The following is a 113,315-nucleotide window of genomic DNA, read 5'->3' on the forward strand; positions in this document are numbered from 1 at the left end:
CACCGCTCATACTGTGTCCCACAAGCCGAAACATACCTCCCAGAATTTAGGATGTCCAGATGGTGGGAGTCACTCCGAAGCCAACGACGCCGAGGACCCTGGCCGAGAAGGTCTGGGACGCTCACGTGGTGCGATCCGCCGAGGGCGAGCCGGATCTGCTCTTCATCGACCTGCACCTCCTGCACGAGGTGACGAGCCCGCAGGCGTTCGACGGGCTGCGCACCGCGGGCCGCACGGTGCGGCGCACCGATCTCACGCTGGCGACCGAGGACCACAACACACCCACGGGTTACAGCGACCCGGCGTTCAACCTTCGGCGCGGCGACCCGTTGACGATCGCCGACCCGACGTCGCGGACCCAGATCGAGACGCTGCGCCGCAACTGCGCCGAGTTCGGCATCCGGCTGCACCCGCTGGGCGACGACAACCAGGGCATCGTGCACGTCATCGGCCCGCAGCTCGGGGTGACCCAGCCCGGCATGACGATCGTGTGCGGCGACTCACACACCGCCACCCACGGCGCTTTCGGCGCGCTGGCGTTCGGCATCGGCACGAGCGAGGTCGAGCACGTGCTGGCCACCCAGACGCTGCCGCAGAGCCGGCCGAAGACCATGGCCGTCAACGTGGTCGGCGACCTGGCGCCCGGCGTGACCGCCAAAGACCTTGTGCTGGCGCTGATCGCGCAGGTGGGCACCGGCGGCGGCCGCGGCCACATCGTGGAATACCGGGGCGAGGCGATCCGCAACCTCTCGATGGAGGGGCGGATGACGATCGCCAACATGTCCATCGAGTGGGGCGCCAAGGCCGGCATGATCGCGCCGGACGAGACCACCTACGCCTACCTCAAGGGCCGGCCGTACGCGCCGCAGGGTGACGCCTGGGACGCCGCCCTGGACCACTGGCGCAGCCTGCCGACCGACGACGGCGCGGTCTTCGACACCGAGGTGACCCTCGACGCCACCCGGATCAGCCCGTTCGTCACCTGGGGCACCAACCCCGGCCAGGGCGTTCCGTTGAACAGCAGCGTCCCGGCGCCGGCCGATTTCGAGTCCGACGCGGAACGCGTGGCGGCGACGCGGGCGCTGGAATACATGGCCCTGACGCCCGGCACGCCGATGCGCGACCTCGCGGTCGACGTGGTGTTCGTCGGCTCCTGCACCAACGGGCGGCTGGAGGACCTGCGCGCCGCGGCCGAGGTGATCCGCGGCCATCGGGTCGCCGAGGGCGTACGCATGCTCGTGGTGCCCGGTTCCGCCGCGGTGCGCGAGGCCGCCGAGATGGAGGGCCTCGACAAGGTCTTCGCCGACGCGGGCGCCGAGTGGCGGTTCGCCGGCTGCTCCATGTGTCTGGGCATGAACCCCGACACGCTCTCGCCCGGCCAGCGTTGCGCCTCCACGTCCAACCGCAACTTCGAGGGCCGTCAGGGCCGCGGCGGCCGCACCCACCTCGTCTCGCCACCCGTCGCCGCCGCCACCGCCGTGCGCGGTCGGCTGGCGTCGCCGGCGGACCTGTGACGTCGGCGACACCAGGGAGAGAAGGAAACATGGAGAAGTTCACCGTGCACACCGGCACCGCCGTCCCGCTGCGGCGGTCCAACGTGGATACCGACCAGATCATCCCGGCGGTGTACCTCAAGCGGGTGACCCGCACCGGCTTCGCCGACGGTCTGTTCAGCGCCTGGCGCGAGGACCCGTCGTTCGTCCTCAACGACCCGGCGTACGCCGGCGGCACGGTGCTCGTGGCCGGTCCGGAGTTCGGCACCGGGTCATCGCGCGAGCACGCGGTGTGGGCCTTGCGGGACCACGGTTTCCGCGCCGTCGTCTCGCCGCGGTTCGGCGACATCTTCCGTGGCAACGCCCTCAAGGAAGGCCTGCTGCCGGTCGAGCTCGAACTGCCCGCTGTGGAACAGCTGTGGGCGCTCGTCGAAGCGGATCCGACCACGTCGGTGACCGTCGACCTGGAGCGCCGCGAACTCCGTGCGGGTGACCACGTTTGGGCGTTCCCGCTCGACGATTTCAGCCGTTGGCGGCTCCTCGAAGGGCTCGACGACATCGGCCTGACCTTGCGCCACGAGGCGGAAATCACGGAGTATGAGCAGCGTCGACCGGCTTTTCTGCCGGCAATCGGCTAGCCCTTCCTCGGCCCTACGGCCGATCCCAGCGCCGAATTCGCCCCCTCCGGTCCCACCGGAGGGGGCGAATCCGTTACGACACAACGGCTTTTTTCGGCGAGATGTTTGTGTACCGATGACAATGGGCATACGGTGCGCGCAGAATGGCTCGCGTTGAGGCCATGAAAACATCGGAGGGAAGTTGTGAACAAAGCCGAGCTCATCGAGGCGCTCGCCGCTCGCCTGGGGGACCGGAAGACGGCGACGGCGGCGCTCGACGCGGTCCTCGCCGAGGTCCAGCAGGCGGTCACCAAGGGAGACCGGGTGGCCATCACCGGTTTCGGTGTCTTCGAAAAGCGCGTGCGTGGTGCCCGAACAGCCCGCAACCCGCGCACCGGTGAAGCGGTGAAGGTCAAGAAGACGTCCGTTCCGGCGTTCCGCGCCGGCGCCGGCTTCAAGGAGATGGTCGCCGCCGGCCGCGTGCCGAAGGCGGCCGCCGCCAAGAAGACCACCGCCAAGGCCACCACGGCGAAGGCGACGCCCGCGAAGTCGACGACCGCCACGAAGGCGGCCGCGGCCAAGAAGACCGCCACCGCGACGAAGAAGGCCGCTCCCGCCAAGACGGCCGCCAAGTCGACGGCGACGAAGTCGACGACCGCCCGCAAGGCGGCCACCGCCAAGAAGACCAGCAGCGCGGCCGCCAAGAAGACCACGACGGCCCGCACCACCGCCGCGGCCAAGAAGGCTCCGGCCCGGAAGGCGCCGGCCAAGAAGGCCCGCTGACCGGACGAGACGGGGAAGGCGCCCACCGGATGGTGGGCGCCTTCGTCTGTGCCCGGTCCGCTGTGGACCCCTGACCGACAGGCGGTAGACGGCGGCCCGCGGGCTGCCGAGAATTGCTCGGGTGCGCCGCCCTTTCCTCACCACCGCCGCGATCGCGCTGGGCATCGTCCTGCTGACGGACGTGCTGCGCGTCTGGCTCCCGTCGATCATCACCATCTTCGGCCAGGCCGCGTCGACGCCGGCCGAGCTGATGGGTGGGTTCGCGCTGCTCTGGTTCGTCGGCGCGATCGCCGTCGTCCCGTTGCTGCGGCCCCTCGGCCCGCGCGGTGTGGCGCTGGCCGCCGGTGTCGCCCTCGCCGGCTGCCGGCTCGGGCTGCTCGCCACGAACGGTGGACAGGCACAGCTGTACGTCGCCAGCGCCGGTCTGTTGGCCGGCCTGGTGTGGCTGGCGGCGGTCGCCGTCACCGGCCCGACACCGGTGCCGGGACTGGTTTCCGGCCTCGCGGTGGGCACCGCGCTGCACGCCGCCGTCGGCACGTTCGACCTCACCTGGCGCGGCGGGGTGTTCGCATGGTCGGTGATTGCCCTGCTGTGCCTGGCATTCGTCGTCGCACAGCCGGCATTGACCGACCAGCCAAGCGGATCGGCGGCCTGGTTCGCCGTCGGGCCGGTGCTGCTGCTGTGGACGATGGTCGCCGGCTCGCCCGCGCTGGCCGGCACGGCGGTCTCCTACGCGCTCGGCGAGGAGCCCGGGATCGCCGGTCCGGGCCCGGGTTTCCCGGTCGCCACCGCCGTCCTGTCGGCGCTGTCGGTCGGCCTGCTGGCGGCGGGCGCGTTGCTGCCGCGGCCCGGCGCGTTGGTGGCGGTGGCCGGTGCGGCCGTCCTCGTCGCCGGCACACTGGCGTTCGCGCTGTCCTGGGGCGCCGGCCTCATGGTGGCCATCCCCACCACCGCGCTGGGTCTCGGCCTGGTGCTGTGCGCGACCGGCGTGCGTGCCGTCGGCACCGAACTCGCGCCGGTACGCGGATACGCGGCGGTCGGCGGCATGACGGTGTTCGCCGTCGCGGCGGTCGCCTACTACGCCTCCTACGACATCGGCTACCCCAACGAGTGGGTGCCGCCCGCGGTCGCGGCGCTCGTCGCGATCGTCGTGGCCCGGCCCCCGTACCGCTTCGTCGAGGTGTCCCGGTCCTGGGCCCTTGCCCCGGCCGCCGTCGTGGTCACGTTGCTGGCCGGGCTGCTGATGCCGATCGGGGCGAGCGCAGCCGGTGGCACCGCGACGCCGGGCGCGATCCGGGTCGTGGCCTACAACATCCGGATGGGCTTCGGGCTCGACGGGCGGTTCGACCTGCCTGGACTGGCGGACGCGATCCGCGCCGAGCGGCCGGACGTCGTGCTGCTGAGCGAGGTCGACCGCGCCTGGCTGCTCAACGGCGGCCATGACACGGTCGCGCTGCTGGCCGACCGGCTCGGCATGCCCTACCGGTTCGCCCCGGCGGCCGACGCGGTGTGGGGCGACGCGGTGCTGACCCGGCTGCCGGTGGTCTACACCGCGACCACCCGGCTGCGCTCGGTCGGCGCGCCGACGGGGGCCCAGGCCCTCGGTGTCGTGCTCGACGCGGGTGGGACGGAGGTGGCGGTCGTCTCGACCCACCTGCAGCCGCCGCCGGACGGTGGCCCGGTGAGCCAGGCGCGGGAGGTGGCCGCGTTCGCCCGCGGGTTCGCGGCCGGCCGTCCGCTGGTCGTCGGGGGAGACCTCAACACCCAGCCGGGCGACCCGGCGTTCGCGGTCTTCACGGACGCCGGGCTGGTCGACGGGTTCGCGGCCGCACGGCCGGTGCCGACGTCGCCCGCCGACGCGCCGCGTGAGCAGATCGACCACCTGCTGGTGTCGCCGGCCGTCGCGGTGACCGACGTCGTCGCGCCGCGCACCGAGGCGTCCGACCACCTGCCGATCGCGGCGACGCTGACAGTGGGCTGAAACAGGCGCGGAAGCCGGCTGAGATCCACGAGGAGGGGTCAGAGACGGTGACCCAGGGGTCAGAGCCGGTCCGCGGCGACGGTGCCGTCCGCGGCGAAGGCGAGCAACCAGCCGCCGCCCTTGGGGGTGCGGTAGTCGTCGGCGGCGCCGTGGTCGACCAGCTGGGCCAGCGCGCCCGGCATGACCTTGCCCTGGCTGCAGGCCACGAAGTCGACTCCCGCCGCGGCCAGCTCGGCCAGCCGGCCCGCGGTCGACAGCACCCGCTCGTCCTCGTTCTGGCCCGGCACCGGCTCGTCGAGGGCGGAGTCCGCCGCGATGGGAAGGTCGACGAGCGCGGCCAGCGGCTCGAGCGTCTGCCGGCAGCGCAGCGGCGTCGCCGACACCAGCTGGGCCGGCCGCAGCAGGGCGAGCAGGCGGGCCAGCTCGCCGGCCCGCGCCCGCCCCTCCTTGTCGAGCGGGCGGGCCGAGTCGGGGCCGGACCAGGTGCCGCGTTTGCCCGCGTGGGCGTGCCGGACCAGCCCGCAGACGGCGTTGATCGCCGGCAGGACGGCGAAGTCGCGTACGACGCGGGTGTCGTGTGAATAGGTCAGCAGCGCCAGCGCGTCGTCGACCGGCAGCCAGCGGACCTCGTTGACCTCGTCGGACTCGGCCACCAGGGCGGGCTCTTCGCTGACGTAGCGCATCGACCAGTAGTCGACGGTCTTCGGGAAGCCCTCCCGCACCGTGTAGCGGGCGCCGGCCAGGCGCACCTGCGGCACGGCGTGCACACCGGTCTCCTCGGCCACCTCGCGCACCGCGGCGGCCAGCGGGTGCTCGCCGGACTCCAGCTTGCCCTTCGGCAGCGACCAGTCGTCGTAGCGCTCCCGGTGGACGAGGCAGATCTCGAGGCCGTCGCCAACCGGTCGCCACACCACGCCGCCGGCGGCGCGGATCAGGGTAGCCATCGCGTCCTTGTCGGTTCCGCGGCCACGGCCCACGCCTCCGGGAAGGCGGCCCGGGCGGCCCGGATCGCGGCCCGCTCCCGCTCGAACAGCCGGCCGGCGACGGCCGCGAGCTCCGTGTCACCGGGCGACTCGGCGGCCAGCGCCACCCACGTGTCGGCCGCCACGGCGGCGTCCTGGTGCTCACCGAGCAGGTTCTGCACGCGTCCGAGGGCCTTGGCCAGCTTGGCCGCCGGCCCGCCGATGACGGAGGCGACGGCGTCCACCGCGTACCTCGCCCGCTTGCCGTTGATGCGCACCGCGTGCCAGCGCTCGTCGGGCGCGAGCGGGTCGAGGTCGGCCGCGCCGTCGACGCCCTTGGCGCCGTAGGCCAGCCGCCGCCAGGGCTTGGCCACCATGCGGGGGAGCAGCCGCAGCGCGGGCGCGTCGGCGGACGCCGTCACCCGCGGCTCGCGCGCCGCGTCGACCAGCAGGTCGAGCAGGGCGTGGTAGCGCGGGCTGCGCAACGCCTCGTCGACCTCGGCCAGCGCGGTGCGCTGACGGGCGTCCAGCGCCGCGTCGAGGCGGGCCACCGCGGCGGGGTCGATCGGGCAGAGCGGGTCGGCGTTGGCGGTGTGGCCGAGCCGCTCGCGCAGCACCTCGGCGTCGCGGGCCGCGCCGAGCACACCGGCGATCCAGCGCAGCTCGTCGCGGAGCCGGTCGGCCCAGCCGCGGTCGAGCAGGGCGGCGAACGTACGCAGGTCGCTGCGCAACCGCCGGCAGCCCACCCGCATCTGGTGCACCGCGGTGTCGCCGTCGTCGAGCGGCTGGCCGAGCCGCACCAGCGGGTCGTGCGCCAGGATCCGGCCGACGCCGGAGCGCACGGCGGCCACCACCACGTCGGCGGCGGACGGCTGCTCGGGGAGGTCGCCCGGCGGCGTGAGATCCGGCGGCAGCGCGGCCGCTTTGCCCAGCGCCCGCACGTGTTTCGGGGTGAACTCGCCCTCGACGGCACCGGCCTCGGTGAGCGCCGCGGTCACGGTGTCGAGCAGCCCGCGGTCGCCCGCCTTGCGCTCGACCTCGATCTCGCGGAACGCCATCCGCACCGCCTTGCCGTCGAACACGGTGACGGCGTCGTCGGCGACCTCGGCCAGCACGGTGCCCTCGGCGTCGCGTACCTCATAGGCCCGTCGCTCGGTGCGGATCTTCGCCGCCGGCGCCAACGCGGCGCCGCGCGACCAGGCGGTGACCAGCGCGACCAGCTCCGCCGGCGGGTTGCCGGCGCGGCCCTTGCGGGAGATCTCGTGCCGGAGCCCGGGCACGGCGGCGGGCAGCTTGACGGTCCACGGCGCGGCGTCGCCCTTGCGGTGCCGCAGCGACACACCGGCCCGGGCCAGCCGCAGGTCAGGCGTGTCGTAGTAGGTAGCGGTGAGCGTGGCCGCCGGCGCTTCGACCACCCTGCCGCCCGCCGGAGCCCGGTCGCCCAGATCCGGCAGCCGGAACGCGTCGTCGGCCCCGAGCTTGCGTTCCTCCTCCAACATCGCCTAAGCCTAGATCAGCCCGGCGTGCCGACGATACGGCGCAGCAGGCGGCTCTGCACGTGTTCCAGTGGCCTGTCCAAAGTGGAGGTGCGGCGGGTCCAGCTGCCGTCGCCGTGCAGCACGAACGCGTCGGTGTCGGCGCTCATCGAGGCGGTGAGCACGCTGTTGAGCTCGGCCCGGGCGACCGGGTCGGTGACCAGCACCAGCGCCTCGACCCGGCGGTCGAGGTTGCGGTGCATCATGTCGGCCGAGCCGATCCAGAACTCGGTGTCGGGGTCGTCCGGGTCGACGCCGAACCGGAACACCCGCGAGTGCTCCAGGAACCGGCCGAGAATCGAGCGCACCCTGATGTTGTCGGAGAGCCCCGGCACGCCCGGTCGCAGCGTGCACATGCCGCGGATGATCAGGTCGACGTGCACGCCCGCCCGGGACGCCCGGTAGAGCGCGTCCACGAGCTCCTCGTCGACCAGCCCGTTGGCCTTCATCTGCACCAGGCCCTCGCCGCCCAGCCGGACCTTGTCGATCTCGCGGTCGATCCGCTCGATCAGCCCGCTGCGGATGCCGTGCGGGGCCACCAGCAACCGGCGGTACGCGGTCTGCCGGCTGTAGCCGGTCAACACGTTGAACAGGTCGGTCAGGTCGGCGCCCACCTCGGGATCGGCCGTCAGCATGCCGAAGTCCTCGTACAGCCGGGCGGTCTTGGGGTGGTAGTTGCCCGTGCCGATGTGGCAGTAGCGCCGGATCTGGTTGCCCTCCTGGCGCACCACCAGCGCGGTCTTGCAGTGCGTCTTGAGGCCCACCAGCCCGTAGACCACGTGGCAGCCGGCGCGTTCCAGCATCCTGGCCCAGCCGATGTTGGCGACCTCGTCGAACCGCGCCTTGACCTCGACCAGCACCACCACCTGCTTGCCGGCCGTGGCCGCGTCGATGAGGGCGTCGACGATCGGCGAGTCACCGCTCGTGCGGTAGAGCGTCTGCTTGATGGCCAGCACGTTGGGGTCGGCCGCGGCCTGCTCGATGAAGCGCTGCACGCTGGTCGAGAACGAGTGGTAGGGGTGGTGCACCAGCACGTCGCCGTCGCGCAGCACCGAGAACACGCTGCGCGGCACCTCGCCCTCGACCAGCCGCGGGTGGGTTGCCGGCACGAACGGACGGTCCTTGAGGTCGGGCCGGTCGACGTCGCCGTAGATCTGCCACAGCGACGACAGGTCGAGCAGGCCGCGGACCCGCAGGACGTCGCTGGACTCCATGTCGAGCTCGCGGACCAGCAGGTCGAGCACATGGTCCGAGATGGACGCCGCGACCTCGAGGCGCACCGGCGGGCCGAACCGGCGCCGGGCCAGCTCACGCTCGAGCGCCTGCAGCAGGTCCTCGTCGCGGTCCTCGTCGACCTCGACGTCGGCGTTGCGGGTCACCCGGAACAGGTGGCACTCGACCACCTGCATACCGGAGAACAGCTGGCTCAGGTGGGTGGAGATGAGCTCCTCGACCGGCAGGAACCGGTTGGTGCGGCCGACGCGTACGAACCGGGGCACGTTGTTGGGCACCTTGACGCGGGCGAACAGCACCTGACCGCCGTCGGGGTCCTTGACCGACACGGCGAGGCTCAAGGACCGGTTCGAGATGTACGGGAACGGGTGCGCGGGGTCGACCGCGAGCGGCGTCAGCACCGGGAACACGTGGTCGCGGAAGTAGCTGCGCATCTGCTCGCGCTCGTCGTCGGCCAGGTCGTCCCACTGCAGCAGTTCGATGCCCTCGGCGCTCAGCTTGGGCAGCACCTCGTCGACGAAGCAGGCGGCGTGCCGGGCGACCAGGTCGGCGGTCTTCTCGCCGACGAGCTCGAGCTGGGTGCGCAGCGGCATCTGGTCGCCGCCGCGGACCGGCAGGCCGGCCTGGAGGCGGCGCTTGAGGCCGGCGACCCGCACCATGTAGAACTCGTCGAGGTTGCTGGCGAAGATCGCGAGGAACTTGGCCCGCTCCAGCAGCGGCGTCGACGGGTCCTCGGCCAGGGCCAGCACCCGGGCGTTGAAGTCGAGCCACGACAGCTCGCGGTTGAGGAAGCGGTCCTCCGGCAGGGGGTCCGAGCCCATCGGCGGGACGTCGTCGGGCGGCGGTGGCGAGTCGATGTTGTCGGTGGCGGTCGGTGGGGCCGGGTTCTCCGGGGCGGGGCCGTGGCCGGCCGGCGGGGCGCTGCGGCCGCGCGGCGCCTGGGGGCTGCGGGTCTCGGTCGGGCCGGCCGCCGTCGACACCAGCTCGGCCTGTTCGCTGGGCGCAGCGTCGGTCGGGAGGAACCGGCCATCGGTCCCCCGCGGACGTGGCATGCGTCGGCCGGGTGGTGTCTGTGTCACCCCATCATCATTACCCGATCGAGCTGAACGTGAAATGCACTTCAGTCGACTGGCGGCGGCTCAGGGGAGCGTGGGGATGGTGAGACGGGTCACCGCGCCGGATTCGTCACGGTCGATGCGCACGCGCTGGCCGAGGCGGAGCAGGCGCAGGCCGGAGGCATCGAACGCGGCCGCCGGGTAGGCCAGCTCGGTGCCGTCGTCGAGCAGCAGCGTGCCGGACCGGCTCGCCGGGTCGTAGGTGGCGACGGTGCCCTGCATGCCAGCACCGTAGCCCACCAGGCGGGCGGTGTGCGGGCCCAGACCGAGGCCGGCCGCGGCCGCGAGGTCGGCCGGGGTGTCCACGTCGCGGCGGAGGGTGGGCCAGGCGCCGTCGAGCGGCTTCGCGCCCGACGCGGCGTGGGCGGCCGCCGATCCATTACCGAACTGCGGATCCAGGGGTACGCCCGGCGGCGCGGTCAACAGCACGGTGCCGGTGCCGGGCGCGTCGGCGGCGTACCGCCGGATCTCGCCCGTCGCCTCCCGCAGGGCCGCGCCCAGCTCGGTCGCCGAGAGGGCCGGCAGGTCGGCCTGGAGCGCGGCGACGGGGCGGCCGGGGGCGGCCGCGGCGCCGCTGAGGAAGGCCGGGTTGAGCCCACCGCCGGCCGGCTCGGCCACGAGGCGCACGCCGAGCCTCCGCAGCGCGGCGGCGGCGCCCGGATCGCCGGTGACCGCGATCACCACGGCCACCTCGGTCGAGGCCAGCGCCGCGGCGGCCGTGTCCAGCGCCAGCGCCAGGGCCAGCGACGCGTGCGGAACGTCACGCAGCGCTCCGCGGAGCCGGCTCTTGCCCGTGGCGGGCGGCTTCACCGCGAGCACCACCGCCCAGTTCCCACGCACCCGCCCATGGTGCCAGGCGGTCCTGGCTGGCCCTGCCCGCCTCCGAGCAGGCATGATTTCGCTGCGGGTCGCGCGGTCGGGCGCGGTTGCGGCGGTGAGGAGGCAGGGTGGCACGGCGGAGGCTCGGGTTCTGGCGACGGCTGGTGGTCATGCTGGTCAAGCCGGTCCTGACCGGCTGGACCAAGCGCACCTGGACGGGGATGGAGCACATCCCGGCCACCGGCGGCGCGATCATCGTGGCCAACCACCTGTCGCACGCCGACCCGGTGGTCATCGGGCACTACCTCTACGACGCCGGCCGGTGGCCGAGCTTCCTGGCCAAGGCCAGCGTGTTCAAGGTGCCGGTGATCGGCTACATCATCTCGCGGTGCCAGCAGATACCGGTCGAGCGCGGGTCGGTCGACGCCGCCCGGTCGCTGGACACGCTGGTCACGGCGGTCAAGGACGGCAGCAGCGTCATCATCTACCCCGAGGGCACCACGACGAAGGAACCCGAGCTCTGGCCGATGCGCGGCAAGACCGGCGCCGCCCGGTTGGCGTTGACCACCGGCGCGCCGGTGATCCCCGTCGTGATGGACGGGCCGCAGGCGCTGTTCGACCCGCGTACGTCCAAGGTGGGTCTGAAGGCCCGGATCCCGGTGCGGGTGCACGCCGGTGCCCCGATCGACCTCAGCGCGTGGGCCGGCGCCGCCCCGAGCCGGCAGACGCTCGACGCGATGACCGAGGCGATCATGCTGCACCTGCGCGACATGCTGGCCGAGATGCGCGGTGTCGCCGAGCCGCCGCCGCTCTGGTCGCCCCCGCGCAAGGCCGCCCCGCCCGCCGCCCGGCCCGCCGTGGACGACACGCCGGCCGGTGACCCGGCATGACTCATGTCGCTGTGCTCGGCGCGGGGTCCTGGGGCACCGCGTTCGCCAAGGTGCTCGGCGACGCCGGCCGGGACGTGACGATCTGGTCGCGCCGCGACTCGGTCGCCGCCGCCATCCGCGAGACCCGGTGCAACCCCGACTACTTCCCGGACGTACGCCTCCCGGACCGGGTCACCGCCACCGCCGACGCCGGCACCGCGCTGGCCGGCGCCGAGATCGTGGTCCTCGCCGTGCCGTCGCAGACGCTGCGCGGAAACCTGGCCGAGTGGCGGTCGTCGCTGGACTCCGACGCCACGCTGGTGTCGCTGATGAAGGGCATCGAGCTGGGCACCACCAAGCGGATGAGCGAGGTGGTGATCGAGGCGGCCGCGGTGCCGGACGACCGGGTCGTCGTCGTCTCCGGCCCCAACCTCGCCCCGGAGATCGCGGTCGGGCAGCCGGCCGCGACCGTGGTGGCCGGCATCGACATGCGGCGCGCGACGCTCGTGCAGGACGCGATCACGACGCCTTACATGCGGCCGTACACCAATGACGACGTCGTCGGGGCCGAGCTCGGCGGGGCGGTCAAGAACGTGATCGCGCTGGCCTACGGCATCGCCGAGGCGATGGGGCTCGGCGACAACATCAAGGCCACGCTGATCACCCGCGGGCTGGCCGAGACCGCCCGGCTCGGTGTCGCGCTCGGCGCCGACCCGCTGACCTTCGCCGGCCTGTCGGGGTTGGGCGACCTCGTCGGCACGTGCCACTCGCGGTTCTCCCGCAACCGCACGTTCGGCGAGCGGCTCGGCCGCGGCGAGACGCTGGAGCAGGCGCAGGCCGCCGTCGGGCAGACCGCCGAGGGTGTGAAGAGCTGCCTCGCGATCCGCGACCTGGCCCGCAAGGTCGACGTCGAGATGCCGATCACCGAGCAGGTCGAGCGGGTGTGCCACGAGGGCGCCGACCCGCGCGAGGCGCTGACGATCCTGATGACCCGCACGACGAAGGCCGAATGACGTGATCGAGTACGGCGACGGCACGCGGTCCGTCCACGCGGGACTGCCGCCGGCGGTTCCGGGCGAGCCCTTCCTACCGGGGCCGGTGTTCGCGGCCCCCTACCACCTCGACCCGGCGATCGGACCCTCCGCGTCGCCCAACGGCTACGGGCGGCCCGACAACCGCACGCGGCGGCTGCTGGAGGCGGCGATCGGGTCGCTGGAGGGCGGATCGGCGCTGGCCTTCGCCAGCGGCCAGGCGGCGGTGACGGCGGTGCTGCTGTCGGTGCTGCGGCCGGGCGACACCGTGGTGCTGCCGGCCGACGGCTACTACCCGGTGCGCGGGTTCGCCACCTCGGTGCTGGCGGAGCTGGGGGTGCGGCCCGTCTTCGCGCCGACCGCCGGCCCGCACCCGGACTACGCCGGTGTGCGGCTGGTGCTGCTGGAGACGCCGGCCAACCCGGGCCTCGACGTGTGCGACGTCGCCGCGCTCTCGGCGCGCGCCCGCGCGGCCGGGGCTCTGCTGGCGGTCGACAACACCGCGGCCACACCGCTGGGGCAGCGGCCGCTGGATCTCGGCGCCGACATCTCGCTGGCGTCGGGCACCAAGGCGCTGACGGGCCATTCCGACCTGCTGCTGGGGTACGTGGCAACGCGGTCCGCGCCGTTGCTGGAGTCACTGACCGGGTGGCGGACGTTGACGGGGTCTATCCCCGGGGCGTTCGACGCGTGGCTGGCCCATCGGTCGCTGTTCACGCTCGACCTCCGGCTGGAGCGGCAGTCCGCCAACGCGGCGGCGGTGGTCGCGGCACTGGCCGGCCGAAGCGACGTGACCGGGCTGCGCTGGCCCGGTCGGGCGGAAGACCCGGCGTTCGAGGTGGCGACGCGGCAGATGCGGCGCATCCCGGGCATCGTCGGCTTCGACCTCGGCTCGGCGGACCGCGTGGCCCGGTTCCTGGCGGCGTCCCAGCTGGTCGCGGCGGCCACGTCGTTCGGCGGGGTGCACACGAGCGCGGACCGGCGGGAGCAGTGGGGCGACGACACGGCGCCGGGCTTCGTCCGGCTGTCGTGCGGGATCGAGGACGCGGCCGACCTGGTCGCCGACATCACGGCGGCCCTGGACGCGTCGAAGTAAGGCGCCCGGCGCCGGCCGCGGGGGCGCCACGCGGCTGGCGTTAACAACGGGCCGTTCCTTGGTTTCACTCGCGTGGGCGGCGGACGCCGCGGCCGCCACCGCCGCCCAGGCGGGCGCGGGGCGCCGCCACCGGGACCGGGCGTTTGAGGTGGTAGCGGTGGAGTTCGCTGGTGCCCTCCAGGCTCGGGTTCTCGCTGACCGAGACCAGTTCCCAGTGCTGGTCGCCGGCCCGGTTGAGGTGTTCCAGCGCCGTTTCGCCGAACGGCGTGACGTCGAGCATCGAGCCGTCCGGCCCGTACCAGTGGAAGGTGACCTCCCAGCCGGCGGCGTCGACGCGCGCCATGCGCCGGCGGACCAGCAGCGCGTACTCCCATTTCGTCATGGGCCCGGAGGTTCCCCGTGGAGCGTCGCGGAAAACGGCGCGCACGCAGCGTGATCGCCGGACCAGCCCGCTTGGCGGGCCACGGCAGAGTAGGGTCCTGTCCGTGACAAAGCCAAGGAAGATCCGCGTCGCGGTCGTGTTCGGCGGCCGCAGCACCGAGCACGCCATTTCGGCGGTCAGCGCGGGGAGCATCCTGCGGGTGCTGGACCCCGACCAGTACGAGGTGATCCCCGTCGGGATCACCCGCGAAGGTCAGTGGGTGCTCACCGACGGTGACCCCAGCGCGCTCGCGATCGAAGGCGCGCGGCTTCCGGAGGTCACCGCGGGCACGGGCACCGCCGTCGTGCTGCCCGGCGACCCCACTTCGCGCGGGCTGATGGTGGTCGAGCCGTCCGCGGGCCTTAGCGCGCTCGGCGACGTCGACGTGGTCTTCCCGGCGCTGCACGGCGCCTACGGCGAGGACGGCACGATCCAGGGCCTGCTGGAGATGGCCGACATCCCCTATGTGGGTGCCAACGTCTTCGCCAGCGCGGCCGCGATGGACAAGGAGTTCACCAAGAAGCTGGCGGCGGCCGAGGGCATCCCGGTCGGGCCCTACGTGGTGCTGCGCAACGGGGTGTCGCTCAGCGAGGCCGACAAGTCGCGGCTCGGGTTGCCCGTTTTCGTGAAGCCGTCGCGCGCGGGCTCGTCGTACGGCATCACCAAGGTCTCCGACTGGGCCGACCTCGACGCGGCCGTCGCCACCGCCCGCCAGATCGACCCGAAGGTGTTGGTCGAGGCGGCGATCGTGGGCCGCGAGGTCGAGTGCGGCGTGCTCGAGGCCGAGGCCGGCGGCGGCGCCGAGGCGTCCCTGCTGGCCGAGATCCGAGTGACCGGCGAGGGCCACGAGTTCTACGACTTCGAGGCGAAATACCTCGGGGACGAGTGTGAGTACGACATCCCGGCGCGGCTGCCCGAGTCGGTGACGCAGGCGGTGCGCGACTACGCGGTGCGCACCTTCAACGCGATCGACTGCGCCGGCCTGGCCCGGGTCGACTTCTTCGTCACCGACGACGACGAGATCCTGCTCAACGAGATCAACACGATGCCGGGCTTCACCGCTACATCGATGTTCCCGCGCATGTGGGCCGCGAGCGGGCTGGAATACCCGAAGCTGGTCGACCGCCTGATCCGCACGGCGCTGCGCCGGGGCAGCGGCCTGCACTGAGTGCCTAAGGCCTATCCGGTGGATCATGCCGGCGCCCCGGCGGGCCCGGACGCCGCCTGGACCTCGCCGGAGCACCACCCTGATCCACCGGATAGGCCTAGACGCCGGTGAAGTAGGGCCGGAGGCGCTCGGCCAGCGCGGCCACCTCGGTGTCGCCGCCGCGTGGCGCCTCCGCCCAACCAGCGCTGTCGTGCCACGCGATGCTCTCGGGCGTGCCGCGGTAGCGCGGGTAGACGTGCTGGTGGAAATGCGGCACCGCGGTGCCGATGATCGCGGAGAAGACGTGCTCGGGGTCGACCTCGGCCCGCAGGCCGATCGCGGCCCGGCGCACCGTGCTGCCGACGGCGGCAGCCTCCACATCGGTCAGATCGTCGATGTGCGGCGCGTGCCGCAAGGGCTCGACGAACAGATGCCCGAGCAACACGGGCGCGTCGCGTGGCGGCAGGTGGCTGACCACCACGAGATCGTCCCGCCAGATCTCGTGAGCACTGTGCAAGGGCCCGGTTCCGCGATGCTTGGCACAGATCAGGCACTCGTCCATGCCCCGGGAGCATAGGCCGCGGGGCTTGATCAGGCACGATGAGCGACGGCGGCCCGGCACTCGCTCGGCCGGGTGGTCGTGCGATCGCCGAGGGGCGGTGACGCTGCGGACCGCGTTGACCGGCCACGTCAGCGTCGGCTGCCCGCATCGCATCGTCTTCCGCGACTTCGCCGGCTCGCGCCTGCGCCTGCCCCGGCGGCCCGACTCGCCGAGGCCTCCGTCGTGGAGCGCCGGCAGCGCGCGTTGGTGTGCCCGTCAACGTCGGCGGCGGCTTCGGCATTGACTACACCGGCGGGTTAGGAACGGTCCGGGTAGTGGCCGCGGCTGGGTTGTCGAGGACCTCGCCGGATCTGGGTCGCGGCGCACTTGAGATCAGGTGCACCACGTCGGGGGCCAGGACCGACATTCGCTCGATCAACTGCGTCTGATCGAGAAACGTGGCGGCGTGCCGACCAGGCCCAGTGCACACGATCATGCGCACATCCGTCCACCAACCCGATCAGGCACACATGATCGCGAGCACGGCCGCGGAGACCGGCCCGCATTTCATTGGCGCGGTGTGTTGGGGGCGCGGTGTGTTGGCCGCCTGGTGCGTTGGCGGCGCGGTGCGGTGGCCGCGCACCTGCGGTTGGTTGCGCGCGTTCGTTGGCTGAACGGGTGGGGTGGCCGCGCAAAAGTGCGGTGCTGCACGGTGTCGGATCCGCGGCCTCCGCCGGGCGGACCGACGCGGTCGGTCGTCGAGCGCTGGCGCGGACCTGATGGCGGGTTGACGGTGCCGGGCGGCGGAGCTGGCGAGCGACGCGTCAGCGAGCGGTCCCCGGCGGGAGCGACGGTCGCGCCCACGGCGGACCCGGGCCCGCCCCCTCCGCTCCTCAGCCCTTCTCGAGATATTCGGCGCGCTCTTCGTCGACCAGCTGGCCGATCGACTGGGCCAGCAGCGGAAACCCGGTCAGGTCCGGATCCTCGGCGACCAGGTCGATAGCCTCCTGGCGGGCTTCGCCGATCAGTTTCTCGTCCTTCAGCAGCGACAGCAGGCGCAGGTGGGAGCGGCGGCCCGATTGGGTGGCGCCGAGTACGTCGCCCTCGCGGCGTTGTTCCAGGTCGAGCTCCGCGAGTTTGAAGCCGTCGGTCGTGGAGGCTACGGCGTCGAGGCGTTCGCGGGCCGTGGAGCCTTCCGCCGCCTCGCTGACCAGGAGGCACAGGCCGGCGGCCGAGCCGCGGCCCACGCGGCCGCGTAGCTGGTGCAGTTGGGAGACGCCGAAGCGGTCCGCGTCCAGCACGATCATGACCGTGGCGTTGGGTACGTCGACGCCGACCTCGACGACCGTCGTGGCCACCAGCACGTCGAGGTCGCCGGCCGCGAACGTGCGCATGACCGTGTCCTTCTCGTCGGCCGGCAGGCGGCCGTGCAGCACGCCGATGCGCAGGCCGTGCAGCGGGCCCTCGGCCAGCAGGGGCGCCACCTCGGTGACGGCCAGCGGGGGGCGGCGGGCCGTGCCGTCGTCGTCGGGGGGCGGCTCGTCGGTGTCGGCCGCGTTGCCGTCGCCGATGCGGGGACAGACCACATAGGCCTGGTGGCCCGCCGCGACCTCCTCGCGCAGGCGGCGCCAGGCGCGTTCGAGGTAGGCCGGTTTCTCGGCGGCGGGCACCACGTGGGAGGCGATCGGCGAGCGGCCCCCGGGCAGTTGCGACAGCGTCGACACCTCGAGGTCGCCGTAGACGGTCATGGCGACCGTGCGAGGGATCGGCGTCGCGGTCATCACCAGTGTGTGGGGCGGTTGGTCGGCCTTGGCCCGCAGGGCGTCGCGCTGCTCGACGCCGAAGCGGTGCTGTTCGTCGACGACCACCAGGCCGAGGTCGTTGAACTCGACGCCCTCGTAGAGCAGCGCGTGGGTGCCGATCACGATGCCCGCGCCGCCGGAGGCCACCTCGGCCGCGGCCGCGCGCCGGGCGGCCGCGCCGAGCGAGCCGGTGACCAGGGCGACGCGCGTGCCGGCCGGGTCGCCGTCGAGCTCGCCGGCCCGGCCGAGCGGGCCCAGCAGCTCGGAGATGCCCCGGTAGTGCTGCGCGGCGAGCACCTCGGTCGGCGCCAGCAGCGCGGCTTGGCCCCCCGCGTCGACCACCTGGAGCATGGCCCGCAGCGCGCACACCGTCTTGCCGGAGCCGACCTCGCCCTGGAGCAGGCGGTGCATCGGGTGGGCGGTCGCGAGGTCGGCGGCGATCTCGACGCCGACGTGGCGCTGGCCCTCGGTCAGCTCGTAGGGCAGGCGGGTGTCGAAGATGGACAGCAGCCCGTCGGCGGCCGGCGGGCGGGGCCGGGCCGGCAGCGCGGTGGCGCGCAGCTTGCGCTGCACCAGCGTCAGCTGCACCGCGAACGCCTCGTCCCATTTGAGGCGCCGGCGGGCCTTCGCCAGGTCTTCACGGGAACCGGGGCGGTGGATCTCGCGCAGGGCGGCGTCGAGCGGGAGCAGGTTGCGGGTCGCCCGGACCGCCGCCGGCAGCGGGTCGTCGACGGGGGCGAGGGTGTCGAGGACGACGCGTACGCAGCGGGCGATCGTCCAGGTCGGCACCGCGCCCGCCGCCGGGTAGACCGGGATCAGCGCGCCGGCGAACTCCTCGATCTCCTCGGACGCCTCGCCCTCGTCGCCGAGCAGCACGTAGTCGGGGCCGTTGAGCTGCCGCTTGCCGCGGAACTCGGTCACCTTGCCCGCGAACAGCCCCCACCGGCCCGGCCGCAGGTCGCGTTCGCGCCAGGCCTGGTTGAAGAACGTCAGCGTGAGTACGCCGCCCGTGCCGTCCTCGACCAGCACCTCGAGCAGCTTGCCGCTGCGCTGCCGCATCGGCCGGGTGGTGGCCCGGCGCACCTGGCCGAGCACGGTGACGTCTTCGCCGACCGACAGCGTGCGGATGTCGGTGTGCTCGCCCCGCTCGTCGTAGCGGCGGGGGAAGTGATAGACCAGATCGCCGACCGTACGCAGGTCGAGGTGCTTGTCGAGGGCCTTGGCGGTCTTGTCGCCGAGCACCTTCTTGAGTGGTTCGTCCAGTGTGGTCATTCGACACCGACCAGGAGCGGGTAGTGCGGGTGGCCACCGGCGTAGGTGTGCACCTCGACGAACGGCCAGCGCGCGGCGACGTGGGCGCGCAGCGCGTCGGTCAGGCCCGGCGGCGCGTCTTCGCCGGTGAGCAGCGTGACCAGCTCGCCGCCACCGCCGAGCAGCCGGTCGAGCAGGTCGCGGCAGGTGGCGGTGAGGTCGGCGCCGATCAGGTGGACCTCGCCCTCCACGAGCGCCAGCACGTCGCCGCGGCGGCACGGGCCGGCGACGGTCAGGGCGTCGCGGCTGGCGTAGCAGACCTCCGCGTAGCGGCAGGCGCCGGCCGCCTCCGCCATCGCGATGACGTCGTCGTCGAACGCGCGGGCCGGGTCGCGCACGGCCAGGGCCGCCAGCGCCTGCACCGGCGAGCGGGTCGGCACCACCCGCACCGCGGCGGTCGCCTCCCGGGCCGCCGCGGTCGCGACGATCTGGGTGTTGGGGTCGTTGGGGAGCACCACCACGTGGGCCGCGCCGGTCGCGGTGACCGCCGCGAGCAGCTCGCCGGTGGACGGGTTGGCGGCGACCACGGCCGCGCCCTCGGCGGCGAACAGGTCGGCGATGCCCTCACCGGCCGCGACGACCACGACGGCGCGGTCGGGCCCGTCGGCGGCGAGCTGGTCGTCGAAGCGGGTGACGGCGATGCGGTGCGGCCGACCGGCCTCGACGCCGGCCTCGAGGGCGGCGCCGACGTCGTTGACGTGCACGTGGACGTTCCAGGTGGAGTCGTCGCCCTCGCCCGTGCCGACGACCACCAGCGAGTCGCCGAGCTCGGCCAGCCGGGCGCGCAGCTTCTCGACCGCGGGCTCGGCCGCGTCGAGCAGGAACTGCACCTCGTAGTCGAAGTCGGTCGAGCCGCTCTCGCGGGCCGCGACCAGCGGGCGCGTGGCGCGCTGCCGGAACGGGGTCGGGCGAGGCTCGGCGGGCAGGTCGCCGGTGACCACCTCGACCAGGGCATCGAGCAGCACGCAGAGGCCGCGGCCGCCGGCGTCGACCACACCGGCCCGGGCCAGCGCCGGCAACTGCTCCGGCGTGCGCGCCAACGCCTCCGCCGCCGCCCCGGCGGCGGCCTTCGCCACCTCACCCAGCGACGCCGAGCCGCCGGCGGCGCCAGTGCCCGAGGGCGCCGCAGGACCGGCGGCGCTCGACGGGGGTCGGCTCTGGTCGGCGCGTGCGGACGCCCGGTCGCACGCCTCTTCGGCGGCGGTGGCGGCGGCCGCGGCGACCGTGAGGACCGTGCCCTCGACCGGGTTGGCGACCGCGCCGTAGGCGGCTTCCGCGCCGGCGCGCAGGCCACGCGCCAGGCCCGGGCCGTCGACCGAGGGCAGGGCCGAGGTGGCATCGGCCAGCCCGCGCAGGATCTGAGAGATGATCACGCCGGAGTTGCCGCGGGCGCCGAGCAGGGCGCCGCGCGCCATCAGCCGCAGCACCGGGGTGGCATCGCCGTCGGCGGCGGTCGTGTCGAAGGTCAGCGCCTCGTTGGCCGAGGTCAGCGTGAGCACGAGGTTGGTGCCGGTGTCACCGTCGGGCACCGGGTAGACGTTGAGCTCGTCGATCTCGCCCTGGTGGCGGCGCAGCGCCGCCAAGGCGCCCGCGCACCAGCGGCGCAGCGCCGGGGCGTCGAGGCTCTCCAACACGTGTCCGAGCCTATCGGTTGGGGCCGACAACTCCGTCGATCCCGACCGGCGCCGACGCTCCTACTCGGTCGCGATCAGCCGCAGCCCCTGCTTGTAGTCGACCACCGCCGGCGTCCAGCCGAGCTCCCGGCGGGCCTTGTCGTTGGAGACCCGCATCGACGTCGTCATCGACAGGTGGCCGTACGGCGCGGCCATCTTCAGCACCGGCCCCGGCACCCGCATCGGCCGCTTCGCGTCGATCAGGCTGGCCATCTCGTCGAGGAAGTCGCCCCAGGTCACCGGGACGCCGTCGACGATGTTGTACGCGCTCCCCGCCGGCCCCTTCTCCAACGCCGCCACCGTGGCCGCCGCCGCGTCGTCGAGGTGGATCAGGCTCAGCTCGCCACCGCCACCCTTGATCACCGGGAAGCGATGCTTGCGTACCGCGTCGATCATCCGTTTTGTCCCCGGATCGCTCCCGTAGAACAATCCGTAACGCAGCGCCACGCCCTCCAGCCCGGCCGTCTCGGACGCCAGCGCCTCGGTCTCGCGCAGCGCGTCCATGATCGGCTCGAGCGGGCCCTCGGCGGGCAGGGCGAAGGGCGCGTCCTCGGTCAGCGGCCGGTCGCCGTGATCGCCGTAGCCGTACCCGTAGATGATCGACTGGGTCAGGAAGCGCTTCGCGCCGACGGCCTGGGCGGCCGCGACCAGATTGGCCGTTCCGGTGGTACGCAGCTCGTTGGTCCGGTCCATGTCGCTGAACCGCAGCGGGGGCCTGGTCAGCGCGGTGCACTCGTTGATCACGGCGTCCGCCTGCAGCCCGGACACGGCCTTGAGCAGGCCCTCGCGGTCCAGCACGTCGGCGACCAGCGGTTTCGCCCCGAACGCCTCGAGCCGCCGGGCGTTCGTCAACAGCCGCGTGATGCCGATGACCTCGTGGTGGTAGGCGACCAACCGCTGTATCAGCGGCGTCCCGATGGCGCCCGTGGCGCCGGCCAGCAGTACCCTCATGGCGTCCTCCTCGCCCTCCAGTCAACCGTGCCGCGCGGTGTGGCGGGAGGCGATTCGGCGGCTGCGTGCGCAGTCAGGTATTCTCGACAGGTTGCCTGGTCGGCGCGACCCACCGGCAACCCCCAAGGCAATCAATCCCAGGAGTAACCCGTGGCTAGCGTGTGCGACGTCTGTGGCAAGGGGCCGGGCTTCGGCCACAACGTTTCCCACTCGCACCGGCGGACCAACCGCCGCTGGAACCCCAACATCCAGACGGTGCGCACCCCGGCCGGTGGTGGCAACACCCGCAAGATGCAGGTCTGCACCTCGTGCATCAAGGCGGGCAAGGTCACTCGCGCCTGAGGCGCGACCCATACGAATCAGCCGCCGGGCCCGCGAGGGCCCGGCGGCTTGTCGTGTCTCACAGCGTACGGCCGAACGAGCGCACCCCCGGCGCGTCCTTGTAGTAGCCGAAGTCGGTGATCCGCTCGTAGCCGTTGGCCACGTAGAACGCGATCGCCTCGGGCTGCTTGTCGCCGGTCTCCAGGATCACCCGCTTGCGGCCGGCCGCCCGGGCGGAGTCCTCGATCGCCCGCAGCACGGCCCGCGCGACGCCCTTGCGCCGCCCGGCCGGCGCCGTGTACATCCGCTTGAGCTCGGCGTCGTCGTCTCCGTGGCTGCGCCAACCCGCGCAGCCGACCGGCGCGCCGTCGAGAAACGCCACGAGAAAGGCGCCGTGCGGCGGGTCGAACTCGTGCGCGTCGATCGGGGTGTCGTCGCCCGAGCTGTTGTAGCGCGCCCCCAGATCCACCAGCAGGTCGGTGACCAGCGCGATCGACTCGGGCGCGGTGAACGGCAGCTGCCGGATTTCCAGATGTTCCACGGATAGGACGGTACGGCGGCGGCCGGTCGGAGACCGGCCGCCGCCGCTGTCGCGACGGTCACAGCGGGGCTAGCGCTCGCCGGGGGCTTCGACGATCTTGTGCGTCCAGAGAGCCTGGTGGTCGAGCGTGCCGTCGATGCCCGAGGCGCGTCCGACGGCCCGCCCCGTGGCCGGGTCGAAGAGGATCTCGTCGAAGCGGCCCTGTTCGGTCTGCCGGATCGCCCAGACCTGCCGGCCGTCGATCACCGTCTCCCGGGCCGACAGCCCCTCCCAGCCCTTGATCACCTCCAGCATCGCCACCCGGACGTCGGCGGTGAGCAGCGGCTCCGAGCTGACCAGCAGCTCGCCGATCTCCTTGGCCAACAGGTGGTCGGCGCTCCACTTGGCGTTGTCGCCGATGCCGGCCAGCAATTCCGCCCGCAATGCCGCCGGATCCGTGGGCAGTGCCGCGAGCCACGCGGGCGTCGGCTGCCAGATCGACGGTTTGTCGACGGCGGACGGGCTGGTTCCGACCCCCGGCGCGGTGCTGCCGAACCGGCGTGTCGCGGCCGCGGTCATGCCCTCCGGCCACAACCAGATCTCACGGTCGTCCGTGACCCACATATCGGCCGGCGCCGCCGGCTCGTTGCCGGGTACCACCTCGCCGATGCCGCGCACGGCACTGAAGCCCCGCAGCCGCACGTAGACGACCTGCCCGGTCCCCACCGTGGCGGTCGGCGAGCCGGCGGCCGCCGTCGCCAACCGCTCGATCGCCTGAGGGGCACTGATCGGCTTGCTCGGTCCGACATAGGCGGCCTTCTCCTCGGGCGTGATGGTCTCGTTGGAGGCGCCGCCGGCCGACGGGTCCGTGCCCTTGCCGCTCGGCGGCGGCGGGGTCGGTGCCGGAGCGCTGGGCGCGGTGCCGACCTCGACCGCCGGGCCGGCGCCCCGGTCGGACAGCACCGTGACGCCACCGCCGGCCACGCCGGCCACCACCAGCGCGGCGGCGACCGGGACCCACCGGCGGCGCTGGGCGGGACGGCCCGCCTGCAGGCGGGTCAGGCCGTGCCAGGTGCGGGACACCGACTCGTCGGTCGGCTCGGCGACGCCGGGCGGCAGCTCGCGCACGGCGACGATGTCTGGGTCGGTCACGGTGTCTCTCCTTCAGGGGCGAGGGCCGCGCGCACCTTGGCGCGGGCCCGGTGCAGGGCCGACCGGACCGTCCCGACGGGGATGCCGAGCGCCGCCGCGATCTCCGCGTAGTCGAGCTCGGCCACCGCGAACAGCAGCAGCACGTCGCGCTGGCGGCGGGGGAGCGCGGCCAGCACTCCCGCGAGCTTGCGGACCGTGCGCTGCGCGTCGACGCGCTCGTCGGCCGCGTCGGCCCCGGCGCCGGTGTCGGCCAGGGCCCGCAGCGCGCGTACCTCCGTGCGCCGGTGCCTGCGCAGGAGATTCGTGGCGATGCCGTAGAGCCACGGCAACACCGCGCCCCGGCTCGGGTCGAAGCGCGCGCGCTGCTCGTACGCGATCAGGAAGGTCTCGGCGACGACGTCCTCGGCGACGTGCTCGCCCACCCGGCGGGTGCAGTAGCGCAGCAGTTCCCGCCCGTGGGCCGTGAACATGCCCGCCAGATCCGCCGGGTCGACGGTGGCATCGGTGGTCGTCGTGGTCATACCCCTACTTGCCACGGCGCCCCGATCGGGTTCCCTAGGAGAAGTGGTCCCAGCCAGCCGGGCCCTTGGGCGGCTTGCCGTCGACCGTCACACCCGTACCCTCGATGACCCGGCCGATCTCCCACCAGCCCTCCGGCAGGGTGCGGTCGCGCGGGAAGGTCGCGGCCAGCGCGTGGTCGTCGCCGCCGCCGAGCACCCAGTGGTACGGGTCGACGCCGAGCGCCTGGGCCGCGTCGCGCATCTGCGGCGGCACCTCGAACGCGCCCCGGTCGATGTCGATCGCCACCTTGCTGGCCTTGGCGATGTGCCCGAGGTCCTGGATCAGCCCGTCGGAGACGTCGAGCATCGCGGTGGCGCCGGCCCGGGCCGCCGCCGGCCCGGCGGAGTAGTGGACGCGAGGCCGCCGGTACGCGTCGACGAGCAGCACCGGGGTGCGGAAGCCGCGGCTCAGCACCGTGTAGCCGGCGGCCGCGTAGCCGACCCGCCCGCACAGCGCGACCACGTCACCGGCCCGGGCGCCGTCGCGGGTGACCGGCCGGCGCCCGCCCAGGTCGCCGAGCGCGGTGACCGCGATGGTCAGGGTCGGGCTGCCGGCCATGTCGCCGCCGACCACCGCCGCGCCCACGGTCGCGGCCTCGGCCGCCAGCCCGTCCGCCAGGTCCTCGGCCCAGCGGGCGTCGAGCCCCGGCGGCGCGCAGAGCGCGACCAGCAGCGCGGTCGGCGTGGCGCCCATGGCGGCGATGTCGGCCAGGTTGGCCGCGGCCGCCCGGTGGCCGATCTCGACGGCGCTGGCCCAGTCGCGGCGGAAGTGGCGGCCCTCGACCAGCGCGTCGGTGGACGCCACCACGCGACAGTCGGGCGCGGAGACGATCGCGGCGTCGTCGCCGGGGCCCAGCAGCGTGCCGGGTCCGGGCTGCAGCCGGGCGGTCACCCGGGCGATCAGCCCGAACTCGCCCGTGCGGGCCACACTCACCAGTACCTCCGGGGTCGTTACCTGGTCCGTTGCGGTAGTTTCACTTCTCGTGCCGTTGGCGGCGATTGGAGACGGGTCGTGGTCCAGGCGTACATCCTCATCCAGACCGAGGTCGGAAAGGCGCGTGACGTGGCCGCGTCAATCTCGGATATTCCGGGCGTCGTCCGGGTCGACGCCGTGACCGGACCATACGAGGTGATCGCCTTGACCGAGGCACACACCCTCGACGAGCTCGGGAAAATGATCGTCTCCCGGGTGCAGCTCGTGCCCGGAATCACCCGCACGATCACCTGTTCGGTGGTGCATCTGTAAGTGGACCGTTCGACTCGCCAGGCCGCCCTGATCGCGACCGCGGTCGCCATCCCGCTCGCCGTCATCGTGGCGCTGGTGTCCTTCTGGCAATTCTCACCCGACGAGCCGGCGGCGGCGCCGCCCACCCCCGGACCGCAGGCCACGACGCCGGTGCGGATGGCGGCGCCGGCCCTGTCGCCGCGGGCCGAGACGCTCTGCCGCGCCCTGCTCTCGCAGCTGCCGACCACGCTGCGGGACCGCCCCCAGCGCCCGGTCACGGAGGGCCAGGAGCAGAACGCGGCGTACGGCGACCCGGCGATCACCTTGGCCTGCGGCATCCCGGCCCCCACCTTCCCGCCGACCGACCTGGTGAGCCTCTTCGACCGGGTCTGCTGGCACGCCGCCGACAAAGCGGACGCCACGGTGCTGACCACGGTCGACCGCGAGGTGCCGATCCAGGTGACGGTCCCGAAGACGTACGAGGCCGCGGCCCAGTGGACCATCGTCTTCTCCAAGCCGATCATCGAAACGGTCCCGAAGCTGGCGACCCCGCCCTCAGGCTGCGCCGGCTCAGCCTGACGCCCGCTAGGCTCCCAACGTGGCGATCGTCGATGTGCACGCCCACCTGCGCCTCCCGGGCGACGAGCCGATGACGCCGGCCCACGACGAGGGCGTCGAGGGACTGCTCGGCGCCGTGCGCCTGCCCGACGTCTGCCACGCGACCGCCATTGTCATCGCCCGCAGGGACGACCCGGCGACGCCGGCGCGCAACGACGCCGTGCTGGCCGCGGCCGAGGCGACCGACGGCTTCCTCGTGCCGGTGGTCTCAGTGCACCCACACGACGACGGGGCGCTCGCCGAGGTCGATCGCGTCGCCGCCGCCGGCGCCCGGATGGTCAAGCTCCACCCGGTCACCCAGGGCTTCGACGTCGCGGACGCGCCGGTCGCCGAGGTGGTCGCCCGGGCGGGGGAGCGGGGGCTCGTGGTGCTCTTCGACGGTTTCAACCCGTTCGACGCCGACCAGCCCGGAAAGCTGCTCGCGTTGGCCGCGCGCTGTGGGGGTAGCCGGCTGCTGCTCGCGCATCTCAACGGGACCCGGTTCGCGGACCTGCTGACCTATGAGATCGCCGCCCGCTATCCGTGGTGGCCGGGCAACGTGTGGCACGACCTGTCGGCGACCGCGCCGCTGTTGGCCGGTGGGCCGTTCGCCGCGCAGTTCCGCTGGGTGGTCGAGCGGCTCGGCGCCGAGCGGGTGCTGCACGGCAGTGACTGGCCGTTGACCGATCCGGCCGTGGCGCTCGACGCGGTGCGGTCGCTCGGGTTCGCCCCGGCCGACGAGCGGCGGATCCTGCACGACAACGCCGCCGCCCTGTTGGGGCTGGGCTGCGCGCACTAATCGGCGCGGAGGGCCTCGCCGGCTATTTCAATGTGGACGGTCTTGCCGACCAGGACGCCGCCGCTTTCCAGGGCTACGTTCCACAGCAGGCCGTAGTCCTCGCGTTCGATCTCGGTGCTCGCGCTGAAGCCGAAGATGTCCTTGCCGTACGGGTCGCGGCGCACGCCGCCCCATTCCACCTGCAGATCCACCTGGCGCGTGACGTCGCGGACCGTGAGCTGGCCGTGCAGCGTGAACCGCACCGGGCCCGGCGCCGGCTCCGGGCCGGGGATCCGCCGGTTGAGCTTGTTGTTGCGCAGCCGCGCCCACAGGAAGATCGGGTCGTCGGCGCCCTTCCACGACATGCCGGTGCTGCGATAGCGCAGCGTCGGAAACCGTTCCACGTCGAGGAAGTCGGGGCTGCGCAGGTGGGTGTCGCGGTCCGGGTTGTGCGTGGTCAGGCTGGCCGTCTGGATGATGGCGGTCACCGACGAGGCGAGCGGGTCCTCGCCGACGATGATCTGCGCCGTGGCCTCCTGAAACTCCCCCCGCACCGGGCTGACCATCATGTGCCGCGCCTGGAACCCCACCCGTTTGTGTGCCTGGTCCAAGTTGTACACACCAGCACACGGGATGGTCATGCCCTCCCATGTCCTGGTCGCGAAAGTGGACACGGTTGTCTCGCTCCCCCCAGATCGACCCGACCAGCATAAAGACGCCGAGCCGGGCGGCCGGGTTCGCTGACGCCAAGGTGTCACTCGACACAAAGGCGAAGCGCGCCACCCCGGATGCCCCGGGGATGGCGCGCTTCGGTCGGTTCAGCGATCAGGCGGTGAACCGGAGCTTGCGACGGCGGGCGAGGTAGAACGCCGCGCCACCGAGCGCGAGCAGGCCGCCCGCACCACCGGCGAGCGCGCCGGCGTTGACGCCGGTCTTCGGCAGCGTCGGGGTGTCCTCGTCACAGTTGTCGGGCTTGGTCCAGGCGATCGGCTCGAGGTCTTCCTCGCCGACGCTCGGCGTGACGACCAGGCCCTCGGCCGCCTTGAAGGTGACCGTGTTGGTGGAGTCCTTGGTGACCTTCATGGTCTGCGGCTCGCCGGTGTTGGGGGTGAACACCAGGTCGAACTCGAGGCCGTTCGGCGGGTTGGTGACCGTGATGCTCAGCTCGTCACAGGTCGGCTTGATCTCGATGTCCGGGACGCAGCCGCCCTCGGGCTCGGTCCACTCGTGTGCGCCGATCTCGGTGCGGCCGCTCTTGACGATGACCTTGACCGGCTCTTCCTCGGAGGTCGGCGGCACGACGATCGGCTCGGAGGACTTGCCGATCTCGACGGTGCCCTTGGCGACCGGCTCGTCGCCGCCCTCGGTCCACACGGTGTAGCGCAGCGCCTTGGTGGCCTCGGCGCCGTTGGAGACGACCACGGTCACCTGGCCCGCGCAGTCGTCGGTGAAGGTGACCGACGGCTTCGAGGTGCGGCAGCCACGCTCCGGGACGGTCACGGTCGCCGACCGGGTGCCGTTGACGTCCTTGCCGTTGCGGACCCAGTGGGCGTCGACCGAGAGCGTCGCCGACGTCACCCCGGCGTCCAGCACCTGGCTGGCCCGCAGCACGGAGTCCTTGCCCTTGAACGCCGGCAGCGCCGCGCCGACCTTGACGGTGTCACTCTGGAAATCCGGGCTGAAACGGACGCCGGTGAGGTCGCCGTCCAGGTCCTGCTCGCTGTTGGCGACCTTCCAGTCGACCTGCCACTTGCCCTCGACGCACGTCGCCGTGCCCGAGACCTCTGGGTGGTGCGCACTGGCCGGGGAGCCGAGGGCGACCGTCGCGGCGAGGCCGACGAAGGCGGCCCCAGCGACGGCGAGCGATCGCCGCAGTGCGGATGGGATGTGGAACACGCGTACTCCTGACAGATGGGGGCGTTTCAGGGCACGGCTGAGGCACCCGCGTCACCGTCGACAGTGGTCGGTCGCGACACGGGCAAGGGCCTCGCCACGGGTCGCCGGCTGGGCGGCAGCCGGCATAGCCGCAGACCTTAGCGTTTCCTGAAACGGACACGCCGTTATCAGCCGGACCTAAGAATGGTGATATCGATTCGAGACCGTTGATATACGGCTTGTCACACGGCGGTCCCCGATCGTCGCGGCGCGTGAAAGCCGCCTCACTCCAACGGGTAGCGTGCACCGGTATGGGCAGGCAGTCATGACCCGCATCGTCGCGGGGACGCTGGGTGGCCGCCGGCTGGCGGCGCCGCCGGGGTCAGGCACCCGACCCACCTCCGACCGGGTACGCGAGGCGCTGTTCAGCAGCATCGAGTCGTTGGTGGACCTCGACGGGGCCCGGTTCGTCGACCTCTACGCCGGCTCGGGCGCGGTCGGGCTGGAGGCCCTGTCCCGGGGCGCCGCCCACGTGCTGCTCGTCGAGTCCGACGCCCGGGCCGCCCGGACCATCCGTGGCAACCTGGCCGCGCTCGATGCCGCCCCGGCCGCGCGGCTGGTAACCGACAAGGTCGCCGCCGTCCTCGACCGGGGGCCCGAGGGCGACCCCTACGACGTCGTGTTCGCCGACCCGCCGTACGCCGTGACCGATGAGGAGATCGCCACGACGGTGACCGCGCTGGTCCGCGGCGGCTGGCTGGCCCCGGACGCCGTGGTGGTCGTCGAGCGATCGTCCCGCGGCGGCCCGATCCCGCAGGTGGAAGGGGTCACGTGGGCGCGCAGCCGCCGTTACGGCGAGACGACGCTTTGGTACGGTCGCCGATCATGAGGCGTGCGGTGTGTCCCGGGTCCTTCGATCCGGTCACCAATGGTCACCTCGACGTGATCGGCCGGAGCAGCCGGCTGTTCGACGAGGTGATCGTCGGCGTGCTGATCAACCAGTCCAAGACGGGCCTGTTCAGCATCGACGAGCGGATCGCGATGCTGCGCGAGGCGACCGAGGGCTACGGAAACGTCCGGATCCAGTCGTTCCAGGGTCTGCTGGTCGACTTCTGCCGGGCGGTCCAGGCGCCGTTGGTGATCAAGGGCCTGCGGGCGGTCAGCGACTTCGACTACGAGCTCAAGATGGCGCAGATGAACATCGGGTTGGCCGGGGTGGAGACCCTGTTCATGCCGACCAACCCGGTCCACTCGTACCTGTCGTCGAGCCTGGTCAAAGAGGTCGCGAAGTGGGGCGGTGACGTGTCGGCCCACGTCCCCGACCATGTGCTGGTGGCCCTGCGCGGCCGGTTGGCCGGCAACGGGACGGTCTGACCTTCCCGATCGTCAGATCGTCATGGTTCGATATCGGGTGCGCGGGCACCCCCATACGGAGTGCGACGCGCCGATCCGGATTGGGCCGGGTGTCGACTCCGGGCCGCATGATGGACGCGGAGCAGCCGACCGGCGGCGCCGGCCGAGGATGACAGGAGAGTGCGGTGGATCCGTTCGAGCAGATCGACGAGATCATCGCGATGGTGGAACACGCCCGAGCGGTGCCGATGTCGCGCAACAGCGCGATGGTCGAGCGCGGCCAGATGATCGCCAAGCTCGACGAGCTCCGCGCCGACCTCCCCAGCGAGCTGCGGCGGGCCGCGGCCCTGCTCGACGAGCGCGACAAGATCATGGAAGCCGGCAAGCGTGAGGCCGACCGGATCATCAGCGAGGGCGAGGCCGAGCACGCGCGGCTGGTCTCGGTCAACGAGATCACCGTCAGCGCCGAGCACGAGGGCGCCCGGATCATCGCCGAGGCCCGGGCCGAGGCGCAGCGGCTGCGGGAAGAGGTCGACGACTACGTCGACACCGCGCTGGCCAACTTCGAGCAGTTCCTCACCCGAGCGCTGGCCTCGATCGAGCGCGGGCGCGACAAGATGCACGCCCTGCGTGAGATCGGCTCGTTCGTCGGAGAAGAGGCCGAGCGTCCGCTGCCGTTCTGACCAGCCCGGTTCGCCGCAGCCGGCACCCCTCGGGTAACCTGGCATGTCGGCCTCGACAGGCCGGAGTCTGACTATGCCGAAAAACACGCAAACCTTCCTCGATCCGCGGTCGCCGCTGGTTCTCGACACCCGAGAGCTGCCGCGCCGTCCTGGTGCCATGCGCACGGTCGACCGCGTCGTCAAGGCACCGTCCGACCTCGGACTGGAGCTGATAGGGGTGCCGGAAGGCGCCGACCTGAGCCTCGACCTGCGGCTCGAGTCGGTGTCCGAGGGCGTGCTCGTCTCCGGGACGGTCGATGTCCCGGTCACCGGCGAGTGCGGCCGCTGCCTGCGCCCGATCAGCGACTCGGTGGTCGTCAACATCCAGGAGCTGTACGCCTACGCGCACAGCACCACGGACGAGACGACCGACGAGGACGAGATCGGCCGGTTGCAGGGCGACCTGATCGACCTGGAGCCGGCGGTACGGGACGCGGTGGTGCTCGCGCTGCCGACCAACCCGGTGTGCCGCGAGGACTGCCCTGGGCTGTGCCCCGAATGCGGGGGGCTGCTCGACGACCTGCCCGCCGATCACCATCACGAACAGGTCGACCCGCGCTGGGCGGCGCTGTCGCAACTCAACCCTGAAGGAGACTGACCCGTGGCCGTTCCCAAGCGTCGGATGTCGCGGAGCAACACCCGGTCCCGCCGGGCGCAGTGGAAGACCTCGGCGGTCGCGACCGTGGCCTGCCCGCAGTGCAAGTCGCCGAAGCTGCCGCACGCCGCGTGCAGCGTCTGTGGCACCTACAACGGCCGTCAGGTCATCGAGGTCTGATTTCGGCGTGCCGCACCCGACCTCCGGTCGGGCAGCGTCGGCGCCCGGCGTGCCGGTTCCCGGTCGACCCGTGGAACCGGGCGCCGTGCGGATCGCCGTCGACCTCCTCGGCGGGGACGAAGCTCCCGCCGTCGTGGTTGACGGCGCTCTGCGAGCGCTGACCGCTGACCCCGACCTACGCCTCCTTCTCGTCGGCCCCGCTCCGGTGGCCGGCGAGGTCATCGGCGCGCTCCCGCCCGCCGACCGCGATCGCGTCTCGGTGCGCCCGCTGTGGGGCCACGTCGGCATGGCCGACCCGCCGCAGCGGGGCGGACGCTCCGACACCACCGTGCGCGGCGCCGCCCTGGCCGTCGCCGAGGGCGCGGCCGACGCGCTCGTCTCCGCCGGCGCGACCGGCGCGATCGTCACCGCGGCCGTGCTCAGCCTGGGCCGCTGGCCCGGTATCCGCCGACCCGCCCTGGTCGCCACCATCCCGGCCATCGCCGGCCCTGTCGCGCTGCTCGACGTCGGCGGCTCGCTCGAGGCGCGACCTGTCACGCTGGCCGGCCACGCGCTGCTCGGCGCCGCGTACGCCGGGATCGTCCACGACGTCGCCCGGCCCCGGGTCGGCCTGCTCTCCGTCGGCACCGAGACCGGCAAGGGCGACCGGGTCCGCCGGACCACCGACCCGATGCTGGCCGACCTCAAGCTCGGCGGCGACGCCCACTACGTCGGCCTGGTCGAGGGCTACGACATCTCCTCCGGCGAGCGCGCCGACGTCGTGGTGACCGACGGCTTCACCGGCAACACCCTGCTCAAGGGCATCGAGGGCGCGTACGCCATGGCCGGGGGTCCGCCGCCGGGCGGCGCCGCGCCCCGGGCCGCCGCGCTGCTCGGTGTCGCCGGCACCGTCGTGGTCTGCCACGGCGGCGCGACCGGCGACGACATCGCATCGGGCCTCGCGCTCGCCGCCAACCTGCACCGCATCAACGCGATCACCCGCATCGCCACGGCGCTTGCCGACCTTATCGAGGTGACGACATGAACCATGACAAGCGCAGACGGCCACCGGTCGCGCACCTGGAGACGGCCTTCGGCGTCACGTTCGACGCCGACCTGCTGGAGCGGGCGCTGACCCACCGGTCCTACGCGTACGAGAACGGCGGTCTGCCGACCAACGAGCGGCTCGAGTTCCTCGGCGACTCGGTGCTCGGCGTGGTGATCACGACCGCCCTGTTCAACAACCATCCGGACCTGCCCGAGGGTCAGTTGGCCAAGCTGCGCGCCAGCGTGGTCAACATGCGGGCGCTGGCCGACGTCGCCCGCGGTCTCGGCCCTGACGGGCTCGGGCCGTACCTCCTGCTCGGAAAGGGCGAGGAGACCACCGGCGGCCGCGACAAGAACAGCATCCTGGCCGACACGCTCGAGGCCCTGCTGGGCGCGATCTACCTGCAGTACGGCCTCGACACCGCGGCCGTCGTGATCCACCGCCTGTTCGACCCGCTGATGGCGGCGTCGGCCGGCCGCGGCGCGGCGCTCGACTGGAAGACCAGCCTCCAGGAGCTGACCGCGACGCTGAGCCTGGGCGTCCCGGAATATCGCATCGACGAGGCCGGCCCCGACCACGCCAAGACGTTCACGGCGTGGGTGGTGGTGGCGGGCAACCGCTACGGCGGGGCCGACGGTCGCAGCAAGAAGGAGGCCGAGCAGCGCGCCGCCGAGACCGCCTGGGTGGAGCTGTCGGACCAGGCCGTGGAGAAGGTGGCCACGCCGTCGGCGGCCGAATAGGTTTACCGCGTGCCCGAGCTACCCGAGGTCGAGACCGTCCGCACCGGCCTGCTCAAGCACGTCGCCGGCCGCGAGATCGCGGCCGTCGAGGTGCACCATCCCCGGTCCGTCCGCCGCCACCTGCCGGGCCCGCTCGACTTCACCGGCCAGCTCGTCGGGCGCCGGGTCCTCGACGTCCGCCGCCGCGGGAAATACCTGTGGCTCCCGCTCGACAGCGGTGACGCGATCGTCGGCCACCTCGGCATGTCGGGCCAGATGCTGCTCCAGCCCGCCGCGACGCCGGACGAGACCCACCTGCGGATCCGCTTCCGGTTCACCGACGGCGACCCCGAGCTGCGCTTCGTCGACCAGCGCACGTTCGGCGGCCTGGCCGTGTCGCCCGGCGGGGCCGAGCTGCCGGCCGAGATCGCGCACATCGCGCGCGACCCGATCGACCCCTCGTTCTCCGACGAGGCGTTCGTCGCCGGTCTGCGCCGGAGACGCACCGAGGTCAAGCGGGCGCTGCTCGACCAGACACTGATCTCCGGGGTCGGCAACATCTACGCGGACGAGGCGCTCTGGCGTGCCTCCCTGCACGGCGCCCGCCCCACCGACCGCCTGACCAGACCGGCCGCGCTGCGCCTGCTGGGCCACGTCCGCGACGTGCTGGGCGAGGCGATCTCGGCGGGCGGCACGAGCTTCGACGCGCTCTATGTCGACGTCAACGGCCAGAGCGGTTATTTCGAGCGAGGCCTCAACGCGTACGGCCGGGAAGGCCGCCCCTGCAACCGCTGCGGCGCCCCGATCCGCCGCGAGGCGTTCATGAACCGTTCCTCGTTCTCGTGCCCGAAGTGCCAGCCTCGTCCCCGGGTGACCCGCGCCGCCTGAGCTCCGTGATGTGTTCTTGATCCACCGGGGCATCGCGAAGATCAATCAGCAGGTACGTTCCTGCGGGGCCAACGGCCCAGAAGGAGCGTGAACGGGGACATGGCGGCTGACCACAGCCGACCTCCGGCGTCGGCCTGGCCGCCGCCGCAGGCCGATCCACACCACCCGCGCCCACCGGAGCCACCCGCTCCCACCGCGTCGGCCTACCCGCCCGGCGGGGCGGCTCCTGCCGCCGGTGTCGCGTCGTCCGCGGGTCGCGCGCCGGCTTCGTGGTCCGGGGCGGCTCCTGCCGCCGGCGTCGCGTCGTCCGCAGGCGGCGCGCCGGCTTCGTGGTCCGGGGCGGCTCCTGCCGCCGGCGTCGCACCGTCCGCGGGCGGCGCGCCGGCTTCGTGGTTGGGCGCGGCAACGCCGCCGCCGACCCCCTACGCCGCGCCGGGCGCCTACGCCGGAGCCGCCGCGCCGTCCGACTGGCCGCCGGTTTCCGAACCGCGGTCTGGGACCGGTCCCGTCTCCGCGATGCCGGCGGGTCAGCCTGTCTCCGCGATGCCGGCGGGTCAGCCTGGTTCCGGGATGCCGTTCGGGTATGGCGCCGGTGGCGTGTCGACGTCCGGGGTGGCGCGGGGGCGTCGCGGGCGTGTGGCGGCCCTCGTGGTCATCGCGGTGTTGGCTCTGGTCGCGACCGGTGAGGCGGTCTGGCTGGGGCAGCTCTCAGGGCGGGTCGGCGACGCGGAGCGGGCGCTCGACGCGGAGCGTGGTCGGCTCGACGCCGTCGAAGGCCGCACGAAGGCCCTGGAGGACAAGGCGGGCGGCGCGTTCGACGCGCAGGCGATCGCCGCCGCGACGCTGCCGAGCGTGTTCCGGGTCGCGGCCGGTCCCGTGACCGGCACCGCGTTCGCGGTCGGTGCGCCGGCCGGCGGTGGCGGCACCAACCTGATCACGAACTTCCACGTCGTCGAGGACGTCTACGGCGACGGCGGGCGCCAGGTCTTCCTCGAGCGCGAGGGTGCCCGCTGGCCGGCGAAGATCGTCAAGGTCGACAAGGACAACGACCTGGCGCAGCTGACGGCCACGGCGAAGTTCACCGGTCTGGCCACCGCCTCCGACAAGGTGGCTACCGGGCAGCAGGTCGCCGTCGTCGGCGCGCCGCTCGGGTTGACCGACTCGGTGACGACCGGCGTCGTCAGCGCCACCCGGCCGTTCGACGACTCGCCGGGGCCGCTGATCCAGTTCAGCGCTCCGATCAACCCCGGCAACTCCGGCGGTCCCGTGATCAATTCGGCCAAGCAGGTCGTCGGTGTGGCCACCGCCAAGGCGGTCGACGCCGAGGGCATCGGGTTGGCCGTGCCGGTCGACGTCGTCTGCCGGCTTTTCCCCGTCTGCTGACCAGAACCCATCCCCGCGCGTGGCATCCGGTCGGGTGCGCGCGCCCTCGACGTCTCCCCGAACAAGCGCGTAACCCCTGGAGTGAACGATGAGCCAAACCCCCGAGCCCCACTACCCGACCCCGGAGCAGCCGACCGTCGGCTTCGGTGGCCCCGCCCAGACACCGCCGGCCCAGACCCCGCCGGCCGGCGCCCAGCCGGCGTCGCCCTACACGGCACCGACCGCGTCCTACCCGACGCCGGGCTCGTCCTACCCGCCGCCCAGCACGCCGCCTCCGGCGCAGTACCCGGCGCCGGCCTCGCCCTACGCGGCGCAGCCCGGCACGCCGACTCCGTCGCCGTACGCGGCGCAGCCCGGCACGCCGACTCCGTCGCCGTACGCGGCGCAGCCCGGCACGCCGACTCCGTCGCCGTACGCGGCGCAGCCCGGCACCCCGTCGCCGTACGCGGCGCCCGGCACGCCGACCCCTGCCCAGTACGGGACCCAGACCACGCCGACGCCCCACGAGGCCACCCCGACCTCCGGCACGAGCCCGTTCGCGGTCCCGCCGGTCTCCGGCCAGCCGGCCACCGGCTACCCGTACGCCGAGCAGCCCCTCTCGTCCCCGCCCTACGGCATGCCGCCCGCGCCGAAGCGGCGTACCAGCACGATCGTGCTCGCGGCCGTCACCGCCGTGCTGTTCGTCGCGGCCGGCCTGCTCGGCGGTCTCCTCGTCGCCCAGCGGGGCGAGACCAACCGGGCCAACACGGAGATCGCGGCCCAGCAGGCCGACATCGCCACCAAGGCCAAGAAGATCGAGGATCTGCAGACCAACCTGGACTCGGTCAACTCGGAGAACCTGCTCAAGTCGCAGGAGCTCGAAGGTTCCAAGAACGACCGCAACGAGCAGGAGCGGCAGAAGAAGGTCGTCGCCAAGTGCCTCGACCTGCTGATGGAGGCGTTCGCCGCCGACACCGAGTCGCAGTTCAACAAGCGGATCAACGCCGCCGAGAAGACCTGCGACGAGGCCGACCGCTACATGTGATCAACGGTGACGCCGGCCCCGGAGCCACAAAGGGGCCGGCTCAACCAGGCACGACCGCCAGCGGCCGGGGCGCGTCCGACGGCAGGCCCTGCCACGGGTTCGGCATCCAGCGGTCGGTGACCAGGCCGAAGCCGGCGCCGCGCCAGGCCATCACGCGCCGGGCGTGCTCGAGCTGCCACGGCGGCACGCTGTGGATCAGGTGGCCGTCGCCGGGGCGCGAGCCCTCGCCCGTCCACTCCTGGTAGTCGTCCCACGCGCCCTCGAACACGCAGATCGGCACGCCGAGGTCGCGGAAGACGGGGTCGGTGGGCGCGCCGGGGTTCAGCACCCCCGCGAACAGGCCGGCTCGCCGCGCCACCCGCACCGCCAGCGCCACCTTGCCGACCCCCTCGGCCTCGGTCGGGCACTGGTCGAGGAACACACCGGACATCGGGTACGCCGTCCAACCCTCGACGTCCGCGACGATGTCTGCGATGGGTCGGGCGGCGTGCCCCAGATCGACATAGCCGAGCATCGGCACGCCGGCCTCCGCGAGCCGCGCCGTCACCGCGGCGTAGGCCTCGTCGGGCCCGTCGAGCCCCGGCCCGTCGTGCACGTTGACGACCACCGTGGCGCCCGCGAGCGCCTCCGCGTCCCACGCCTGCGGATCCTCGAGCGGGTGCACATAGAGCGGCACCAGCCTGGTCGGCGCCGGACCGGCGGTGGAGGCGCCGGGCACCCGGCGCGGCAGCTCGATCATCGGTAGCTCCCGGGTTGGAAGACGGTGTGTGCGGTGGCGGCGAGGCCGAGCACCGACGTCGCGGCCAGGCCGGCCACCGTCGCGGGCAACATCACCGGGATCAACGAGTCGACGCCGCCCCCCGGCACGGCCACGAGCCAACCGGCGACCGGCACCGCCGCGAACGCCACCGGCGCCAGCGCGAGCAGCGCCGCCAGCAGCAGCCGGCCGCGGGTGGCGAGCAGCAGCGTGGCGGCCCAGGCGCCGGCCAGCAGCACGCCGGCGGCGACGGCCAGGACGAGCGCACGGGCGTCGGGGATGCGGGACAGCTCGTACGGCAGCCGGAACGCGCCCACCACCAGCGCCGCTCCGATCGCCACCGGTGGCGCCAGCGCGGCGAGCGTCACCGCACCGACCGCGCGCAGGTGCCTGCGGAACATGGCGACGTCGTCGTAGAGGTCGAGACCGGTCGCGGCGCTCGCGGCGTGCCAGCCGACGAACAGCTCGATCAGCGGCACGGCGAGCAGCAGCGGCACTGTCGCCGGTGGCACGCCACCACCCGGCGCCAGTCGCCAGACGAGGATGAAGGCGCCCGCCTGACCGGCCCCGATCAGCAGGTACGCGAGCACGGCCGGCAGCGGAACCCGGGCCGGCGCCGGGTCCGCCGAACGCCGCAACGCCGGCGCCAGCCCGCGCAGGGCCGCGACCCCGACGGCCGCGCCGAGCACCCACGCCGTCGCGTCCCGGAGCACGCCGACCAGCAGCGCCGCGCTCACCAGCCAGGCCGGCAGCGACCAGCGCAGCACCGCGCCGACCCGGTCGGACACCAGCGCGGCCGCGACACCGGCGAAGGCGAGGAGCTCGACACCACAGACGGCGTACGCCGCCGGCCGCGACCCCACGAACCAGGCCGGCGCGAGGGCGACCACCGCCGCGCCGAGCGCCAGCCCGAGCAGCAACCCACTCGCGATCAACCGGAGCGCCGGGCCGGTGGCGGCGCGGGCGTACCCGGCCGCCGCCAGCGCCTGCCCGCCCGACCAGCCGAGCACCAGCGTCACCGCCAGCATCGGCCAGCCGACCCGGTCGAGGGCATCGCCGGCGGCGACGGCGGCCAGCGCCGGGGTCAGGAACAGGGCGGCCCGGGCGAGCGCCGCCCGGGCGAACGGCGCGAGGCCGGGACGGACCACGACCCCGGGCCGGCCGCGCTGGGCCCAGAGCTGGGCCAGCACCGCCTCGCCGAGCGCGAACACGGTCGGCACCCCGTACCGCAGCTGGGCCTGCTTGTCGCTGATCCCGGCCGCCTCGATGGCCGCGACCAGCTCGTCGACGTCGACGACCACGACGCTGCCGGACGCGAACCGCGCGGCCAGGTCCGCGATCGACCGCGGTGGCGGCCCGCCGACGGGCCGCGAAGGGCCAACTCCAGGACCAACCGTCGGCGCGCTCATGCCGCCGCCCGCACGTCTGCATAGAGCGCCCGGTAGGCCGCGAGCATCCGGTCCACGGTGAAGTGCTCCAGGGCGCGGGACCGGCCGTGCGCGCCCAGCGCCCGCCGCCGCTCCCGGTCGCCGAGCAGGTCCAGGCAGGCGCGGCCGAGCGCGACCGGATCACCCGGCGGCACGATCACGCCGGCGCTGCCGACCACCTCGGGCACCCCGCCGACGTCGGTGCTCACCGTCGGCCGGCCACACATCATGGCCTCGATCACGGTGTACGGCAGCCCCTCCGAGATGCTGGACAGCGCGACCACGTGCCCGTCGGCGTACGCCTGCCGGCTGCTCGTCACCGGCCCCGACAGGTCGACGGCCGCCCGCAGGCCCAGCCGTTCGATGAGGGCGAGGCAGCTGGCCGCGTACTCCCGGCCGGTCTCCGGCACCGGGCCCGCCAGTCGCAGCCGAGCGAGCGGTTCGGCGTCGCGGACCGTGCGCATCGCCCGGATCAGCGTGTGGAGGTCCTTGAGCGGGTCGATGCGGCCGACCCAGGTGACCGTCGGCACGGTGGGCTCGGTGGCCAGCGGCGGGTAGCGCAGCGGCTCGACCCCGTTGGGCACCACGACGACCTTGGCCGGATGGGCGCCGTGCCGCAGCTCCCAGCGCTGGTTGAACCGGCTGACCGCGGCGACCAGCGCGGCCTCCGCATAGCCGAGCCGGGCCAGCGCGCGATAGAAGCGCAACAGGACGGTCTTGACCGCGACGGGCAGCTGACCGCCGTACTCCAGATAGCGTTCCCGCAGGTAGACGCCGTGCTCGGTGAGCAGGAACGGCGTGCCGGCCCGCCATTTCGCGGCGAGCGCGACCAGCACCGGCAGGCCGGCCGCGGCCGGATGGCAGAGATCCACCTTCGGCGTCGCGTACGCCAGCGGGCGCACCGCGTGCTCGAGCAGCACCGCGGCGGCCCGGGCGTCGCGCAGCGAGAGGCGGGGGAGCGGCGGCCGGCCGGCCGACGGCCCGGCGGACGCCTGCCACGCGTCGAGCAGCACCTCGGCGAGCTCCGCGCCGAACAGCGGGTGGGCGCCGTCGCCGGACAGCTCGGTGAGCCGGCGCAGTCCGTCGGCGAACATGCCGGCGCTGTGCGGCCCGTCGCCGAGCAGCCCGCGGCAGAGCAGCACGGCCGCGGCGGAGGCGGCGCGCCGGCGCCGGTGCCGCGCGATCCGGCCGGAGGCGGTGACCGGGCGGTCCCACACCGGGTACGTGTCGACGGCGGTGACCGAGGGCGGCACCGGGTAGGCGGGTTCGCGCGCTCCACCGTGGCCGGTGAGCGCGACGACGTGGAACTCGTGTCCGGCGAGTCCGTTGAGGATCTGGTGGCACCAGGTGCCGACGCCTCCGGGCGCGTACGGGTAGGTGCCTTCGTTGATCAGTGCGACGCGCACGACGGGACTCCGTGCGCCGCGGCGGCGGCGGTCTGGGTCATGCAGAAGGCAACGACCCACCGGCGCGCCGACGGCCGCCCTGTCGACTAGGCGACAGCTATGTCACTACCGCACGGAACCGAACAGCTGCGTCCAGTACGGGCTGCCGTCCGACGCCTTCGCGAGCCCGATGCCGATCGCCTTCGCGTCGCAGTTGAGGATGTTGGCGCGGTGGCCGGGGCTGTTCATCCAGCCGTCCATCACCGACGCGGCGTCGCGGTAGCCCATGGCCACGTTCTCGCCGATCGCGTTGTCGTAGCCCTGCGCCCGCGCCCGGTCCCACGGCGTGCTGCCGTTGCTGCCGTCGTGCGACATCTTGTTGTGCTCGGCCTGGTCCTGGCTGTGCAGCTGGGCGGCCTTGGTGAGCTTGGCGTTGACCGTCACCGCGCCGCAGCCGTTGCTCGCCCGCTGCTTGTTGACCTCGGTGAGCACCTTGGCCTGCTCGGTGCCGCCCGCGCCGCTGGTCGAGACCGTCGTACCGCTGTCGGTCGTCCGCTTCCGGGTCGGCGACGCGGTGGTCTTCTTCGGCGCGGGGGTGGTCCTGCGCGCCGTCGGCTTCGGTGACGGCGACGGTGGCGCGGTCGTGGGGGCGGCCGTCGGCGACGGCTCGGACAGCGTCTCGTCTCCGTAGGCGCTGTCCGGGCCGTCCTCGATGCCGCCGGAGTCGGCGTCGAGAGCACCCTCGCCCGGGCCGGCGATGGCGCCTTGGGTCGAACTGTGGGAGGTGCCGACAAAGCTCGAGGGCAACAGTGCCGCCCCGGCGCCCAGGCCACCTAGAATGATCATGACCACGAACGCCAGGCCGAGGGGGCCGAACGTACGCCGCGGGTCGCGGTGCTTACCCGCACCGAGGTGCTCGGTGTCCTGCACCCGGTCCCTCCTAACGCGACCCATTCGGGTCGAACCTGTTGCATCAAGCCGTCGGGGACGCTATACGCGACCTGCTGAATCGGGCAATCTGCCTAAGGAATTCCTAAGGCTTTCTTGTTGCGCTTGACGAACGCGGGCCGCAGGCGGAACATGGAGGTGTCGCCAGTCGCGCCCGATCGTGCCCACTTGTGCCCGTGGGCAGACGTCGCGAGGCATTGGGCGCGCGTTGGCCGGCCATTTCCGGCTGCGCATTACAAGGAGACGATATGGCGAAGGCCCTCTACGGCCACGTGGGTTCCGCGCCGGACCGGCGCCTGCTCGACGAGGTCACCCGATTGCGTGCCCGGGTTCAGGCACTGGAGTTCGAGATCACCCGGTTGCGGGCCGAGAACGACCGGCTCGCGGCGGCGGCGGCCGAAGCAGATGGTCTGCTCCGGCTTCCGGAACCCGCTCTGACCTGATCTCGGGCACCGCACAACCCGCACGCACCACCAGAAGCGCGCCGCCACGTATGTGTCGGCGCGCAGCTTTTTGCCCTCTCGGCGTGTCGCCCGCATCACCCCAGGTGGGCCCCCATACTGCCGGGAAGCCCCCCGGGCTGGTCCGGACCGGCGGGATACGCTTCAGCTGGACACCCACGTAGCCCCGACGGCGGGCCGTCGGACGAGGATTCGATTAGGTGCATCTCAAGAGCTTGACCGTGAAGGGCTTCAAGTCCTTCGCCTCCGCGACCACGTTGCGGCTGGAGCCGGGCATCACCTGCGTCGTGGGGCCCAACGGCTCCGGCAAGTCCAACGTGGTCGACGCCATCTCGTGGGTGCTCGGCGAGCAGGGCGCCAAGGCCCTGCGCGGCGGCAAGATGGAAGACGTGATCTTCGCCGGCACCGCCGGCCGGGCGCCGCTGGGCCGCGCCGAGGTCACCCTGACGATCGACAACGGCGACGGCGCGCTGCCGATCGACTACACCGAGGTGTCGATCACCCGCCGGATGTTCCGCTCCGGCGAGAGCGAATACGAGATCAACGGCAACTCCTGCCGCCTGCTCGACATCCAGGAGCTGCTCAGCGACTCCGGCATCGGCCGCGAGATGCACGTGATCGTCGGCCAGGGCCAGCTCGACGCCGTCCTGCACGCCAAGCCGGAGGACCGCCGGGCGTTCATCGAGGAGGCGGCCGGCGTACTCAAGCACCGCAAGCGCAAGGAAAAGGCGCTGCGGAAGCTCGACGCGATGCAGACCAACCTCAACCGGCTGACCGACCTCACCGCCGAGCTGCGCCGCCAGCTCAAGCCGCTGGGCAAGCAGGCCGAGGTGGCCCGGCGCGCGGCCGGCATCCAGGCCGACCTGCGCGACGCCCGGCTGCGGCTGCTCGCCGACGACCTGCACACGCTGCGGACGACGCTCGACAAGGAGATCGCCGACGAGGCGGCCCTGCGGGAGCGGCGCGAATACGTCGAGGACGAGCACGAGCAGGTGCAGCGCCGCCTGGCCCAGCTGGAAGCCGCGCTGGCCGAGGACGCGCCGCTGCTCGCCGCCGCCCAGGACGCCTGGTACAAGCTCTCCGCGCTGCAGGAGCGGTTCCGCTCCACCGAGCAGCTGGCCAGCGAGCGGCTGCGCCACCTGAGCGCCACCCCCGACGACGAGCGCCCCGGCCGCGACCCGGACGAGCTGGCCGCCGAGTCGGAGCGGGTGCGGGCCCAGGAGGACAAGCTCCGCGCGGCGCTCAAGGACGACCAGACCCACCTCGCCGAGGCCGTCGAGTCCCGGCAGGCGCTGGAACGCCAGCTCGCCGCGGCCGAGCAGGCGCTGCGGGCCGCCGCCAAGGCCATCGCCGACCGCCGCGAGGGCCTGGCCAAGCTGACCGGCCAGGTCAACGCCGCCCGCGCGCGGGCCGGCAGCGGTGGCGAGGAGATCGAGCGGCTGGCCGCCGCCCACGCCGACGCCCAGGCCCGGTCGCAGCGGGCCCAGGCCGAGGTCGAGGCCGTGGCCGCCGAGTCGTCGGAGGCCGACCTGGCCGACGCCGACCTGGACGCCCGCCACGACGAGGCGGTCGCCGCGCACGAGGCGGCCGCGGCCGAGGTGCGCGAGCTGACCAACCGGGAACGGGTCGCCGAGAAGGACGCGGCGACCTGGAAGGCCCGCGAGGAGGCGCTCTCGCTCGGCCTGCGCCGCAAGGACGGCGCCGGCGCGCTGCTCGGCCGGGCCGACCAGGTGCCCGGCCTGCTCGGCAGCCTCGCCGGCATGCTCACCGTCGAGCCCGGCCACGAGGCCGCGCTGGCCGCCGCGCTCGGCGCGCTGGCCGACGCGGTCGCGGTCGCCGGCGTCGACGAGGCCGCCGAGGCCATGCGCTACCTCAAGATCCAGGATGCCGGCCGCGCGGCGCTGCTGGTCGGCACGCCCGCCGGCCCCGGCATGATCGGCTCGCCCGACGCGCTGCGTCCGGCGCTGCCCGACGGCGCGCGCTGGGCGCCCGACGTGGTCCGCTGCGACGACCGGATCCGGCCCGCGGTGCACTGGGCGCTGCGCGACGTGATCCTCACCGACGGCCTCGAGTCGGCCACCCGGGCCGTGGCGGCCAACCCGCAACTGCGGGCGGTCACGCCGGACGGCGACGTGGTCGGCGCCTATGCGGCCGCGGGCGGGTCGGCCAAGGCGCAGAGCTTCATCGAGCTGCAGGCCGCGGTCGACGAGGCGGCGGCCAACCGGTCGCGGGCCGAGGAACAGATCGACGAGCTGCGTACGCGACTGGCCACCGCCCGGGCCGCGGTCGCCACCCGCAAGGAGGCCGTGCAGGTCACCGAGCGGGAGAAGCGGGCGGCCGAGGGGCAGCGCAACGCCGCCGCCCGCCGGCTGGCCGAGCTCGGCGCCGCCGCCCGCTCCGCCGCGGCCGAGACCGAGCGGCTGGGCGCCTCCCGGGCCCGCGCCGAGGAGGCCCGCGAGCGCGACCTGACCACGCTGGCCGAGCTGGAGACCCGGCTCGAGCTGGCCGAGACGACCCCGATCGACGAGGAGCCGTCGACCGAGGAGCGCGACCAGTTGGCCGCGATGGTCCCCCAGGCCCGGCAGAACGAGATGGAGGTGCGGCTCGCGGTCCGCACTGCCGAGGAACGGGTGTCGTCGATCGCCGGCCGGGCCGAGTCGCTGGCCCGCCAGGCCGCCGCCGAGCGGGCCGCCCGCGAGCGCGCCGCCGCCCGCCGGGCCGCCCGGGTGCGCGGCGCCGGCATCGCCCGCGCGGTCGAGATCGGGGCCCGTGAGGCGCTGGCGCGGGTCGCGGTGTCGCTGGCCGCGGCCGAGGAGACCCGCGACGCCGTCGCGGCCGCCCGGTCCGCCCGAGAAGCCGAGTTCCAGGAGGTACGCGCGGCGGCGAAGCGGCTCTCGGCCGACCTGGAGCGGCTGACCAGCGAGGTCCACCGCGACGAGGTGGCCCGGGCCGAGCAGCGGATGCGGATCGAGCAGCTGGAGATCAAGGCCGCGGAGGACTTCTCCCTCGACGTCGAGACGCTGGTCGCCGAGTACGGGCCGGCGCAGCCCGTACCCCCGACGCAGGTGGCTCTTGCCGCCGCGTCCGCCGCCGGCGAGCCGGAGCCCGAGGCGCTGCCCTATGACCGGCCGACCCAGGAGAAGCGGGCCGCCAAGGCCGACCGGGAGCTGGCTCTGCTGGGCAAGGTCAACCCGTTGGCGCTGGAGGAGTTCGCGGCCCTGGAGGAGCGCTTCAAGTTCCTCTCGGACCAGCTCGAGGACCTCAAGAACACCCGCCGTGACCTGCTGACCGTGGTCAAGGACGTCGACGACCGGATCCTCGAGGTGTTCACCAGCGCCTACCACGACACGGCGCGGGAGTTCGAGAAGGTCTTCACGGTGCTGTTCCCGGGCGGCGAGGGCCGGCTGGTGCTCACCGACCCCGAGGACATGCTGACCACCGGCGTCGAGGTCGAGGCGCGGCCGCCGGGCAAGAAGATCAAGCGGCTGTCGCTGCTGTCGGGTGGCGAGCGCTCGCTGACCGCGGTGGCCATGCTGGTCGCGATCTTCCGGGCCCGGCCGAGCCCGTTCTACATCATGGACGAGGTGGAGGCGGCGCTCGACGACGTCAACCTCGGCCGCTTGATCACGCTGATGGCCCAGCTCCGCGAGAAGAGCCAGCTGATCATCATCACCCACCAGAAGCGCACGATGGAGGTCGCCGACGCCCTCTACGGCGTCACCATGCGTAACGGCGTCACCGAAGTGATCAGCCAGCGCCTGGCCAGCGAGGAGGACTGATGCGGCCGAAGGCCACCGCGCTGCTGGTCGACCTGGACGGCACCTTGCGGCGCTGGGACCCGGACGTGATCCACGGCATCGAGGCGGCACACGACCTCAAACCCGGATCGCTGTACGCGGCCGCGATGGACTGGTCCCGCCTCATGCCGGCGATCATCGGCGAGATCACCCACGACGAGTGGGCCGACGTGATCGCCGCGGACCTGACCGAGCAGACCGGCGACCCGGACCGGGCCCGGGCGGCGGTCAAGGAGTGGGAGAACTACCGCGGCACGGTCGAGCCGGGCCTGCTGCAGCTGGTCCGCGACGCCCGCGCGGCCGGCATCCGGGTCGGCCTGGCCACCAACGCCACCGACCTGCTGCCGACCGATCTGCGGACGCTGGGGCTGGCCGACGAGTTCGACGTGGTGATCAACTCGTCGGAGCTGCGGATCCCGAAGCCGGCGCCGGAGTATTTCGGCGCCGCCTGCCTGGCCCTGCACACCGCGCCGAGCCATGTGCTCTTCGTCGACGACAGCGACCGGTTCGTGCGCGGCGCCCGCGCGGCGGGCCTGGCTGCCCACCGGTGGACGGGCCCGTCCGACCTTCCCTACCTGCGCGCCGCCCTCGATTTGTAGCTCGACTCGCTGATTCCCTCGAAGTTGGCACACTCCCGTCCTTCAATGGGCATGCGGTGCGGCATGTAGCCCTCTATGCTTGTCGATATGGGCAAGACGACGATCAGTGTCGAATCCGGCGTTCGCGATCGACTAGCGGCGTGGGCCGCTCGGCATGGTCGTTCTATGGGGGAGGAGATTGAGGTGTTGTTGGAGATCGCTGAAGAACACGAGTTCTGGGAGAAGGTGTCGGCTGGCTATGCCAACGGCTATGCCGGCGGGAACGACGATGAGTATCCGGAGTACGCCCATCTAGGCCCGGTCGGTCCGATCCCGCCGCCGCCGGAGATGGTCGACGACATTCCGTTGACCGTGCATGACCGGTGAGGGCGGGCGCAATCTACATCGCTGACCTCGGCCAGGCGCGGGTCCGTGGTGCCGAGCAGGGTGGCGTCCGACCGGTTCTGGTCGTGCACGGCCACGACTACGAGCGCATTCCGAATCTCGCGCTGGTTTGTCCATTTACGACCACTCACCGCGGCGTCCCCAACCACGTCAGCGTGGCTCCGAACGCCGACAACGGCCTGGTCGCCCGCTCATTCGTCATGACCGAGCAGGTCCGGGCGATCGACACGCGATTTATTCGCCAGCACGTCGGCAGCCTCGCGCCGAGCGTACTAGCCGAGGTGCTCACCATTCTCACCGGGCGACTACTCGCCCGACGCTGAACGCGCGCGTCAGTCAGTCGCCGGTGGTGCCGTCGAGGGCTTCGCGGAGCAGGTCGGCGTGGCCGTTGTGGCGGGCGTACTCCTCGATCATGTGGGTGTAGACCCAGCGCACGTTGATCGTGCGGTGGTGGGTCGTGTCGAAGGTGTGGTCGAGCGACAGGTCCGCCGCCAGGGCGTCGGCCTTGGCGCACTCGTCGCGGAACGTCGCGAAGTCCGCCTCGGCCGACGCCGCCGTGCCGTCGTCGAAGTCGCCGTCCGGGTTGTCGTCGGTGTAGAAGAGGCTCTCGTAGGCAACGCCGGCCGCGCGGTGGAACCAGCTGCGTTCGACCGCGGCCATGTGCCGGACCAGCCCGAGCAGGCTCAGCGTCGACGGCGCCACCGGCTGCGCGCACAGCTGCTCGCCGGTCAGGCCGGCGCACTTCCAGAGCAGCGTGTCGCGGTGCCAGTCGAGCCAGCCTTGCAGCATGGTGCGCTCGTCGGCGACGTAGGGCTCGGAGCGGCGTTCGATATCAGGGGCAACCCAGGTCATCGGGGCATCATGCCGGTTCTCGCGCGGCCACGCCGCTCGATTCCGCGGCGGCGGCCGGGCGTGGGGGCGGCGCCGGGTCCGTCAGCGGCAACGACGCCACCCGGGTGAGCACGCCGTCGTCGCGCGTGCCCTCGATCGTCACCGCGGCCGTCACGCCCGACAACGACAGCGTGCTGACCGCGTTGCCGAAGTACGGGCCGGCCAGCTTGCGCCACCGGACCGACGGCTTGCGTACCCGCGCGGTCTTGGCCAACGCCCGCACCAGCGCCGATGGGCCACGCCACCAGCCGAGCGTCATCACCGGCTTCATCACCGCCGGCACGGCGTTGTGGATCGGCGAGCAGGTCAGCTGGTGCACCGGCGTGGTCACCGCCGGGTCGGCGAACCGGACCCGGGCCACATAGGAATGGTGCACGTCGCCGGAGAGCACGCTGATCGACGCCGGCGCGGGATAGGCCGGGCCGGCACCGACCCGCTCGCCGCCGCCGGTCGCGCGCGCCCCCGTGCCCAACCGCGCGAACAGCGACGCCAGGTCCTCGAACGACCGCTGGAACGCCGCCCAGTGCTCGAGGTCGACCGCCCGCCGCATCGTCTCCGCGGCGCGGCCGACCACCGTGTGCGGCGACGCCGCCAGCCGCTCGTTCCACGCCTCCAGGTGGTGGATGCCGTGCGGCAGCAGCCACGGCAGCGACGAGCCGACCACCAGGTGGTCGTAGTCGCCGTGGGCCTGGTCGAGGAACCACTGCCACTCACCGGGCGGCAGCATGGCCCGGCTGTCGGGGTCGAGCACGCGGCTGCACCGGTTGTCGAGCACGACCAGCCGGGTCCGGCCGAGGTCGACCCGGTAGGACCACTGGTACTGCGTGGCCCGCCAGCGGTCGGTGTCGTGCGCCGCGTCGGCCTCGAGGTCGACCCGCTCGCCGAACTCGCGCAGCACCTCGGTCGCGTCGCCGGCGTCGACCACCTTCGGGTAGAGCGCGTCGGTCGCCAGCTCGTCCGGGTGCAGGTTGCCCAGGTGCTGGTAGACCCAGTAGGAGGCCAGCCCGCTGCGGATCCGCTCGGCCCACCAGGGCTGCTCGCGGGCCGCGGTCCGCCACGCCGCCGACGAGTTCCAGTCGTCGATGATCTCGTGGTCATCGAAGATCATCACGCTGGGTACGGTCGACAGCAGCCAGCGGATCTCCGGATCGCGCCAGGACTCCAGGTAAAGCTGCGTGTATTCGTGGAACGTGACGACCTGGTGCGGCGGGGCGTCCGTCAGCTTCGCCTTGCGGCGCTTGCGCTGCTTGCGCAGGAACCGGCGCACCTCGCGTGAGGTCATGTCCGCATAGACCTGGTCGCCGAGCAGCACCATCAGGTCCGGCCGGACGCCCTCGTCGGACATCAGCCGGCGGGCGAACGCGTCCAGCGCGTCCGGTGGCAGTTTGTGACCCGTCGAGCGCGGTGTCGCCTCCCGGCACGATCCGAAGATCAGCTTGACGGGCTGGCCGCGGTCGTCACCCATGCGGGTGCGGATCACGCTGGGTGGATAGTCGGAGTCCGGCTCGGGCCAGACCTTCTCGTCGTCGACGAACACCTCGTACGGGGTGACCGCGTCCGCCGGCAGCCCTTCCACGACGACCAGCGCGTAGTGGTGGTCGAAGGCGGTGAACGTACGGGCGCTACCTTCGGCTCCTCCTTCGGCACGCACCGTGACAACGGCCGGCGCGGCCGTCTCGACCCAGATGGTGGCCCGGGTGTCGACGACCCGGCGAAGCACCGGACCGATCAGCAGACGTGTGCCGGCGGACATACGTTTTCAACCTCCAGTCACGGCGGGGGAACCGCGACCATCCTTTCTACCCGGGGGCCTGTGCGCCATAGCCTGACGCGCGACACCTCACACCCACCGCCGCGTGCGCCCGCGCGGGGCATGTCAGGATTTCGGTATGGAATACGTGATCCTCGGAATCGTCCTGGCCGGTGTGCTGCTGCTCGCCGGGCTCGGCCTGCTCGTGCCCCGGATTCGCCGGCGGCCCCTGCCGCCGACCCTGCCGCGCCCGACGGGAACGCCCGAGGAGGCCGCCGAGGAAGAGGGCGGCGTCGGCATCCTCGCGCCGGAGAGACCGACCGAGGCCCCGGAAGCGCCCCCGGCCCCGACGATCGAGACCCCGGCGCCGACCGCCGGCCGGCTGATCCGCCTGCGCGGCCGCCTCTCCCGCTCGCAGAGCGTGTTCGGCAAGAGCCTGCTCGCGGTGCTCTCCCGTGACCGGCTCGACGAGGACGCCTGGGAGGAGATCGAGGACAGCCTGATCGGCGCCGACGTCGGCGTCGAGGCCACCCGTGAGATCGTCGACCGCCTCCGGGAGCGCACCCGGGTGCTCGGCACCCGCACCCCGGTCGAACTGCGCGCCCTGCTGGCCGCCGAGCTGACCGAGGCGCTCGACCCCACCCTGGACCGGTCGCTCAAGGTCACCGGCAAGCCCTCGGTGCTGTTGGTGGTCGGCGTCAACGGCTCCGGCAAGACCACGACCTGCGGCAAGATCGCCCGAGTGCTGATCGCCGACGGCCGCACCGTGCTGCTCGGCGCCGCCGACACGTTCCGCGCCGCCGCCTCCGAGCAGCTGGCCACCTGGGCCGGCCGGGTGGGCGCCGAGGTGGTCCGCGGGCCCGAGGGCGCCGACCCCGCCAGCGTCGCCTTCGACGCGGTCAAGAAGGGCATCGACACCGGCGTCGACACGGTGCTGGTCGACACCGCCGGCCGCCTGCAGAACAAGATCGGCCTGATGGACGAGCTCGGCAAGGTCAAGCGGGTCGTCGAGAAGCAGGGCCCGGTCGACGAGACCCTGCTCGTGCTCGACGCCACCACCGGCCAGAACGGGCTCGAGCAGGCCCGGGTCTTCACCGAGGTGGTCGACGTGACCGGCGTGGTGCTGACCAAGCTCGACGGCACCGCCAAGGGCGGCATCGTCATCGCCGTGCAGCGCAAGCTGGGCATCCCGGTCAAGCTGGTCGGCCTCGGGGAGGGTCCGGACGACCTCGCGCCGTTCGAGCCGGCGGCCTTCGTCGACGCGCTTGTTGGCACGGACGCGTAATCTCGGGTGACCTACCAGCCGCAGGCCTCCGGACTCGGGAGACCGTACGTGACGCAGCAGGAAGTTCCCTTGCGTGGGGGGAACGTCAGCACCGTGGTCCGTGTCGGTGACACGGTCCGGCGCAATGCCGGGCCGTGGACGCCGTCGGTGCACGCGCTGTTGCGCCATCTGGAATATGTCGGCTTCACCGGCTCACCCCGGGTGCTCGGCATGGACGAGCGCAACCGCGAGGTGCTCTCCTACCTCGAGGGCGAGTGCGGCGAATATCCGCTGGCGCCGCACTGGGTCACCGACGAGGCGCTGGTCACGGTCGCGACGATGCTGCGGATGTTCCACGACGCGCAGTACGGGTTCCAGCCGGCCCCGGGCGCGGTCTGGCGCTCGTTCGGGCCGCCCCCGCCGGACACCGAGGTGATCTGTCACCACGACGCTGCTCCGCACAACGTGATCTGGCGGCCCGACGGCACCCTCGCGCTGATCGACTTCGACCTGGCCTCACCCGGCGCGCGGATCTACGACGTCGCGTACGCCGCCTGGACCTGGGTCCCGCTCTTCTCCGACCGGGACTCCTACACGCTCGGCTGGAAGCGGCCCAACCGGCCCCAGCGGCTGCGGATGTTCGCCGACGCCTACGGCCTGATCCCGCGCGACCGGCACCGCCTGGTGCGCACGATCCGCAAGCGCATCGTCGACCACGTCGAGGGGATCCGCCGGATGGCGGCCGCGGGCGACCCGGCGTTCGTCCGGATCGTGCACAAGGGTCACCTTCGCCGCCCGATGCGCGATCTCCGCCTGCTCGACTACGAACGCCACACCTTGGAGTACGCGCTGCGCTGAGGCCGGCTTTCTTCACACGTACGAAACAACCTGTCACGCCGCGGTAACCGACACGCGACCTTGCGCGAAACAGCGGCCCGGGAGGCTTCCTCGCGAACCGGCTGTCGGGCGACGCTGCTCTGCCTGCCGGAGGGAGGAACCTACCGAGAGGAGGCAGCGTGGAGATCGACACCGGGAACACCGCCTGGCTACTTCTGTCGTCCGCGCTCGTGCTGCTCATGACACCGGGTCTGGCGCTGTTCTACGGCGGCCTGAACCGGTCCAAGGGCGTACTCAACATGATGATGATGAGCTTCAGCTCCATCGGGCTCGTCTCCGTTCTTTGGGTCATTTACGGCTTCACCCTGGCTTTCGGCTCCAACGGCAACTCCGGGGTCAACAACGTCCTCGGCAGCTTCACGCAATACCTCGGCACCGAGACGAACTTCCTCGGTGACATCTGGGGCACGACCGGCATTCCGGTGTACGTGTTCCTCGTGTTCCAGATGATGTTCGCGGTCATCACGGTCGCGCTGATCAGCGGCGCGGCGTCCGACCGGATGAAGTTCTCCGGCTGGCTGCTGTTCGCGTTCGGCTGGTTCACCCTGGTCTACGTCCCGGTCGCCCACTGGGTCTGGGGCGGGGGCTTCATCGGCGCCAAGATCAAGGCATTGGACTTCGCCGGCGGTACGGCGGTCCACATCAACGCCGGTGCCGCTGCGCTCGGCCTCGTGCTGATCCTCGGCAAGCGGATCGGCTGGCCCAAGGAGAGCACCAAGCCGCACAACGTGCCGCTGGTCGCGCTCGGCGCCGGCCTGCTCTGGTTCGGCTGGTTCGGCTTCAACGCCGGCTCCGAGCTCACCGTCGACGGGACCACGGCCGTCGCGTTCCTCAACACCCAGGTCGCCACCGCGGCCGGCGTACTCGGCTGGATCATCGTGGAGTGGATCAAGGGCGGCAAGCCGACCCTGGTCGGCGCCTCGTCCGGCGCGATCGCCGGTCTCGTCGCGATCACCCCGGCGTGTGGCTTCGTCGCCCCGATCCCGGCCGTGATCATCGGCGCGATCGCGGGCGCGGTCTGCGCCCTGGCCGTCAGCCTGAAGTACCGGTTCGGCTTCGACGACTCGCTCGACGTGGTCGGCGTGCACTTCGTCGGTGGCTGGATCGGCTCGCTGGCGATCGGCTTCTTCGCCACCACGCAGGTGAACTCGGCGATCACCGACGTGCTCGGCGCGAGCGAGGGCCTCTTCTACGGCGGCGGCGCGACCCAGCTCGGCCGGCAGTTCCTCGGCAGCGCGGTGGTCACGGTCTACTCGCTGGTGCTCGCGATGGGCATCGCCTGGGTGGTCAAGAAGGTCGTCGGCCTGCGCACCACGCCCGAGGCCGAGGTCGAGGGCATCGACGTGGCGGAGCACGCCGAATCGGCGTACGACCTGTCGCCCGCCGGTGGCGCCGGCAGCGCGAGCGCGTTCCAGCTCGCGGGCATCGGGACGGGGGCTGCGGCGAAGCCGAACAGCGACGTACCCGACGAGAAACCGGTCAGCGAGAAGGTCTCCGGCTAAGTTTTCTAGCGATGGAGGGGTTGGACATGAAGCTGGTGACCGCGGTCATCAAGCCCTACCAGCTGGACGCGGTCAAGGAGGCCCTGCACGCCCTCGGCGTGGCCGGGCTGACCGTCAGCGAGGTGCAGGGCTACGGCCGTCAGAAGGGGCACACCGAGGTCTACCGGGGTGCCGAATACACGGTGGAGTTCCTGCCGAAGATCCGGGTCGAGGTGCTGACCGACGAGATCGACGTCGACAAGGTGGTCGACGCGGTCGTCACGGCGGCGCGGACCGGCAAGATCGGCGACGGCAAGGTCTGGGTGACGTCGGTCGACGACGTCGTCCGGGTCCGCACCGGCGAGCGCGGCCTCGACGCGCTCTGATCGCACGACGATGACCAGGGGATCGACGCGGGCTGCGGCCGGCGCCGGTCCCCTGGCCGTTCCGGGGATCGGGGCGGCGGCCCGCTCGCAGCGCTCCGCCGCGTTCGACGATTGGCTGCGCGGCCTGTTTACCTCTTCCGTCTCCGGCGTCGCGCTGGTTGCGGTCGGCGGGCTCGGGCGGCGGGAGTGTGCTCCGTACGCCGATCTGGATCTCGTGCTGCTGCACGCGGGCGTGCCGGGGATGGACGACCTCGCCGCCTCGCTCTGGTACCCGATCTGGGACGCCCGGCTCGGGCTCGACCACTCGGTGCGCACGGTGCCGGAGGCGCTGTCGGTGGCGCACGACGACGTGAAGGTGGCGCTCGGTCTGCTGGACGCGCGGCACATCGCCGGTGATCCCGCGCTGTCCGCGTCGCTGGCCGAGGCCGCGGCCGACCAGTGGCGGCGCACGGCGATCCGCCAGCTGCCGGCCCTGCGGTCCGTGACGACGGCCCGCTGGGAGGCGCACGGCGAGTTGGCGTTCCTGCTCGAGGGCGATCTCAAGGAGGCGGCCGGCGGGCTGCGGGACGTCGGGGTGCTGCGCGGGATCGCCCGCTCCGGCGTCACCGACGCGCTCCGGCCGGCGGTGCGGGCCGCGCACCTGCGGCTGCTGGACACCCGGGACGCGCTGCACGTCACGGTTGGGCGGCGGGTCGACCGGCTGGTCGCGCAGGAGCGTGCGGCGGTGGCGGGGCTGCTCGGGCTCGACGACGGTGACGCGCTGCTACGGCGGGTGGCCAGCGACGCGCGTACGGTCGCCAACGCCCTCGACGACGCCTGGCGGGCCGCCGACCGGGTCAGGGTGATCCGCCGGCGTGGCGCGGACGGCAAGCCGGTGCGCAGCCCGGTCGCCCGGGACGTGGTGTCGCAGGACGGCGAGCTCGTGCTGGCCCGCACCGCCATCGGGGCGCGGCCCGACCCGTCGCTGTCGCTGCGGGTCGCCGCCGCGGCCGCGACCACCCGGCTGCCGATCTCGCGGGCGACGTGTGAGTGGCTCGCCGCCTACTGCCCGCCGTTGCCGTCGCCCTGGCCCGCCTCGGCGCGGGCCGCGCTGATCACCTTGCTGGGCGCCGGCCCCGGGCTGGTGCCGGCGTGGGAGACCTGCGACCGCTACGGGCTCGTGGACGGGTGGTTGCCCGAGTGGGCCCGGATGCGCAGCCTGCCGCAGCACAACCCGGTGCACCGCTACACGCTCGACCGGCACCTGGTGCAGGCGGCGGCCGAGGCGACCGCGTTCACGCGCGAGGTCGACCGGCCCGACCTGCTGCTGCTGGCCGCGTTTCTGCACGACGTGGGCAAGGGGCTGCCGGGTGACCACAGCGCCGTCGGCGCGCCGGTCGCGGCCGCCGTCGCCGCCCGGATCGGGCTGCCGCCGCCCGATGTCGCGCTGATCTCGAAGCTGGTGTCGCTGCACCTGCTGCTGCCCGAGGTGGCGACGCGGCGCGACCTGTCCGATCCGAAGACGATCGCCGGAGTCGCGGCCGCGGTCGGCGACGCGACGTGCCTGGACCTGTTGCACGGGCTCGCCCGCGCGGACGCGCTCGCGACGGGGCCGGCCGCCTGGTCCGACTGGAAGGGGCGGCTGGTCGCCGAACTGGTCCGGCGCACGCACACCGCGCTGGACACCGGCGTGCTGCCGGCACTGCCGACACCCGATCCGGCGCTGGTGGCCGGGCCGCTGCCGGCCGTGCATCTCGACGGTGACCGGGTCGCGGTCGCGGCCGCTGACCGGCGCGGGCTGCTCGCGGCGGTGGCCGGTTGCCTGGCGCTGCACCGGCTCGACGTGCTCGGCGCGGACGTGTCCACCGTGGAGGGACGCGCGCTGGTCGAGTTCCTGACCCAGCCGCGGTTCGGCGCCGCGCCCGATCCGATCGCGCTCGCCAACGACCTGCGCCGGGCGGTGGCCGGCGACGTGTCGGTGACCCAGCGGCTGCGTGGGCGGGGCGGCCGGTCCGCTGGTTCGGGGGCGCCGCCACGGGTGGTGTGGCACCGGGACGCGGCGACCGACGCGGTGGTGCTGGAGTTGCGGGCGGCGGACTCGCCGGCGCTGCTCTACCGGGTGGCCAGCGCGCTCGACGAGGCCGGGGCCTCGGTGCGGGCGGCCCGCATCTCGACGCTCGGCGGCGACGTGGTGGACGCCTTCTATCTGGTCGGCATCGGGGCGGGGGAGCGAGCGGTGGAAGCGGCGGTGCTCGCCGCGGCGCAGTCCTGACGCTGGTCTCTACGTCGCCGGGCGTACGCCGGGTGCCGCTTTCGCGCGGATTCGGTTGTGCGCCGGGCCGGGCAGCGTATGTCGCATGGAACCGGTGGTGTGCGAAAAGCTCTCGAAACGGTACGGCGAGGTGGTCGCCGTCCAAGATCTTGATCTCTCGGTGCGCGCGGGCGAGGTCTACGGCTTCCTGGGGCCCAACGGCGCGGGCAAGACGACCACGCTCCGGATGATGCTCGGGCTGATCCGGCCCAGCGGCGGGCGGGTCCTGCTGCACGGGCGGCCGCCGGGCGACCTGTCCGGCGTCGGCGCGCTGATCGAGGGGCCGGCGTTCTATCCCTACCTGAGCGGGCGGGACAACCTGCGGGTGCTGGCGCGCTACGCCGGGGTCGACGACCGGCGCATCGACGTGGTGCTCGACCTGGTCGACCTGGCCGGGCGGGCCAAGCACAAGTACGCGACGTACTCGCTGGGCATGAAGCAGCGGCTCGGCGTGGCGGCGGCGCTGCTCAAGGACCCGCAGCTGCTGATCCTCGACGAGCCGACCAACGGGCTCGACCCGGCCGGCATGGCCGACATGCGCGCGCTGATCCGCCGACTCGGGGCGGCCGGATCGACCGTGCTGATCTCCAGCCACCTGCTGGGCGAGGTCGAGCAGATCTGCGACCGGGTCGGCATCATCGCCGGCGGACGGTTGGTCACCGAGAACACCGTCGCCGAGCTGCGTTCCGAGGCCGGTCTGCGGATCCAGGCCGCGCCGGTCGACTCCGCGGTGTCGTGGCTGCGACTGGTGCTGGGGTCCGCGGCGGTGTCGGTGGTGGACGGTGGGTTGGACGTGACCGTCGACCCGGCGCGGGCGGGCGAGATCAACGAGTCGCTGGTCAAGGCCGGCGTCGTCGTCAGCGAGCTGCGGCCGCGGTCGCGGGATCTGGAGCAGGTGTTCCTCGAGCTCACCGGAGGCGAGAGCAATGGTCGGTAGTTTTCGGGCCGAGGCGGTCAAGCTGACCAAGCGGCCGGCGACGTGGCTGCTGCTGGGCATCGCGCTGCTGTTGGGGGCGCTCTTCGCGTACGTCATTCCGTATCTCGGCGCCACCTCCGGCACGACCGGCGCCACCGCGGACCGGGGTCTCGCCGCGACGCTGCCGGCCTCGATCGTCGGCAACACGTTGGGCGGCTACCCGGTGTTCCTCGGCGCCCTGCTGGTCGTGCTCGGGGTCCTGTTCGTGGGCGGCGAGTACGGCTGGGGTTCGTGGAAGACGGTGCTGACCCAGGGGCCGTCGCGCGGGTCGGTGCTGGCGGGCAAGCTGTCGGTGCTGGCACTGGCGGCGCTGGGCTTCGTACTGGCGATCTTCCTCATGGGCACGGTGGCGAGCGTGCTGATCGCCGCGGCCGAGAACGCGTCGATGGCCTTCCCGTCGGCCGTGGACATCCTGCGCGGCATCGGGGCGGGCTGGTTGATCGCGACAATGTGGACGATGTTCGGCGCGGTGCTCGGCATCCTGCTGCGCGGCGTCGCGTTGGCGGTCGGGCTCGGCCTCGTCTGGATGCTGGTCGTGCAGAACCTGATCTCCGAGCTGGCGGCGCCGTTGCTGCCGTGGGTCGACTCGGCGCAACGGGGCCTGCCCGGGCCCGGGGCGGGCTCGCTGGTGGCGGCGTTGGGCGCGCCGGTCGCCTCGCCGGGCGTGTCGACGGTGCTGGGCGGCGGCTCGGGCGCGCTGGTGGTCGCTGCGTACCTGGTCGGTTTCGTCGCCGTCGGCGCGGTGGTCCTGCGCCGCCGTGACATTCTCTGACATGTGGAGGCCGTGATGAGCTCGTCGACCCGCCGGGGCGCGCTGCGACGCTGGTTGGTGGACGGGCTCGTCACGGGGTTTCTGCTGCTGATCGGTGGTTTCGGGTCGCATTTCGCCCAGGAGAACCAGCAGGCCACCGGCACCCTGCGGACGCCGCTGGACGCGCTGGCGTACGGGCTGATCTTCGGGGCGGCGGCCGCGACCATCCTGCGACGGCGGTGGCCGGTCAGCGTGCTGACGGTGGTCGCCGGCATGACGGCGGCCTACCTGATCCTTGGCTACCCCTACGGCCCGATCATGATCTCGCTGGCCGTGGTGATCTACACGGTGGCGGAGCGGCTGCCACTGCGCCGGGCGGCCTGGGTGGGCGGGGCGGCCTTCGTACTCCTCGCGTTGCACGCTTTCGTTCCCTTCACCGACCCGACCAACACGAAGTTCGGCGGCCTGCTCCCGGCCGCGGCGTTCGTGGCGGTGCCGTTCGCGATCGGGGTGACGGTCAAGGTGAGCCGCGAGGCGGTGGCGCGCTCGCGTGCCGACGAGGCGCGCCGCATCGCCGACGACGAACGGTTGCGAGTGGCGCAGGAGGTGCACGACGTGGTCGGCCACGGGTTGGCCGCGATTAACATGCAGGCCGAGATCGCGCTGCACCTGCTGCCCCGCAAGCCCGAGGAGGCGGAGGCGGCCCTGACCCGGATCAGCCGCAGCAGCAAGGCGGCGCTGGACGAGCTGCGGGTGACCCTGTCGGTGCTACGCCAACGCGGCGACCGCGCGCCGGCGCCGGGCTTGGCGCAGGTGCCGGCGCTGCGCGACCGCCTGGCGGAGTCGGGGTTGCCGGTGACGCTGTCGGTGATGGGCGACGTGGGGGAGCTACCGCTGGCCGTCGATCTGGCGGCCTATCGGGTGGTCCAGGAGTCGCTGACGAACGTGCTGCGGCACGCGGGCGCCGCGACCGCGGCCGTGGTTATCACCCATCTGCCGGACTGGGTCGTGGTCGAGGTGACCGACACCGGGCGAGGCGGAGTGGTGCCGCCGGGGGCGCCGGGGCATGGCCTGGAGGGGATGCGCGAGCGCGTGACCGCTCTCGGCGGCACCTTGGCCGCGGGCCCGTTGTCTGGAGGCCGCGGCTGGCGTGTCCGCGCCGAACTACCCGTCACGCCTGACGCCGACAGCGACCCAGACAGCGGCTGGTGATCGCCGCGAAGCGGCGTCGGCCGCGGCGACTCGGGCGGTCGAAGCGGTGTGCGGCGGAGCCTCCCCTCGCCGGTCTTTCCGCGAGCGCGGGCGGGGAATTGGCTGACGTTTCGAGCCGCGGACGCGAGCAAGGGCGGCGGATCGGACGCGGTCGAACGCACCCCTTCCCCGGACGCGTTCGCGTCCCAAGGCGGCCGGGATCCGAGTGCGGACGCGTCCGGGCCGCGCGTGCTCGGGGTCGGGGGTCGTGGCGGGCAGTGGTGGGTGAGGGTGATGGGGCATGGTGGTGGTGTGGCTGACGAGATCGGTGTGTTGATCGCGGACGATCAGGATCTGGTGCGGATCGGGTTGCGGTCGTTGGTGGAGGCCGAGGACGGCATGCGGGTCGTGGGTGAGGCGGCCGACGGGATCGAGGTTGTCGCGCGGGCCGCGGCGACGGCGCCGGACATCGTGTTGATGGACGTGCGGATGCCCGGCATCGACGGCATCGAGGCGACCCGGCGGATCGTGGCCGATCCGGCGTTGGAGCGCACCCGGGTGATCGTGCTGACGACGTTCGAGCTCGACGAATATGTCTTCGACGCCCTCCGGCACGGCGCCAGTGGCTTCCTGACCAAGGACACGAAGCCGGCCGAGCTGTTGCGGGCGATCCGGCTCGTCGCCGACGGCGAGGCGTTGTTGTCGCCGTCGGTGACGCGGCGGGTCGTGCGGGAGTTCTCCTCTCGGCCGTCGCGCACGCTCAAGCCGCACCCGCAGCTGGGCACGTTGACCGACCGCGAGCGCGAGATCGTCGGCCTCGTCGGCGAGGGTCTGTCCAACGAGGAGATCGCCGCCCGGCTGGTGGTGTCGCCCGCGACGGCGCGCACGCACGTCAGCCGCGCGATGATCAAGCTGGGCGCCCGCGACCGGGCGCAGCTGGTGGTCTTCGCCTATCAGTCCGGGCTCGTGGCGCTCTGACCCGCGGCCCAGCCGAGCACGCGGGTCGCGCGTAGCGTGTTCCAGCGGCTCGGTTGCCCGTCGCCCGCTTCCAGCGAGAAGTAGACGAGCCCCGGATGGGTGTTTTCCAGCGGCCACGTGCCGTCGGGCTGCTGCTTGTCGCGCACGAGGTCGAGCGCCTCGCCGATGCGCGCGTCGGGCGCCTGGCCGGTGGCCCGGAAGTAGTCGAGCGCCCGCAGGACGTCGTAGTGCCACCGGAACGGGAACGAGAAGCCCAGCCACGCGTCGTCGACCACGGCGCCGGTGCTTTTGCGCCGGAAGAGCCCGCGCTCGAGCAGGTATTCCTCGCCGCGCCGGCGGGCCTCGGCGACGTCGAGCGTCCCGCCGGCCTGCTGGTAGGTGAGCAGCCCGTCGAGCACGTTGATCGTGCTGGCGAACGAGGAGACCTTGGAGCCGTTCTCCCGCTCGCAGTTCCAGCCGCCGTCGTCGTATTGCTCGCGCAGCAGCCGGTCGACGATGCCGTCGACGTCCTGCCCGAAGTAGGCGCCGATCCGCACGGTGCGCCCGTTGATGCAGGCCTCGACCTCGCCCTCGAAGAACGGCTGGGCGTCGTGCTCCCACTTGACGGTGTCACGCACCGCCGCGATCGCCTTCTGGACGCGCTCGTCACGCGGGTCGACCCCGAACTCGACCAGCACGTCGAGCGTGGGCAGCGTGGAGACCCACGGTTGACCGTCTTCACCGTCGGGCGGCGCCTCGTGATCGGGCCCGGTGTGCCGGTAGCCGCGGCCCGGAAAACACGCGCCCCCCGCCCAGCCGCCCTCGGGATCCTGGAGCGCCAACAGGCGCGCACCCCACCCCTCGCGCGCGACGCGGGCCCGCTCAGCAGTCACGACGTCGGCCGGCGCACCGGCCAGATCCCGCAACACCTGCCAGCGCACCGCCGGGTCGGAGTCGAGCAACCAATCCATGACCGTCATGCCGCGAGGCTAACCGAGCCCACCGACAACTCGCGTCCCTCGATCGCGGGGTAAGGGTGACCGGCGGCGGACCTGGCAAGCGACGCGTCAGCGAGCGGGCCCCGGCGGGAGCGACGGTCGTGCCCACCACGGACCCGGGACCGGAACCTGCTCGTGCGGATCGGCCGTATGGCGGCCGGCCGGATACCCTAACTAGGGTCCTTCCGGCCTGCTTCGCCCACCGAACTATGACAAACGGGATGTTTACGTGTTCGACACCCTGAGCGACCGCCTCAACGGGATCTTCACCAAGCTCCGTGGCAAGGGGCGGCTGACTGATGCCGACATCGACGCTACGGCGCGCGAGATCCGGTTGGCGCTGCTCGAGGCCGACGTGGCGCTGCCGGTGGTCCGGGCGTTCATCGGGCGGGTCAAGGAGCGGGCGCGCGGGTCAGAGGTGTCCCAGGCGCTCAACCCGGCGCAGCAGGTCATCAAGATCGTGCACGAAGAGCTGGTCAACGTGCTGGGTGGCGACACCCGGCGGCTCCAGCTGGCCAAGCAGCCGCCTTCGGTGATCATGCTGGCCGGTCTGCAGGGTTCCGGCAAGACGACGCTGGCCGGCAAGCTGGCGCGCTTCCTCAAGGGGCAGGGGCATCAGCCGCTGCTCGTCGCAGCCGACCTGCAGCGACCCAACGCGGTGACGCAGCTCCAGGTGCTGGGCGAGCGGGCCGGGGTCGAGGTCTACGCGCCGGAGCCGGGCAACGGGGTGGGCGACCCCGTGCAGGTGGCGCGGGCGTCGATCGACCACGCCAAGCGGGTCGCGCGCGACATCGTCATCGTCGACACCGCCGGCCGGCTGGGCGTCGACCAGGAGATGATGGCGCAGGCCGCGCACATCCGCGACGCGGTCGACCCCGACGAGATCCTTTTCGTGATCGACGCCATGGTCGGTCAGGACGCGGTCAACACGGCCGAGGCGTTCCGCGACGGCGTCGGCATCACCGGCGTCGTGCTGTCCAAGCTGGACGGTGACGCCCGCGGTGGCGCGGCGCTGTCGGTGCGCGAGGTGACCGGGCAGCCGATCCTCTTCGCGTCCACGGGCGAGAAGCTCGAGGACTTCGACATCTTCCACCCGGACCGCATGGCGAGCCGGATCCTGGGCATGGGTGACGTGCTCACGCTGATCGAGCAGGCCGAGCAGGCCTTCGACGCCGATCAGAAAGAGAAGATGACCGCCAAGCTCATGGGCGGCGAGCAGTTCACGCTCGAGGACTTCCTCGACCAGATGGTGGCGATGCGGCGGATGGGCCCGATCGCCAACGTGCTGGCCATGATGCCCGGCATGGGCCAGGTCAAGGACCAGCTGGCGGACCTCGACGACAAGCACTTCGACCGGGTGACCGCGATCATCCGCTCGATGACGCCGATGGAGCGGGTCAACCCGAAGATCATCAACGGCTCGCGCCGGGCCCGCATCGCCAACGGCTCCGGCGTCACCGTCATGGACGTCAACCAGCTGCTCAACCGCTTCGCCGAGGCGCAGAAGATGATGAAGCAGATGGGCGGCATGATGGGCCTGCCGGGTTCGCGTCGCAAGGCGACGAAGAGCCCCAAGAACAAGCGCAAGGGCACGAAGGGCGGCTCGCGCCCGCGCCCCGTCGGCGGCATGCCGGGCGGGATGCCGGGTGGCTTCCCGGGCGGAATGCCGGCCGGCTTCGACCCGACGGCCCTGAGCGGCGACGGGGCCCAGGGGCTGCCGCCGGGCTTCAAGCTGCCGAAGATCGACTTCAACAAGCTCCGCCGCCAGGAGGACGACAAGTAGCCGCTTCGGGACAGCGGGCGATCATAGGAGCACCTATGGTGACGGGCGACCACTCCGAGGAGGAGCCCATGACCGCGGCACCGACCCTGCCCGAGCGGCGGGAGTGGACGGTCGACGACCTCGGCGAACTGCCGACGGACCTCCGCTACGAACTGATCAACGGAAGGTTGATCGTGGCGTCGCCCACCCACCCCCACCAGGACCTCTGCGTGCGCATACTGCTCGCGCTGGAGGCCAACTGCCCGGAAGACCAGTACTACGTCAGCCTGGACACCTCGCTGCGGGTCGATCGACGCAGCGAGCCGCGCCCGGACATCGCGGTGATCGTCCCGGACCACAACTCGACCAGCCCGATCCCCGTCGAAGACGCCATCCTCGCCGTCGAGGTGATCTCGCCGGATTCCACCTTCCGCGACCTCTACGACAAGGTTCGCCTCTACGGTCGGGCCGGAGTCCGGCGCTACTGGGTCGTCGATCCGCAGCGCGACGACATCACCTTGACCGAGTTCGTCCTCGCCGACTCCGGCGAGTTGGTGCCGTCGACGCACACGTCGGAAATCTTCACTACCGAGTGGCCGTGGAAGGTCACCATCGACCTGCCGGCCCTCACCACGCGATGGAAGTCGAAAGTCGCGCGCGACGTCCGGCACCGGGCTTAGTGCTGTCCCGGCCGACGACCGCGTCGGCCGGGGCACGCTGTTCCCGGGGGCAGGCCGATGTCGTACGGCGCATTTAGGATCGCCGGGTGGCATACGAGTTTCAGGTGACCGTCGACTGCGCGGAGCCGCATGTGTTGGCTGACTGGTGGGCCGACGCGCTCGGGTGGGATGTGGAGCCCCAGGACGAGGGGTTCATCCAGAGCATGATCGAGCAGGGGCATGCCACCGACGAGGACACCACGCGGCACAACGGGAAGCTGGTCTGGAAGACCGGCGCGGCCATCCGCCACCCCGAGGGGCTCGAGCGGGCGCCGCGCGTGCTGTTCCAGTGGGTGCCCGAGGCCAAGACCGTGAAGAACCGGATGCACCTCGACCTGCGTACGGGCGACGACCGCGACAAGGTCGTCGAGCGACTGCTCGGCAAGGGCGCCACCTATCTGCACGACGGCCGGCAGGGGCCGAGCGCCTGGGTGACGCTGGCCGACCCGGAGGGCAACGAGCTGTGCGTGAGCTGACGCCGCTGCACGTGCGCGGGGTGGTGCTCCCCGATGACACCACCCGCGACCTCTGGCTGGTCGGCGACCGGGTCACCTTCGAGCCGGTGGCGGGGGCGGAGACGATCAGCGAGGGCGGCTTCGTGCTGCCCGGCCTTGTCGACGCGCACTGCCACATCGGCATCGCGGCGGGCGGCGGGCCGATCTCCACCGTGGAGCAGGCGCTGGCCGCGGCGGTGATCGACCGCGACGCCGGCACGCTCGCGATCCGCGACGCGGGCTCACCTTTCCCTTACCCGGAGCTCGACGACCATCCTGACGCGCCGCGGCTGTCCCGCGCCGGGCGGCACCTGGCCGCGCCGAAGACCCACCTGCGCGGCATCCCGATCGAGTGCTCGCCCGAGGAGCTGCCGGCCGCGGCGGCCGAGCAGGCCCGGGCCGGCAACGGCTGGGTCAAGCTGGTCGGCGACTGGCTCGACCGGTCGTCGGCCGACCTCGGCCCCACGTTCGAGCCCGAGGTGCTGGCCGCGGCCATCGACGCCGCACACACCGCCGGTGCCCGGGTCGCGGTGCACACGTTCAGCGAGACGGCGGTGTCCACGCTGGTCCGCGCCGGCGTCGACTCGGTCGAGCACGGCACCGGCCTGTCCGTCGACGACATCGACGAGATGGCCCGCCGCGGCACGGTGCTCGTGCCCACAATGATCAACATCGAGACCTTCGACGACATCGCGGAGCGGGCGGAGGGCAAATTCCCCGGGTACGCGCAGCACATGCGCGACCTGCACACCCGCTTCCCGGAGGTCGTCCGCGCGGCCCACGAGGCCGGCGTCCCGATCCGCGTCGGCACCGACGCCGGCGGCGCCATCCCACACGGCGTCTGCGCCGACGAGATGCTGATGCTGCACGAGAAGGCGGGGATGCCGGCGACCGACGTCCTGGCCGCGGCGTCGTGGGCGGCGCGGGACTGGCTGGGGTTCCCCGGGCTCGTCGAGGGCGGGTTGGCGGATCTCGTGGTCTACGAGGCCGATCCGCGGGCCGATCTGCGCGTGGTCCGCGCCCCCAGCCGCATTGTGCTTCGAGGCCGGGTCATCCGCTGACCGGCGCTTGCTACTGGGCCTCGGGGCGTTCGGCGAAGACGGCCAGGGCGGTCTGGTACGAGTCGAAGGCGCGGGCCGCGCCGGCATAGGCCGCCAGGTGGATGAAGAGCTCGACGATCTCGTCCTTGGTCACGCCGCTCTGCAGGGCGATCCGGAGCTGGCCGCGCAGTGGTTCCTGCGTGCCGAGCGTCGCCGCGATCGTGACCGAGATCAGCACCCGCGTGCGGTCGTCAAGGCCCGGGCGGCTCCAGGAGTCGCCGAACGTGTGCTCGGTGGCCAGTCGCCGGAACTCCGCGCCCGACGCCGGCTCGCCCGGCCCGAGCGGCAGGTCCAAGGGCTGGCCGAGGAGCCGTTCCGCGGTGTCGAGCGCCTGCCGATGCCGGTCAGATGTCGTCATTCACGTCAGCGTAGGTTCATGATCACGGCTGTGGGCCCGGTTTGCCCGAGCCAACGGCGGACTCCGGCGGCCTGATTGCTGTTCGGCCGGCGCGATGCTGGCCCACCGGCCCGGCCCTGGGGCAGACGGACAGGCCAGCCGCGCCGCGCATATCGCGCCGAGTGGGATCGCGCCGAGCGGGATCGCGCCGTGCGGGTCGCGCTTCGTGCTTCGTGCCGCGTGGGTCGCGTCGGGCAGAGCCGCGCCGCGCATGTCGTGCCGTGCGGGTCGCGCTTCGTGCTTCGTGCCGCGTGGGTCGCGGCGAGTGCGGCCGCGCCGCGCGTGTCGCGCCGAGTGGGATCGCGCCGAGCGGGATCGCGCCGTGCGGGTCGCGCTTCGTGCCGCGTGGGTCGCGTCGGGCAGAGCCGCGCCGCGCAGGTCGTGCCGTGCGGGGTCGCGCCGTGCGGGTCGCGCTTCGTGCCGCGTGGGTCGCGGCGAGCGCGGCCGCGCCGCGTGGGTCGCGCCGCCCGGAGTAGGACTGCGCCAGCGCGCACATGCGAAAGCATGTAGCTACATGCTTTCGCATGTTGGCTCGCGGGAGCAGGCCTCGACCACCGCCGCGGCTGACCTTCACGTTTGATCACAAGCGCACTGAAGCCAACCGCGGACCTGGCAGGGCGGCCCCCTCGGGGCCGTCCGTTGCGCGCGGGAGCGAACGGTCGTGCCCACCACGGACGTGCGCAGGAAACGCCTTTGATCATGAAGGCCCAACACCAGCCGTTCCGGTCGCGGTGATCGAACGGCGCCTCGCTAGGATTCCCGGTTATGGCTCGCGTGCTTACTCCCCGTGCGGAGGACTTTCCCCGCTGGTACCAGGATCTGATCGCCAAGGCGCAGCTCGCCGACAACGGGCCGGTGCGCGGCACGATGGTGATTCGACCGGCCGGGTACTCGATCTGGGAGCGCATGCAGGCCGAGATGGATGCGCGGATCAAGACCGCCGGCGCCGAGAACGCCTATTTCCCGCTGTTCATCCCCGAGAGTTACCTCAAGCGCGAGGCCGATCACGTCGAGGGGTTCTCGCCGGAGCTCGCGGTCGTCACGCACGGTGGTGGCAAGCAGCTTGCCGAGCCGGTCGTCGTCCGTCCCACGAGTGAGACCGTCATCGGCGAGTTCATGGCCAAGTGGGTCGACTCCTATCGCGATCTTCCGCTGCTGCTCAACCAGTGGGCCAACGTCGTGCGGTGGGAGCTGCGGCCCCGGGTGTTCCTGCGGACCAGTGAGTTCCTCTGGCAGGAGGGGCACACCGCGCACGCCACGGAGGCGGACGCGCGCGACTACGCGCGCAAGATCCTGCACGAGGTGTACGAGGACTTCATGGTCGGCGTCCTCGGCATCCCGGTGGTGGTCGGGCGCAAGACCAACCGGGAGCGGTTCGCCGGCGCGACGAGCACCTACACGCTCGAGGGCATGATGGGCGACGGCAAGGCGCTGCAGATGGGCACCTCGCACGAGCTCGGCCAGAACTTCGCCAAGGCGTTCGACATCACCTACTCCGGCGCGAGCGGCGGCGTCGAGCACGCGTGGACGACCTCGTGGGGCACCTCCACCCGGATGCTCGGCGGTCTGATCATGAGTCACGGCGACGACAACGGCCTGCGGGTGCCGCCGCGACTGGCGCCGATCCAGGCGTACGTGATGGTCGTGAAGGACGGTGACGGTGTGGCCGCCGCGGCGCACAAGCTGCGGGACGCGCTCCGGGACGCCGGCGTGCGGGTCGGGCTCGACGACCGGGTCGACACCGCGTTCGGGCGGCGGGCGGTCGACGCCGAGCTGAAGGGCTACCCGGTGCGGGTCGAGGTGGGCCCCCGCGACCTGGCGGCCGGCAACGCCGTCGTCGTGCGGCGGTTCGACGGCAGCAAGACCCCGGTGCCGGTGGCCGACGTCGTCGGCCGCGTGCTGGCCGCACTCGACGAGGACCAGCAGAAGTTGTACGACGAGGCGTTGGCGTTCCGGCAGGCCCACACCGTCGAGGTGGCCACGCTGGCCGAGGCGATCGAGGCCTCGTCGACCGGTTGGGCCCGGGTGCCGTGGTCGGCGGTCGGCGTCGACGGCGAGGCCGAGGCCAACGGCCAGGGCGTCACGGTGCGCTGCCTGCTCCGCGCCGACGGCTCCGTGCCGGACTCGCAGGACGAGGCGGACCTGGTCGCCATCCTCGGCCGCTCCTACTGATGGGTTTCGAGCCCGGCAGCTTGATCGTCCATCGCAACGCCCGACGCGACCGCCTGGGCTGGGTGCGCCCCGCCCGGGTGGTCTCCGACGACGAGCGCGGCCTGCTGGTGTGGATCGCGCCCGGCTCCGTAGTCGCGTCCGAGGTCGCCGCCGACGGCCGCGGCATGCGGGCGATGCCGTTCGCCGAGTGGGTCACGCTGACCTACGGCGTGCGGCAGCATCCGTGGCTGGGCTACGGCGTGCTCAAGTTGCACCCGGTCGGCGAGGACCACTCGGTCTGGTGGTTCCGCACGGCCTCCGGTGAGTTCGCCAACTGGTACGTGAACCTCGAGGAGCGCGCCGTCCGCTGGGACGACGGTGGCCTGGCCGGCATCGACGTGGTCGACCAGGACCTCGACATCGTGGTCGAGCCGGACCGGTCATGGCGGTGGAAGGACGAGGACGAGTTCACCGAGCGACTGGCCTTTCCGGACCATTACTGGGTACGCGACGAGGCCGCCGTACGCGCCGAAGGTTGGCGGGTCGTCAAGCGGATCGAGGCGGGAGAGTTCCCGTTCGACGGCACGTGGTGCGACTTCCGGCCGGACCCGTCGTGGGTGACGCCGGCGGCGCTGCCGGCGGGCTGGGACCGGCCGGTAGCGGAGCGGTTCTCTCCGTAGGCTGCCCCACATGGGTTTCGCTCCGGGCCGCGCGGTGGTGCGGCGCTACTGGCGTGGCGGTCGGATCAGCTTCGTGAGCTCGATGGTGGTGGTCGCCGACGACGACCGCGGCCTGCGGCTGTGGCAACCGGCCGGCACCACATTCTGGCGGCTGATGACCCCCGACGGCCGCACCCACCACGACGGCACGATCGACGAGCTCGGCCCGATGGAGCTGACGCCGCAGCCCTGGCTCGGCGGTCCGATCATGCCGTTCCACCCGGCCGACGGCTCGCCGTGGTCGGTCTGGTGGTTCTTCGACGAGCACACGGGCGACTTCGCCGGCTGGTACGTGAACCTGGAGGACCCGTTCCGCCGCTGGGACGACGGCGCCCTGGGCGGCATCGACACCGCCGACCACGCGCTGGACATCCGGGTCGCCCCGGACGGGTCGTGGCAGTGGAAGGACGAGGACGAGCTGGCGGACAAGACGGGCCACCGTGACTACTGGGACGCGGCGGGCGCGGCCCAGATCCGCCACACCGGCGAAGCGGTCGTCGAGCTGATCGAGGCGGGCAAGTTCCCCTTCGACGGCACCTGGTGCGACCTCCGCCCATCCCCGTCGTGGCAGGTCCCGAGCGATCGCCCAGCCGGCTGGGACCGCCCGCGCCAGGTCGGCTAAGCGGGCGACGCGGTGCGCAGGCCCGCCGCCTCGGCCGCGACCATCATCCGCTTGTCATAGGTGATCACGTGGTCGACCGCGGCGCCGGCGACGGCCGCGGTGGCCACGTGGATGGCGTCGAGGGAGCGCAGCACGGCCGGCGGAAGCTGGCGCGCCGCGTCGAGGACGTCGTGGGTGGTCGCGATGGCCGCGATGGTGGCACCACCGACACGTACGCCGGTCGAGTCGGGCACCGCGGCCGCGGCCAGGCCCGGCTCGTCGACCGCCAGCAGGGCGCGGGCGGTTTCGACGGTGGCGATCGCCGACGTGACGAAATCATGCTGGCCGTGCGCCGCGATGTGCGCGACAAGCGCCGCCGTTTCGGGCTCCGGCCGCAACAGTTTGAGGATGGCGCTGGTGTCGAGATAGATCATGGGCGTTCGTCCTCGCGCATCTCCTGCAAGGCCTCGTTGGCGGTGCGGCCAGGCGGGGCTTGGCCCAGCCGGCGGGCGGCGTCGGCGAGGTCGCTTCCTTTGGCGTAGCCCTCGGGCGGGGGTGGGGCCACCACTCCGTCGCGGATCCAGCGCGCCATCGTGCGCTGTGACCGGTCGATCGGAATGATCTCGGCGATCGGCTCGCCGTCGCGGGTGATGGTCAGTCGCTCGCCATGCTCGACGCGGGTCAGAACGGCGCCGGCATGGCGACTTAGGTCTCGAGCTGTGATCCGCGCGGGCTCGCTCATGTCTGACATTCTGTCATCCCGTCTGACAGAGCGTCAAACACCTCGGCGGTGCCGAAAGTCGATGCGGTTCCCACCCGCCGTATGCGTCCGCTTCCCGTCTGGCAGAATGGTCTGTTGGTATCCGGCGTGCGCCCGGCGCCCTCTACCCCGGGTGCGTCGCCAGTCCACCGAACGGCCTCGACGCAAACCCCACTGCGTCGTCCGGCCGGTCACCCACGTATCGCAACAGGAGCGAACTGACTGTGGCCGTAAAGATCCGGCTCCTGCGGATGGGGAAGATCCGCAACCCGCAATACCGCATCGTCGTCGCCGACTCGCGCACCAAGCGTGACGGCCGCGCGATCGAGTACGTCGGCATCTACCACCCGAAGGAAGAGCCCTCGTTGATCGAGGTCAAGTCCGACCGGGTGCAGTACTGGCTGTCCGTCGGCGCCCAGCCCAGCGAGGCCGTGCAGCGGATCCTCGAGCGCACCGGTGACTGGCAGAAGTTCAAGAACCTGCCGGCCCCCGAGCCGCTGAAGGTCGCCGCCCCGCGCGCCGACCGGCGGGAGGCCTACGAGGCCGAGGCGCGTGCCGCGGCCGGGCTGAGCGAGGCGCCCGCGCCGACCAAGGCCACGAAGAAGGCGGCCAAGGCCGCGGAGCCGAAGGCCGAGGCCCCCAAGGCCGAGGCGGAGGCACCCAAGTCCGAGGAGCAGGCGGTTGCGGACTCAGGCGAGCAGGCCTGACGTGGCACTCCGGCCCGCGCTGGAGCACCTCGTCAAGGGCATCGTCGACCACCCGGACGACGTGCGCGTCCGCATGGTCGACTCCCGTCGCGGCAAGCGGCTCGAAGTGCGCGTCAACCCCGAGGACCTGGGCACGGTGATCGGCCGCGGCGGGCGTACCGCCAAGGCGCTCCGCCAGGTCATCGGCTCGATCGGCGGCCGGGGCGTCCGGGTCGACATCGTCGACGCGTACTGATGCTTCTCGTCGTCGGCCGGATCGGCCGGCCACACGGCGTACGCGGTGAGGTCACCGTCGAAGTCCGGACCGACGAGCCAGAGCAGCGGTTCGCCGCCGGATCGGTGCTGGTCACCGATCCGGCGGCGGCATCCGTCGCGGCGGTCGTGCCGTCGACGTTGACCATCGAGGACGTGCGCTGGCACCAGGGTCGCCCGTTGGTGCTCTTCGACGGGTACTACGACCGCGACATCGTGGAGAACCTGCGCAATGTGCTGCTCTGCGTGGACTCCGACGAGCTCGACGCACCGGAAGATCCGGACGAGTTCCTCGACCACCAGCTGGTCGGGTTGTCGGCCGTGAGCCCGGACGGCGCCGTGCTCGGCACCGTTTCCCGCATCGACCACGCGCCGGCCTCCGACCTGCTCGTGCTGGCGCTGGCCGACGGGCGTTCGGCGCTCGTGCCGTTCGTCAAGGCCATCGTCCCGGAGGTCGATCTCGCCGGCGGCCGCGTCGTGGTCGACGCGCCGGAGGGCCTGCTGGACCTGTGATGCGGGTCGACGTCGTCACGATCTTCCCCGACTACCTGTCGCCGCTGTCGCTCTCGCTGATCGGCAAGGCCCAGGCGGGCGGGTTGCTCTCCGTGGCCGTGCACGATCTGCGGACCTGGACCTCCGACGTGCATCGGACAGTCGACGACACGCCGTACGGCGGTGGGCCCGGCATGGTGATGCGGCCAGAGCCGTGGGGACAGGCGTTGGACGCGCTGGCCACGCCGTCGTCGCGGCTCGTGGTGCCGACGCCGGTCGGTGCGCCCTTCACCCAGGCGACGGCGCACACGCTCGCCGCCGCCGAGCATCTGATCTTCGCCTGCGGCCGCTACGAGGGCATCGACCAGCGGGTCATCGACCACGCCGCGTCCCGGATGCCGGTGACCGAGGTCTCGCTCGGCGACTACGTGCTCTTCGGCGGCGAGGTCGCGGTTCTCGTGATCATGGAGGCCGTGGTGCGGCTGCTGCCGGGCGTGCTCGGCAACGCCGAGTCGCTGGCCGAGGAGTCCCACGCGGCGGGCCTGCTCGAGGCGCCGGTCTACACGAAGCCGCCGGTGTGGCGCGACCTCGCGGTCCCGGACATCCTCCGCTCGGGCGACCACGGCCGCATCGCCCGCTGGCGCCGCGACGAGTCACTGCGCCGCACCGCGACCCGCCGCCCCGACATGCTCGCGGGCCCGAACGCCCCCGACCTCGACAAGGCCGACCGCGCGGTGCTCGACGACGTCGATCAGGGGTGATTTCCGCTCCCGGTCGCCCATATGGCAAAGTAGTGAGGTTGCTTGCCGCAGCCGGCCGCGCCGTGGGCGGCTGCGAGGGTCCGTCGGAGTGGTGGCGGACCAGGATCACCCGTCGCATGCCGTCTCGGCGTGCCGTCATAGCCGAAGGATGAGCGATGAACACCCTGGACGCCCTCGACGCCCAGTCACAGCGGACCGACATTCCCGAGTTCCGGGCCGGTGACACCGTCAAGGTGCACGCCCGAGTCGTCGAAGGCGCCCGGTCCCGGGTGCAGATCTTCCAGGGCGTGGTCATCCGCCGCCAGGGTGCAGGCCTGCGGGAGACGTTCACCGTCCGCAAGATGAGCTTCGGCGTCGGTGTGGAGCGGACCTACCCGGTCAACAGCCCGGCGATCGACCGGATCGAGGTCGTGACCCGCGGTGACGTGCGGCGGGCCAAGCTCTACTACCTGCGTGAGCTGCGCGGCAAGAAGGCCAAGATCAAGGAGAAGCGCGAGAAGCAGCCGAGCTGACCGCTCGCTTTGGCGTCGCCGTCGCGTGTGGGGGCTAGGCTAGCCCCCACGAGGCCTCTCGATCGGGAACCGCCTCGGGAACAGTGCCGTCGCTCGGCGGCGGCGGCGCTTGGCTGACCCGGGGAGAGGCGCGGCGTGGAACGAGGCGACACCAGCCAGGAACGGCGGCGCCGGTTTCCCCGGCGCCGCGTGCAGATGCCCCTCTGGCAGGAACTCCCGCTGCTGCTGATCGTGGCGTTCTGCCTGGCTGTGCTGATCCGCAGCTTCCTGTTGCAGGCGTTCTTCATCCCGTCGGGCTCGATGGAGAACACTCTGCTCGTCGGCGACCGGGTGCTGGTCAACAAAATCGTCTACGACGTACGCGACCCCAAGCGCGGCGAGGTCGTCGTGTTCCGCGGGCCCGAGGCCTGGGCGCCGCAGCCGGTCGACGGCGGCGACCCGGGCATTTTCAGCAAGATGGGCCGCACGCTCGGCGACCTCATCGGCATCAGCCGCCCGGGCGCCAAGGACTTCATCAAACGGGTGATCGCGGTCGGTGGCGACCGGGTCAGCTGCTGCGACGACCAGGGTCGCGTGATGGTCAACGGCAAGGGCCTCGACGAGCCCTACATCTTCGACAACTCGCCGCTCGACGTGGCGCCGTCGCCGGGGCAGTGCCAGTCACGCAAGTTCGCCGAAGTGGTCGTGCCCGCCGGTCAGCTGTTCGTGATGGGCGACCATCGTGGCGTCTCGCAGGACGCGCGCTGCCAGGGGCCCGTCCCGGTCGACAACGTGGTCGGGCGGGCGTTCGTGATCGTCTGGCCGCAGGACCGGTGGGCCAACCTGTCGGCGCCGGATACCTTCGACGACGTCCCCGCGCCGACCGGTGGTGGGGCCGGCGGAGGATCACCAGCTCCGCCGTCATTGCCGGGAAAGGGAGACATTGTCCTCGCAATGCCAATCTTCGCGTCCGTCCTTTTTCTGGCGCGTTCCCGACGCGGACTCCCAGACCGGCAACGTAGGCTCCGTCCGTGATTGAGGAACAGACCCCCCAGAAGCCGCCGCGCAGCTCGTCGTTCTGGAAAGAACTGCCGATCCTGCTCGGTGTCGCGATCCTCGTCGCCGTGCTGGTGCGGGCGTTCCTGCTGCAGACCTTCTACATCCCGTCGCCGTCGATGGAGCACACTCTCGACGTCAACGACCGGGTGCTGGTCAACAAGATCGTCTACAACTTCCGGTCGCCCGATCGTGGCGAGATCATCGTGTTCCGCGCCCCGGACGAGTGGCGCAGCGGGCTCGACGACGAAGACTTCATCAAGCGGGTGATCGCCGTCGGCGGCGACCGGGTCGAGTGCTGCGACGAGCAGAAGCGGCTGCGGATCAACGGCCACTCGATCGACGAGCCCTACCTCTTCAACGAGAACGGCATCAGCGACCCCGCCGCCGACCAGCCCTTCGACTTCACCGTGCCGCAGGGTCGGCTGTGGGTGATGGGCGACCACCGCGCGGCGTCCGGCGACTCGCTGGAGCACTGGAAGCAGAGCGACGGCGACCCGATCATCTCCACGATCGCCGAGGATGCCGTGGTCGGGCGGGCGTTCGTCGTGTTCTGGCCCGTCGGCCGGGCGAAGTGGCTCTCGGTGCCGGAGACCTTCAACACGGTGCCGGCGCCGGCTGCCGGCTGAGCCCGCCGGGCGGTCCGTGGCTGCCGGACGCGCCGGGGTCGGCCCTTGCAGCGTGCCGGAAGCGGCGGCCAGTGGCCGGCGAGGCGGCCGGCGAAGCCGGGCTGTTCCGGCCAAGGCGGCCGGGGTCGGCGGTCGGGTTCGGGCGGGCGTGCCTAAGCTGGCTCGGTGACCGAGTTCCAGCCGCGCCGGGCCGCGCGGGTGTTGCTGGTCGACGACGCGGAGCGGGTGCTGCTCTTCCACGGCATCGATCCGGGGCGGCCGGACCACACCTACTGGTTCACCCCCGGCGGCGGCCTGGCGCCCGACGAGCCCGCGGCGTCCGGGGCGGCCCGCGAGCTCGAAGAGGAGACCGGCCTGGTCCGCGCGCCGGCCGATCTCGGCCAGCCGGTGTTCCAGGAGACGACGCAGTTCCCGTTCGACAACGTCTGGTACCGGCAGGAGCAGGAGTTCTACCTGCTGCGCGTGCCGACGTGGGTGGTCGACACGGCCGGCTTCGACCAGATCGAGCGCGACTCGATCACCGATCATCGGTGGTGGTCGATCGACGAACTGGAGCGTACGAAGGAGCGGTACTACCCCGACGAGCTCGCGGCCGTGTTGCGCCGGGTGCTCGGGAAGGACTGATCCGCTGTGCTGACACCACCGCGCACCGTCGTACGCCGGGAGGGTGGCCTCTATGCCCTCGAGCGTGCGTTGCAGCGGCGCGGTTTCCGTCACGTGGCCGGTGCCGACGAGGCCGGCCGGGGCGCCTGCGCGGGTCCGCTGGTGGCCGCGGCCGCGGTGCTGCCCGAGGGCAAGCGGGGTGAGATCAAGGGCCTGGCCGACTCGAAGCTGCTGACGCCGCTGGCCCGGGAGCGGATCTACGCCGAGGTGGTCAAGCGCGCTCTCGCGTACTCCGTGGTGATCATTCCGGCCGCCGAGGTGGACTCGCGGGGCCTGCACGTCTGCAACCTGCTGGCCATGCGCCGGGCGCTCGCGTCGCTGACGGTCGGGCCGGAGTACGTGCTGACCGACGGCTTCCCCCTCGACGGCATGGGCGTGCCCGGGCTGGCGGTGTGGAAGGGCGACCGGGTTGCCGCCTGCGTGGCCGCCGCGAGCGTGCTGGCCAAGGTCACCCGCGACCGGATCATGGTGGAGATGGACGGGCAGTTCCCGGACTACGGCTTCTCGGAGCACAAGGGGTACGTGACGCCCGAGCACAACGCCGCCCTCAGCGAGCACGGGCCGTGTGCCGAGCACCGGTTCTCGTACATCAATGTGGCCAATGCCTCAGGCCGCGACTCCCGGCCACCGCGCAGCCGCCGGCCGCGGGCGCTGACGGATCCGTCCAAGCTGGGCGGTGCGGTAGTCCCGGATCTCGACCCGGCCGAGGTAGCCGCGGAACTGCCTGGATCTTGACCTGGTTGAGGTGGACGCGGAGCCGTCTGGATCTTGACCTGGTTGAGGTGGTCGCGGAGCTGCTTGGACCCGGACCTGGCCGAGGTGGCGGCGGAGCTACTTGGACCCGGACCTGGCCGAGGTGGCGGCGGAGCTGCTTGGACCTTGACCTGGCCGAGGTGGCGGCGGAGCTGCCTGGATCTTGACCTGGCCGAGGTGGCCGCGGAGCTGCCTGGATCTTGATCCTTTGTGGTTTCGGTCACTGGGCCGGTCCGGTCGCCGGGCGGGCGCGATCGGGGCGGTCCGGGCGGTGCCTCCGATCTGGATTGGAGGGTCCGTTCGGCCGCGATCCGGGCGGCTGATCTTGGGATATCGGCGCTCGCGGGACGGTCGTACGGGTGACGTTTCGGCCCGTCCGGATCCGGTAGGGCGCGCGGAGCCCCCAGGGGGTACGGTCGGCGTGGCGTCCGGCGAGCGGGTACGGCCGCCCACGCCGGTGGGGGAAGATGGTGCCATGAAGGGCGGAGAGCGATGAGCGCAGAGGATCTCGAGAAGTACGAGACCGAGATGGAGCTGCAGCTCTACCGGGAATACCGCGATATCGTCCGCCAATTCTCCTATGTCGTCGAGACCGAGCGCCGCTTCTATCTGGCCAACCAGGTCGACCTGCACGTGCGCAACTCCGACGGCGAGGTCTATTTCGAGGTCGAGATGCACGACGCCTGGGTCTGGGACATGTACCGGCCTGCGCGGTTCGTCAAGAATGTCCGGGTCATGACCTTCAAGGACGTCAACGTCGAAGAGCTTGAGAAGCCGGACATCTCGCTGCCGGCCGATTCGGGCTTCGGCGGTTGATCTTGGCTTAGCAGATCGGCGCCCGTCGTGGGCGTCATCCACAATCCACAGGCCGCCGTACGCCACGTTGCCGCCCCTTCCGGCCCAGGCCAGGCTGCCATGCATGAATCGGTACGCACTTCGTAACGCGGCGTTGTCCCTCGTCGCGATCTTCGCTGTGGTTGTGGTCGCCGTCCTGGTGCCGGTCGGGCCTGCGCGGTCGTCGGGGCGGTATGGGTCCGCGGTGGCCGCGGCCGGGGTCGGTGGCCTCCGGCACGGTGTCGGGGTCCGCGGAGATCCGGCTGGCATGGTGCTGGTGTCGGCCCTGGTCGACCGGCAGGCGCTGGTTCGGTCGGGGCTGGTTCGGTCGGGGCTGGTTCGGTCGGGGCTGGCTCGGTCGGGGCTGGCTCGGCCGGCGCTGGACGACGGCTTGCCATCGGTGGATGTCGGCGCCCGGGGCGGTCGCGCGCCCGGTGGTGGGTTTCGACCGCCGGTCGAGCCGCCGTTGCGGGTGACCCGGCGGTTCGACGCGCCGGCGCAGAACTGGTTGCCGGGTCACCGGGGCGTCGACCTGGCGTCGGCTGCCGGCGCGACGGTGTGGGCGGCCGGTCCGGGCGTGGTCGCGTTCGCCGGTCCGGTGGCCGGGCGGTCGGTGGTCAGCATCGACCACCCCGGCGGCCTGCGGACCACCTATGAGCCGCTGGTCCCGGTGGTGCGACGCGGCGATCGGGTGGCCACCGGCGACCCGATCGGCATGGTCGAACCCGGCCATCCCGAGTGCGCGGCCACCGCCTGCCTGCACTGGGGCCTACGCCGCGGCGAGCAATACCTGAACCCGCTTCTGCTGCTCGGCTTCCGGGTGCGACTGCTGCCGTTGTGAGCCGGCGGCTCGTCAGCGCAGGAGGGAGGGGAGGCTTTCGGCGAGCCGGTCGTACTCGTCGGCGCGGTTGTAGATCTGACCGCAGATGCGCAGCCAGCCGCGGCCGTTCCAGGCGTTCAGGTTGACCTCGGCCTTGAGCTCGTCGGAAATGCGCTCGCGCAGCGTGACCGCCTCGGGTTGGGTGGTCGCCACACCGCCGGGCAGCGGGATCAGCCGCATGGCGACGTCGGGGCCGCCCGGGTCGGGCAGGTCCTCCGGCGCGACGTCCAGCGCGGCGCCGATCGCCCGCTGGCCATAGGCGGCGAGGGCGGCGTTGTGGACACGCACCCGGTCGAGGCCCAGGTTGCGCAGCGTGAACAGGCCGACGGGGGCCGCCAGCCAGGGCGTGTAATCGAGCGTCGCCTGCCACTCGATGTCGTCGGGGAAGCCGTGGGGCTGCTGCCACGACGCGACCAGGGGCTCGATCTGCTCGACCCAACGGTCGGCGACGGTCAGGACGGCGGTGCCGCGGGGCGCGTACGCCCACTTGTGGAAGTTGCCGACCCAGAAGTCGGCGCCGATGCGGTCGACCTCGACCGGGAGCATGCCGGGCACGTGGGCGCCGTCCACGAGCACGGCGACGCCGAGACGGGCGGCGACGGTGGCGATGGTCGCGACGGGCAACTGCCATGCGGTGGCCGACGTGACCTGGTCGACGATGAGCAGCTTGGTGCGGCCGGGTTGCAGCGCGGCCCTGATCCGCGCGACGACGTCGGTCTCCGAGGCGCGCAGCGGCAGGTCGACCACGCGGGCGGTGGCCCCGGTGCGGGCGCACTCGCGGTCGACGGCGAACCTGATCGACCCGTACCCGTGACTGGTCGTCAGGATCTCCTCGCCCGGGCGCAGGCGCAGCGACTGGAGCGCGATCGCGATGCCGGTGCTCGCGTTGCCCACCAACGCGGTCCGCTCCGGGTCGGCGCCGAGGAACGTGGCCAGGTGCCGGCGGGTGTGCGCGACGCGGTCGAAGAAGCCGCGGTCGAAGAACCGCAGCGGGTTGCTCTCGACCTCGTCGCGGAGGCGCTGCTGGGCGCGCTGCACGTTGACCGGCACCGCGCCGAACGAACCGTGGTTGAGGTGCGCGACGCTCGGGTCCAGGGAGAACAGCAGCCGGGCGCCGGGGATCGGAGTGGGCGGCTCGGGCTCAGCCACGCGCGGACCTCATACCGCTGATCGTACGAGTCGCTGCTCGGACGGGTGGCGGAGTCGGCCGTAGGCTGCGGGGATGCCGACCCGTGACGCGCACTGCTCGTACTGTGGGGCCGCGTTAGCCATCGACCAGCCCTGGCCGCGGACCTGCGCGAACTGCGGCGAGACCACCTACCGCAACCCGGTCCCGGTCGCCGTGGCGGTGCTGCCGGTCGGCGACGGCGTGCTGGTGATCCGCCGCGCGATCCCGCCCCGCGTGGGCCTGCTGGCGTTGCCGGGTGGCTTCGTGGACCACGGCGAGTCGTGGCAGCGGGCCGTGGTGCGCGAACTCGCCGAGGAGACCGGGATCGTGGCCGCGGAGGCGGACGTCAGCCTGTTCGACGTGCACAGCGCGCCCGACGGCACGGTGCTGATCTTCGGCCTGCTGCCCGCGCTGCCGGCCGCGGACCTGCCCGCGTCGACGCCCAACGCCGAGGTCGCCGGCTGGGAGATCGCCCGCGCCGCCGATGACATGGCCTTCGACCTGCACGCCCGGGTCCTCACCCGTTACCTGTCGGACCGCATCACGGCGTGATCAGGCGCGGGGATGAGCCTGCTGGTACGCGGCGCGCAGCCGTTCCATCGAGACGTGCGTGTAGATCTGGGTCGTGGCGAGCGAGGCGTGCCCGAGCAGCTCCTGCACGGCCCGCAGGTCGGCGCCGCCCTCCAGCAGGTGCGTCGCGGCCGAGTGGCGCAGCCCGTGCGGGGTGGTGTGCGGCAGGCCGGCCGCCCGCGCGTACCCGCTGACCAGCCGCCGCACCACCGTCGGCTGCAGGCGGCCACCGCGCGCGCCGAGGAAGAGCGCGTCCCCGCTGGCCGGCGTGGCCAGCGACGACCGACCCAGCCGGAGCCAGTCGTCGAGTGCCTCCTGCGCCGGCTGTCCATAGGGGACGGAGCGTTCCTTGTCGCCCTTGCCGACGACACGCACCACCCGGCGTCCACCGTCGACGGCGGCGCGGTCGAGGCCGCACAGCTCGCTGACCCGGATACCGGTCGCGTAGAGCAGTTCCAGCACGGCCCGGTCCCGCAACAGCGTCGGCGCGGCCTCGTCGCCCGGCGCGAGCACCAGGTCGGTCGCCTGGTCGGCGCGGAGCACGGCAGGCAGGTCGCGGTTGCCCTTGGGCGTGGCGAGCTGGGCGCCGACGTCGGTGTCGAGCAGTCCGCCGCGGTGCGCCCAGGCGCTGAACGTGCGCGCGGCGGCGGCGCGGCGGGCAAGGGAGGCGCGGGCGCCGCCGAGCGTGCGCAGCCGTGCCAGCCAGCTGCGCAGGACGGTGATGTCGAGGTCGGCGGGGGCAGCCGCACCCATCCGCGCGGCGTGGTCCAGGAGGGAGACGACATCACCGACGTACGCGCGCACGGTGTGTGTCGAGCGGTTCTCGACGTGTGACAGATGGCGGGCGAACTCGTCGACCGCTTCCCGCATCGCCTGCGGGAGCGCCTCATGCAACGCCTGCGTCGACTTACCCATCCCGCCGACGGTCACCGCCAACCGAGCCCGCCGTCAAGCCGCCGCGCCGGTGGCTCAGGCCGCGGCGAGGCCGGCGGCGATCAGCAGGCCGAGGCCGACGACGAGGTAGACGGCGGGCGGGCGCAGCCAGCCGCCCGGGCCCTCCGGCCTTACTCCGCCGGTGGTGGCGCTGTAGAGGCCGGCCGCGAGCAGCGGGAGCCCGGCGATCAGCATCATCCCGGAGACGATGCCGGAGATCACCAGGTCGCCGGTGAACATCGAGTCGAAGAAGATCCGCAGGGCGCCGATCTCGAAGACGGCGGTGAGCAGGCCGTAGACGAGCGCCAGGGCCGGGCGCCGCGTGCGGTAGACGTTGTCGCCGGGCGGCGGGCCGGGCGCGATCGCGGGGCGGCCGAGCGCGTTGTTCGGCGTGATCGGTGGCATGACGCCGGTGGGCGCGTTGAGGCCGGCGGCGCCGGTGCCGGCCATCGGGTCGGGGAGGGGGAGCGGGGCGGGCACCGGCTCACCGACGGCCGGACGGGGCAGCTCGCCGGTCGCCGGTCCGGCGGGCTCGGGCGCGTACCCCCGCGGCGGTTCGTCGATCTGGCGCCGCACGCTGTCGGCCGGCAACGGGCGCGCGGAGGTGTTCCACGACGGCTGGTCCGACTGGCTCTCGCCCCAGCGTGGCTCGCGCTCCGGGCCACCGCCGGGGCCGGTGACGAAGCCGTTGAACGACGGCTCGGCGCCTCGGTCGGGGCCTGCGTCGCGTGGCTCGGGCACGCGGTAGCCGCCGTCGTGCCAGCCACCCTCGCCGAAGCCGCGGTCGTCGTCGTTCCACCGCTGTTGCTGCTCGTCTTCGGGATACCCCCGTCGTCCGTCCACGGGCCGCACGCTATTCGAGGTAGCTGGTCACCGGCCACCCGAGTTTCCGAAATGCGTTTTTACGCGTACTGAATCCGGTCCTGTGGGTGACCTACCACGCTTGGTCGCCTCCGGTCGTGGTTTCCACATCCGGCCGTTGTCCACAGGAGAGACCCGCCCGGGCTGTCGGCCTTGTTCGTGGACGAGCATGGTCGGCCCATGACGGTGGTACGGCAGGCGCTCGGCGCGTGGGGTGAACGGCAGGCGGCGCAGTATCTGGTCGACGAGGACTTCCGGGTCGTCGCGCGCAACTGGCGATGTCCGCTCGGTGAGATCGACATCATCGCGTGGGACGGCGACACGTTGGTCTTCTGCGAGGTGAAGACGCGGCGCGGGCTCGACTTCGGGCTGCCGGCCGAGGCGGTGGTCGGTGGCAAGGCGCGACGGCTACGCCGGCTGGGTGCGCAATGGCTGGCGGACAACGACGTACGCCCGCGCGAGGTCCGGTTCGACGTCGTCTCCGTGCTGGTCCGCCGGACGGGGCCGGTCGACATCGACCACATCCGTGGCGCCTTCTAGCACATCCGAGCGTCTCCGGCGCGGTTGTCCACAGCCGGGAGTTGTCCACAGGCCCTCAGCGCGCGCAGCCCCACATGCCTCAACGTCTATCCCCGTGAGCTACGCGAAGGTGCTGTCCGTCGGATTGGTCGGTGTCACCGGACACCTCGTCGAGGTCGAGGCCGACCTCTCTGCCGGGCTACCCGCCGTCGTGATGTCCGGCCTACCGGACACGGCTCTCAACGAGGCCCGCGACCGGGTCCGAGCGGCGGTCGTCAACTCCGGTGAGCGCTGGCCCAACCGGCGCATCACCGTCAACCTGCTGCCCGCGACCCTGCCCAAACACGGTTCCGCCTTCGACATGGGCATCGCGGCCGCGCTGTTGGGGGCGGCCGGCGAGCTACCGCTGGCCGCCCTCGACGGTGTCGTGATCCTGGGGGAGCTGGGGCTCGACGGCAGCGTGCGCCCGGTTCGTGGCGTCCTGCCGATGGTGGTGGCCGCCCTACGCGCGGGGGTGCAACGCGCGGTCGTGCCGCTGGCCAACGCGGCCGAGGCGGCGGTGGTGCCGGGCGTCACGGTCAAGGCGGTCGAGACGCTGCACCGACTGGTCGCGTTCGTCCGCGCCGACGGCGACCTGCTGGACCCGCCGGCCGAGCCACCCCCGTCCGAGCCGGCGGTGCTTGACCTCGCTGACGTGGCCGGCCAGGCCTTGGGCCGCCGAGCGATCGAGGTGGCCGCCGCCGGGGGCCACCATGTCGCGATGTTCGGGCCGCCCGGCGCTGGCAAGACGATGCTGGCCGAGCGGCTGCCGTCGCTACTTCCCGCGCTGGACGACGCGGCAGCGCTGGAGGTTTCGGCGCTGCACTCGGTGGCTGGCCTGCTGCCGGCCGGTGGGCGGTTGGTCCGGCGGCCACCGTTCCAGGCGCCACACCATTCGGCCACCCTGGCGGCCCTGGTCGGTGGCGGCTCGGGCCTGGCCCGGCCGGGCGCCGTCTCTCTCGCCCACCGCGGCGTCCTGTTCCTCGACGAGGCCCCGGAGTTCGCCACGCGGACGCTGGAGGCGCTGCGCCAGCCGCTGGAATCGGGCCGGGTGCTGCTGAGCCGCACGGGCGGCACGACCGAATATCCGGCGCGGGTCCAGCTGGTGGTCGCGGCCAATCCATGCCCGTGCGCGAAACCCCAGGGCGCCGCGTCGTGCGAATGCACGCCGCTGGCCCGGCGCCGCTACCTGGGCCGGCTGTCGGGGCCGCTCCTGGACCGCATCGACGTGCAGATCGAGTTGATGCCGGTCACCGCGGCCGACCTGTTCGTCACCACCGCGGGCGGCGAGCCGTCGGCTGCCGTGGCCGAGCGCGTCGCCAAGGCCCGAGCGGCGGCGTCGGCCCGGTGGTCGGCCGAGGGCTGGCGGGTCAACGCCGAGGTGCCGGGACCGTTCCTGCGACAGCTCCCGTGGCGGCTGCCGCTACGCACCACCGAACCCCTACGCCGCCGACTCGACAGCGGCTCCTTGTCGGCGCGCGGCTTCGACCGGGTCCTGCGCCTGTCCTGGTCGATCGCCGACCTGGACGCCCGCGACCGCCCGACCCTCGAAGACGTCGAAGAAGCCCTGGCCCTCCGTACCGGCGGCGTAAGGCACGCCGATGGCTGAGGTCGACGAGGTCCGGCGGGCGCGGGTGGCGTTGACCATGCTCGCGGAGCCCGGCACGCGGGCCGTGCATCGGCTGGTCGCACGGCACGGTCCCGCGGTGGCCCTGGCAATGGCGATGGCGGGTGATCTTCCTGATAAGGAGACCCGTGACGCGGTCGCGGCGCGCCTCGCCGCCGGTGATCCGCGCCCGGCGGCCGAGGCCGCGTTGGCGACCGGCGACCGGCTCGGCGCGCGCTTGGTTGTTCCGGAAGACGACGAGTGGCCCGCGCAGGTGTCATGCCTGGAGTGGGCCTTCATCCCCGGCGCCGACCGCCGCGTCGACAAGGAGATGGCGCCGCCGCTGTGCTTCTGGGTGCGCGGCGAGTGGCCGCTCGCCGAGGCGTTCGAGCGATCCGTGGCGATCGTCGGCGCTCGGGCGGCCACGCAATACGGCGAGCATGTCGCCACCGACCTCGCCTACGGCCTGGCCGAGCGCGAGTGGACAGTGGTCTCGGGCGGCGCGTTCGGCATCGACGCGGCGGCCCATCGGGGCGCGCTGGCCGCTGGCGGGCTGACCATCGCCGTCCTGGCGTGCGGCATCGACCGGGTCTACCCGGTGGCGCACACCGCGCTCTTCGACCGCATTCTCGAGACCGGCCTGTTGGTCACCGAGTGGCCGCCGGGCGCCGACCCGTTGCGGCCGCGCTTCCTGATCCGCAACCGGGTGATCGCCGCCGCCACCCGGGGGACGGTGCTGGTCGAGGCGGCCGCCCGCAGCGGCGCCACCCAGACCATGCGCCGGGCGTTGGCGGTGGATCGGCCGGCGATGGTCGTGCCGGGACCGGTCACCTCGGCGATGTCGGTGGGCTGTCACGAGATGCTGCGCCACGAATCTGCCCGCCTGGTGGCCAGCGCCGCCCACGTCCTGGAAGAGGTCGGCCGGATCGGCGCCGACCTGGCACCGACGCCCCAAGGGCCGGAGCACCCGCGCGACCAGCTCGACGACCAGGCGGCATTCGTCCTGGAGTCGATACCGCGCCGCGGCGCCGTCAACCCGGACGCCCTCGCGGTGAGCGCCGGCGTCGACATCCGCACCGTGCTGCGCAAGCTGACGCTGCTGGAGACGCTGGGCTTCGTCGTCCGCCGCGCCGGGGGCTACGCGTTGGCGCCGCCGCCGCGGCGCCCAGCCGAAGGCGACACGTCATGAGCACCTCGAGCGCCGCGATGCCCGCCGCGCGTCATTCGCTCCCGCGGGCCGGCTGGCCGCGCGGCCTCGTGGCGCGGCTGCTGACGGCGCGGGCGGTGATCGTCGACGTGATCGAGCTGGTGTGCGCGTCCCGGCCTGAGGACGTCGGGACGACGGGAGGAAGGGTGCGCGATGACCTACCTGACGGACGATGAGCTGAACGCGCGCTTGGCCGCGGCCCGCGCGGCCGCCGCCCAGCGGAGAACCGAGCGCACTCGCCGGCGAGCGGCGTTCGCCGAGAACCGCACGCTCGGCCTTCAGATAAGACATGCGACCAGACTCGCCCGCCTCGACCGCGAACTGGCCGACATGCCCGAACCGCTCCCACCCCCGCGAGCCGCGCCCATCCAAGCCACCGCTGACGAACCCGGCGACCTCGGGCAGCTGCGCGGCTAAACCCGGCGCCGGCCATACCGTTCAGGGCCGTGCGCGTGGCGTGCGCCGCGAGTCCGGCGGCCGGTCGATATCGCACGGGCCCTCCGCCTCGCGGCGGGCGTGTCGCCGCGCCGACGGCGGTTGATCGCCGCGTGGCCGCGCAAGGCGCGCTGTGGTCGACCGCGTGGATCACCGTGCGGCCTCGCAGCGCGACGGTGGTTGGTCGCCGCGTGGCCGCGCAAGGCGCGCGGTGGTCGACCGCGTGGATCACCGTGCGGCCTCGCGGCGCGACGGTGGTTGGTCGCCGCGTGGCCGCGCAAGGCGCGCGGTGGTCGACCGCGTGGATCACCGTGCGGCCTCGCGGCGCCACGGCGGCCGGCCTCACGCAGCCTCCGTCGCGACCGCATCCGACAGCCGGGCGCATATGCGGCATATCGGCAGTCGGTTGTCCTGGGGAAAGGACTGGCTGAGGTGGCGAAAGGGCGTGCTGGCAGACGGCGTACACTTGGGTTTTGGCGACCGCCGCAGGGCGGTCGACCTCGCGCGCCCTTCTCGCGTTCGCGTCCTTGTGGCTCGAGGTGAGCGACGGTCCCCTGGTCCCGATCTTCGATTGGGCCCACCATGGCCGACGACCGGGCGCCAGGACGCTCGGCCACCCGGCCGGCGTGACAACCAGGGACAACACGAGGAGCGCCCCACCATGGCCGTTGTGACCATGCGCCAGCTGCTGGAGAGCGGTGTCCACTTCGGGCACCAGACCCGGCGCTGGAACCCGAAGATGAAGCGCTTCATCTTCACCGAGCGTAACGGTATTTACATCATCGACCTGCGCCAGACGCTCGACTACATCGAGAAGGCGTACGACTTCGTCCGTAACACCGTTGCCGAGGGTGGCAGCGTGCTGTTCGTCGGCACGAAGAAGCAGGCGCAGGAAGCGATTTCCGAGCAGGCGTCGCGGGTGGGCATGCCCTACGTCAACCACCGTTGGCTGGGCGGCATGCTGACGAACTTCCAGACGGTCTACAAGCGGCTGCAGCGGATGAAGGAGCTCGAGGCGCTCGGCGACCTCAGCGGCACCGCTGCCGGCTACACCAAGAAGGAGACCCTGCAGCTCTCGCGCGAGAAGGACAAGCTGACCCGCACCCTGGGCGGCCTGCGCGACATGCAGAAGGTCCCGGCCGCGGTCTGGATCGTGGACACCAAGAAGGAGCACATCGCGGTTGACGAGGCTCGCAAGCTGGGCATTCCGGTCATCGCGGTGCTCGACACCAACTGCGACCCGGACGAGGTCGACTTCCCGATCCCGGGCAACGACGACGCCATCCGGTCGGCCGAGCTGCTGACCAAGGTCGTCGCCGCCGCCGTGGCCGACGGGCTGATCGCGCGGTCGGGTCGGGGTCAGCGCGGCACCGACGAGAAGCCGGAAGCGGGCGTGGTCGGCGCCGACGAGCCGCTGGCCGAGTGGGAGCGCGAGCTCCTCGAGGGTGCCGACAAGAAGGCCGACGAGTCGGCCACCGTCGCCGCCGAATGAGCTGGTCCCGGGTCCGCCCCACCGGGCGGGCCCGGCCACGACCCCACTAACCATCAAAAGAGAGAGTCATGGCTGACTTCACCGCCGCGGACGTCAAGAAGCTCCGCGATCTCACCGGCGCCGGCATGATGGACAGCAAGAAGGCGCTCACCGAGGCCGACGGCGACTTCGACAAGGCCGTCGAGTTCCTGCGGATCAAGGGTGCCAAGGACGTCGGCAAGCGCGCCGGGCGTACCGCCGCCAACGGTCTGGTCGCCCACTCCGGCCGGGCGCTGCTCGAGCTCAACTGCGAGACCGACTTCGTCGCCAAGAACGCCGACTTCATCGCGCTCGCCCAGCAGCTCGTCGAGCACGCCGCGACCGCCGGCGTCACCGACGTCGAGGCGCTGCTGGCCAGCAAGCTGGCCGACGGCCGCACCGTGGCCGACACCGTCCAGGAAGCCTCGGCCAAGATCGGCGAGAAGCTCGTCCTCAACCGCTTCGCGGTGATCGACGGCGACGAGCCGGTGGCCGTCTACCTGCACCGCAAGAGCCAGGACCTGCCGCCCGCGGTCGGTGTCCTGGTCGCCTACAGCGGCAAGAGCGACGAGGCCGCCGACGCCGACGCGCGTGGCGTGGCCATGCAGGTCGCCGCGATGCGCCCCAAGTACCTCAACCGTGACGAGGTGCCGGGCGACGTCGTCGAGTCGGAGCGCCGGATCGCCGAGCAGACCGCTCGCGAGGAGGGCAAGCCGGAGGCCGCGCTGCCGAAGATCGTCGAGGGGCGCACCAACGCGTTCTTCAAGGACTTCGTGCTGCTGGAGCAGTCCTCGGTCGCCGACAACAAGAAGACCGTCAAGCAGGTCGTCAGCGAGGCCGGCATCGAGCTCACGCGGTTCGTCCGCTTCGAGGTCGGCCAGGCCTGACCGGGTCGTCGCGCCCCCGTCCGTCAAGGGCGGGGGCGCACTCACCGGCCGGCGCGCCGGTGGCCCGCGAGGGCAATACGCTCCACCTGGCACCGCACCGGTGCCGAAGCGACGAGAGGCGGTCGGATGACGGACGTGGCAGGCGAGACGACATGGCCGGTCGAAGACCCCACCGCGCCGCCCCCGGGCAGGCCCCGCCGGGTCGTCCTCAAGCTTTCCGGTGAGGTGTTCGGCGGCGGCATGGTCGGCGTCGACCCCGACGTGGTGCAGGCCGTGGCCCGCCAGATCGCGGCCGTCGTGCGCCGCGGCGTCCAGGTCGCCGTCGTCGTCGGCGGTGGCAACTTCTTCCGGGGCGCCGAGCTGCAGAAGCGCGGCATGGACCGGGCCCGCGCCGACTACATGGGCATGCTCGGCACCGTCATGAACTGCCTGGCCCTCCAGGACTTCCTGGAGAAGGAAGGCATCGAGACCCGCGTGCAGAGCGCGATCACGATGGCCCAGGTCGCCGAGCCCTACATCCCACTGCGCGCCATCCGCCACCTCGAGAAGGGGCGCGTCGTGATCTTCGGTGCCGGCGCCGGGATGCCGTACTTCTCGACCGACACCGTCGCCGCCCAGCGGGCGCTGGAGATCCGGGCCGACGTGGTGCTGATGAGCAAGAACGGGGTCGACGGGGTCTACACCGCCGATCCGCGCACCGATCCCACGGCCAGCAAGTTCGACTCGGTCACGTTCGCCGAGGTGCTCCGGCGCGGGCTGCGGGTCGCCGACGCGGCCGCGTTCAGCCTCTGCGAGGAGAACGGCCTGCCCATGCTGGTGTTCGGCGCCGAGGGCGACGACACGATCATGCGGGCCGTCGCCGGTGAGCGCATCGGCACCTTGATTACCGCCAACTGAGTGCCACATCTTAGAAGGAGGCGACGGACCCGGTGATCGACGACACACTCCTCGAGGCCGAGGAGAAGATGGACGGCGCGGTCAACCACGCCAAGGAGGAGTTCGCCGCGATCCGCACCGGGCGGGCCAACGCGGCGATGTTCTCCAAGATCATCATCGACTATTACGGCACGCCGACGCCGCTGACCCAGATGGCGTCCGTCGGCACACCGGAGCCGCGGATGGCGATCATCAAGCCGTACGACAACTCGCAGCTCGGCGCGATGGAGAAGGCGATCCGCGACTCGGACCTCGGGGTCAACCCCAACAACGAGGGCAACCAGCTGCGCATCATCCTGCCGCAGATGACAGAGGAGCGGCGCCGCGAGATGATCAAGGTCGCGCGGCACAAGGGCGAGGAGGCCAAGATCGCCGTACGCAACGTGCGGCGCAAGGCCAAGGAGGAGCTCGACCGGCTGGTGAAGGACGGCGAGACCGGGGAAGACGACGGTCGCCGGGCCGAGAAGGACCTCGACGACCTGACCCATCGGTACGTCACCCAGATCGACGAACTCCTCAAGCACAAGGAGACCGAGCTGCTCGAGGTCTGAGCGGGAGGTCGCCTCGGGTGCAGTAGGCTCGGCACGATTCCTCCTGGTCAGGAGATCGATAGGCGAAGGGGGGCTCGGCGACATGTGGCGTTCGACGACGGGCCCGGTTGTGGGCTGATGTCCTACTCCGACCCCTATCCGGGCGTTGATCCGCATCGGGCGCGGCACCCAGGTGTCGCGCCCGAGGAGTACGGCGGCCAGGACTTCCACGCCAACCTCGAGGTGCCGGGTTGGGCGGGCCCCACGCAGCCCGTCCCCGAAACGGACCCCGCCGGCAACGGCTTCGCCGCCGACACCGCGCAGCTGCCCGTGGTCGCGCCCCAGACCGGCAGCGGGGACGGGAGCGACCCGGGGGACGCCACCGCACCCAGGCGTCCGGGCCCCGGCCGCCGCCGCGCCGGACCAGGCCGCCCGCCGACCGTCCAGAAGACCAGCCGCGCCGGGCGCAACCTGCCCGCGGCGATCGCCGTCGGCGTCACCCTCGGCGCGGTCCTGCTCGTCTCGCTCTACGTCTACAAGCTCGCCTTCCTCGGCGTCCTCGCGCTGGCCGTGGCGGTCGGCATCTGGGAGGTCAGCCGGGCCCTGCGTGAGGTCCGCGCCCACCCGCCGACGATCCCGCTGATCGCGGGCGGGGTGCTGATGATCGGCCTGGCCTGGTACGCCGGCGCCGACGCCCTGCTCCTCGGCCTCGTGGCGACCCTGCTGGCGGCGACCGTCTGGCGGCTTGCCGACGGCCCCAAGGACTTCAGACGCGACCTGACCGCGTCCGCGCTGATCGCGGTCTACGTGCCGTTCCTGGCGGGCTTCGCCGCGCTGCTGGCGGTTCCGCCGGACGGCGCCGACCGGGTCCTGGTCGTGCTCATCGGCGTCGTGCTCTCCGACACCGGCGGTTACGCCGCCGGCGTCTTCCTCGGGCGCCGGCCGATGGCGCCGACGATCAGCCCGAAGAAGTCCTGGGAGGGCTTCGGCGGTTCGCTGACCGCGGCCGCGATCGGTACGGCCCTGAGCTGCTACTTCCTGCTCGGCGTCGACTTCTGGTGGGGCGCGCTGATCGGCGCGGCGATCAGTGTGGCGGCGGTGCTCGGCGACCTAGGCGAGTCGATGCTCAAGCGCGACCTGGGCGTCAAGGACATGAGCCGCCTGCTGCCGGGGCACGGCGGCCTGATGGACCGCCTCGACTCCATCCTGTTCGCGGTGCCCACCGCTTACCTGCTGCTGTCGATCTTCGCGCCCGTCCGCTGAAGGCGTGGTTTCGCACGCTTCGAGTCGCCGGTTCTCCAATCGGTTCGATTGCCGGACCTTTTGTGCGTTGCTGCCGGCCTGTCGGGCTATTTGCTATTCATACAACCGCGGGCCACTCCAGCCATTCGGATAAGGCAGCTTTCGGCGCGCGGACCTGGCAGCGAAGCGGAGCGAGCGGTGCGCGCGGGAGCGAGCGGTCGTGCCCACGACGAACGTGCGTCGATGAATTGGCATTTGATCTTCGGCACTATGTTCGGCCACCCGGGCAGGTGAAGGTGATCGAACAGTCGTGGGAGACTTGAGCCGCCATGACGAGCCTGCCCATCATCCAGTCCGACGCCGCCCCCGCCCGGCGCGCGGCCATGCCGCCGCGCCACCTTGCCGATCTTGATGTCGCCGGGCGCGAAGCCGCTCTGGTCGCGCTGGGTGAGCCCCGCTTCCGCGCGCGCCAGTTGTCGACCCACTACTTCGGGCGGCTGGTGCGTGATCCCGACGCGATGACCGACCTGCCGGCGGCCAGTCGGGCGAAGATCGCGGAGGATCTGCTGCCGCGGCTGTTGACGCCGGTACGCGAGATGGCCTGCGACGACGGCGCCACGCGCAAGGCGTTGTGGCGGCTGCACGACAACTCGCTGGTCGAGAGCGTGCTGATGGGCTACCCGGACCGGGTCACGGTCTGCATCTCCAGCCAGGCGGGCTGTGGCATGGCGTGCCCGTTCTGCGCCACCGGCCAGGCCGGGCTCACCCGCAACCTGTCCACCGCGGAGATCGTCGACCAGGCGGTCTATCTCGCCGGTGTGGCGGCGTCGGGTGCGGTCGCGGGATCGCCGGCGCGGCTCTCGCACGTGGTGTTCATGGGGATGGGCGAGCCGCTGGCCAACTACAACCGGGTGCTGGCCGCCGTGCGCCGGCTGACCTCGCCCGCGCCGGAAGGGCTCGGCCTCTCGCAGCGACACATCACGATCTCGACGGTCGGCCTCGTCCCGGCGATGCGCAAGCTCGCCGAGGAAGACCTCCAGGTGACTCTTGCGTTGTCGCTGCACGCGCCCGATGATGATCTGCGCGATGAACTGGTGCCGGTCAACCAACGGTGGAAGGTGGCCCAGGTGCTCGACGCCGCGTGGCACTACGCGGATCGCACGGGGCGCCGTGTTTCCGTCGAATACGCGATGATCAAGGACGTGAACGACCAGCCCTGGCGAGCCGATCTGCTCGGTCGCCTGCTGGCGGGGCGGCTCGCGCACGTCAACCTGATCCCGCTCAACCCGACTCCGGGCAGTCGGTGGGACGCGAGTGCCAAGCCGGTCGAACGCGAGTTCGTCCGGAGGCTGCGCGCGGCGGGCGTGTCGACTACCGTGCGTGACACCAGAGGTCGCGAGATTGACGGCGCGTGCGGTCAGCTCGCCGCGGCCGAGGTGACGACATGACCGCGTTCGGGGCCGCGGCCGAGCGAACTAACCAGGAGACATAGTGGCGAGCCAGGGTCAACGATTCCGCCGTCGGGCGCTGCGTCGCGGCTACAAGGTCGACGAGGTCGACGCGTTCCTCGACCGCGTCGAGGCGACCCTGGCCGGCGACCCCATCGGGGCGCCGGTCGGCGCCCAGGAGGTCCACGACGTCGTCTTCCGGGTCCGGTTCGGCGGCTATGACGAGTGGCAGGTCGACCTGCACCTCGACCGGGTCGAGCGCCAGGTCGGCGAGCTCGAGGAGCGCAACGGGCGCTTCGGCGGCCCTGACCGGATGGGCCTGCCCGACCGGATGGGTCCGCCGGATCGCATGGGCCCGCCCGACCGTCTTGGTCCGCCCGACCGCATGGGTCCGCCCGATCGTCTCGGCCCGCCCGATCGCATGGGTCCGCCCGACCGTCTTGGCCCGCCGATCCCGGCGCCGCCGGCCGGCGCGTTCGGTCCGCCGGACCGCAGCGCCGCCACGACGATGGGCGGCGGCCCGCTGCCGATGCGGCCGGTCCCGAACGACGACCCTTATGCCCGGCCCGGTCCGCCGCCGCCCTACGGCAGTGGCTTCGACGGTGGCGGCGGCTTCGACGGTGGCTTCGACGGGCCGCGCGGATACGACGGCCCTGGGGGCCCGGGCGGCCCTGGCGGGCCTGGCGGGCCCATGGGTGGTCCGTCCCGCGGGCCGAGCGCGCCCGGTATGCGCGGGTTCCCGGCCGGTGACGACGGCTACGACGGTCCGGAGCAGCCGGGTCGGCGCGGCCGGATGGACATGACCGCGGAGATCCGCATGCCCGAGCGGGGCGACGTGGGTCGCGGCGGTCCGGGGCAACCCGGCGGTGGTCCCGGCATGGGTGGCGGCCCGGGCATGGGCCCCGGGGGTCCCGGCATGGGCGGTCCTGGGCTCGCGATGGGTGGCGGCCCCGCCGGTGGCATGGGCGCGCCCGGCATGGGCGGCCCGCCGCTGATGGGCCCGCCCGGCAGCGACCTGGCCCGCGTCGACCAGATGCGACGGTCGTTCCAGGTGCGCAGGTTCGGCAGCGGCTACGACCCGTCGCAGGTCGACCGCTTCTTCGAGGACGTGCTGACCGGCATGACGGGCCGCGGCCCGGTGCCGACGACCGACGCGGACTTCGACGCGACCCAGTTCGGCCTGGTGCCGGGGGGCTACTTCGAGGCCGAGGTCGAGCAGGCCCTACTGGAGGTCCGCGACATCGTCCGGCGCCGCTGAGCTGTTCGTTGTCTCCGCCCGCCTGGCCACGCCGGGCGGGCGGATTCGTTTTCTGCGCCTGCGCCAATTTGGAGTGGTGAAGGGAGCAAGCGATCGGCGGCCGCGTCTGACTGTGGTGCGCGGGGCTGGCAGCGAAGCGGAGCGAGCGGTCCCCGGCGGGAGCGACGGTCCGGACCCCCGGCAGACCCGGGACAGCCTGGCTCTGGGTGTGACCCGGTGTCAGCCGCGCTCGGAGCGGAGGCCGACGCGGCGGAGGGCGGCGTCGCCGATGACGGCGAGGATCAGGGCCGCGGCGATGCCGTTGAGCCAGATGCGCTCGACGCCGGTGACCTCGTTGTTGCAGAACTGCATCAGCACCAGAGAGATCGCGACGACGACGGCACCGATCCGGCCGCCCTTGCGGTGGCCCGGCTTCCTCTGGTCAGGCGCGATGACCGGCTCGTGCTCTGCCACCTCGTGGCTCCTCCCTCGGCTGGGTGCGGAGATCAGTGTGGCACGCCCGTGGCGTCGAGGATCGGGCACCCCGGCTCGTCGGGTAGCGTTTTCGCCGTACGACCGACGACGCTTTTGATCTTCTTGGGGGTTTGCTGCCGTGCGAGTGACCGGGACGGGACACGCCAGCATGCGGATCGACACCCCGGCGGGGAGCATCCTCTGTGACCCCTGGGTCAACCCCGCGTACTTCGCGTCGTGGTTCCCCTTTCCCGACAACTCGCTGCTCGACTGGGAGACGCTCGGGCAGGTCGACTATCTCTACCTGAGCCACCTGCACCGCGACCACTTCGACGCGGCGCACCTCAAGCGCTTCATCTCGAAGGACGCGCGGGTGCTGCTGCCGGAGTACCCGACCAGCGAGCTCGAGGACGAGCTGCGCGAGCTGGGCTTCAAGCACTTCATCAAGACGGTGACCGAAGAGGTCGTCGAGCTCGACGGCGGCTTGAAGGTCATGATCCAGGCCTTGACGTCGCCGACGGACGGGCCGATCGGTGACTCGTCGCTGTGGGTGGAGTACGACGGCGTGCGGCTGCTCAACCAGAACGACGCGCGCCCGACCGACCTGTCGCTGTTCGCCTCGCTCGGTCACGTGCACGCGCACATGCTGCAGTTCTCGGGCGCCATCTGGTACCCGATGGTCTACGAGCTGCCGCAGGCCGCCAAGACCGCGTTCGGCAAGCAGAAGCGCGACCGGCAGTTCGACCGGACGTGGCGTTACATCGACGACCTGAAGGCGTCGCACGTCTTCCCGATCGCCGGGCCGCCCTGCTTCCTCGACGACGAGCTGTGGCAGTTCAACGACATCTTCGGCGACGAGGGCAACATCTTCCCGGACCAGTCGGTCTTCATGAAGGAGTACGCCAAGGTCGGCGGCACCAACGGTGTCGTCCTCCTGCCCGGCAGCGTCTCGGAGATCACGACGACGTCCATCGAGACGACCCACCCGACCGACGTCGACGAGTTCTTCGCCAACAAAGCCGCGCACCTCGAGGAGATGCGTGAGCGCAAGCGGCCGATCATCGCGGCCGAGAAGGCGTCGTGGCGGCACCCCGAGATCGACGTCCTCAAGGAGATGAAGCGGCGGATCGAGCCGCTCCTCGAGGAGTCGATCTATCTGGCCAAGGGCGTCGGGGGTCCGGTCCGGTTCGACCTGGTCGGCTACGACGGTGACTCGGTCGAGTCGATCGTCGTGGACTTCCCGGGCAAGGAGGTCCGGCGGTACGCGGACGAGAAGGTCCGCTACCGCTTCCGCACCGAGCGCGCGCTCGTCGAGCACCTCCTTTTCATCGACGAGGTGGACTGGGTCAACTCGCTGTTCCTCTCGTGCCGCTTCTCGGCGGCCCGGATCGGGCAGTACAACGAGTTCGTCTACGCCTTCTTCAAGTGCCTGTCCGAAGAGCGCCTGCAGTACGCCGAGGGCTGGTATGACGAGCACGAGCGCACCACCGACGCCGAGGACATCACCCTCGGCGACTGGGTCGTGCAGCGGCGCTGCCCGCACCTGAAGGCCGACCTCACCCGCTTCGGCATCGTCGACGGCGACCAGCTGACCTGCCAGCTGCACGGGTGGCGGTTCGACCTGCCGAGCGGGCGGTGCCTGACCGGCGTCGGCCACCAGATCCGGGCCCGCCGCGTCGGCGAGCCGGCGGCCACCGCTGCCGAGGGGGAGACCCCGGAGGCGGCCACCGCGCAGGCTTAGCCGCGGGCGGCGCCTGTCCGCTGGGCGGCGCCGGGGGCGCCCGTCCGCTGGGCGGGCGCGTCAGCGTAGTAGGAAGGCGAGCTCCGTCTCCCACTTGTCGATCGGCACCTCGGCCGGGTGGGTGTGGTAGATCTCCAGCCGGCACCGCCACACGTCGCCGGCGGGGGAGTCGTGCTGGTCGAACTCGAGGTCGCGTTCGTGGGCCCAGCTCAACAGGTCGGCGGTCACCTGGAGCAGCTCGTCGGGATGGCCGACGTGGGTGACCGTCGCATAGCGGCCCGCGGGTAGGACGTCGGAGAAGATCTCGCCGCTGCCCCCGACCGGCATGTTGACCGGGACGCCGGCCTCGATCTCCAGCTCGCGATCCATGTCGATCACGTTGTATTTGAGGAACGGCGCGCCGGCCGGGGCGAGGCCCCGTTGACGTAGGAAGGCCAGCACCTCCGGGATGCGGTCGGCGATGTCGGCGATGGAGCTCATCGTCACCGTGCGCTTGATGGCGACGTAGTCCTGCGCCGGACGGTCGGTCACGCTGGCCTCGATGGTCACGGCCGGTCCTCCTCGGTGGCTCGTTGCGACGCGACCATTATGGGTGCGGCCACCGACAGAAACCGGCCGGCTCAGTCGGGTGGGCCGTGTCCGGTGAACTGATCCACGTACGCGTGCAGCTCCATCTCGAAAAACGCTCCCGGGTCGGACACCGCCCAGCGCAGGTGGTGAAAGACCTCCATCGACACCAGCCCGTAGAGCCGTGACCACCCGCTGAGGAACGCCCAGGCGACCTCGATCGGCACCTCTTCGCCGTGGCTCGCGCGCAGCGGCTCGAGATGGGCGGCGAGGCGCTCCTCCATCAGCGACCGCGGCGGGGTCGGATAGCGCTCGCGCAGCCAGAGCGCGTTGATCGTCTCCATGAACGGCCGGCCGAACTCGACGCCGGGGTGGTTCTCCTCGTCGAAGCTCTCCTGGAAGGCCTGGATGCCGGGCAACGGACTGCCGAGGATGAGGCCGAACTCGGCCGGGTGCGCGACCGACCAGCCGCGAAAGGCGTGGGCCATGGCCTTGATCTGCGCCACCGGGTCGTCGCCGGCGTCCTGCTTGGCCGCGATCACCACCTCGGACAGCTCGACATAGAGATCGCCGGCCAGTGCCTCGACCAGCGCGTCGAGGCTGTCGAAGTAACGGTAGATCGCGGGCGCCGTCATCCCCATCTCGCGGGCGATGGCGCGCAGGGAGATCGCCTCGGGGCCGCCCATGACCAGCAGGCGGCGGGCCTCGTCCTTGATTTCGGAGAGGGTCGAGGTGCGAAGGCGCTCACGCCGGGTCGGCGCGCTCAATCAGCGAACTCCCTTGACTCACGAGAACGCCGTTGCCATAGTTAACGGCGTTCATCTTCCTAACGCTGTTCGTAGTTTTGCACAGATCTCTGGGGGGATCCATGTTCGCGTGGTGGGGGCGGGCGGTGGTCCGGTTCCGCTGGGGGGTGCTGGCTGCGGCCGCGGTGCTGGTCCTGGTCGGCGCGGCCTGGGGCTCGGGCGTCTTCGGCTCGCTGACGGGCGGTGGTTTCGAGGACCCCAACGCCGAGTCGACGCAGTTCCGCGAGCGCACCATCGCCGAGCTCGGCAACCAGGACGTCGACGTGCTGGTGCTCTATTCCAGCCCGACCGTGGTCGTCGACGATCCGAGCTTCCGTGACCCGGTCACCGCGACCCTGACGAAGGTCCGCGCGCTGCCCGAGGTCGCGAGCGTGACCAGCTTCTACGACACGCAGTCACCGGCGCTGGTCTCCGGCGACCGGCGCTCCACCTACGCGATGGTGCAGCTGCGGGCGACAGACCCGGACGGCAAGACCACGGCGTACGAGGCGATCGAGCCGGAGTTGGCCGCTGCCGGCATCACCACGCGGACCGGTGGCACCATCCCGTTCCTCCACGAGGCCAACAAACAGACCAGCGAAGACCTGGCGCGCGCGGAGATGTTCTCGCTCCCGGTGCTGCTCGTCCTGCTGATCCTCATCTTCGGTGGCCTCGCCGCCGCCGCGACGCCGTTGATGATCGGCGGCATCGCGATCCTCGGCTCGCTCGTCGTCGTGCGGCTGATCAACATGATCACCGACGTGTCCGTCTTCGCGATCAACATCATCACGTTGATCGGGCTGGGCATGGCGGTCGACTATGCGCTGTTCATCGTGAGCCGGTTCCGCGAGGAGCTGGCCGCGGGCCACGAGCCGCCAGCCGCGATCGCGCGCACCATGGCCACCGCTGGTCGCACGGTCCTCGTCTCCGGCCTGACCATCGCCCTGGCCCTGGCCAGCTTGCTGATCTTCCCGCAGTCGTTCCTGCGCTCGATGGGCTTCGGCGGCCTGGCCGCCGTGCTGGTCGCGATGCTGGCCGCGCTCACCGCGCTGCCGGCCCTGCTCGCGGTGCTCGGGCACCGGATCAACGCGCTGCGCATCCCGTTGCCCTGGCGCCGCGGTGGCGAGCGCGCCAGCGGCGACGGCGCGTGGGCACGGATCGCGCGGAGCGTGATGCGCCGACCGATCGTCTACGCGGCGGGCGTCATCGTCGTGCTCGCGGTGCTGGCCTCGCCGGTGCTGCGGATCGGGTTCGGCGGCTTCGACGAGCGCGTGCTTCCGCCCGGCGCCGAGCCACGCGTGGTGTCCGACGCGATCAGCGCCGACTTCGCCGGGGGCACGGTCGGGCCGATCGAGGTGCTCGTGTCCGGCGGCGGCGAGGCCGAGGCGCAGCGGCTGGCGTCGACCATCGGCACGCTGCCCGACGTCACCGGGGTCCAGCCGTCGGCCGAGGCCGGCGGGTCGACGCTGCTCAACGTCACCTACGAGGGCGAGTCGACCGGCGACGCGGCGCAGGGCGTCGTCCGGGCGATCCGCGACCTGCCGGAGCCTGCGGGCGTCGACATCCTGGTCGGCGGGCGCACGGCCGCCGACCTTGACCTGATCGACAGCCTGGTCGCGCATCTGCCGTGGATGGCCCTGATCATGGCGTCCGCGACGCTGATCCTGCTCTTCCTGGCGTTCGGTTCGATCGTGCTGCCGATCAAGGCGGTCCTGATGAACCTCGTCTCCATCGGCGCCTCGTTCGGCGTGGTCGTCTGGATCTTCCAGGACGGGCACTTCGCCGACTTCCTCGGCTTCACCCCGACCGGCTTCATCGAACCCAGCAATCCGATCCTGATGCTGGCCGTCCTGTTCGGCCTGGCGACTGACTACGAGGTGTTCCTGCTGTCCCGGGTACGCGAGGAGTGGGACCGCACCGGCGACAACACGGCATCGGTCGCGACCGGCCTGCAACACACGGGCCGCATCATCACCGCCGCGGCGCTGCTGCTGATCGTGGTGGTGGCCGGCTTCGCCAGCGGCGGGATCGCCTTCATCAAGCTGATCGGCATCGGCATGATCGTCGCGATCATCGTCGACGCCACCCTCGTGCGGCTCCTGCTGGTGCCGGCGACCATGCGACTACTCGGGCGCTGGAACTGGTGGGCGCCTGGTCCGTTGGGCGCGATCTACCGCCGTTTCGGCATCCGCGAGCTGGAGCCACACCCTGGGGCCCCGGCCAAGGAGGAAGCGCTGGCCGGGACGAGCGGCCCGAGCTGAAGCCGCTTCCGGCGGCGGTCAGGTCGCGGGGTTGGGTTGCGCGGTGGCGCGGCGCTTGGCGAGGGCCTCGTTGAGCGCCAACGTTCCCGAATAGCCGGCCAGGACGATGACGTGGAACAGGTAGAGCCACAGCAGGACCGCCACGATGGCGCCCACGGGGTCCAGGCCGCCGAAGGGGATGCCGAGGTCCAGCGGGAACGAGGTGAACAGGACGAAGCCGTGCAGGAAGCCGGAGAGGTTCGCGGCCGTGAACGAGCCCACCAGGCAGGTGGGGCGCCAGTCCGGGCGGCCCGGGCCGACCACGCGGAAGACCCAGATCAGCACCGGGGTGAGGACCAGCCAGACAGCGAGAAAGGAGAGGATGACGCCGAGGGCCAGCGACCAGCCGCCGCGGCGTACCAGGCCGGTGGTGTAGGGCAGCGACGCGATCGTGGCCAGGACCAGCGCGGGCGCCGGGGCCAGCAGGGGCAGCAGCAGGATGCGGCCGCGCCAGCCGATCAGGCGTTCGTCGGCCGGTCGGGCGACCGAGACGAACGCCCGTCGTAGGCCCTCGCCGTAGAACGATGCCGGCAGCAGCGACGCCAGCGCCAGCAACGGTGTCAGCGACAGGCCCGTCTCGATCAGGGCCCCGGCGGCGCGGTCGGCGCCGATCTCGGCCGGCAGGGTCTCCACCGCATAGGAGGTCAGGCGGCGTACCCGGTCCGCGCCGGCGATCAGGCCGGTGAGCCAGAGCGCGAGCAGCGACACCGGCACGATCGCGATCGCGGCGTAGAACGTGATGGCCGCGGCGTGCAGCGACAGGTCCCGGCCGCGCAGGGGCGCGAACGCGGCGCGCGCCACCCTTCGCAGCCCCTCGACCATGCCCTCACTTTCCCTGGAAAGGCGCCCGACACTCGTTAGCATCCCTGCACATGACGGTCTTCGAGACGGATCGCCTGATCGTTCGGCAGTGGACGGAGAGCGACGCCGATGTCGCTCGGGTCTTCGACATGATGTCGCGCTGGGAAGTTGCCCGGTGGCTCGGTGCCCACCCACGGACACTTGAAACCGAGACCGAGGCGCGCACCATGATGCGCCGCTGGCAGGAGCGGGCGTCGCCGGACGGCCAGCAGGGGATCTGGGCGGTCGACGTGCGCGACACCGGGGTGACGGTGGGCTCGGTGCTTGTCGTACCCCTGCCCGGTGTCGACGACAAACCCACCACGGACATCGAGGTCGGCTGGCACCTGCACCCCGACTCCTGGGGGCACGGCTACGCCACCGAAGCGGGTCGCGCCGCCATCGACCGCGCGTTCGCCGCGGGGCTGAGCGAGATCTTCGCGGTCATCCGTGCGGGCAACACGCCGTCGGTCGCCGTCGCCCGCCGCCTGGGCATGACCCCGATCGGCACACAAACGCGCTGGTACGGCGGCATCGAGCTCGACACCTACCGGCTGGCCGCCGACGACAACCGGGGACCCGCCCAGTAACGGAGCGGATCATCGCCCTACCCTGTCCGCCGTGCGCATCGTCATCGTCGCCCGGCCGGACCGCCGGAGGGCGAACACCGCCGCGCGGTACGCGATGCGCTGGCCACGGCGCGCCTGTTACGCCCTCGGCGCCGTGGCGGTGCTGCTCGGCCTGGTGCTGGCGGCCACCCGACCGGCCCCGACGCTCCTCGAGGCCGTCCTCGTCGCCGCGGGCCTGCTCCTGCTGATCTGCCCGAGCCTCATCGTCGCGGTGGTCCGCCTCAGGCACCGCAGGTCAACGGCGAGCGCCGCCGAGTACGAGATCGACGACGAGAGCCTGACCGTACGCCGGGAGAACGCCGAGCCGACGACGCTGCGCTGGGAGACGGTCGAGCGTGCCGCGATCACCCCGGACGACCTGCTGGTGGTCTGGCCGCCGGGGCGAACCTTCCTGGCGGTCCCGATCGCGCCGCTGTCCGCCGAGCACCGGGATGAGCTGCGCGACCTCCTCGAGCGGCGGGGTCTCGTGCGCCGCGCCCGGCCGGACCTGTGGACAACTTCGGAGCCCGACCCGCGATAGGGGAGAATGACCGGGTGACCCAAGCAAACCCGCGCGAGATCGTGTTGCTCGGCAGCACCGGGTCGATCGGCACGCAGGCGGTCGACATCGTGCGCCGCAACCCGGGGCGGTTCCGCGTCGTCGCGCTCGGCGCCGGCGGCGGCAACGTCGACCTGCTCGCGACCCAGGCGCTCGAGCTGGGCGTCGAGGCGGTCGGCGTGGCCAAGGCGTCCGCGGCACAGGACCTGCAGCTGGCGTTCTACGCGGAGGCGGCCAAGCGGGGCTACGCGACCGGCGACTTCCGGATCCCGAAGATCCTCGCGGGGCCGAGCGCGATGGCCGAGCTGGCCGAGTGGCCGGCCGACCTGGTGCTCAACGGCGTGGTGGGCTCGCTCGGGCTCGCGCCGACACTGGCCGCGCTGCGCGCCGGGCGTGTTCTCGCGCTCGCCAACAAGGAGTCCCTCATCGCCGGCGGCAGCCTGGTCAAGGCCGCGGTGACGCGGCCCGGGCAGCTCGTGCCGGTCGACTCCGAGCACTCGGCGCTCGCGCAGTGCCTGCGGTCCGGCGCCGAGAGCGAGGTCCGCAAGCTGGTGCTCACCGCCAGCGGCGGGCCGTTCCGCGGGCGTCGGCGCGCCGAGCTGACCGCGGTCACACCGGAGGAGGCGCTGGCCCATCCCACCTGGAACATGGGTCCGGTCGTCACGATCAACTCGGCCACCATGGTCAACAAAGCGCTCGAGGTGATCGAGGCGCACGAGCTGTTCGACATCGACTACGACCACATCCAGGTCGTCGTGCACCCGCAGTCGGTGATCCACTCCATGGTGGAGTTCGTCGACGGTTCGACGATCGCGCAGGCCAGCCCGCCCGACATGCGGCTGCCGATCTCGCTTGGGCTCGGCTGGCCCGACCGGGTCGCCGACGCGGCCCGGCCGGTCGACTGGACCACCGCCCACACGTGGACCTTCGAGCCGCTCGACGACGGCGCGTTCCCCGCGGTCGAGCTGGCCAAGGCGGCCGGGCGCGCGGGGCGCTGCCGGCCGGCGATCTACAACGCGGCCAACGAGGAATGTGTGGCGGCGTTCACGGCGGGCCGGTTGCCGTTCCTCGGCATAGTGGACACCGTGGCCCAAGTCCTCGCAGCAGCACCCGATTTCGGCGAACCAGGTACCGTCGATGACGTGCTCGCCGCGGAGACGTGGGCCCGGGGGCAGGCGCGTGAGCTGATCGGGTCGGCGGTGAGGGGAGCTTGATGCTGTTTCTGATCGGGGTGGTGGCCTTCGCCCTTGGCATCCTGATATCGGTCAGCCTGCACGAAGCCGGCCACATGGTCACCGCCAAGGCCTTCGGCATGAAGGTCACGAAATACTTCGTCGGCTTCGGCCCGACCATCTGGTCTTTCAAGCGCGGTGAGACCGAATACGGCCTCAAGGGCATCCCCCTCGGCGGCTTCTGCAAGATCGTCGGCATGACGCCGCAGGACGACGACGTCGACCCGGCCGACCAGCCGCGGGTGATGTGGAAATACCCGGTCTGGAAGCGCACGATCGTGATGGGCGCCGGCTCGGTCACCCACTTCCTCCTGGCGATCGTGGCGCTCTGGCTGGCCGCGATCTTCATGGGCCTGCCGAACCCCGCGATCGAGAAGCCCCAACCGGCGTACGTCAAGATCACTGATTGTGTGATCGTCGGCGCGACCGTCAACCGCGACTGCGTGCCGGGCGACCCGGCGAGCCCCGCGAAGCAGGCCGGTCTCCGCGACGACGACAAGATCACCGCGGTCAACGGCGTGCCGGTGGCGACCTACGCCGACCTGGTCAACGAGATCCGCAAGCTCCCGCCCAACAGCCAGGCGACGGTCAACTACCAGCGCGACGGCGCCGACCAGCAGGTCAACGTCAACCTCGCCTCGGTGCAGCGGCCGCCGGTCGGCGACCCCGACGGCCCGGTGACGGCGGTCAGCGCGCTCGGTGTCGCGGGTCCCAACCTGCCGCCCGGCATGCCGACGATGGTCAAATACAACCCGGTCGAGGCGTTCCCGGCGACCGCCGACTACACGGGTCAGCTCGCGGTCGGCACCGTCCAGTCGCTGCAGCGGCTGCCGCAGAAGATCCCCGCCCTGTGGGACGCCGTCACGGGCGAGCCGCGTGACGCCGACACCCCGATCAGCGTCGTCGGCGCCAGCCGGCTCGGCGGTGAGGCCGCGCAACACGGTCTGTGGGAGATTTTTGTCCTGCTGTTCGTCTCGTTGAACTTCTTCATTGGGGTTTTCAACCTCTTGCCGCTGCTACCCCTTGACGGTGGCCACATCGCGATCGCGTGGTTCGAGCGGGCGCGGTCGTGGGTGTTCGCGCGGCTCGGCAAGCCCGACCCAGGGCGCGTCGACTACTTCAAACTGATGCCCGTTACGTACGCGGTTATCCTGATAGGTGGGGCTTTCACCCTGCTGACGATCACCGCCGACATCATCAACCCGATCACGCTCTTCTAGATCTCCGCACAACCGTTCCGAGGTGAGTGTTCCTGTGACCGCAGTCAGTCTCGGTATGCCGGCTGTCCCGCCCCCGCCGCTGGCGCCCCGCCGGCAGAGCCGCCAGATCCAGGTGGGCTCCGTGCCGGTCGGTGGCGGCGCCCCGGTGTCGGTGCAGTCGATGACCACGACGCTGACCGCCGACGTCAACGCGACGCTGCAGCAGATCGCCGAGCTGACGGCCTCGGGCTGCCAGATCGTGCGGGTGGCCGTGCCGTCGCAGGACGACGTCGAGGCGTTGCCCGCGATCGCCAAGAAGTCGCAGATCCCGGTGATCGCCGACATCCACTTCCAGCCGCGCTACGTGTTCGCCGCGATCGATGCCGGCTGCGCCGCGGTGCGGGTCAACCCGGGCAACATCCGGCAGTTCGACGACAAGGTCAAGGAGATCGCGGCCGCCGCGTCGGACGCGGGTGTCCCTATCCGGATCGGCGTCAACGCCGGATCGCTCGACAAGCGGCTGCTCCAGAAATACGGCAAGGCCACGGCGGAGGCGCTGGTCGAGTCGGCGCTGTGGGAATGCTCGCTGTTCGAGGAGCACGGCTTCCGCGACATCAAGATCTCGGTGAAGCACAACGACCCGGTCGTGATGATCCGCGCCTACCGGCAGCTGGCCGAGCAGTGCGACTACCCGCTGCACCTCGGCGTGACCGAGGCCGGCCCGGCCTTCCAGGGCACGATCAAGTCGGCGGTCGCCTTCGGCGCGCTGCTGGCCGAGGGCATCGGCGACACCATCCGCGTGTCCCTGTCGGCCCCGCCGGTCGAAGAGGTCAAGGTCGGCCAGCAGATCCTCGAGTCCCTCGGCCTGCGCGAACGCGGTCTGGAGATCGTCTCGTGCCCGTCCTGCGGGCGGGCCCAGGTCGACGTCTACAAGCTGGCCGAAGAGGTCACCGCCGGGCTCGAGGGCCTGCCGGTGCCGCTGCGGGTCGCGGTCATGGGCTGCGTCGTCAACGGCCCGGGCGAGGCCCGCGAGGCCGACCTCGGCGTGGCGTCCGGCAACGGCAAGGGCCAGATCTTCGTCAAGGGCCAGGTCATCAAGACCGTGCCCGAGGCGCAGATCGTCGAGACCCTGATCGGCGAGGCCGTCCGCCTCGCCGATGAGATGGGCGCCGACCTCCCGGAAGAACTCCGCGACCTCGCCGTCGGCCCGACGGTCACCGTCCACTAGCGGCAGTCGCACCGAAGACAGCAAGCGGCTCCCCGAACCAGGCGTTCGGGGAGCCGCTTCGTTTTCGCGGCCCGCGGACCTCGCGGCTGGCGGGTGCGGGAAGGCCTGCGGACCTCGCGGCTGGCGGGCGCGGGAAGGCCTGCGGACCTCGCGGCCCGCGGACCTCGTACCTTGCGGCCGGCGGGCGCGGGGAGGCCTGCGGACCTCGCGGCCCGTGGACTTCGCGGCCGGCGGGCGCGGGGAGGCCTGCGGACCTTGAGGCCCGTGGACCTCGCGGCCCGTGGACCTCGCGGCCCGTGGACGCGGGAAGCCTGCGGACCTCGGGCCGGCGGACGCGGGAAGGCCCGCGGGCCTGAGGCCCGTGGACCTCGCGGCCCGCGGACCTCGCGGCCAGCGGACGCGGAAAGGCCCACGGACCTGAGGTCCGTGGGCCTTCGCGATCAGGAGCGGATGGCGCCCCACGAACCCCGTGGTCTCGTGGAGCTCCCCGCGTGCGGGGTCACCGGGTCTCGGGCTCTTCGGCGAGGATCGCGTAGAGCTTGCGCCGGGCCTCGTCGAGCACCTCGGCGGCGCGGGTGCGCTGGTCGTCGGTGCCGTTGCGGAGCACCTGGCGCAGGGCGTTCATGGTCCCCATCGCGGCCTCGCGGATGTCCTGCCAGCTGTTGACCGCGCCGGCGGCCTCGAAGGCGCTCCAGGGCGCCTGTTCCGCCGCGGCGGTGGCCTCGGCCTGGCCCGCCTCGGTCAGGGCGAAGCTCTTGCGGCCGCCCTCGGTGGTGCTGACGATCAAGCCCTCGTCCTCGAGCAGCTGCAGCGTCGGGTAGACCGAGCCGGGGCTGGGCCGCCACATGCCGCCCGTGCGCTGCTCGAGCTCCTGGATCATTTCGTAGCCGTGCATCGGCCGCTCGGTGAGCAGCGCCAGCAGGGCCGCGCGGACGTTGGGGCGTCGGCCGCCGCGGCCGCGTCCGCGGCCGCCGGGACCGCCGCCGGGGCCACCGAAGCCGCCGCCGAAGCCACCCCAGCCGAAGCCGCCGAAGTCGCCTCCGGGGAAGCCGTGTCCGCGCATCCGGGCGTCATGGCCATGGTGATGGCCACGATGAAGATTTTCTCGTTGGAACCTCATGGGTCCTCCTCCGATCTGTTGTCGATACGTTGACGATATATCGGCAATGCATCGCCGACAACACGTGGTGACCCAGCTCACATATCAACAGCGGCGAACGGGAGCGCCGAACCGGGGGAAGCCGTTAGCACGGTGATCTGGCACGCTTGAGAGCGTGTTGATGGTGCCCGTCCGGCAACTCGGCGAGACCGAGCGAAGCGCGGTCGAGCGCCTGCTGGACACCGACCCCTACGGCGCCGCCCAGGTCGCCGAGCGCGTCGCCGCGCGCGGGCTCGCCTGGTGGCGGGCCGACGGCCGGGTCTTCGGCTACGGGTCGCGCCGCCACGTCGAAGCGCTCTGCTGGCTCGGCGGCCACCTCACGCCCGTGCATGCCGGTCCGCCGGCCGTCGCCGCGTTCGCCGAGCGCCTGGCCGCCGAGGACCGCACCTGCTCGTCGATCGTCGGTCGGGCCGACGCCGTGCTCGGCCTCTGGGAGCGGCTCGCCGTCCACTGGGGGCCGGCCCGCGAGGTCCGGCCACACCAACCCCTGCTGATGGCCGACGCCGTGCCCGACGTGGCCGTCGACCGCTCGGTCTGCGTCGTTCGCACCGACGAGATCGACGCGCTGTTCCCCGCCGCCGTCGCCATGTACGCCGAGGAGGTCGGCGTCTCGCCCCTGCTCGACGACGGCGGCGTCGGCTACCGGCGGCGCGTGGCCGACCTGGTCCGGGCCCGCCGCGCGTACGCCCGGATCGTCGACGGCGAGGTGGTCTTCAAGGCCGAGCTCGCGGTCGTCACCCGGCACACCGCGCAGGTCCAGGGTGTCTGGGTCGCGCCCGACTGGCGCGGCAAGGGCCTCGCGGCGCCGGCGCTGGCCGCGGTGGTGCGCGACGCGCTGCGCCGGGTCGCGCCGACGGTCAGCCTCTACGTCAACGACTTCAACGAGCCGGCCCGCCGGGCGTACGCCCGATGTGGTTTCCGGCCCGTCGGCGAGTTCGCCACCGTGCTCTTCTGACGCCGCGACGAGCGTCCCAGAATCCGAGATAGTTCGGCTAATGCCCGAATGCCGGAATCAGCCCAGCCCATACCCTGAGTGACGAAGAAACCACCCAAAGTCACTGGAGGCCCGGCGTGGGCAGGATCGAGAAGAAGATCTCCGAGGGTACGACGAAGTACTACTGGTACCCCGGCGACAAGCGCGAGTGGAAACGCGCCGCCGTCGCCATGGGCATCGGCCTCGGCGTCTTCGTCGTGCTGTTCATGCTCACCCGTGACCTGCTGCCCGCCGTCGTCGGCGGCACGTCCGTCACCGCCGCCGTCACCGGCCTCAACTTCGGCCGCCGGGACGCCCGCGCCCTCACCAGCTTCCCCGGGCTCACCGGCCGGGCCGCGCGGCTCGCTGCTGTCGCGTCCACGGGACGGGCCGCCTGGCGCGGTCTCGTGCACGGGTTCGGCGGCGCCGCGGCGGCCGTGCTGATCCTCAACCTCCCGCACCGCGGCGTCATCGCCGACTGGATCCTCCCGGTGGTGCCCGCGGTGGTCGGCGCGCTCGCGCACCAGGCCGGCATGCTTCTGGAACAGCTACCGGCGGCGACGCCGGCCACGCCCGTCCCGGCCGCCGACGGAGCAAAATAGGGGGTACGACGCGTCGCCCCGCACCGCCGCATCGATTCAGTATGCTCGGGCGCGACCATGAGCCCCAGCGACATCGAACGAAGGCGGACGATGGAACAGTCGAGGGCGCTACCGACGGAGGTCGATCTCAGCCGGCCGAGCGCCGCCCGGGTCTACGACTACTTCCTGGGCGGAGCGCACAACTTCGAGATCGACCGACAACTCGCCGAGCAGATCGCGGCGCTGACCCCCAACCTGGCCGAGACCATGCGCGCCGGCCGGTCCTTCCTGCGCCGCGCGGTGGCCGAGCTGACCCGGGCCGGCATCGACCAGTTCCTCGACATCGGCTCCGGCATCCCGACGGTCGGCAACGTGCACGAGGTGGCGCAGGGCATCAACCCCGAGGCGCGCATCGTCTACGTCGACATCGACCCGGTCGCCGTTGCGCACAGCAGGTCCATTTTGGAGGACAACCCGCGCACCGCGGTCATCCAGGCCGACGTGCGCGATCCCGAGCACATCATCGCCGAGGCGCGGGCGACCGGCCTGCTCGACTTCGCCAGGCCGATCGGCGTGCTGCTGGCGGGCGTCGTCCACTTCGTACCCGACAGCGACGACCCCGACCGCCTGATGGCCGTGCTGCGCGACGCGGTGGCGCCGGGCAGCTACCTCGTCATCTCCCACTCGACGTTCGAGGACCAGCCGCAGGAGATGCTCGACGCGCAGAAGCTGTCGGCGCGCACCGCGACCGAGATCACGCTGCGGTCCAAGGCCCAGGTGGCCGCCTACTTCGGCGATTTCGCGCTCCTCGAGCCCGGCATCGTCCACATGCCACTGTGGCGGCCGGACTCGCCGGACGACGTCGACGACCACCCCGAGCGGTTTGGCGCCTTCGGCGGAGTGGGCCGAAAGCCCGCCGACCCCGCCGGCCGAAAGCCCGCCGCAGGCTGATTTCATGGCCCTCTCCGCACCGGAGATCAGCAGCTCGGGCGCGCAGCGCTACGCCGGGCGGTGGGCACGCGCCATTGCCCGGCGGGCGTTCGTACCCATGTCGTCCGAAGAGGTCGAAAAGCTGTTGGCCGGGCACGCGGTCCGGCTCGCCGAGGTGTTGCGGGCCGACGAGTTCACGGCCGAGCCGGGGCGCGAGGTGGGCCGGGCGCTGGTCGCGGTCAACCTCAGCGAGCCGGAGACGCTCGGCTGGTCGTTGCGGGCGCTGGCCGACCACCTGGTCGACGACGTGGTGCCCGGGCTCGACCGGCCCGACCTGACCGCGCGCGTCACGCAACTGCAGGCGGCACTGGCGGAGGGCTTCGCCTGGGCGCTGCGCGACCGCACGTTCGCCCAGCAGGAACGGATCAGCCGGTCCGCCTGGGAGGCGCGCAACGAGGCCGAGCAGGCGTTGCGCGACAGCGAGGCCCGGTTCCGCGCGGTGTTCAGCGGCGCCGCGATCGGCATCGGCATCGCCGACCTGTCGGGCGCCATCGTCGACGTCAACCAGTCGTTCGCCGACATGCTGGGCTACTCGCGCGACGAGCTGCGCGAGATCAACGTAAGCCGCCTGTTCCATGCCGACGACGGTCCCGAGATGTGGCGGCTCTACGAGGAGCTGATCGAGGGCAAGCGCGACCGCGTACGCGTCGAGAAGCGCTACTACCGCAAGGACGGCAGCCAGCTCTGGACCGACCTCGCCGTCAGCCTCGTCCGCTTCGACGACGGCCGGCCCCGCTTCACGGTGGCGATGGTCCAGGACATCACCGAGCGCTACGCATTGCAGCAGCGCCTGCGTTTCCAGGCCCTGCACGACCCGCTGACCGGCCTGCCCAACCGCACGCTCTTCTTCGAGCGCCTCGAGGCCGTGCTCCAGGACCCGGCCCACGACGGCCGCGTCGGCGTCTGCTTCCTCGACCTCGACGGCTTCAAGGCCGTCAACGACACGCTCGGCCACGACGTCGGCGACAAGCTGCTCGTCGTCGTCGCGGGGCGGCTCGCCGAGGCGGTCGCCGGCGCCGGCCACCTGGTCGCCCGGATGGGCGGCGACGAGTTCGTCATCCTGGTCGCCGACGTCGACGAGGACGGCGCCGCGGTCGAGGTGGCGGAGTCGGCCCTGCGCGCCGTCGCCGAGCCCGTCCACATCGGAGCGCACCAGCTCGCGGTTTCGGCCAGTGTCGGAATCGTGGACCGGTTCGCCGCCGACGGCGCCGCCACCGATCTGATGAAGGCCGCCGACACCACGCTCTACTGGGCCAAGGCCGAGGGTGGGCGCGGCCGGTGGGCCCGCTACGACCCCGAGCGCGCGGCCCGCGAGGCGACCAGCACCGCCCTGGCCGCGGCGCTGCCGGCGGCGCTCGCCCGCGACGAGTTCGTCGTGGAATACCAGCCGATCGTCTCGCTCGACAGCGGCGAGATCCGGGCCGTCGAGGCGTTGATCCGGTGGCAGCACCCGACGCTCGGGCTGCTCTCGCCAGACCAGTTCATCGGGCTCGCCGAGGAGACGGGCCTGATCGTGCGGCTCGGCCAGTGGGTCCTGGAGCGCTCCTGCGTCGAGGCCGGCCGGTGGCACAAGGAGTTCCCCCGCGCCCGGCTGATGGTCAGCGTCAACCTGTCGGCCCGGCAGGTCAGCGATCCGGAGATCGTCGACCAGGTGGCCGGGGCGTTGCGGGCCAGTGGCCTGCCGCCCGACCTGCTCCAGCTCGAGCTGACCGAGAGCGCGGTGATGGCGACCGGGGGTGAGCCGGTGCGGGCGCTGCGCCGGCTGGCCGGCACGGGCGTACGCCTCGCGATCGACGACTTCGGCACCGGCTACTCCAACCTCGCGTACCTGCGGCAGCTGCCCATCCACAGCCTCAAGCTGGCCGGGCCGTTCGTCGACGGGATGCGGGCGCAGGACCCGGCGAGCGTGGTGGCCGAGCGGATCGTCGACGCGCTGGTGCGGCTCGCGCACGCGCTCGGGCTGTCCGTCACCGCGGAGTCGGTGGAGACGGCCGAACAGGTGGAACGGTTGACCGCGCTGGGTTGTGACAGCGGGCAGGGCCGGCATTTCGGCAACCCGGTGGCGCCGTCGGCGATCGCGGCGCGGTTGCGCTCCGCGGCCCGCGAGGATTGACGTGCGGACGAGCGCGCGGGTGAGCCGCGCGCCCGTCCGCCGCCTCGCGCCGGTGCGATGAGAGAGGTGAATCGCACCGGTGCGTTCGCGCTTGCCGAGTGCGCGGAGTCGTTGGGGCCCCTCTTGACCTGAGACCAATCATGCGGTACGGCGATCGACGCGGCAACGTATTTGTCGGTGCCCACCGGCATGATGTCCCGGTGAGCCTCCTCGCCGACGTCGACTTCCGCCGCTACTGGCTCGCCCGCATGGTTTCGCTCACCGGCTCGCTGGTCACCTACGTGGCGCTCCCGGTGCTGATCTACTCGGTGACCGGCTCGAGCCTGTGGACCGCGTTCGTCGTCGTCGCCGAGGGCGTGCCCTACCTCTGCTTCGGCCTGTTCGCCGGCGCCCTGGCCGACCGCCTCGACCGCCGCCGCGTGATGGTGATCGCCGACCTGGTCAACGCGGTCGTGCTCGGCTCGATCCCGGCGGCCTGGGCGTTCGGCGTGCTGACCGCGCCACACGTGCTGGTCGTCGCGTTCCTGACCCAGATCCTGTTCGTCTTCTTCGACGCGGCCAACTTCGGCGCCCTGCCGGCGCTGGTCGGCCGTGCCCGCATCGCCGCCGCCAACTCGGCCGTCCACGGCGGCGGCACGGTCCTGGAGATCATCGTGCCCGGCCTCGCCGGTGTGCTGATCACGCTGACCGCCCCCGCGCCGCTGCTGCTCGTCGACGCGGTGTCGTTCGCGGTGTCGGCGCTGCTGGTGCGGGCGATCGCCACGCCGCTGCAGACGGGCGTGCCCGGCCCGCCGGGGGGCATGCTCCGCGACATCCGCGAAGGCGTCGTCTTCCTGAGCCGGCATTCGATCGTCCGCACACAGACCGTCATCGGCTGCCTGCAGTCGATGACGGGCGGCGCCTTCATGGGCCAGTTCGTGCCGTGGCTCGACCAGACGCTCGGCATCCGCCCGACAAACGACGCACGCCTGGGCATCATGTACGGCGTCTGGGGCGCCGGCGGCATCGTGGCCGCGGTGCTGTTCCCGCGCCTGTCGCGGCGGCTGGGCGAGCCGCGGGTGACGCTGTGGTTCCTGCCGCTCTCGGCGCTGGCCGGCCTGGCCTGCGGCCTGGCCACCAACTGGGTGGTCGCGGCGGCCATGCTGGGTCTGTGGGCCATCGTCTACTCGATGGTGGTGCTGACCGCGATCACGCTGCGGCAGCGGGTCACGCCCGACCGACTACAGAGCCGGGTCAACACCGCCGGCCGCATGATCTCGTTCGGCGTCGGCTGGCCGGTGGGCGCGCTGCTTGGCGGTCTGGTCTCGGAGGCGACCGATCCCCGGACGGCCATCATCTGGACGGCGGCCATGACGGGGATCGGGGTGGTGTTCGCGTGGCTGTCACCGCTGCGGCGGCTGGCCGGCGAGCCGATCCCGGACGCCGACGAGACGCCGACGCCCGCGCAGCGGGAGCCGGTGCCGGCGCCCGACCGCATCGAGGCGTAGGAACCGGAACGCCGGCCGAACGGTGCCGAGCCACACCCAGCGGCACTGCGGCGATTCGACGTGCGAGCGGCTTCGGCTGCCCTGAGGGCAGGCCCGCCGCAGGCGGGGACGGGCGCCGGCCCAGCCTGCGGCGGCTCCGGCGGTGTGTCGCCGGGCCGAACGCGGCTAGCCGCGGATGCGGCGGTTCTCCGGGTCGTACAACGGTTCCCTCACCACGGTGGCGTCCTGCCACCCGCCGAACATCCCTACCTCCACCCGCTCGCCAGGCTCCACAGTAGACGGAAGGTAGGCGTAGGCGATCGACGCCTCAACGCGGTAGCCGTAGCCGCCGGAGGTGACCCGGCCGACCGGTTCCCCCGCCACCCGGACCGGTTCCGTGCCCAGGCAGACGGCCGTCGGGTCGTCGAGGACCAGGCAGCGCAGGCGGCGCGTCGGGGACGCGCCCCGTAACGCGGCGCTGCCCAGGAAGTCCTTGTCGGTCCGGACCGCGAACGACAGCCCGGCCTCGTTCGGCGTGGTCTCGGGCGTGATGTCCGAGCCCCACACCCGGTAGCCCTTCTCCAGCCGCATCGACTCGATGGCCCGGTAGCCCGCCGGGCGCAGGCCGTGTGGCGCGCCCGCGTCGACCATCAGGTCCCAGAGCGTCAGGACGTACTCCGTCGGCGCGTAGAACTCCCAGCCGAACTCACCCACGAAGGTCACCCGTTGGGCCAGCACCGGCACCGGGCCCAGCGTGACCCGGCTCGCCCGCATGAAGCGGGTGTCGAGCGAGCCGTCGACCAGCGGCGCCACGATCTCGCGGGCGGCCGGACCCCACAGGCACAGGCAGCCGTACGCACCGGTCACGTCGTCTACCACCACGTCCGCGGGGGCGTGGCGGCGCAGCCAGGCGGCGTCGCGTACCCCCGAAGCCGTGCTGGTCACGACGCGGAAGTGGTCCGGCCCCAGGCGGGTCACGGTCAGGTCGGCCTCGATGCCGCCGCGGGCGTTCAGCAGCTGCGTGTAGGTCACCGCGCCCACCGGACGGGAGACGTCGTTGGCGCACATCCACTGGAGAAAGGCGGCCGCGCCAGGCCCGCGGACGTCCAGCTTCGCGAACGACGACTGGTCGAACAGGCCCGCCGCCGACGCGGTCGCCCGGCACTCAGCGGCGATCGCCGGCGACCACACCCGACCCGCCCAGCCGGCGGGACGCACGGCGTCGGGGTCCGACGGCCGCGCCGGGAACCAGTTCACCCGCTCCCAGCCGGCCTTCTCGCCGAGCGCGGCCTCCAGCGTCCGCGGCCAGATCGCCGAGCGGCGCAGCGGTCGCCCGGCCGTCCACTCGGTGTGCGGATAGACCACGTCGTAGTAGCGGGAGTACGCGTCGAGCGCCTTGGCCGTCGCCCAGGACCGGCTGGCCGCGTGCGGGCCGAACCGGCGGATGTCCATGGTGGACATGTCGAGTTCCGGCTGGCCGTCGACGATCCACTCCGCGATCGCCTTGCCGACACCGCCGGCGGCCGCGAGACCGTGCACGCAGAAGCCGGCCGCCACCCAGAAGCCGCGTACCGCCGTCTCGCCCAGCAGGAACTCGCCGTCGGGCGTGAACGCCTCGGCGCCGTTGACCACCCGCGCGATCGACGCCGAGCGCAACGCGGGCACCCGACGCCGGCCGGCCGCCCAGGACTCCGCGAACAGCGAAAGGTCCGGCGGGAACAGCGATCGCGGCGACGCCAGCGGTGGTCCCGACGACGGCCAGCACACCGGCGGCGTGCGGATGTACCCGCCGATCAACAGCCCGTCCGGCGGATCGCCGCCGCCACGGAAGTAGACGATGTGGTCCGGGTCGCGCACCGTCGGCAGGGCCGGCAGGTCGTCGAGGGGGAGCGGCGAGCTGACCACGTACTGGTGCTTGATCGGCACGACCGGGATCGCGACCCCCGCGAGCGCGCCGACGTGCCCGGCCGCCGCGCCGGCCGCGTTGACCACGATCTCGGTGGCGACCCGGCCGTGCGACGTCTCCACCGCGGCGACCCGGCCGCCGACCACCTCGACCCCGGTCACGGTGACCCCGGTCGCGATGGTGACGCCGAGCGAACGGGCACCCGCCGCCAGCGCGCCGGCCAGCGCGTCCGGCCGCAGGTAGCCGTCGCCGGGCAGCCAGCCGGCCGACCGCACGTCCGACACGTCCAGGAAAGGCATCCGCGTCGCCAGGGCGGCGGGGGAGAGCAATTCCATCTCCAGGCCGTACGTCGTCGCCGAGGACGCCTGGCGCAGCAGCTCCTCCTCGCGCGCGGGCGTCGTGGCCAGCCGGACGCCGCCGACGCCACGCCACCCGGGGTCCAGACCCGTGCGCTCGGCCAGCTCGGCGTAGAGCGACGACGAATACATGATCATGCGGGTCTGGCTGATCGTGGAGCGCAGCTGGCCTACGAAGCCCGCCGAATGCCAGGTGGTGCCCTCGGTCAGCTCGTGCTGCTCGAGCAGCAGCACGTCGGTCCAGCCCAGCCGGGCCAGGTGGTAGGCGATGCTGCAGCCCGCGACCCCGCCACCGACGATCACCACGCGCGCTTCGGTCCGCACCTGCGCAGTCCTACCACCAGAAAGGTCTGACCAAATCAGCTATCCGGTCAGTGAACTTTTAACCTCGTGAGTATTGACCCGCGTGATCACGCGGGTCAACACTCCCGCCTAGGAGAACGGGGGCATGCGGCGGAGGCGGGCATGCGGATGGCGGAGCGACCCGAGGCGGGCGACGTGCTGCGCCGCGTCTCGCTCTTCGCCGATCGTCCGGTGCGCGCCACCCCGGTCGCCGGTGGACTGTCGCACCACATCTGGCGCGTCGACACCGGTGGGCGCAGCTATCTGTTGCGGGTGCTCGACCCGGCGGTTTCCGCGGCCGGCCTGGGCATCCCGCCCGAGCAGGAGATCGAGAACACCCGGCGGGCGGCCGACAGCGGTGCCGGCGCCCGGGTGATCGAGGTGCTGCCCGACGTGCCGGCGCTCGTGCTGGAGTTCCTGCCGGGCCGCACGCTGCACGCCGACGACGTGCGGGCCGACGAGGCGATCCCCAAGCTGGCGGCCGCGTGCCGGCGGCTGCACGCCGGCCCGGCCTTCGCCAACGACTTCGACATCCTGGCCAAGCGGCGCGAGCTGCTCGACATCTGCCGCCGGCACGACCTGGGAATCCCGGCCGGCTACCACGACCGACAGTCCATCGTGGACGCGATCGGCGTCGCGATCGCGCGGCAGCCGGCCC

The 113,315-nt window shown here is 72.3% G+C and carries 114 protein-coding genes and 2 pseudogenes (2 of these 116 only partly in view); 80 read left to right on the plus strand and 36 right to left on the minus strand.

The annotated features are described in order from the left end of the window. Window positions 1-10, minus strand: the 5' end (the start) of a protein-coding gene (locus O7635_RS16780; RefSeq protein ID WP_089254997.1) for an IclR family transcriptional regulator. The gene continues 677 nt to the left of window position 1, outside the view; the window shows 10 of its 687 coding nt (coding positions 1-10); it begins with the start codon at window positions 8-10; its stop codon lies beyond the left edge, outside the window. A 49-nt stretch (window positions 11-59) separates the two neighbouring features. Between O7635_RS16780 and leuC the strand changes: the two genes are divergently transcribed. The 4 genes from leuC (at window position 60) to O7635_RS16800 (ending at window position 4,874) form a co-directional block, all read left to right on the plus strand. After that, window positions 60-1,514 carry a 3-isopropylmalate dehydratase large subunit gene (gene leuC / locus O7635_RS16785; RefSeq protein WP_278081370.1) on the plus strand — a complete coding sequence of 485 codons (1,455 nt, stop codon included), beginning with the start codon at window positions 60-62 and terminating at the stop codon, window positions 1,512-1,514. Between the two features lie 29 nt (window positions 1,515-1,543). Beyond that, window positions 1,544-2,131 (plus strand): 3-isopropylmalate dehydratase small subunit, encoded by a 588-nt coding sequence (gene leuD, locus O7635_RS16790; protein WP_278081371.1) that lies wholly within the window; start codon window positions 1,544-1,546, stop codon window positions 2,129-2,131. A gap of 183 nt (window positions 2,132-2,314) precedes the next feature. Continuing rightward, window positions 2,315-2,893, plus strand: coding sequence for an HU family DNA-binding protein (locus O7635_RS16795; RefSeq protein WP_278081372.1), 579 nt, complete (start codon window positions 2,315-2,317; stop codon window positions 2,891-2,893). Between the two features lie 121 nt (window positions 2,894-3,014). Beyond that, window positions 3,015-4,874, plus strand: coding sequence for an endonuclease/exonuclease/phosphatase family protein (locus O7635_RS16800; protein ID WP_278081373.1), 1,860 nt, complete (start codon window positions 3,015-3,017; stop codon window positions 4,872-4,874). 59 nt (window positions 4,875-4,933) lie between these two features. Here O7635_RS16800 and O7635_RS16805 read toward each other — a convergent pair whose 3' ends face one another. The 5 genes and pseudogenes from O7635_RS16805 to cofC form a co-directional block, all read right to left on the minus strand. Next, a complete protein-coding gene (locus O7635_RS16805; RefSeq protein ID WP_278081374.1) occupies window positions 4,934-5,818 on the minus strand; it encodes an NUDIX domain-containing protein in 885 nt (294 codons plus the stop codon). Then, window positions 5,806-7,335 (minus strand): CYTH and CHAD domain-containing protein, encoded by a 1,530-nt coding sequence (locus O7635_RS16810; protein ID WP_278081375.1) that lies wholly within the window; start codon window positions 7,333-7,335, stop codon window positions 5,806-5,808. The genes O7635_RS16805 and O7635_RS16810 overlap by 13 nt, the downstream gene beginning before the upstream one ends. 14 nt (window positions 7,336-7,349) lie before the next feature. Next, window positions 7,350-9,656 (minus strand): RNA degradosome polyphosphate kinase, encoded by a 2,307-nt coding sequence (locus O7635_RS16815; protein ID WP_347405285.1) that lies wholly within the window; start codon window positions 9,654-9,656, stop codon window positions 7,350-7,352. Between the two features lie 87 nt (window positions 9,657-9,743). Then, window positions 9,744-9,941 carry a cold-shock protein gene (locus O7635_RS16820; RefSeq protein WP_278085500.1) on the minus strand — a complete coding sequence of 66 codons (198 nt, stop codon included), beginning with the start codon at window positions 9,939-9,941 and terminating at the stop codon, window positions 9,744-9,746. 39 nt (window positions 9,942-9,980) lie between these two features. After that, a pseudogene (cofC, locus tag O7635_RS16825) lies at window positions 9,981-10,613 on the minus strand (2-phospho-L-lactate guanylyltransferase); the annotation flags it as partial. Between the two features lie 53 nt (window positions 10,614-10,666). Between cofC and O7635_RS16830 the strand changes: the two are divergent. Genes O7635_RS16830 through O7635_RS16840 form a run of 3 tightly spaced genes read left to right on the plus strand, consistent with a single transcriptional unit; the run spans window position 10,667 to window position 13,534 of the window. Beyond that, entirely contained in the window at window positions 10,667-11,428 is a 762-nt protein-coding gene (locus O7635_RS16830; protein WP_278081376.1) for a lysophospholipid acyltransferase family protein, read from the plus strand. Beyond that, on the plus strand, window positions 11,425-12,420 hold the full coding sequence (locus O7635_RS16835; protein ID WP_278081377.1) for an NAD(P)H-dependent glycerol-3-phosphate dehydrogenase: 996 nt from the start codon (window positions 11,425-11,427) through the stop codon (window positions 12,418-12,420). The genes O7635_RS16830 and O7635_RS16835 overlap by 4 nt, the downstream gene beginning before the upstream one ends. 1 nt (window position 12,421) lies before the next feature. Then, on the plus strand, window positions 12,422-13,534 hold the full coding sequence (locus tag O7635_RS16840) for a cystathionine gamma-lyase (protein WP_278081378.1): 1,113 nt from the start codon (window positions 12,422-12,424) through the stop codon (window positions 13,532-13,534). A gap of 133 nt (window positions 13,535-13,667) precedes the next feature. Here the strand turns inward: O7635_RS16840 and O7635_RS16845 are convergent. After that, window positions 13,668-13,916 (minus strand): annotated as a pseudogene (locus tag O7635_RS16845) (hypothetical protein); the annotation flags it as partial. A 103-nt stretch (window positions 13,917-14,019) separates the two neighbouring features. Between O7635_RS16845 and O7635_RS16850 the strand changes: the two are divergent. Next, window positions 14,020-15,123 (plus strand): D-alanine--D-alanine ligase family protein, encoded by a 1,104-nt coding sequence (locus O7635_RS16850; RefSeq protein ID WP_278081379.1) that lies wholly within the window; start codon window positions 14,020-14,022, stop codon window positions 15,121-15,123. Window positions 15,124-15,220: 97 nt separating this feature from the next. On the opposite strand, the gene O7635_RS16855 is transcribed toward O7635_RS16850, so the two are convergent. The 4 genes from O7635_RS16855 to O7635_RS16870 all read right to left on the minus strand — a co-directional run bounded on the left by O7635_RS16855 (window position 15,221) and on the right by O7635_RS16870 (window position 21,380). Continuing rightward, entirely contained in the window at window positions 15,221-15,664 is a 444-nt protein-coding gene (locus O7635_RS16855; RefSeq protein ID WP_278081380.1) for an HIT family protein, read from the minus strand. A gap of 872 nt (window positions 15,665-16,536) precedes the next feature. Next, window positions 16,537-18,717 carry an ATP-dependent DNA helicase RecG gene (recG, locus tag O7635_RS16860; RefSeq protein ID WP_278081381.1) on the minus strand — a complete coding sequence of 727 codons (2,181 nt, stop codon included), beginning with the start codon at window positions 18,715-18,717 and terminating at the stop codon, window positions 16,537-16,539. After that, a complete protein-coding gene (locus O7635_RS16865) occupies window positions 18,714-20,390 on the minus strand; it encodes a DAK2 domain-containing protein (RefSeq protein WP_278081382.1) in 1,677 nt (558 codons plus the stop codon). Before O7635_RS16865 ends, recG begins: the two co-directional genes overlap by 4 nt. Window positions 20,391-20,450: 60 nt before the next feature. Beyond that, the gene (locus O7635_RS16870; RefSeq protein WP_278081383.1) at window positions 20,451-21,380 is read right to left on the minus strand and encodes an NAD(P)-dependent oxidoreductase; all 930 of its coding nucleotides are present in this window, start codon (window positions 21,378-21,380) and stop codon (window positions 20,451-20,453) included. A 150-nt stretch (window positions 21,381-21,530) separates the two neighbouring features. Between O7635_RS16870 and rpmB the strand changes: the two genes are divergently transcribed. After that, on the plus strand, window positions 21,531-21,722 hold the full coding sequence (gene rpmB, locus O7635_RS16875; protein ID WP_089254979.1) for a 50S ribosomal protein L28: 192 nt from the start codon (window positions 21,531-21,533) through the stop codon (window positions 21,720-21,722). 58 nt (window positions 21,723-21,780) lie between these two features. Here the strand turns inward: rpmB and O7635_RS16880 are convergent, their stop codons facing one another. The 4 genes from O7635_RS16880 to O7635_RS16895 all read right to left on the minus strand — a co-directional run bounded on the left by O7635_RS16880 (window position 21,781) and on the right by O7635_RS16895 (window position 24,867). Continuing rightward, a complete protein-coding gene (locus O7635_RS16880; protein WP_278081384.1) occupies window positions 21,781-22,242 on the minus strand; it encodes a GNAT family N-acetyltransferase in 462 nt (153 codons plus the stop codon). A 69-nt stretch (window positions 22,243-22,311) separates the two neighbouring features. Further along, the gene (locus O7635_RS16885) at window positions 22,312-23,373 is read right to left on the minus strand and encodes a hypothetical protein (RefSeq protein WP_278081385.1); all 1,062 of its coding nucleotides are present in this window, start codon (window positions 23,371-23,373) and stop codon (window positions 22,312-22,314) included. Beyond that, window positions 23,370-23,894, minus strand: a complete 525-nt coding sequence (locus O7635_RS16890; protein ID WP_278081386.1) for an RNA polymerase sigma factor — start codon at window positions 23,892-23,894, stop codon at window positions 23,370-23,372. The genes O7635_RS16885 and O7635_RS16890 overlap by 4 nt, the downstream gene beginning before the upstream one ends. Window positions 23,895-23,928: 34 nt before the next feature. Next, on the minus strand, window positions 23,929-24,867 hold the full coding sequence (locus tag O7635_RS16895; RefSeq protein ID WP_278081387.1) for a thiamine-phosphate kinase: 939 nt from the start codon (window positions 24,865-24,867) through the stop codon (window positions 23,929-23,931). Window positions 24,868-24,945: 78 nt separating this feature from the next. On the opposite strand from O7635_RS16895, the gene O7635_RS16900 reads away from it, so the two are divergent. From O7635_RS16900 to O7635_RS16910, 3 genes are read left to right on the plus strand one after another with little or no spacing between them, the layout of a single operon-like run. Next, window positions 24,946-25,179 carry an Lrp/AsnC ligand binding domain-containing protein gene (locus O7635_RS16900; protein ID WP_089254975.1) on the plus strand — a complete coding sequence of 78 codons (234 nt, stop codon included), beginning with the start codon at window positions 24,946-24,948 and terminating at the stop codon, window positions 25,177-25,179. Next, entirely contained in the window at window positions 25,180-25,737 is a 558-nt protein-coding gene (locus tag O7635_RS16905) for a DUF3515 family protein (protein ID WP_278081388.1), read from the plus strand. Window positions 25,738-25,756: 19 nt separating this feature from the next. Further along, window positions 25,757-26,554 carry an amidohydrolase family protein gene (locus O7635_RS16910; RefSeq protein WP_278081389.1) on the plus strand — a complete coding sequence of 266 codons (798 nt, stop codon included), beginning with the start codon at window positions 25,757-25,759 and terminating at the stop codon, window positions 26,552-26,554. Here O7635_RS16910 and O7635_RS16915 read toward each other — a convergent pair. After that, window positions 26,551-27,174, minus strand: a complete 624-nt coding sequence (locus O7635_RS16915; protein WP_278085501.1) for a YceI family protein — start codon at window positions 27,172-27,174, stop codon at window positions 26,551-26,553. The two genes, O7635_RS16910 and O7635_RS16915, sit on opposite strands and share 4 nt — an antisense overlap. Window positions 27,175-27,358: 184 nt before the next feature. After that, window positions 27,359-28,429: an LPXTG cell wall anchor domain-containing protein gene (locus O7635_RS16920; RefSeq protein WP_278081390.1), complete on the minus strand. Its 1,071-nt coding sequence runs from the start codon at window positions 28,427-28,429 to the stop codon at window positions 27,359-27,361. A 304-nt stretch (window positions 28,430-28,733) separates the two neighbouring features. Between O7635_RS16920 and rsmD the strand changes: the two genes are divergently transcribed. From rsmD to O7635_RS16970, 10 genes are all read left to right on the plus strand, one after another. After that, window positions 28,734-29,297, plus strand: coding sequence for a 16S rRNA (guanine(966)-N(2))-methyltransferase RsmD (rsmD, locus tag O7635_RS16925; RefSeq protein ID WP_278081391.1), 564 nt, complete (start codon window positions 28,734-28,736; stop codon window positions 29,295-29,297). After that, window positions 29,294-29,782, plus strand: coding sequence for a pantetheine-phosphate adenylyltransferase (coaD, locus tag O7635_RS16930; protein WP_278081392.1), 489 nt, complete (start codon window positions 29,294-29,296; stop codon window positions 29,780-29,782). Before rsmD ends, coaD begins: the two co-directional genes overlap by 4 nt. Window positions 29,783-29,946: 164 nt before the next feature. Further along, window positions 29,947-30,444: a hypothetical protein gene (locus tag O7635_RS16935; RefSeq protein ID WP_278081393.1), complete on the plus strand. Its 498-nt coding sequence runs from the start codon at window positions 29,947-29,949 to the stop codon at window positions 30,442-30,444. A 73-nt stretch (window positions 30,445-30,517) separates the two neighbouring features. Continuing rightward, the gene (locus O7635_RS16940) at window positions 30,518-31,081 is read left to right on the plus strand and encodes a DUF177 domain-containing protein (RefSeq protein ID WP_278081394.1); all 564 of its coding nucleotides are present in this window, start codon (window positions 30,518-30,520) and stop codon (window positions 31,079-31,081) included. A gap of 3 nt (window positions 31,082-31,084) precedes the next feature. Then, window positions 31,085-31,258 carry a 50S ribosomal protein L32 gene (gene rpmF / locus O7635_RS16945; RefSeq protein ID WP_203706145.1) on the plus strand — a complete coding sequence of 58 codons (174 nt, stop codon included), beginning with the start codon at window positions 31,085-31,087 and terminating at the stop codon, window positions 31,256-31,258. Between the two features lie 70 nt (window positions 31,259-31,328). Next, entirely contained in the window at window positions 31,329-32,282 is a 954-nt protein-coding gene (locus tag O7635_RS16950; protein WP_278081395.1) for a phosphate acyltransferase PlsX, read from the plus strand. After that, window positions 32,279-33,025: a ribonuclease III gene (gene rnc, locus O7635_RS16955; protein WP_278081396.1), complete on the plus strand. Its 747-nt coding sequence runs from the start codon at window positions 32,279-32,281 to the stop codon at window positions 33,023-33,025. Before O7635_RS16950 ends, rnc begins: the two co-directional genes overlap by 4 nt. A 9-nt stretch (window positions 33,026-33,034) precedes the next feature. Beyond that, the gene (mutM, locus tag O7635_RS16960) at window positions 33,035-33,892 is read left to right on the plus strand and encodes a bifunctional DNA-formamidopyrimidine glycosylase/DNA-(apurinic or apyrimidinic site) lyase (RefSeq protein ID WP_278081397.1); all 858 of its coding nucleotides are present in this window, start codon (window positions 33,035-33,037) and stop codon (window positions 33,890-33,892) included. 570 nt (window positions 33,893-34,462) lie between these two features. Beyond that, window positions 34,463-35,275: a trypsin-like peptidase domain-containing protein gene (locus O7635_RS16965; protein WP_278081398.1), complete on the plus strand. Its 813-nt coding sequence runs from the start codon at window positions 34,463-34,465 to the stop codon at window positions 35,273-35,275. Between the two features lie 88 nt (window positions 35,276-35,363). Further along, window positions 35,364-36,299, plus strand: coding sequence for a hypothetical protein (locus O7635_RS16970; protein WP_278081399.1), 936 nt, complete (start codon window positions 35,364-35,366; stop codon window positions 36,297-36,299). A gap of 40 nt (window positions 36,300-36,339) precedes the next feature. Here O7635_RS16970 and O7635_RS16975 read toward each other — a convergent pair whose 3' ends face one another. From O7635_RS16975 to O7635_RS16990, 4 genes are all read right to left on the minus strand, one after another. Next, entirely contained in the window at window positions 36,340-37,038 is a 699-nt protein-coding gene (locus O7635_RS16975; protein WP_278081400.1) for a spherulation-specific family 4 protein, read from the minus strand. Beyond that, a complete protein-coding gene (locus tag O7635_RS16980; protein ID WP_278081401.1) occupies window positions 37,035-38,465 on the minus strand; it encodes a hypothetical protein in 1,431 nt (476 codons plus the stop codon). The genes O7635_RS16975 and O7635_RS16980 overlap by 4 nt, the downstream gene beginning before the upstream one ends. Further along, complete coding sequence (gene pelF / locus O7635_RS16985) at window positions 38,462-39,889, minus strand: GT4 family glycosyltransferase PelF (protein WP_278081402.1); 1,428 nt, start codon at window positions 39,887-39,889, stop codon at window positions 38,462-38,464. The genes O7635_RS16980 and pelF overlap by 4 nt, the downstream gene beginning before the upstream one ends. 105 nt (window positions 39,890-39,994) lie before the next feature. Then, the gene (locus O7635_RS16990) at window positions 39,995-40,798 is read right to left on the minus strand and encodes a CAP domain-containing protein (RefSeq protein WP_278081403.1); all 804 of its coding nucleotides are present in this window, start codon (window positions 40,796-40,798) and stop codon (window positions 39,995-39,997) included. A 266-nt stretch (window positions 40,799-41,064) separates the two neighbouring features. Here O7635_RS16990 and O7635_RS16995 point away from each other — a divergent pair, with 266 nt between their 5' ends. The 5 genes from O7635_RS16995 to O7635_RS17015 all read left to right on the plus strand — a co-directional run bounded on the left by O7635_RS16995 (window position 41,065) and on the right by O7635_RS17015 (window position 46,380). After that, window positions 41,065-41,259 carry a hypothetical protein gene (locus O7635_RS16995; protein ID WP_089254960.1) on the plus strand — a complete coding sequence of 65 codons (195 nt, stop codon included), beginning with the start codon at window positions 41,065-41,067 and terminating at the stop codon, window positions 41,257-41,259. A 218-nt stretch (window positions 41,260-41,477) separates the two neighbouring features. Further along, window positions 41,478-45,056, plus strand: a complete 3,579-nt coding sequence (gene smc / locus O7635_RS17000; RefSeq protein WP_278081404.1) for a chromosome segregation protein SMC — start codon at window positions 41,478-41,480, stop codon at window positions 45,054-45,056. After that, the gene (locus O7635_RS17005; protein WP_278085502.1) at window positions 45,053-45,673 is read left to right on the plus strand and encodes an HAD-IA family hydrolase; all 621 of its coding nucleotides are present in this window, start codon (window positions 45,053-45,055) and stop codon (window positions 45,671-45,673) included. Before smc ends, O7635_RS17005 begins: the two co-directional genes overlap by 4 nt. 87 nt (window positions 45,674-45,760) lie before the next feature. Continuing rightward, window positions 45,761-46,039 carry a hypothetical protein gene (locus O7635_RS17010; protein ID WP_278081405.1) on the plus strand — a complete coding sequence of 93 codons (279 nt, stop codon included), beginning with the start codon at window positions 45,761-45,763 and terminating at the stop codon, window positions 46,037-46,039. After that, complete coding sequence (locus O7635_RS17015) at window positions 46,036-46,380, plus strand: type II toxin-antitoxin system PemK/MazF family toxin (RefSeq protein WP_278081406.1); 345 nt, start codon at window positions 46,036-46,038, stop codon at window positions 46,378-46,380. Before O7635_RS17010 ends, O7635_RS17015 begins: the two co-directional genes overlap by 4 nt. 13 nt (window positions 46,381-46,393) lie before the next feature. Here O7635_RS17015 and O7635_RS17020 read toward each other — a convergent pair whose 3' ends face one another. Beyond that, window positions 46,394-46,909, minus strand: a complete 516-nt coding sequence (locus O7635_RS17020; RefSeq protein ID WP_278081407.1) for a DinB family protein — start codon at window positions 46,907-46,909, stop codon at window positions 46,394-46,396. Between the two features lie 7 nt (window positions 46,910-46,916). After that, the gene (locus O7635_RS17025; protein ID WP_278081408.1) at window positions 46,917-48,701 is read right to left on the minus strand and encodes an alkaline phosphatase D family protein; all 1,785 of its coding nucleotides are present in this window, start codon (window positions 48,699-48,701) and stop codon (window positions 46,917-46,919) included. A gap of 136 nt (window positions 48,702-48,837) precedes the next feature. Between O7635_RS17025 and ftsY the strand changes: the two genes are divergently transcribed. The 9 genes from ftsY to O7635_RS17070 all read left to right on the plus strand — a co-directional run bounded on the left by ftsY (window position 48,838) and on the right by O7635_RS17070 (window position 58,912). Next, on the plus strand, window positions 48,838-49,983 hold the full coding sequence (gene ftsY, locus O7635_RS17030; protein WP_278081409.1) for a signal recognition particle-docking protein FtsY: 1,146 nt from the start codon (window positions 48,838-48,840) through the stop codon (window positions 49,981-49,983). A 6-nt stretch (window positions 49,984-49,989) separates the two neighbouring features. After that, entirely contained in the window at window positions 49,990-50,820 is an 831-nt protein-coding gene (locus tag O7635_RS17035; RefSeq protein WP_278081410.1) for an aminoglycoside phosphotransferase family protein, read from the plus strand. Window positions 50,821-50,978: 158 nt separating this feature from the next. Further along, window positions 50,979-52,361, plus strand: a complete 1,383-nt coding sequence (locus tag O7635_RS17040) for an ammonium transporter (protein ID WP_278081411.1) — start codon at window positions 50,979-50,981, stop codon at window positions 52,359-52,361. Between the two features lie 26 nt (window positions 52,362-52,387). Next, on the plus strand, window positions 52,388-52,726 hold the full coding sequence (locus tag O7635_RS17045; RefSeq protein WP_278081412.1) for a P-II family nitrogen regulator: 339 nt from the start codon (window positions 52,388-52,390) through the stop codon (window positions 52,724-52,726). A 10-nt stretch (window positions 52,727-52,736) separates the two neighbouring features. After that, entirely contained in the window at window positions 52,737-54,977 is a 2,241-nt protein-coding gene (locus O7635_RS17050) for a [protein-PII] uridylyltransferase (RefSeq protein ID WP_278081413.1), read from the plus strand. Window positions 54,978-55,062: 85 nt separating this feature from the next. Beyond that, window positions 55,063-55,953 carry an ABC transporter ATP-binding protein gene (locus O7635_RS17055; RefSeq protein WP_278081414.1) on the plus strand — a complete coding sequence of 297 codons (891 nt, stop codon included), beginning with the start codon at window positions 55,063-55,065 and terminating at the stop codon, window positions 55,951-55,953. Beyond that, window positions 55,943-56,764 carry an ABC transporter permease subunit gene (locus tag O7635_RS17060; RefSeq protein ID WP_278081415.1) on the plus strand — a complete coding sequence of 274 codons (822 nt, stop codon included), beginning with the start codon at window positions 55,943-55,945 and terminating at the stop codon, window positions 56,762-56,764. Before O7635_RS17055 ends, O7635_RS17060 begins: the two co-directional genes overlap by 11 nt. 15 nt (window positions 56,765-56,779) lie before the next feature. Then, window positions 56,780-57,955: a sensor histidine kinase gene (locus O7635_RS17065; protein WP_278081416.1), complete on the plus strand. Its 1,176-nt coding sequence runs from the start codon at window positions 56,780-56,782 to the stop codon at window positions 57,953-57,955. 291 nt (window positions 57,956-58,246) lie between these two features. Then, entirely contained in the window at window positions 58,247-58,912 is a 666-nt protein-coding gene (locus O7635_RS17070; RefSeq protein ID WP_278081417.1) for a response regulator transcription factor, read from the plus strand. Here O7635_RS17070 and O7635_RS17075 read toward each other — a convergent pair. Beyond that, a complete protein-coding gene (locus tag O7635_RS17075) occupies window positions 58,888-59,871 on the minus strand; it encodes a hypothetical protein (RefSeq protein ID WP_278081418.1) in 984 nt (327 codons plus the stop codon). The two genes, O7635_RS17070 and O7635_RS17075, sit on opposite strands and share 25 nt — an antisense overlap. 247 nt (window positions 59,872-60,118) lie before the next feature. Between O7635_RS17075 and ffh the strand changes: the two genes are divergently transcribed. From ffh to O7635_RS17095, 4 genes are all read left to right on the plus strand, one after another. Beyond that, a complete protein-coding gene (ffh, locus tag O7635_RS17080) occupies window positions 60,119-61,672 on the plus strand; it encodes a signal recognition particle protein (RefSeq protein ID WP_278081419.1) in 1,554 nt (517 codons plus the stop codon). 68 nt (window positions 61,673-61,740) lie between these two features. Continuing rightward, window positions 61,741-62,331: a Uma2 family endonuclease gene (locus tag O7635_RS17085; RefSeq protein WP_278081420.1), complete on the plus strand. Its 591-nt coding sequence runs from the start codon at window positions 61,741-61,743 to the stop codon at window positions 62,329-62,331. A gap of 86 nt (window positions 62,332-62,417) precedes the next feature. Further along, the gene (locus O7635_RS17090) at window positions 62,418-62,846 is read left to right on the plus strand and encodes a VOC family protein (protein ID WP_278081422.1); all 429 of its coding nucleotides are present in this window, start codon (window positions 62,418-62,420) and stop codon (window positions 62,844-62,846) included. After that, complete coding sequence (locus O7635_RS17095) at window positions 62,843-63,925, plus strand: amidohydrolase family protein (RefSeq protein WP_278085503.1); 1,083 nt, start codon at window positions 62,843-62,845, stop codon at window positions 63,923-63,925. The genes O7635_RS17090 and O7635_RS17095 overlap by 4 nt, the downstream gene beginning before the upstream one ends. Before the next feature lie 10 nt (window positions 63,926-63,935). On the opposite strand, the gene O7635_RS17100 is transcribed toward O7635_RS17095, so the two are convergent. Continuing rightward, window positions 63,936-64,322, minus strand: coding sequence for a carboxymuconolactone decarboxylase family protein (locus tag O7635_RS17100; protein WP_278081423.1), 387 nt, complete (start codon window positions 64,320-64,322; stop codon window positions 63,936-63,938). Between the two features lie 804 nt (window positions 64,323-65,126). Here O7635_RS17100 and proS point away from each other — a divergent pair. The 3 genes from proS to O7635_RS17115 are packed head-to-tail and all read left to right on the plus strand — an operon-like array spanning window position 65,127 to window position 67,853. Further along, window positions 65,127-66,533 carry a proline--tRNA ligase gene (gene proS / locus O7635_RS17105; protein ID WP_278081424.1) on the plus strand — a complete coding sequence of 469 codons (1,407 nt, stop codon included), beginning with the start codon at window positions 65,127-65,129 and terminating at the stop codon, window positions 66,531-66,533. Next, the gene (locus O7635_RS17110) at window positions 66,533-67,192 is read left to right on the plus strand and encodes a DUF402 domain-containing protein (protein WP_278081425.1); all 660 of its coding nucleotides are present in this window, start codon (window positions 66,533-66,535) and stop codon (window positions 67,190-67,192) included. Before proS ends, O7635_RS17110 begins: the two co-directional genes overlap by 1 nt. Window positions 67,193-67,202: 10 nt before the next feature. Further along, entirely contained in the window at window positions 67,203-67,853 is a 651-nt protein-coding gene (locus tag O7635_RS17115; RefSeq protein WP_278081426.1) for a DUF402 domain-containing protein, read from the plus strand. On the opposite strand, the gene O7635_RS17120 is transcribed toward O7635_RS17115, so the two are convergent. Together O7635_RS17120 and O7635_RS17125 are read right to left on the minus strand one after the other, a co-directional pair. Continuing rightward, window positions 67,850-68,266 (minus strand): PIN domain-containing protein, encoded by a 417-nt coding sequence (locus tag O7635_RS17120; protein ID WP_278081427.1) that lies wholly within the window; start codon window positions 68,264-68,266, stop codon window positions 67,850-67,852. The two genes, O7635_RS17115 and O7635_RS17120, sit on opposite strands and share 4 nt — an antisense overlap. Next, a complete protein-coding gene (locus tag O7635_RS17125; protein WP_278081428.1) occupies window positions 68,263-68,574 on the minus strand; it encodes a type II toxin-antitoxin system prevent-host-death family antitoxin in 312 nt (103 codons plus the stop codon). The genes O7635_RS17120 and O7635_RS17125 overlap by 4 nt, the downstream gene beginning before the upstream one ends. 242 nt (window positions 68,575-68,816) lie before the next feature. On the opposite strand from O7635_RS17125, the gene rpsP reads away from it, so the two are divergent. The 11 genes from rpsP to O7635_RS17180 all read left to right on the plus strand — a co-directional run bounded on the left by rpsP (window position 68,817) and on the right by O7635_RS17180 (window position 76,071). Further along, window positions 68,817-69,299: a 30S ribosomal protein S16 gene (rpsP, locus tag O7635_RS17130; protein WP_278081429.1), complete on the plus strand. Its 483-nt coding sequence runs from the start codon at window positions 68,817-68,819 to the stop codon at window positions 69,297-69,299. Next, on the plus strand, window positions 69,274-69,534 hold the full coding sequence (locus tag O7635_RS17135; RefSeq protein WP_278081430.1) for an RNA-binding protein: 261 nt from the start codon (window positions 69,274-69,276) through the stop codon (window positions 69,532-69,534). The genes rpsP and O7635_RS17135 overlap by 26 nt, the downstream gene beginning before the upstream one ends. Further along, on the plus strand, window positions 69,534-70,064 hold the full coding sequence (rimM, locus tag O7635_RS17140) for a ribosome maturation factor RimM (RefSeq protein WP_278081431.1): 531 nt from the start codon (window positions 69,534-69,536) through the stop codon (window positions 70,062-70,064). The genes O7635_RS17135 and rimM overlap by 1 nt, the downstream gene beginning before the upstream one ends. After that, window positions 70,064-70,804, plus strand: coding sequence for a tRNA (guanosine(37)-N1)-methyltransferase TrmD (trmD, locus tag O7635_RS17145; protein WP_278081432.1), 741 nt, complete (start codon window positions 70,064-70,066; stop codon window positions 70,802-70,804). The genes rimM and trmD overlap by 1 nt, the downstream gene beginning before the upstream one ends. Before the next feature lie 155 nt (window positions 70,805-70,959). After that, the gene (gene rplS, locus O7635_RS17150) at window positions 70,960-71,316 is read left to right on the plus strand and encodes a 50S ribosomal protein L19 (RefSeq protein ID WP_278081433.1); all 357 of its coding nucleotides are present in this window, start codon (window positions 70,960-70,962) and stop codon (window positions 71,314-71,316) included. A gap of 195 nt (window positions 71,317-71,511) precedes the next feature. After that, the gene (gene lepB / locus O7635_RS17155; RefSeq protein WP_278085504.1) at window positions 71,512-72,330 is read left to right on the plus strand and encodes a signal peptidase I; all 819 of its coding nucleotides are present in this window, start codon (window positions 71,512-71,514) and stop codon (window positions 72,328-72,330) included. Then, window positions 72,327-72,980, plus strand: coding sequence for a signal peptidase I (gene lepB / locus O7635_RS17160; protein ID WP_278081434.1), 654 nt, complete (start codon window positions 72,327-72,329; stop codon window positions 72,978-72,980). The genes lepB (O7635_RS17155) and lepB (O7635_RS17160) overlap by 4 nt, the downstream gene beginning before the upstream one ends. 165 nt (window positions 72,981-73,145) lie before the next feature. Continuing rightward, window positions 73,146-73,604, plus strand: a complete 459-nt coding sequence (locus O7635_RS17165; RefSeq protein WP_278081435.1) for an NUDIX domain-containing protein — start codon at window positions 73,146-73,148, stop codon at window positions 73,602-73,604. Window positions 73,605-73,610: 6 nt separating this feature from the next. Further along, entirely contained in the window at window positions 73,611-74,378 is a 768-nt protein-coding gene (locus O7635_RS17170; protein ID WP_278081436.1) for a ribonuclease HII, read from the plus strand. A 510-nt stretch (window positions 74,379-74,888) separates the two neighbouring features. Then, window positions 74,889-75,212 (plus strand): DUF2469 domain-containing protein, encoded by a 324-nt coding sequence (locus O7635_RS17175; protein WP_007075222.1) that lies wholly within the window; start codon window positions 74,889-74,891, stop codon window positions 75,210-75,212. Between the two features lie 148 nt (window positions 75,213-75,360). Then, complete coding sequence (locus tag O7635_RS17180; protein WP_278085505.1) at window positions 75,361-76,071, plus strand: M23 family metallopeptidase; 711 nt, start codon at window positions 75,361-75,363, stop codon at window positions 76,069-76,071. Window positions 76,072-76,083: 12 nt separating this feature from the next. On the opposite strand, the gene O7635_RS17185 is transcribed toward O7635_RS17180, so the two are convergent. Then, window positions 76,084-77,259 (minus strand): aminotransferase class V-fold PLP-dependent enzyme, encoded by a 1,176-nt coding sequence (locus O7635_RS17185; protein WP_278081437.1) that lies wholly within the window; start codon window positions 77,257-77,259, stop codon window positions 76,084-76,086. Window positions 77,260-77,332: 73 nt separating this feature from the next. On the opposite strand from O7635_RS17185, the gene O7635_RS17190 reads away from it, so the two are divergent. Beyond that, window positions 77,333-77,830 (plus strand): NUDIX domain-containing protein, encoded by a 498-nt coding sequence (locus O7635_RS17190; RefSeq protein WP_278081438.1) that lies wholly within the window; start codon window positions 77,333-77,335, stop codon window positions 77,828-77,830. Here O7635_RS17190 and O7635_RS17195 read toward each other — a convergent pair whose 3' ends face one another. Next, window positions 77,831-78,763, minus strand: a complete 933-nt coding sequence (locus tag O7635_RS17195) for a tyrosine recombinase XerC (protein WP_278081439.1) — start codon at window positions 78,761-78,763, stop codon at window positions 77,831-77,833. Between the two features lie 54 nt (window positions 78,764-78,817). Next, entirely contained in the window at window positions 78,818-79,624 is an 807-nt protein-coding gene (locus O7635_RS17200) for a hypothetical protein (protein WP_278081440.1), read from the minus strand. Between the two features lie 198 nt (window positions 79,625-79,822). On the opposite strand from O7635_RS17200, the gene O7635_RS17205 reads away from it, so the two are divergent. The 12 genes from O7635_RS17205 to O7635_RS17260 all read left to right on the plus strand — a co-directional run bounded on the left by O7635_RS17205 (window position 79,823) and on the right by O7635_RS17260 (window position 91,259). Then, entirely contained in the window at window positions 79,823-80,182 is a 360-nt protein-coding gene (locus O7635_RS17205) for a YraN family protein (RefSeq protein WP_278081441.1), read from the plus strand. A 94-nt stretch (window positions 80,183-80,276) separates the two neighbouring features. Continuing rightward, complete coding sequence (locus O7635_RS17210) at window positions 80,277-81,809, plus strand: YifB family Mg chelatase-like AAA ATPase (RefSeq protein WP_278081442.1); 1,533 nt, start codon at window positions 80,277-80,279, stop codon at window positions 81,807-81,809. Further along, window positions 81,802-82,995 carry a DNA-processing protein DprA gene (gene dprA / locus O7635_RS17215; RefSeq protein ID WP_278081443.1) on the plus strand — a complete coding sequence of 398 codons (1,194 nt, stop codon included), beginning with the start codon at window positions 81,802-81,804 and terminating at the stop codon, window positions 82,993-82,995. The genes O7635_RS17210 and dprA overlap by 8 nt, the downstream gene beginning before the upstream one ends. After that, window positions 82,992-83,189 carry a hypothetical protein gene (locus O7635_RS17220; RefSeq protein ID WP_278081444.1) on the plus strand — a complete coding sequence of 66 codons (198 nt, stop codon included), beginning with the start codon at window positions 82,992-82,994 and terminating at the stop codon, window positions 83,187-83,189. The genes dprA and O7635_RS17220 overlap by 4 nt, the downstream gene beginning before the upstream one ends. Continuing rightward, window positions 83,167-83,430 (plus strand): hypothetical protein, encoded by a 264-nt coding sequence (locus O7635_RS17225; protein WP_278081445.1) that lies wholly within the window; start codon window positions 83,167-83,169, stop codon window positions 83,428-83,430. The genes O7635_RS17220 and O7635_RS17225 overlap by 23 nt, the downstream gene beginning before the upstream one ends. Before the next feature lie 679 nt (window positions 83,431-84,109). Next, a complete protein-coding gene (rpsB, locus tag O7635_RS17230; protein WP_278081446.1) occupies window positions 84,110-84,940 on the plus strand; it encodes a 30S ribosomal protein S2 in 831 nt (276 codons plus the stop codon). A gap of 68 nt (window positions 84,941-85,008) precedes the next feature. Further along, a complete protein-coding gene (tsf, locus tag O7635_RS17235) occupies window positions 85,009-85,845 on the plus strand; it encodes a translation elongation factor Ts (protein WP_278081447.1) in 837 nt (278 codons plus the stop codon). Between the two features lie 126 nt (window positions 85,846-85,971). Beyond that, window positions 85,972-86,742 (plus strand): UMP kinase, encoded by a 771-nt coding sequence (pyrH, locus tag O7635_RS17240; RefSeq protein WP_278081448.1) that lies wholly within the window; start codon window positions 85,972-85,974, stop codon window positions 86,740-86,742. Between the two features lie 32 nt (window positions 86,743-86,774). Further along, entirely contained in the window at window positions 86,775-87,332 is a 558-nt protein-coding gene (gene frr, locus O7635_RS17245; protein ID WP_278081449.1) for a ribosome recycling factor, read from the plus strand. A 117-nt stretch (window positions 87,333-87,449) separates the two neighbouring features. Further along, window positions 87,450-88,574, plus strand: coding sequence for a phosphatidate cytidylyltransferase (locus O7635_RS17250; RefSeq protein WP_278081450.1), 1,125 nt, complete (start codon window positions 87,450-87,452; stop codon window positions 88,572-88,574). Window positions 88,575-88,882: 308 nt separating this feature from the next. Then, window positions 88,883-90,001 (plus strand): 23S rRNA (adenine(2503)-C(2))-methyltransferase RlmN, encoded by a 1,119-nt coding sequence (gene rlmN / locus O7635_RS17255; protein WP_278081451.1) that lies wholly within the window; start codon window positions 88,883-88,885, stop codon window positions 89,999-90,001. A gap of 43 nt (window positions 90,002-90,044) precedes the next feature. Further along, complete coding sequence (locus O7635_RS17260; protein WP_278081452.1) at window positions 90,045-91,259, plus strand: DivIVA domain-containing protein; 1,215 nt, start codon at window positions 90,045-90,047, stop codon at window positions 91,257-91,259. A gap of 219 nt (window positions 91,260-91,478) precedes the next feature. On the opposite strand, the gene O7635_RS17265 is transcribed toward O7635_RS17260, so the two are convergent. Then, on the minus strand, window positions 91,479-91,712 hold the full coding sequence (locus O7635_RS17265) for a hypothetical protein (RefSeq protein WP_278081453.1): 234 nt from the start codon (window positions 91,710-91,712) through the stop codon (window positions 91,479-91,481). 139 nt (window positions 91,713-91,851) lie between these two features. Here O7635_RS17265 and O7635_RS17270 point away from each other — a divergent pair, with 139 nt between their 5' ends. Beyond that, window positions 91,852-93,453, plus strand: a complete 1,602-nt coding sequence (locus O7635_RS17270; protein ID WP_278081454.1) for a Rieske 2Fe-2S domain-containing protein — start codon at window positions 91,852-91,854, stop codon at window positions 93,451-93,453. Between the two features lie 60 nt (window positions 93,454-93,513). Here O7635_RS17270 and O7635_RS17275 read toward each other — a convergent pair whose 3' ends face one another. Together O7635_RS17275 and O7635_RS17280 are read right to left on the minus strand one after the other, a co-directional pair. Continuing rightward, window positions 93,514-94,002 carry a GyrI-like domain-containing protein gene (locus O7635_RS17275; RefSeq protein ID WP_278081455.1) on the minus strand — a complete coding sequence of 163 codons (489 nt, stop codon included), beginning with the start codon at window positions 94,000-94,002 and terminating at the stop codon, window positions 93,514-93,516. A 71-nt stretch (window positions 94,003-94,073) separates the two neighbouring features. Further along, the gene (locus tag O7635_RS17280; protein ID WP_278081456.1) at window positions 94,074-94,787 is read right to left on the minus strand and encodes a TetR/AcrR family transcriptional regulator; all 714 of its coding nucleotides are present in this window, start codon (window positions 94,785-94,787) and stop codon (window positions 94,074-94,076) included. Window positions 94,788-94,888: 101 nt separating this feature from the next. Here O7635_RS17280 and O7635_RS17285 point away from each other — a divergent pair, with 101 nt between their 5' ends. Beyond that, window positions 94,889-97,066: an MMPL family transporter gene (locus O7635_RS17285; protein ID WP_278081457.1), complete on the plus strand. Its 2,178-nt coding sequence runs from the start codon at window positions 94,889-94,891 to the stop codon at window positions 97,064-97,066. A gap of 18 nt (window positions 97,067-97,084) precedes the next feature. Here the strand turns inward: O7635_RS17285 and O7635_RS17290 are convergent, their stop codons facing one another. Beyond that, entirely contained in the window at window positions 97,085-97,927 is an 843-nt protein-coding gene (locus O7635_RS17290) for a YhjD/YihY/BrkB family envelope integrity protein (protein WP_278081458.1), read from the minus strand. Between the two features lie 50 nt (window positions 97,928-97,977). On the opposite strand from O7635_RS17290, the gene O7635_RS17295 reads away from it, so the two are divergent. From O7635_RS17295 to ispG, 5 genes are read left to right on the plus strand one after another with little or no spacing between them, the layout of a single operon-like run. Beyond that, window positions 97,978-98,535, plus strand: coding sequence for a GNAT family N-acetyltransferase (locus O7635_RS17295; RefSeq protein ID WP_278081459.1), 558 nt, complete (start codon window positions 97,978-97,980; stop codon window positions 98,533-98,535). 31 nt (window positions 98,536-98,566) lie between these two features. Beyond that, window positions 98,567-99,094 carry a YcxB family protein gene (locus O7635_RS17300; protein ID WP_278081460.1) on the plus strand — a complete coding sequence of 176 codons (528 nt, stop codon included), beginning with the start codon at window positions 98,567-98,569 and terminating at the stop codon, window positions 99,092-99,094. Window positions 99,095-99,135: 41 nt separating this feature from the next. Further along, window positions 99,136-100,326 carry a 1-deoxy-D-xylulose-5-phosphate reductoisomerase gene (gene dxr / locus O7635_RS17305; protein WP_278085506.1) on the plus strand — a complete coding sequence of 397 codons (1,191 nt, stop codon included), beginning with the start codon at window positions 99,136-99,138 and terminating at the stop codon, window positions 100,324-100,326. Further along, window positions 100,326-101,564 carry a site-2 protease family protein gene (locus tag O7635_RS17310; RefSeq protein WP_278081461.1) on the plus strand — a complete coding sequence of 413 codons (1,239 nt, stop codon included), beginning with the start codon at window positions 100,326-100,328 and terminating at the stop codon, window positions 101,562-101,564. Before dxr ends, O7635_RS17310 begins: the two co-directional genes overlap by 1 nt. A gap of 34 nt (window positions 101,565-101,598) precedes the next feature. Beyond that, window positions 101,599-102,771 (plus strand): flavodoxin-dependent (E)-4-hydroxy-3-methylbut-2-enyl-diphosphate synthase, encoded by a 1,173-nt coding sequence (gene ispG, locus O7635_RS17315; RefSeq protein ID WP_278081462.1) that lies wholly within the window; start codon window positions 101,599-101,601, stop codon window positions 102,769-102,771. Window positions 102,772-103,270: 499 nt separating this feature from the next. On the opposite strand, the gene O7635_RS17320 is transcribed toward ispG, so the two are convergent. Further along, window positions 103,271-103,834, minus strand: coding sequence for a PadR family transcriptional regulator (locus O7635_RS17320; RefSeq protein ID WP_278081463.1), 564 nt, complete (start codon window positions 103,832-103,834; stop codon window positions 103,271-103,273). Between the two features lie 211 nt (window positions 103,835-104,045). Here O7635_RS17320 and O7635_RS17325 point away from each other — a divergent pair, with 211 nt between their 5' ends. From O7635_RS17325 to O7635_RS17345, 5 genes are all read left to right on the plus strand, one after another. Beyond that, entirely contained in the window at window positions 104,046-104,885 is an 840-nt protein-coding gene (locus O7635_RS17325) for a DUF4081 domain-containing GNAT family N-acetyltransferase (protein WP_278081464.1), read from the plus strand. Between the two features lie 116 nt (window positions 104,886-105,001). Continuing rightward, window positions 105,002-105,505 (plus strand): hypothetical protein, encoded by a 504-nt coding sequence (locus O7635_RS17330; protein WP_278081465.1) that lies wholly within the window; start codon window positions 105,002-105,004, stop codon window positions 105,503-105,505. Window positions 105,506-105,595: 90 nt separating this feature from the next. Next, window positions 105,596-106,435, plus strand: a complete 840-nt coding sequence (locus O7635_RS17335; RefSeq protein ID WP_278081466.1) for an SAM-dependent methyltransferase — start codon at window positions 105,596-105,598, stop codon at window positions 106,433-106,435. 4 nt (window positions 106,436-106,439) lie between these two features. Next, window positions 106,440-108,587, plus strand: coding sequence for an EAL domain-containing protein (locus tag O7635_RS17340; RefSeq protein WP_278081467.1), 2,148 nt, complete (start codon window positions 106,440-106,442; stop codon window positions 108,585-108,587). A gap of 200 nt (window positions 108,588-108,787) precedes the next feature. Then, window positions 108,788-110,074, plus strand: a complete 1,287-nt coding sequence (locus O7635_RS17345) for an MFS transporter (protein WP_278081468.1) — start codon at window positions 108,788-108,790, stop codon at window positions 110,072-110,074. Window positions 110,075-110,239: 165 nt separating this feature from the next. Here O7635_RS17345 and O7635_RS17350 read toward each other — a convergent pair whose 3' ends face one another. Continuing rightward, entirely contained in the window at window positions 110,240-112,639 is a 2,400-nt protein-coding gene (locus O7635_RS17350; protein WP_278081469.1) for an FAD-dependent oxidoreductase, read from the minus strand. A gap of 141 nt (window positions 112,640-112,780) precedes the next feature. On the opposite strand from O7635_RS17350, the gene O7635_RS17355 reads away from it, so the two are divergent. Further along, window positions 112,781-113,315, plus strand: partial view of a choline/ethanolamine kinase family protein gene (locus tag O7635_RS17355; RefSeq protein WP_278081470.1) — the 5' portion only. 416 nt of this gene lie beyond the right edge of the window; 535 of the gene's 951 nt are visible here — the first part of the coding sequence; it begins with the start codon at window positions 112,781-112,783; its stop codon lies beyond the right edge, outside the window.

It is taken from the genome of Asanoa sp. WMMD1127 (assembly GCF_029626225.1).
GTDB lineage: Bacteria > Actinomycetota > Actinomycetes > Mycobacteriales > Micromonosporaceae > Asanoa.

Coding starts and splice junctions, on each gene's coding strand:
- O7635_RS16870 (WP_278081383.1), bottom strand. CDS start 21,380: ATGAGGGTACTGCTGGCCGGCGCCACGGGCGCCATCGGGACGCCGCTG.
- O7635_RS17285 (WP_278081457.1), top strand. CDS start 94,889: ATGTTCGCGTGGTGGGGGCGGGCGGTGGTCCGGTTCCGCTGGGGGGTG.
- rimM (WP_278081431.1), top strand. CDS start 69,534: ATGCTTCTCGTCGTCGGCCGGATCGGCCGGCCACACGGCGTACGCGGT.
- O7635_RS17205 (WP_278081441.1), top strand. CDS start 79,823: ATGACGGTGGTACGGCAGGCGCTCGGCGCGTGGGGTGAACGGCAGGCG.
- O7635_RS16805 (WP_278081374.1), bottom strand. CDS start 5,818: ATGGCTACCCTGATCCGCGCCGCCGGCGGCGTGGTGTGGCGACCGGTT.
- O7635_RS16810 (WP_278081375.1), bottom strand. CDS start 7,335: ATGTTGGAGGAGGAACGCAAGCTCGGGGCCGACGACGCGTTCCGGCTG.
- O7635_RS17335 (WP_278081466.1), top strand. CDS start 105,596: ATGGAACAGTCGAGGGCGCTACCGACGGAGGTCGATCTCAGCCGGCCG.
- O7635_RS17195 (WP_278081439.1), bottom strand. CDS start 78,763: ATGGGTAAGTCGACGCAGGCGTTGCATGAGGCGCTCCCGCAGGCGATG.
- O7635_RS17075 (WP_278081418.1), bottom strand. CDS start 59,871: ATGACGGTCATGGATTGGTTGCTCGACTCCGACCCGGCGGTGCGCTGG.
- O7635_RS17060 (WP_278081415.1), top strand. CDS start 55,943: ATGGTCGGTAGTTTTCGGGCCGAGGCGGTCAAGCTGACCAAGCGGCCG.
- O7635_RS17320 (WP_278081463.1), bottom strand. CDS start 103,834: ATGCGCGGACACGGCTTCCCCGGAGGCGACTTCGGCGGCTTCGGCTGG.
- O7635_RS17295 (WP_278081459.1), top strand. CDS start 97,978: ATGACGGTCTTCGAGACGGATCGCCTGATCGTTCGGCAGTGGACGGAG.
- O7635_RS17110 (WP_278081425.1), top strand. CDS start 66,533: ATGGGTTTCGAGCCCGGCAGCTTGATCGTCCATCGCAACGCCCGACGC.
- rsmD (WP_278081391.1), top strand. CDS start 28,734: ATGACCCGCATCGTCGCGGGGACGCTGGGTGGCCGCCGGCTGGCGGCG.
- O7635_RS16820 (WP_278085500.1), bottom strand. CDS start 9,941: ATGCAGGGCACCGTCGCCACCTACGACCCGGCGAGCCGGTCCGGCACG.
- rnc (WP_278081396.1), top strand. CDS start 32,279: ATGAACCATGACAAGCGCAGACGGCCACCGGTCGCGCACCTGGAGACG.
- O7635_RS17085 (WP_278081420.1), top strand. CDS start 61,741: ATGACCGCGGCACCGACCCTGCCCGAGCGGCGGGAGTGGACGGTCGAC.
- rpsB (WP_278081446.1), top strand. CDS start 84,110: ATGGCCGTTGTGACCATGCGCCAGCTGCTGGAGAGCGGTGTCCACTTC.
- O7635_RS16915 (WP_278085501.1), bottom strand. CDS start 27,174: ATGACCATCCCGTGTGCTGGTGTGTACAACTTGGACCAGGCACACAAA.
- recG (WP_278081381.1), bottom strand. CDS start 18,717: ATGACCACACTGGACGAACCACTCAAGAAGGTGCTCGGCGACAAGACC.
- O7635_RS17250 (WP_278081450.1), top strand. CDS start 87,450: ATGTCCTACTCCGACCCCTATCCGGGCGTTGATCCGCATCGGGCGCGG.
- ftsY (WP_278081409.1), top strand. CDS start 48,838: ATGGAATACGTGATCCTCGGAATCGTCCTGGCCGGTGTGCTGCTGCTC.
- dprA (WP_278081443.1), top strand. CDS start 81,802: ATGGCTGAGGTCGACGAGGTCCGGCGGGCGCGGGTGGCGTTGACCATG.
- O7635_RS16890 (WP_278081386.1), bottom strand. CDS start 23,894: ATGACCACGACGACCACCGATGCCACCGTCGACCCGGCGGATCTGGCG.
- O7635_RS17290 (WP_278081458.1), bottom strand. CDS start 97,927: ATGGTCGAGGGGCTGCGAAGGGTGGCGCGCGCCGCGTTCGCGCCCCTG.
- lepB (WP_278085504.1), top strand. CDS start 71,512: ATGCCCCTCTGGCAGGAACTCCCGCTGCTGCTGATCGTGGCGTTCTGC.
- rplS (WP_278081433.1), top strand. CDS start 70,960: ATGAACACCCTGGACGCCCTCGACGCCCAGTCACAGCGGACCGACATT.
- O7635_RS17020 (WP_278081407.1), bottom strand. CDS start 46,909: ATGACCTGGGTTGCCCCTGATATCGAACGCCGCTCCGAGCCCTACGTC.
- O7635_RS17055 (WP_278081414.1), top strand. CDS start 55,063: ATGGAACCGGTGGTGTGCGAAAAGCTCTCGAAACGGTACGGCGAGGTG.
- O7635_RS17050 (WP_278081413.1), top strand. CDS start 52,737: ATGACCAGGGGATCGACGCGGGCTGCGGCCGGCGCCGGTCCCCTGGCC.
- O7635_RS16940 (WP_278081394.1), top strand. CDS start 30,518: ATGCCGAAAAACACGCAAACCTTCCTCGATCCGCGGTCGCCGCTGGTT.
- O7635_RS16965 (WP_278081398.1), top strand. CDS start 34,463: ATGCCGTTCGGGTATGGCGCCGGTGGCGTGTCGACGTCCGGGGTGGCG.
- O7635_RS17045 (WP_278081412.1), top strand. CDS start 52,388: ATGAAGCTGGTGACCGCGGTCATCAAGCCCTACCAGCTGGACGCGGTC.
- O7635_RS16980 (WP_278081401.1), bottom strand. CDS start 38,465: ATGAGCGCGCCGACGGTTGGTCCTGGAGTTGGCCCTTCGCGGCCCGTC.
- leuC (WP_278081370.1), top strand. CDS start 60: ATGGTGGGAGTCACTCCGAAGCCAACGACGCCGAGGACCCTGGCCGAG.
- O7635_RS17115 (WP_278081426.1), top strand. CDS start 67,203: ATGGGTTTCGCTCCGGGCCGCGCGGTGGTGCGGCGCTACTGGCGTGGC.
- leuD (WP_278081371.1), top strand. CDS start 1,544: ATGGAGAAGTTCACCGTGCACACCGGCACCGCCGTCCCGCTGCGGCGG.
- O7635_RS17010 (WP_278081405.1), top strand. CDS start 45,761: ATGGGCAAGACGACGATCAGTGTCGAATCCGGCGTTCGCGATCGACTA.
- O7635_RS17190 (WP_278081438.1), top strand. CDS start 77,333: ATGCCGACCCGTGACGCGCACTGCTCGTACTGTGGGGCCGCGTTAGCC.
- trmD (WP_278081432.1), top strand. CDS start 70,064: ATGCGGGTCGACGTCGTCACGATCTTCCCCGACTACCTGTCGCCGCTG.
- O7635_RS16970 (WP_278081399.1), top strand. CDS start 35,364: ATGAGCCAAACCCCCGAGCCCCACTACCCGACCCCGGAGCAGCCGACC.
- O7635_RS17340 (WP_278081467.1), top strand. CDS start 106,440: ATGGCCCTCTCCGCACCGGAGATCAGCAGCTCGGGCGCGCAGCGCTAC.
- O7635_RS16815 (WP_347405285.1), bottom strand. CDS start 9,656: ATGCCACGTCCGCGGGGGACCGATGGCCGGTTCCTCCCGACCGACGCT.
- coaD (WP_278081392.1), top strand. CDS start 29,294: ATGAGGCGTGCGGTGTGTCCCGGGTCCTTCGATCCGGTCACCAATGGT.
- O7635_RS16835 (WP_278081377.1), top strand. CDS start 11,425: ATGACTCATGTCGCTGTGCTCGGCGCGGGGTCCTGGGGCACCGCGTTC.
- O7635_RS16855 (WP_278081380.1), bottom strand. CDS start 15,664: ATGGACGAGTGCCTGATCTGTGCCAAGCATCGCGGAACCGGGCCCTTG.
- O7635_RS16975 (WP_278081400.1), bottom strand. CDS start 37,038: ATGATCGAGCTGCCGCGCCGGGTGCCCGGCGCCTCCACCGCCGGTCCG.
- O7635_RS17220 (WP_278081444.1), top strand. CDS start 82,992: ATGAGCACCTCGAGCGCCGCGATGCCCGCCGCGCGTCATTCGCTCCCG.
- O7635_RS17225 (WP_278081445.1), top strand. CDS start 83,167: ATGACCTACCTGACGGACGATGAGCTGAACGCGCGCTTGGCCGCGGCC.
- O7635_RS17175 (WP_007075222.1), top strand. CDS start 74,889: ATGAGCGCAGAGGATCTCGAGAAGTACGAGACCGAGATGGAGCTGCAG.
- proS (WP_278081424.1), top strand. CDS start 65,127: ATGGCTCGCGTGCTTACTCCCCGTGCGGAGGACTTTCCCCGCTGGTAC.
- rlmN (WP_278081451.1), top strand. CDS start 88,883: ATGACGAGCCTGCCCATCATCCAGTCCGACGCCGCCCCCGCCCGGCGC.
- pyrH (WP_278081448.1), top strand. CDS start 85,972: ATGACGGACGTGGCAGGCGAGACGACATGGCCGGTCGAAGACCCCACC.
- O7635_RS17125 (WP_278081428.1), bottom strand. CDS start 68,574: ATGAGCGAGCCCGCGCGGATCACAGCTCGAGACCTAAGTCGCCATGCC.
- tsf (WP_278081447.1), top strand. CDS start 85,009: ATGGCTGACTTCACCGCCGCGGACGTCAAGAAGCTCCGCGATCTCACC.
- O7635_RS17120 (WP_278081427.1), bottom strand. CDS start 68,266: ATGATCTATCTCGACACCAGCGCCATCCTCAAACTGTTGCGGCCGGAG.
- O7635_RS16995 (WP_089254960.1), top strand. CDS start 41,065: ATGGCGAAGGCCCTCTACGGCCACGTGGGTTCCGCGCCGGACCGGCGC.
- O7635_RS17100 (WP_278081423.1), bottom strand. CDS start 64,322: ATGACGACATCTGACCGGCATCGGCAGGCGCTCGACACCGCGGAACGG.
- O7635_RS17310 (WP_278081461.1), top strand. CDS start 100,326: ATGCTGTTTCTGATCGGGGTGGTGGCCTTCGCCCTTGGCATCCTGATA.
- O7635_RS17025 (WP_278081408.1), bottom strand. CDS start 48,701: ATGTCCGCCGGCACACGTCTGCTGATCGGTCCGGTGCTTCGCCGGGTC.
- O7635_RS17065 (WP_278081416.1), top strand. CDS start 56,780: ATGAGCTCGTCGACCCGCCGGGGCGCGCTGCGACGCTGGTTGGTGGAC.